This is a genomic window from Xanthobacter sp. YC-JY1 (assembly GCF_021730305.1).
Taxonomy (GTDB): Bacteria; Pseudomonadota; Alphaproteobacteria; order Rhizobiales; family Xanthobacteraceae; genus Xanthobacter; species Xanthobacter flavus.
In genome coordinates, this window is sequence record NZ_CP032674.1 from 4,562,367 (window position 1) to 4,672,976 (window position 110,610).

At 68.9% G+C, this 110,610-nt stretch carries 114 protein-coding genes and 1 riboswitch (2 of these 115 running past the window's edge); of the genes, 62 read left to right on the forward strand and 52 right to left on the reverse strand.

Features of this window, described 5'->3' with window-relative positions:
• The 3 genes in view from murC to ftsW are tightly spaced (at most 58 nt apart) and all read right to left on the reverse strand, a layout consistent with a single transcriptional unit that may run on beyond the window.
• A protein-coding gene (murC, locus tag D7006_RS21450; RefSeq protein WP_237354481.1) for a UDP-N-acetylmuramate--L-alanine ligase crosses the window boundary here: on the reverse strand, positions 1-385 show its 5' end (the start). 1,028 nt of this gene lie to the left of the window's left edge; the window shows 385 of its 1,413 coding nt (coding positions 1-385); the start codon lies at positions 383-385; its stop codon lies off the left edge, out of view.
• Positions 382-1,551 (reverse strand): undecaprenyldiphospho-muramoylpentapeptide beta-N-acetylglucosaminyltransferase, encoded by a 1,170-nt coding sequence (gene murG / locus D7006_RS21455; RefSeq protein WP_237356969.1) that lies wholly within the window; start codon positions 1,549-1,551, stop codon positions 382-384. The genes murC and murG overlap by 4 nt, the downstream gene beginning before the upstream one ends.
• A gap of 58 nt (positions 1,552-1,609) precedes the next feature.
• Positions 1,610-2,821 carry a putative lipid II flippase FtsW gene (gene ftsW, locus D7006_RS21460; RefSeq protein ID WP_169121761.1) on the reverse strand — a complete coding sequence of 404 codons (1,212 nt, stop codon included), beginning with the start codon at positions 2,819-2,821 and terminating at the stop codon, positions 1,610-1,612.
• A 169-nt stretch (positions 2,822-2,990) separates the two neighbouring features.
• Between ftsW and D7006_RS21465 the strand changes: the two genes are divergently transcribed.
• The 10 genes from D7006_RS21465 (at position 2,991) to nadC (ending at position 14,457) form a co-directional block, all read left to right on the forward strand.
• A complete protein-coding gene (locus tag D7006_RS21465) occupies positions 2,991-5,594 on the forward strand; it encodes a ligase-associated DNA damage response DEXH box helicase (protein ID WP_237354482.1) in 2,604 nt (867 codons plus the stop codon).
• Positions 5,595-6,236: 642 nt separating this feature from the next.
• The gene (locus D7006_RS21470) at positions 6,237-6,668 is read left to right on the forward strand and encodes a metallopeptidase family protein (RefSeq protein WP_237354483.1); all 432 of its coding nucleotides are present in this window, start codon (positions 6,237-6,239) and stop codon (positions 6,666-6,668) included.
• 76 nt (positions 6,669-6,744) lie between these two features.
• Positions 6,745-7,302, forward strand: a complete 558-nt coding sequence (locus tag D7006_RS21475) for a cytochrome b (RefSeq protein WP_229645577.1) — start codon at positions 6,745-6,747, stop codon at positions 7,300-7,302.
• Positions 7,303-7,491: 189 nt separating this feature from the next.
• The gene (gene leuD, locus D7006_RS21480; protein WP_169121765.1) at positions 7,492-8,097 is read left to right on the forward strand and encodes a 3-isopropylmalate dehydratase small subunit; all 606 of its coding nucleotides are present in this window, start codon (positions 7,492-7,494) and stop codon (positions 8,095-8,097) included.
• A 43-nt stretch (positions 8,098-8,140) separates the two neighbouring features.
• Entirely contained in the window at positions 8,141-8,797 is a 657-nt protein-coding gene (locus D7006_RS21485; protein WP_237354484.1) for a chemotaxis protein CheB, read from the forward strand.
• Positions 8,794-9,816: a diguanylate cyclase domain-containing protein gene (locus D7006_RS21490; RefSeq protein WP_237354485.1), complete on the forward strand. Its 1,023-nt coding sequence runs from the start codon at positions 8,794-8,796 to the stop codon at positions 9,814-9,816. The genes D7006_RS21485 and D7006_RS21490 overlap by 4 nt, the downstream gene beginning before the upstream one ends.
• 115 nt (positions 9,817-9,931) lie before the next feature.
• Positions 9,932-10,861 carry a hypothetical protein gene (locus tag D7006_RS21495; RefSeq protein WP_237354486.1) on the forward strand — a complete coding sequence of 310 codons (930 nt, stop codon included), beginning with the start codon at positions 9,932-9,934 and terminating at the stop codon, positions 10,859-10,861.
• A 58-nt stretch (positions 10,862-10,919) separates the two neighbouring features.
• Positions 10,920-11,960, forward strand: coding sequence for a quinolinate synthase NadA (gene nadA, locus D7006_RS21500; RefSeq protein WP_237354487.1), 1,041 nt, complete (start codon positions 10,920-10,922; stop codon positions 11,958-11,960).
• Entirely contained in the window at positions 11,957-13,486 is a 1,530-nt protein-coding gene (locus D7006_RS21505) for an L-aspartate oxidase (RefSeq protein WP_237354488.1), read from the forward strand. Before nadA ends, D7006_RS21505 begins: the two co-directional genes overlap by 4 nt.
• Before the next feature lie 116 nt (positions 13,487-13,602).
• Entirely contained in the window at positions 13,603-14,457 is an 855-nt protein-coding gene (nadC, locus tag D7006_RS21510; RefSeq protein WP_237354489.1) for a carboxylating nicotinate-nucleotide diphosphorylase, read from the forward strand.
• Positions 14,458-14,464: 7 nt separating this feature from the next.
• On the opposite strand, the gene D7006_RS21515 is transcribed toward nadC, so the two are convergent.
• Positions 14,465-15,253: an AraC family transcriptional regulator gene (locus D7006_RS21515; protein ID WP_237354490.1), complete on the reverse strand. Its 789-nt coding sequence runs from the start codon at positions 15,251-15,253 to the stop codon at positions 14,465-14,467.
• Between the two features lie 72 nt (positions 15,254-15,325).
• On the opposite strand from D7006_RS21515, the gene D7006_RS21520 reads away from it, so the two are divergent.
• Positions 15,326-16,336 (forward strand): MBL fold metallo-hydrolase, encoded by a 1,011-nt coding sequence (locus D7006_RS21520; protein WP_237354491.1) that lies wholly within the window; start codon positions 15,326-15,328, stop codon positions 16,334-16,336.
• 64 nt (positions 16,337-16,400) lie between these two features.
• Here D7006_RS21520 and leuC read toward each other — a convergent pair whose 3' ends face one another.
• Both leuC and D7006_RS21530 read right to left on the reverse strand, forming a co-directional pair.
• Positions 16,401-17,825, reverse strand: coding sequence for a 3-isopropylmalate dehydratase large subunit (gene leuC / locus D7006_RS21525; protein ID WP_169121772.1), 1,425 nt, complete (start codon positions 17,823-17,825; stop codon positions 16,401-16,403).
• Between the two features lie 106 nt (positions 17,826-17,931).
• A complete protein-coding gene (locus D7006_RS21530) occupies positions 17,932-18,096 on the reverse strand; it encodes a hypothetical protein (protein WP_169121526.1) in 165 nt (54 codons plus the stop codon).
• Positions 18,097-18,282: 186 nt separating this feature from the next.
• Between D7006_RS21530 and D7006_RS21535 the strand changes: the two genes are divergently transcribed.
• Entirely contained in the window at positions 18,283-18,999 is a 717-nt protein-coding gene (locus D7006_RS21535) for an MgtC/SapB family protein (RefSeq protein WP_169121773.1), read from the forward strand.
• Positions 19,000-19,027: 28 nt separating this feature from the next.
• On the opposite strand, the gene D7006_RS21540 is transcribed toward D7006_RS21535, so the two are convergent.
• Entirely contained in the window at positions 19,028-20,335 is a 1,308-nt protein-coding gene (locus D7006_RS21540; protein ID WP_371744971.1) for an NAD(P)/FAD-dependent oxidoreductase, read from the reverse strand.
• 275 nt (positions 20,336-20,610) lie between these two features.
• Between D7006_RS21540 and D7006_RS21545 the strand changes: the two genes are divergently transcribed.
• A complete protein-coding gene (locus D7006_RS21545; RefSeq protein ID WP_169121774.1) occupies positions 20,611-21,192 on the forward strand; it encodes a hypothetical protein in 582 nt (193 codons plus the stop codon).
• Between the two features lie 407 nt (positions 21,193-21,599).
• Positions 21,600-24,476, forward strand: coding sequence for an EAL domain-containing protein (locus tag D7006_RS21550; RefSeq protein WP_237356971.1), 2,877 nt, complete (start codon positions 21,600-21,602; stop codon positions 24,474-24,476).
• A gap of 67 nt (positions 24,477-24,543) precedes the next feature.
• Here the strand turns inward: D7006_RS21550 and D7006_RS21555 are convergent, their stop codons facing one another.
• The 5 genes from D7006_RS21555 to D7006_RS21575 form a co-directional block, all read right to left on the reverse strand.
• Complete coding sequence (locus D7006_RS21555) at positions 24,544-25,146, reverse strand: YcgN family cysteine cluster protein (protein ID WP_371744972.1); 603 nt, start codon at positions 25,144-25,146, stop codon at positions 24,544-24,546.
• A 35-nt stretch (positions 25,147-25,181) separates the two neighbouring features.
• The gene (locus D7006_RS21560) at positions 25,182-25,790 is read right to left on the reverse strand and encodes a hypothetical protein (protein WP_237354493.1); all 609 of its coding nucleotides are present in this window, start codon (positions 25,788-25,790) and stop codon (positions 25,182-25,184) included.
• Positions 25,775-26,287, reverse strand: a complete 513-nt coding sequence (locus D7006_RS21565; protein WP_237354494.1) for a hypothetical protein — start codon at positions 26,285-26,287, stop codon at positions 25,775-25,777. The genes D7006_RS21560 and D7006_RS21565 overlap by 16 nt, the downstream gene beginning before the upstream one ends.
• A gap of 273 nt (positions 26,288-26,560) precedes the next feature.
• Positions 26,561-27,883 carry a diguanylate cyclase gene (locus D7006_RS21570; protein WP_237354495.1) on the reverse strand — a complete coding sequence of 441 codons (1,323 nt, stop codon included), beginning with the start codon at positions 27,881-27,883 and terminating at the stop codon, positions 26,561-26,563.
• Positions 27,884-28,059: 176 nt separating this feature from the next.
• Positions 28,060-28,461 carry a hypothetical protein gene (locus D7006_RS21575; RefSeq protein ID WP_237354496.1) on the reverse strand — a complete coding sequence of 134 codons (402 nt, stop codon included), beginning with the start codon at positions 28,459-28,461 and terminating at the stop codon, positions 28,060-28,062.
• A 109-nt stretch (positions 28,462-28,570) separates the two neighbouring features.
• Between D7006_RS21575 and D7006_RS21580 the strand changes: the two genes are divergently transcribed.
• Entirely contained in the window at positions 28,571-29,497 is a 927-nt protein-coding gene (locus D7006_RS21580) for a diacylglycerol kinase family protein (RefSeq protein WP_237354497.1), read from the forward strand.
• A gap of 38 nt (positions 29,498-29,535) precedes the next feature.
• On the opposite strand, the gene D7006_RS21585 is transcribed toward D7006_RS21580, so the two are convergent.
• Positions 29,536-30,354, reverse strand: coding sequence for a hypothetical protein (locus D7006_RS21585; protein ID WP_237354498.1), 819 nt, complete (start codon positions 30,352-30,354; stop codon positions 29,536-29,538).
• Positions 30,355-30,384: 30 nt separating this feature from the next.
• A complete protein-coding gene (locus D7006_RS21590; RefSeq protein ID WP_237354499.1) occupies positions 30,385-30,774 on the reverse strand; it encodes a hypothetical protein in 390 nt (129 codons plus the stop codon).
• Positions 30,775-31,187: 413 nt separating this feature from the next.
• On the opposite strand from D7006_RS21590, the gene D7006_RS21595 reads away from it, so the two are divergent.
• Positions 31,188-32,669: a replicative DNA helicase gene (locus tag D7006_RS21595; protein WP_029556768.1), complete on the forward strand. Its 1,482-nt coding sequence runs from the start codon at positions 31,188-31,190 to the stop codon at positions 32,667-32,669.
• Between the two features lie 95 nt (positions 32,670-32,764).
• Complete coding sequence (gene alr / locus D7006_RS21600) at positions 32,765-33,838, forward strand: alanine racemase (protein WP_229646874.1); 1,074 nt, start codon at positions 32,765-32,767, stop codon at positions 33,836-33,838.
• Here alr and D7006_RS21605 read toward each other — a convergent pair.
• Positions 33,823-35,001 carry a Rieske 2Fe-2S domain-containing protein gene (locus D7006_RS21605; protein ID WP_237354500.1) on the reverse strand — a complete coding sequence of 393 codons (1,179 nt, stop codon included), beginning with the start codon at positions 34,999-35,001 and terminating at the stop codon, positions 33,823-33,825. The two genes, alr and D7006_RS21605, sit on opposite strands and share 16 nt — an antisense overlap.
• A gap of 279 nt (positions 35,002-35,280) precedes the next feature.
• On the opposite strand from D7006_RS21605, the gene radA reads away from it, so the two are divergent.
• The 5 genes from radA to D7006_RS21630 all read left to right on the forward strand — a co-directional run bounded on the left by radA (position 35,281) and on the right by D7006_RS21630 (position 40,413).
• Positions 35,281-36,771 carry a DNA repair protein RadA gene (gene radA / locus D7006_RS21610; protein ID WP_169121785.1) on the forward strand — a complete coding sequence of 497 codons (1,491 nt, stop codon included), beginning with the start codon at positions 35,281-35,283 and terminating at the stop codon, positions 36,769-36,771.
• Between the two features lie 108 nt (positions 36,772-36,879).
• Positions 36,880-37,455, forward strand: a complete 576-nt coding sequence (locus tag D7006_RS21615) for a CvpA family protein (protein ID WP_229646410.1) — start codon at positions 36,880-36,882, stop codon at positions 37,453-37,455.
• A 146-nt stretch (positions 37,456-37,601) separates the two neighbouring features.
• Positions 37,602-39,143, forward strand: a complete 1,542-nt coding sequence (gene purF / locus D7006_RS21620) for an amidophosphoribosyltransferase (protein ID WP_371744973.1) — start codon at positions 37,602-37,604, stop codon at positions 39,141-39,143.
• A gap of 69 nt (positions 39,144-39,212) precedes the next feature.
• Positions 39,213-39,629 (forward strand): VOC family protein, encoded by a 417-nt coding sequence (locus D7006_RS21625; RefSeq protein WP_237354501.1) that lies wholly within the window; start codon positions 39,213-39,215, stop codon positions 39,627-39,629.
• Positions 39,630-39,669: 40 nt separating this feature from the next.
• The gene (locus D7006_RS21630; protein WP_237354502.1) at positions 39,670-40,413 is read left to right on the forward strand and encodes an SDR family NAD(P)-dependent oxidoreductase; all 744 of its coding nucleotides are present in this window, start codon (positions 39,670-39,672) and stop codon (positions 40,411-40,413) included.
• 755 nt (positions 40,414-41,168) lie between these two features.
• On the opposite strand, the gene D7006_RS21635 is transcribed toward D7006_RS21630, so the two are convergent.
• Positions 41,169-42,845 (reverse strand): lysine--tRNA ligase, encoded by a 1,677-nt coding sequence (locus D7006_RS21635; RefSeq protein WP_237354503.1) that lies wholly within the window; start codon positions 42,843-42,845, stop codon positions 41,169-41,171.
• A gap of 169 nt (positions 42,846-43,014) precedes the next feature.
• Positions 43,015-43,116: riboswitch (glycine riboswitch) on the forward strand.
• A gap of 199 nt (positions 43,117-43,315) precedes the next feature.
• Here D7006_RS21635 and gcvT point away from each other — a divergent pair.
• The 8 genes from gcvT (at position 43,316) to D7006_RS21675 (ending at position 49,741) form a co-directional block, all read left to right on the forward strand.
• A complete protein-coding gene (gene gcvT / locus D7006_RS21640; RefSeq protein WP_237354504.1) occupies positions 43,316-44,482 on the forward strand; it encodes a glycine cleavage system aminomethyltransferase GcvT in 1,167 nt (388 codons plus the stop codon).
• 2 nt (positions 44,483-44,484) lie between these two features.
• Positions 44,485-44,856 (forward strand): glycine cleavage system protein GcvH, encoded by a 372-nt coding sequence (gene gcvH / locus D7006_RS21645; RefSeq protein ID WP_237354505.1) that lies wholly within the window; start codon positions 44,485-44,487, stop codon positions 44,854-44,856.
• A gap of 20 nt (positions 44,857-44,876) precedes the next feature.
• Positions 44,877-45,353, forward strand: a complete 477-nt coding sequence (locus D7006_RS21650) for an OsmC family protein (RefSeq protein WP_168457582.1) — start codon at positions 44,877-44,879, stop codon at positions 45,351-45,353.
• Positions 45,354-45,371: 18 nt separating this feature from the next.
• The gene (gene gcvPA / locus D7006_RS21655; RefSeq protein WP_237354506.1) at positions 45,372-46,712 is read left to right on the forward strand and encodes an aminomethyl-transferring glycine dehydrogenase subunit GcvPA; all 1,341 of its coding nucleotides are present in this window, start codon (positions 45,372-45,374) and stop codon (positions 46,710-46,712) included.
• A complete protein-coding gene (gene gcvPB / locus D7006_RS21660; protein ID WP_237354507.1) occupies positions 46,712-48,286 on the forward strand; it encodes an aminomethyl-transferring glycine dehydrogenase subunit GcvPB in 1,575 nt (524 codons plus the stop codon). Before gcvPA ends, gcvPB begins: the two co-directional genes overlap by 1 nt.
• A gap of 115 nt (positions 48,287-48,401) precedes the next feature.
• Positions 48,402-48,800 (forward strand): NUDIX domain-containing protein, encoded by a 399-nt coding sequence (locus D7006_RS21665; RefSeq protein WP_237354508.1) that lies wholly within the window; start codon positions 48,402-48,404, stop codon positions 48,798-48,800.
• A 95-nt stretch (positions 48,801-48,895) separates the two neighbouring features.
• Entirely contained in the window at positions 48,896-49,114 is a 219-nt protein-coding gene (locus D7006_RS21670) for a hypothetical protein (protein WP_237354509.1), read from the forward strand.
• A 33-nt stretch (positions 49,115-49,147) separates the two neighbouring features.
• Positions 49,148-49,741: an SCO family protein gene (locus D7006_RS21675; RefSeq protein ID WP_169121796.1), complete on the forward strand. Its 594-nt coding sequence runs from the start codon at positions 49,148-49,150 to the stop codon at positions 49,739-49,741.
• On the opposite strand, the gene D7006_RS21680 is transcribed toward D7006_RS21675, so the two are convergent.
• Complete coding sequence (locus D7006_RS21680) at positions 49,686-51,719, reverse strand: glycosyltransferase (protein ID WP_237354510.1); 2,034 nt, start codon at positions 51,717-51,719, stop codon at positions 49,686-49,688. The two genes, D7006_RS21675 and D7006_RS21680, sit on opposite strands and share 56 nt — an antisense overlap.
• A gap of 39 nt (positions 51,720-51,758) precedes the next feature.
• Here D7006_RS21680 and D7006_RS21685 point away from each other — a divergent pair, with 39 nt between their 5' ends.
• Positions 51,759-52,721, forward strand: a complete 963-nt coding sequence (locus D7006_RS21685; RefSeq protein ID WP_237354511.1) for a transporter substrate-binding domain-containing protein — start codon at positions 51,759-51,761, stop codon at positions 52,719-52,721.
• 31 nt (positions 52,722-52,752) lie between these two features.
• On the opposite strand, the gene D7006_RS21690 is transcribed toward D7006_RS21685, so the two are convergent.
• Positions 52,753-53,361, reverse strand: coding sequence for a TetR/AcrR family transcriptional regulator (locus D7006_RS21690; RefSeq protein WP_237354512.1), 609 nt, complete (start codon positions 53,359-53,361; stop codon positions 52,753-52,755).
• A gap of 112 nt (positions 53,362-53,473) precedes the next feature.
• On the opposite strand from D7006_RS21690, the gene D7006_RS21695 reads away from it, so the two are divergent.
• Complete coding sequence (locus tag D7006_RS21695) at positions 53,474-53,701, forward strand: hypothetical protein (protein WP_237354513.1); 228 nt, start codon at positions 53,474-53,476, stop codon at positions 53,699-53,701.
• 72 nt (positions 53,702-53,773) lie between these two features.
• Here the strand turns inward: D7006_RS21695 and D7006_RS21700 are convergent, their stop codons facing one another.
• The 6 genes from D7006_RS21700 to rph form a co-directional block, all read right to left on the reverse strand.
• Complete coding sequence (locus tag D7006_RS21700; protein WP_168457574.1) at positions 53,774-54,094, reverse strand: lipopolysaccharide assembly protein LapA domain-containing protein; 321 nt, start codon at positions 54,092-54,094, stop codon at positions 53,774-53,776.
• Positions 54,095-54,099: 5 nt separating this feature from the next.
• The gene (ihfB, locus tag D7006_RS21705; protein ID WP_169121801.1) at positions 54,100-54,384 is read right to left on the reverse strand and encodes an integration host factor subunit beta; all 285 of its coding nucleotides are present in this window, start codon (positions 54,382-54,384) and stop codon (positions 54,100-54,102) included.
• 138 nt (positions 54,385-54,522) lie between these two features.
• Entirely contained in the window at positions 54,523-55,488 is a 966-nt protein-coding gene (gene sppA / locus D7006_RS21710; RefSeq protein ID WP_237354514.1) for a signal peptide peptidase SppA, read from the reverse strand.
• Between the two features lie 87 nt (positions 55,489-55,575).
• The gene (gene hemW / locus D7006_RS21715; protein ID WP_237354515.1) at positions 55,576-56,766 is read right to left on the reverse strand and encodes a radical SAM family heme chaperone HemW; all 1,191 of its coding nucleotides are present in this window, start codon (positions 56,764-56,766) and stop codon (positions 55,576-55,578) included.
• 26 nt (positions 56,767-56,792) lie between these two features.
• A complete protein-coding gene (rdgB, locus tag D7006_RS21720) occupies positions 56,793-57,425 on the reverse strand; it encodes an RdgB/HAM1 family non-canonical purine NTP pyrophosphatase (protein ID WP_169121804.1) in 633 nt (210 codons plus the stop codon).
• Positions 57,425-58,138 carry a ribonuclease PH gene (gene rph / locus D7006_RS21725; RefSeq protein WP_169122204.1) on the reverse strand — a complete coding sequence of 238 codons (714 nt, stop codon included), beginning with the start codon at positions 58,136-58,138 and terminating at the stop codon, positions 57,425-57,427. The genes rdgB and rph overlap by 1 nt, the downstream gene beginning before the upstream one ends.
• Positions 58,139-58,295: 157 nt before the next feature.
• Between rph and hrcA the strand changes: the two genes are divergently transcribed.
• On the forward strand, positions 58,296-59,396 hold the full coding sequence (gene hrcA / locus D7006_RS21730; protein WP_229646506.1) for a heat-inducible transcriptional repressor HrcA: 1,101 nt from the start codon (positions 58,296-58,298) through the stop codon (positions 59,394-59,396).
• Positions 59,397-59,517: 121 nt separating this feature from the next.
• Positions 59,518-60,165, forward strand: coding sequence for a nucleotide exchange factor GrpE (grpE, locus tag D7006_RS21735; RefSeq protein WP_229646505.1), 648 nt, complete (start codon positions 59,518-59,520; stop codon positions 60,163-60,165).
• An 18-nt stretch (positions 60,166-60,183) separates the two neighbouring features.
• Here grpE and D7006_RS21740 read toward each other — a convergent pair whose 3' ends face one another.
• Both D7006_RS21740 and efp read right to left on the reverse strand, forming a co-directional pair.
• On the reverse strand, positions 60,184-60,618 hold the full coding sequence (locus tag D7006_RS21740; RefSeq protein ID WP_237354516.1) for a response regulator: 435 nt from the start codon (positions 60,616-60,618) through the stop codon (positions 60,184-60,186).
• 146 nt (positions 60,619-60,764) lie between these two features.
• Positions 60,765-61,334, reverse strand: a complete 570-nt coding sequence (efp, locus tag D7006_RS21745; protein ID WP_229646503.1) for an elongation factor P — start codon at positions 61,332-61,334, stop codon at positions 60,765-60,767.
• Between the two features lie 191 nt (positions 61,335-61,525).
• Between efp and epmA the strand changes: the two genes are divergently transcribed.
• On the forward strand, positions 61,526-62,599 hold the full coding sequence (gene epmA, locus D7006_RS21750; RefSeq protein ID WP_237354517.1) for an EF-P lysine aminoacylase EpmA: 1,074 nt from the start codon (positions 61,526-61,528) through the stop codon (positions 62,597-62,599).
• A 40-nt stretch (positions 62,600-62,639) separates the two neighbouring features.
• On the opposite strand, the gene D7006_RS21755 is transcribed toward epmA, so the two are convergent.
• The 8 genes from D7006_RS21755 to D7006_RS21790 all read right to left on the reverse strand — a co-directional run bounded on the left by D7006_RS21755 (position 62,640) and on the right by D7006_RS21790 (position 70,020).
• The gene (locus D7006_RS21755; RefSeq protein ID WP_024277119.1) at positions 62,640-62,942 is read right to left on the reverse strand and encodes an STAS domain-containing protein; all 303 of its coding nucleotides are present in this window, start codon (positions 62,940-62,942) and stop codon (positions 62,640-62,642) included.
• Complete coding sequence (locus tag D7006_RS21760; protein ID WP_237354518.1) at positions 62,926-64,575, reverse strand: Na/Pi symporter; 1,650 nt, start codon at positions 64,573-64,575, stop codon at positions 62,926-62,928. Before D7006_RS21760 ends, D7006_RS21755 begins: the two co-directional genes overlap by 17 nt.
• Before the next feature lie 125 nt (positions 64,576-64,700).
• Positions 64,701-65,144, reverse strand: coding sequence for an ATP-binding protein (locus D7006_RS21765; protein ID WP_169121810.1), 444 nt, complete (start codon positions 65,142-65,144; stop codon positions 64,701-64,703).
• An 11-nt stretch (positions 65,145-65,155) separates the two neighbouring features.
• Entirely contained in the window at positions 65,156-65,506 is a 351-nt protein-coding gene (locus tag D7006_RS21770; RefSeq protein WP_169121811.1) for an STAS domain-containing protein, read from the reverse strand.
• 116 nt (positions 65,507-65,622) lie between these two features.
• Positions 65,623-66,300: a hypothetical protein gene (locus D7006_RS21775; RefSeq protein WP_229646499.1), complete on the reverse strand. Its 678-nt coding sequence runs from the start codon at positions 66,298-66,300 to the stop codon at positions 65,623-65,625.
• Entirely contained in the window at positions 66,297-67,370 is a 1,074-nt protein-coding gene (locus D7006_RS21780; protein WP_237354519.1) for an ABC transporter substrate-binding protein, read from the reverse strand. The genes D7006_RS21775 and D7006_RS21780 overlap by 4 nt, the downstream gene beginning before the upstream one ends.
• On the reverse strand, positions 67,370-69,355 hold the full coding sequence (locus D7006_RS21785; protein ID WP_237354520.1) for an MFS transporter: 1,986 nt from the start codon (positions 69,353-69,355) through the stop codon (positions 67,370-67,372). Before D7006_RS21785 ends, D7006_RS21780 begins: the two co-directional genes overlap by 1 nt.
• Positions 69,352-70,020, reverse strand: coding sequence for a hypothetical protein (locus D7006_RS21790; protein WP_229646497.1), 669 nt, complete (start codon positions 70,018-70,020; stop codon positions 69,352-69,354). Before D7006_RS21790 ends, D7006_RS21785 begins: the two co-directional genes overlap by 4 nt.
• A gap of 209 nt (positions 70,021-70,229) precedes the next feature.
• Here D7006_RS21790 and D7006_RS21795 point away from each other — a divergent pair, with 209 nt between their 5' ends.
• The 4 genes from D7006_RS21795 to D7006_RS21810 all read left to right on the forward strand — a co-directional run bounded on the left by D7006_RS21795 (position 70,230) and on the right by D7006_RS21810 (position 75,338).
• Positions 70,230-70,976, forward strand: coding sequence for a hypothetical protein (locus tag D7006_RS21795; RefSeq protein ID WP_237354521.1), 747 nt, complete (start codon positions 70,230-70,232; stop codon positions 70,974-70,976).
• The gene (locus D7006_RS21800) at positions 70,966-71,799 is read left to right on the forward strand and encodes a hypothetical protein (RefSeq protein WP_169121817.1); all 834 of its coding nucleotides are present in this window, start codon (positions 70,966-70,968) and stop codon (positions 71,797-71,799) included. The genes D7006_RS21795 and D7006_RS21800 overlap by 11 nt, the downstream gene beginning before the upstream one ends.
• Positions 71,799-73,850 carry a SpoIIE family protein phosphatase gene (locus tag D7006_RS21805; protein ID WP_169121818.1) on the forward strand — a complete coding sequence of 684 codons (2,052 nt, stop codon included), beginning with the start codon at positions 71,799-71,801 and terminating at the stop codon, positions 73,848-73,850. The genes D7006_RS21800 and D7006_RS21805 overlap by 1 nt, the downstream gene beginning before the upstream one ends.
• Before the next feature lie 279 nt (positions 73,851-74,129).
• A complete protein-coding gene (locus D7006_RS21810) occupies positions 74,130-75,338 on the forward strand; it encodes an MFS transporter (protein ID WP_237354522.1) in 1,209 nt (402 codons plus the stop codon).
• A 122-nt stretch (positions 75,339-75,460) separates the two neighbouring features.
• Here D7006_RS21810 and D7006_RS21815 read toward each other — a convergent pair whose 3' ends face one another.
• Positions 75,461-76,909, reverse strand: coding sequence for an FAD-binding oxidoreductase (locus tag D7006_RS21815; protein WP_237354523.1), 1,449 nt, complete (start codon positions 76,907-76,909; stop codon positions 75,461-75,463).
• 178 nt (positions 76,910-77,087) lie between these two features.
• On the opposite strand from D7006_RS21815, the gene rimM reads away from it, so the two are divergent.
• From rimM to rplS, 3 genes are all read left to right on the forward strand, one after another.
• Positions 77,088-77,642 carry a ribosome maturation factor RimM gene (rimM, locus tag D7006_RS21820; protein WP_237354524.1) on the forward strand — a complete coding sequence of 185 codons (555 nt, stop codon included), beginning with the start codon at positions 77,088-77,090 and terminating at the stop codon, positions 77,640-77,642.
• A 48-nt stretch (positions 77,643-77,690) separates the two neighbouring features.
• Entirely contained in the window at positions 77,691-78,404 is a 714-nt protein-coding gene (gene trmD, locus D7006_RS21825) for a tRNA (guanosine(37)-N1)-methyltransferase TrmD (RefSeq protein ID WP_237354525.1), read from the forward strand.
• 104 nt (positions 78,405-78,508) lie between these two features.
• Positions 78,509-78,931: a 50S ribosomal protein L19 gene (gene rplS, locus D7006_RS21830; protein WP_169121823.1), complete on the forward strand. Its 423-nt coding sequence runs from the start codon at positions 78,509-78,511 to the stop codon at positions 78,929-78,931.
• A 55-nt stretch (positions 78,932-78,986) separates the two neighbouring features.
• Here rplS and D7006_RS21835 read toward each other — a convergent pair whose 3' ends face one another.
• Entirely contained in the window at positions 78,987-79,901 is a 915-nt protein-coding gene (locus tag D7006_RS21835) for a hypothetical protein (protein ID WP_237354526.1), read from the reverse strand.
• A 255-nt stretch (positions 79,902-80,156) separates the two neighbouring features.
• Between D7006_RS21835 and D7006_RS21840 the strand changes: the two genes are divergently transcribed.
• Together D7006_RS21840 and D7006_RS21845 are read left to right on the forward strand one after the other, a co-directional pair.
• A complete protein-coding gene (locus D7006_RS21840; protein WP_024277102.1) occupies positions 80,157-80,747 on the forward strand; it encodes an ANTAR domain-containing response regulator in 591 nt (196 codons plus the stop codon).
• On the forward strand, positions 80,744-81,871 hold the full coding sequence (locus D7006_RS21845) for a CmpA/NrtA family ABC transporter substrate-binding protein (RefSeq protein WP_169121825.1): 1,128 nt from the start codon (positions 80,744-80,746) through the stop codon (positions 81,869-81,871). The genes D7006_RS21840 and D7006_RS21845 overlap by 4 nt, the downstream gene beginning before the upstream one ends.
• 2 nt (positions 81,872-81,873) lie before the next feature.
• Here D7006_RS21845 and der read toward each other — a convergent pair whose 3' ends face one another.
• Genes der through D7006_RS21860 form a run of 3 tightly spaced genes read right to left on the reverse strand, consistent with a single transcriptional unit; the run spans position 81,874 to position 84,302 of the window.
• Positions 81,874-83,259, reverse strand: a complete 1,386-nt coding sequence (gene der, locus D7006_RS21850) for a ribosome biogenesis GTPase Der (RefSeq protein WP_237354527.1) — start codon at positions 83,257-83,259, stop codon at positions 81,874-81,876.
• Between the two features lie 42 nt (positions 83,260-83,301).
• The gene (locus D7006_RS21855) at positions 83,302-83,562 is read right to left on the reverse strand and encodes a hypothetical protein (RefSeq protein WP_169121827.1); all 261 of its coding nucleotides are present in this window, start codon (positions 83,560-83,562) and stop codon (positions 83,302-83,304) included.
• 50 nt (positions 83,563-83,612) lie between these two features.
• Positions 83,613-84,302, reverse strand: a complete 690-nt coding sequence (locus D7006_RS21860) for a tetratricopeptide repeat protein (RefSeq protein ID WP_237354528.1) — start codon at positions 84,300-84,302, stop codon at positions 83,613-83,615.
• Between the two features lie 215 nt (positions 84,303-84,517).
• Between D7006_RS21860 and D7006_RS21865 the strand changes: the two genes are divergently transcribed.
• Positions 84,518-85,318, forward strand: coding sequence for a LytTR family DNA-binding domain-containing protein (locus D7006_RS21865; RefSeq protein ID WP_237354529.1), 801 nt, complete (start codon positions 84,518-84,520; stop codon positions 85,316-85,318).
• Between the two features lie 142 nt (positions 85,319-85,460).
• Positions 85,461-85,790, forward strand: a complete 330-nt coding sequence (gene cowN / locus D7006_RS21870) for a N(2)-fixation sustaining protein CowN (RefSeq protein WP_237354530.1) — start codon at positions 85,461-85,463, stop codon at positions 85,788-85,790.
• Between the two features lie 3 nt (positions 85,791-85,793).
• Here cowN and D7006_RS21875 read toward each other — a convergent pair whose 3' ends face one another.
• From D7006_RS21875 to D7006_RS21900, 6 genes are all read right to left on the reverse strand, one after another.
• The gene (locus D7006_RS21875) at positions 85,794-86,297 is read right to left on the reverse strand and encodes a YaiI/YqxD family protein (protein ID WP_237354531.1); all 504 of its coding nucleotides are present in this window, start codon (positions 86,295-86,297) and stop codon (positions 85,794-85,796) included.
• Positions 86,298-86,348: 51 nt separating this feature from the next.
• A complete protein-coding gene (locus D7006_RS21880) occupies positions 86,349-87,014 on the reverse strand; it encodes a TetR/AcrR family transcriptional regulator (RefSeq protein WP_237354532.1) in 666 nt (221 codons plus the stop codon).
• A 30-nt stretch (positions 87,015-87,044) separates the two neighbouring features.
• Positions 87,045-87,881 (reverse strand): pyrroline-5-carboxylate reductase, encoded by an 837-nt coding sequence (proC, locus tag D7006_RS21885; RefSeq protein WP_237354533.1) that lies wholly within the window; start codon positions 87,879-87,881, stop codon positions 87,045-87,047.
• A 162-nt stretch (positions 87,882-88,043) separates the two neighbouring features.
• On the reverse strand, positions 88,044-88,544 hold the full coding sequence (locus D7006_RS21890; RefSeq protein WP_029556717.1) for a YbjN domain-containing protein: 501 nt from the start codon (positions 88,542-88,544) through the stop codon (positions 88,044-88,046).
• A gap of 342 nt (positions 88,545-88,886) precedes the next feature.
• Positions 88,887-89,201: an accessory factor UbiK family protein gene (locus tag D7006_RS21895; RefSeq protein WP_024277091.1), complete on the reverse strand. Its 315-nt coding sequence runs from the start codon at positions 89,199-89,201 to the stop codon at positions 88,887-88,889.
• A 134-nt stretch (positions 89,202-89,335) separates the two neighbouring features.
• The gene (locus tag D7006_RS21900) at positions 89,336-89,815 is read right to left on the reverse strand and encodes a DUF1579 domain-containing protein (protein ID WP_237354534.1); all 480 of its coding nucleotides are present in this window, start codon (positions 89,813-89,815) and stop codon (positions 89,336-89,338) included.
• Positions 89,816-89,957: 142 nt separating this feature from the next.
• On the opposite strand from D7006_RS21900, the gene lgt reads away from it, so the two are divergent.
• From lgt to D7006_RS21935, 7 genes are all read left to right on the forward strand, one after another.
• Positions 89,958-90,776 carry a prolipoprotein diacylglyceryl transferase gene (gene lgt / locus D7006_RS21905; RefSeq protein WP_237354535.1) on the forward strand — a complete coding sequence of 273 codons (819 nt, stop codon included), beginning with the start codon at positions 89,958-89,960 and terminating at the stop codon, positions 90,774-90,776.
• Positions 90,773-91,891: a class I SAM-dependent methyltransferase gene (locus D7006_RS21910; RefSeq protein ID WP_237354536.1), complete on the forward strand. Its 1,119-nt coding sequence runs from the start codon at positions 90,773-90,775 to the stop codon at positions 91,889-91,891. Before lgt ends, D7006_RS21910 begins: the two co-directional genes overlap by 4 nt.
• Positions 91,888-92,655: a peptidoglycan editing factor PgeF gene (gene pgeF, locus D7006_RS21915; protein WP_237354537.1), complete on the forward strand. Its 768-nt coding sequence runs from the start codon at positions 91,888-91,890 to the stop codon at positions 92,653-92,655. The genes D7006_RS21910 and pgeF overlap by 4 nt, the downstream gene beginning before the upstream one ends.
• Before the next feature lie 16 nt (positions 92,656-92,671).
• Positions 92,672-93,223 (forward strand): alpha/beta hydrolase, encoded by a 552-nt coding sequence (locus tag D7006_RS21920; protein ID WP_169121837.1) that lies wholly within the window; start codon positions 92,672-92,674, stop codon positions 93,221-93,223.
• A 158-nt stretch (positions 93,224-93,381) separates the two neighbouring features.
• Positions 93,382-94,071 (forward strand): hypothetical protein, encoded by a 690-nt coding sequence (locus D7006_RS21925; protein WP_237354538.1) that lies wholly within the window; start codon positions 93,382-93,384, stop codon positions 94,069-94,071.
• A gap of 164 nt (positions 94,072-94,235) precedes the next feature.
• Complete coding sequence (locus tag D7006_RS21930) at positions 94,236-95,189, forward strand: ribose-phosphate pyrophosphokinase (protein ID WP_237354539.1); 954 nt, start codon at positions 94,236-94,238, stop codon at positions 95,187-95,189.
• A 127-nt stretch (positions 95,190-95,316) separates the two neighbouring features.
• Positions 95,317-96,150, forward strand: coding sequence for a class I SAM-dependent methyltransferase (locus D7006_RS21935; RefSeq protein WP_237354540.1), 834 nt, complete (start codon positions 95,317-95,319; stop codon positions 96,148-96,150).
• 4 nt (positions 96,151-96,154) lie between these two features.
• On the opposite strand, the gene D7006_RS21940 is transcribed toward D7006_RS21935, so the two are convergent.
• Together D7006_RS21940 and D7006_RS21945 are read right to left on the reverse strand one after the other, a co-directional pair.
• Positions 96,155-96,946: a phosphatase PAP2 family protein gene (locus D7006_RS21940; protein WP_237354541.1), complete on the reverse strand. Its 792-nt coding sequence runs from the start codon at positions 96,944-96,946 to the stop codon at positions 96,155-96,157.
• Between the two features lie 108 nt (positions 96,947-97,054).
• Positions 97,055-97,948 carry a branched-chain amino acid aminotransferase gene (locus D7006_RS21945; RefSeq protein ID WP_237354542.1) on the reverse strand — a complete coding sequence of 298 codons (894 nt, stop codon included), beginning with the start codon at positions 97,946-97,948 and terminating at the stop codon, positions 97,055-97,057.
• Between the two features lie 208 nt (positions 97,949-98,156).
• Here D7006_RS21945 and D7006_RS21950 point away from each other — a divergent pair, with 208 nt between their 5' ends.
• The 4 genes from D7006_RS21950 (at position 98,157) to D7006_RS21965 (ending at position 101,869) form a co-directional block, all read left to right on the forward strand.
• A complete protein-coding gene (locus tag D7006_RS21950; RefSeq protein ID WP_237354543.1) occupies positions 98,157-98,717 on the forward strand; it encodes a MarR family winged helix-turn-helix transcriptional regulator in 561 nt (186 codons plus the stop codon).
• A gap of 119 nt (positions 98,718-98,836) precedes the next feature.
• A complete protein-coding gene (locus D7006_RS21955) occupies positions 98,837-99,544 on the forward strand; it encodes a response regulator (RefSeq protein ID WP_237354544.1) in 708 nt (235 codons plus the stop codon).
• 56 nt (positions 99,545-99,600) lie between these two features.
• Positions 99,601-100,935, forward strand: coding sequence for an ATP-binding protein (locus tag D7006_RS21960; protein WP_237356972.1), 1,335 nt, complete (start codon positions 99,601-99,603; stop codon positions 100,933-100,935).
• A gap of 67 nt (positions 100,936-101,002) precedes the next feature.
• Positions 101,003-101,869: a tRNA nucleotidyltransferase gene (locus tag D7006_RS21965; protein WP_237354545.1), complete on the forward strand. Its 867-nt coding sequence runs from the start codon at positions 101,003-101,005 to the stop codon at positions 101,867-101,869.
• Between the two features lie 3 nt (positions 101,870-101,872).
• Here D7006_RS21965 and D7006_RS21970 read toward each other — a convergent pair whose 3' ends face one another.
• The gene (locus D7006_RS21970; RefSeq protein ID WP_237354546.1) at positions 101,873-102,232 is read right to left on the reverse strand and encodes a tRNA-binding protein; all 360 of its coding nucleotides are present in this window, start codon (positions 102,230-102,232) and stop codon (positions 101,873-101,875) included.
• 146 nt (positions 102,233-102,378) lie between these two features.
• Here D7006_RS21970 and D7006_RS21975 point away from each other — a divergent pair, with 146 nt between their 5' ends.
• Complete coding sequence (locus tag D7006_RS21975; protein WP_237354547.1) at positions 102,379-103,191, forward strand: hypothetical protein; 813 nt, start codon at positions 102,379-102,381, stop codon at positions 103,189-103,191.
• A gap of 41 nt (positions 103,192-103,232) precedes the next feature.
• Positions 103,233-103,607, forward strand: coding sequence for a hypothetical protein (locus D7006_RS21980; protein WP_237354548.1), 375 nt, complete (start codon positions 103,233-103,235; stop codon positions 103,605-103,607).
• A gap of 60 nt (positions 103,608-103,667) precedes the next feature.
• Here D7006_RS21980 and D7006_RS21985 read toward each other — a convergent pair whose 3' ends face one another.
• Complete coding sequence (locus D7006_RS21985; protein WP_237354549.1) at positions 103,668-104,099, reverse strand: DoxX family protein; 432 nt, start codon at positions 104,097-104,099, stop codon at positions 103,668-103,670.
• Positions 104,100-104,229: 130 nt separating this feature from the next.
• On the opposite strand from D7006_RS21985, the gene D7006_RS21990 reads away from it, so the two are divergent.
• Positions 104,230-105,111 (forward strand): LysR family transcriptional regulator, encoded by an 882-nt coding sequence (locus D7006_RS21990; protein WP_371744978.1) that lies wholly within the window; start codon positions 104,230-104,232, stop codon positions 105,109-105,111.
• Positions 105,112-105,114: 3 nt separating this feature from the next.
• Here the strand turns inward: D7006_RS21990 and D7006_RS21995 are convergent, their stop codons facing one another.
• The 3 genes from D7006_RS21995 to D7006_RS22005 all read right to left on the reverse strand — a co-directional run bounded on the left by D7006_RS21995 (position 105,115) and on the right by D7006_RS22005 (position 108,370).
• On the reverse strand, positions 105,115-105,720 hold the full coding sequence (locus tag D7006_RS21995; RefSeq protein WP_237354550.1) for a hypothetical protein: 606 nt from the start codon (positions 105,718-105,720) through the stop codon (positions 105,115-105,117).
• Positions 105,721-106,027: 307 nt separating this feature from the next.
• The gene (locus D7006_RS22000; protein ID WP_237354551.1) at positions 106,028-107,341 is read right to left on the reverse strand and encodes an ATP-dependent RecD-like DNA helicase; all 1,314 of its coding nucleotides are present in this window, start codon (positions 107,339-107,341) and stop codon (positions 106,028-106,030) included.
• Between the two features lie 30 nt (positions 107,342-107,371).
• Complete coding sequence (locus D7006_RS22005) at positions 107,372-108,370, reverse strand: adenosine kinase (RefSeq protein WP_237354552.1); 999 nt, start codon at positions 108,368-108,370, stop codon at positions 107,372-107,374.
• 332 nt (positions 108,371-108,702) lie between these two features.
• Here D7006_RS22005 and glmM point away from each other — a divergent pair, with 332 nt between their 5' ends.
• On the forward strand, positions 108,703-110,046 hold the full coding sequence (gene glmM, locus D7006_RS22010; protein ID WP_237354553.1) for a phosphoglucosamine mutase: 1,344 nt from the start codon (positions 108,703-108,705) through the stop codon (positions 110,044-110,046).
• 321 nt (positions 110,047-110,367) lie between these two features.
• Positions 110,368-110,610, forward strand: the 5' end (the start) of a protein-coding gene (locus D7006_RS22015) for an outer membrane protein (RefSeq protein WP_237354554.1). It continues 471 nt past the right edge of the window; only the first 243 of its 714 coding nucleotides appear in the window; the start codon lies at positions 110,368-110,370; its stop codon lies off the right edge, out of view.

Sequence of the window (110,610 nt, forward strand, 5' to 3'; positions counted from 1 at the left end):
GCAGGGTCGCCACCAGCGAGGTGGTGGTGGTCTTGCCATGGGTGCCGGCGATGGAGACGCAGCTCTTCAGCCGCATCAGCTCGGCCAGCATCTCGGCCCGGCGGACCACGGGCAGGCGCTTGGCGCGGGCGGCCATCAGCTCGGGATTGTCGCGTTTGATGGCGGAGGAGACGACCACCACGTCCGCGTCGTCCACGTTGGCGGCGGCATGGCCGATCATCACCTTGATGCCGCGCTCGCGCAGGCGCTTCACGTTGGCGCTGTCGGCCACGTCCGAGCCCTGCACCTCGTAGCCGAGATTGTGCAGCACCTCGGCGATGCCGCTCATGCCGATGCCGCCGATGCCGACGAAGTGGATGGAGCCGAGGCCGGACGGCAGCTTCATGCGCTGTTTCCCCTGAAGGTTGCGACCGCGCCGCCGCCCGCCAGATGCCGGACGAGACCGCCCAGCCGCTCGGCGGCGTCAAGCACGCTCTGGCTTCTGGCCCGTTCGGCCATGCGCGTCAATGATGCGGGTTCGGCGGCGAAGGTATTGAGTTCCAGCGCCAGCCGGTCCGGCTCGAATTCCACCTGCCGCAGCACCAGCGCCGCGCCCACCTCGGCGAGGGTGCGGGCGTTGGCGGCCTGGTCCTGGTCCAGCGCATGGGGCAGCGGCACGAGGATGGAGGGCCGGCCCAAAGCGGCCAGCTCCGCGACCGTGCCGGCGCCGGAGCGGGAGATGACGAGATGGGCGCCCGCCATGCGCGCCGGCAAATCGTCGAAGAAGGTCTGCACCTCGGCCCGCACGCCGAGCCGGGCATAGGTATCCCGCACCCGGTCCAGATCCTCTTCCCGCGCCTGCTGGACGAGGACGAGGCGGGCCCTGAGATCGGCGCCGAGCCGCGCGACGGCCTCGGGCACCACATCGGACATCACGCGCGCGCCCTGGCTGCCGCCGAAGACCAGCACGTGGAAGTCGCCACCGGGGACCGGCGGATCGTAGGGCGCGGCCGCGGCGGCGATGGCTGCGGGGCGCAGGGGATTGCCCGTCCATACCGCCTTGGCCTTCAGCGCGGGATCAGCATCCACCACGCCGGGAAAGCCGGTGGCGATGGCGGTGACGCGGCGCGCCAGCAGCCGGTTGGCCCGGCCCATCACGCCGTTCGCCTCGTGCACGATGCTCGGCACGCCGGAAAAGCTCGCCGCCAGCAGCGGCGGCACGGTGGGATAGCCGCCGAAGCCGACCACGGCCACCGGCTTCACCCGGCGCAGCAAGGCGAGGCTGGAGACGAAGCCCGAGGCGAGCGCGAGCCCGGTGCGGGCAAGCGAGATGGGGGAGCGCCCGCGCACCGTGTCGGCCGGCAGCACGTGCAGCTCCCGCGCCGGGAAGTGCCCGGCATAGCGGGCGGCGCGGGCGTCGGTGGCGAGATCCACCGTGAAGCCCTGCCGGGTCAGCACGGCGGCCAGCGCCTCGGCGGGAAACAGGTGGCCGCCGGTGCCTCCGGCGGCGAGAAGGACGAGATCGGTCACATTACCCCCTCGGGCTGCCGGGCAGCGGCGCGGCCGGAGCATCTGGCGCACGCGCCGCAGTGCCCCGGCAATGCGGCGGTTCCGCGTCCGCGCGCCGCGATCAGGCCGGGTCCGCCAGCGCTGCGGGCGGCGGCGACACCGGACGGGCGAGGCTCTCACCCCGGCGCGCATCGCCGTGCCCCTCGCTGAGCCGCGCCAGCGCCGCGGCGCCGGGCCGCTTGCGCGAGAGGGCCAGCAGCATTCCCATGCCGAAGGCGATGGAGATGAGCGAGGAGCCGCCATAGGAGATGAAGGGCAGCGTCATGCCCTTGGCCGGCGCGATATGGACGTTCACCGCCATGTTGATGGAGGCCTGCAGGCTGAACAGCAGCGCGAGGCCGGTGATGGCGAAGCGGGTGAAGGGATCGCTCTCCTTCGAGGCGCGCGAGAGCGAGCGCAGCAGGATGAAGGCGAAAAGAGCGAGGATGATGAGGCACAGGATGATGCCGAACTCCTCGCCCGCCACCGCGAATACGAAGTCGGTGTGGCCGTCCGGGAGCATCCGCTTCATGGTGCCCTCGCCCGGCCCGGTGCCGAACCAGCCGCCGCTGCGGAACGAGTTCAGCGCCGCGTCGATCTGGTAGGTGTCGCCGGAATCCGGGTTGAGGAAGCGATTGATGCGCTTCTGCACGTGGGACACGGTCATGTAGGCGATGAAACCGCCGCCCGCGCCGACGCCGACGAGCCCCACCATCCAGATCCAGCGCAGGCCGGCGAGGAAGAACAGGGACGACCAGACAAGGCAGATCAGCAGGCTCTGGCCGAAGTCCGGCTGCTTCACCAGCGGGCCGAGCACGCTGCCGAGCAGGAGGAAGGCGAACAAAGTCGCCGGCATCTCCGGCCGCTTGGTGCTTTCGGCGAACAGCCAGGCGGCGAGGATGACGAAGGCCGGCTTGATGAATTCCGACGGCTGCACGGTGATGCCGGCGATGGTGAGCCAGCGCCGGGCGCCCTTCACTTCCGGCCCGAACACCAGCGTCGCCAGCAGCAGCACGAAGAACACGCCGAACACCACCACGCAGGTGCGCCGGATGGTGCGGGGCGACATGAACGAGGTGGCGACCATCACCACCGCGGCGGGGATGAGGAACAGCACCTGCCGGTTCACGAAGTGGAACGGGTCGGCGATGTTGAGGCGGGCGGCCACCGCCGGGCTCGCGGCGAGGCACAGGATGATGCCGATCACCATCAGCCCGACCAGGCTTGCCAGCAGGGCACGGTCCACCGTCCACCACCATTCGCTCAAGACGGTGCGGTCGGCGCGCGACATCATGGGACGCATACTCCGGGACGGGACATTTCCCGCACCATGCCCCCGCGTTGGTTGACGGCCGATTAAGGATGGTTGCCGGGACCGGGGCATCGCGAAATGGTGTCCGGCGCCCTATCTTTGCCTCGTGGCCAGAGCGACCAAGACCCAAGCACCCAAGACAGGCGGGACCATGCCCAAGGCGGCATCCGCCCTTCCCGAGCCGTTCGCCGGCTGGTTCCGCGCGCGGGGCTGGGCGCCGCGGGCGCACCAGCTCGACCTCATCTCCGCCGCCGAGAGCGGCCACTCGGTGCTGCTCATCGCTCCCACCGGCGCCGGCAAGACGCTGGCCGGCTTCCTCCCGACCCTGATCGAACTGAGCCGCCCGCAGAAGAAGGTCCGCAAGCCCGCCGCGCCCCCGGTGGCCGAGGCCGGCGAAGCCGCCACCGGCGAGGCGGCCGTGCCCTTCGCCCGCTGGCAGGCGGAGCGGCCGGCCTCGCCCCTGCACACGCTCTATATCTCGCCGCTGAAGGCGCTGGCGGTGGACATCGCCCGCAATCTGGAAGTCCCGGTGGAGGAGATGGGGCTGCCCATCCGCGTCGAGACCCGCACCGGCGACACGCCCGCCTCCCGCCGCCAGCGGCAGCGGCGCGACCCGCCGCACATCCTCCTCACCACGCCGGAGCAGATCTCCCTGCTGCTCGCCTCGAAGGATGCCGAGCATCTCTTCTCCGGCCTGAAGCGCGTGGTGCTGGACGAACTCCACGCCCTCGTCACCTCCAAGCGCGGCGACCTGCTGTCCCTCGCCCTCGCGCGGCTGCGCGCCATCGCCCCCGGCCTGCAATGCGTCGGCCTCTCCGCCACCGTGGCGGAGCCCGACGACCTCAGGCGCTATCTGGTGCCGCAGGATGAGGACGCGGCCGAGCCCGCTTTGGCCGATCTCGTGATCGCCGCGGGCGGGGCGGCACCGGACATCTCCATGCTGGAGAGCCGGGCGCGCATGCCGTGGGCGAGCCACACGGCCCAGCACGCCTTCGCCGAGATCTACGAGCTGATCGGCGCCAACAAGCTGTCCCTCGTCTTCGTGAACACACGCTGGCAGGCCGAATTCCTGTTTCAGGAGCTCTGGCGCATCAACGACCTCAATTATCCCATCGCGCTCCATCACGGCTCCCTCGCCGTGGAGCAGCGGCGGCGGGTGGAGGCGGCCATGGCGGCCGGAAAGCTGAAGGCGGTGGTGGCCACCTCGTCCCTCGACCTCGGCATCGACTGGGGCGATGTGGATCTCGTCATCAATGTGGGCGCGCCCAAGGGCGCCTCCCGCCTCATGCAGCGCATCGGCCGCGCCAATCACCGGCTGGACGAGCCCTCCCGCGCCGTGCTGATCCCGGCCAACCGCTTCGAGGTGCTGGAATGCCGGGCGGCGCTGGAGGCGGTGAAGGCGGGCGCGCAGGACACTCCGCCCGAGCGGCAGGGCGCCTTCGACGTGCTGGCCCAGCACATCCTCGGCATGGCCTGCGCCGCACCCTTCTCCGCCGACGCGCTTTATGGCGAGGTGCGCTCGGCCGCGCCCTACCGTGCCCTCTCGCGCACGGATTTCGATGCGGCGCTCGATTTCGTCGCCACCGGCGGCTATGCGCTGCGCGCCTATGAGCGCTACGCCAAGATCCGCCGCACCAAGGACGGGCTGTGGCGCGTCGCCAATCCCATGATTGCGCAGGCCTACCGGCTGAATGTGGGCACCATCGTGGAAGCCTCCATGCTCAAGGTTCGCCTCGTCTCGGCGCGCGGGGCGGCGAAGACCGGGGTGGCGGGCCGGGTGCGCTTCGGCGGACGGCTGCTGGGCGAGGTGGAGGAATATTTCGTCGAAACTCTGGTGCCCGGCGACACCTTCGTCTTCGCCGGGGAGATCCTGCGCTACGAGGTGCTGGTGGAGGACGAGGTCTATGTCTCCCGCACCACCGCCACCGAGCCGAAGGTGCCGGCCTATGCGGGCGGCAAGTTCCCCTTGTCCACCTTCCTCGCCGCCGGCGTGCGCGCGCTGCTCTCCGCGCCGGAGCGCTGGGCCGCGCTGCCGCCCCAGGTGCGCGACTGGCTGGAACTGCAGAAGGCCAAGTCCCGCCTGCCGGGCCGGGACGATCTTCTGGTGGAGACCTTCGAGCGGTCGGGGCGCTATTACCTCGTCACCTACCCCTTTGAAGGCCGGCTCGCCCACCAGACGCTGGGCATGCTTTTGACCCGCCGGCTGGAGCGCGCGCGGCTGAAGCCGCTGGGCTTCGTCGCCAATGACTACGCCCTCGCCGTCTATGCGGCCGGCGACATGGGGGCGGCCATCAGCGACCGGCGGCTCTCTCTGGACGATTTGTTCGATCAGGACATGCTGGGTGACGACCTGGAGGCGTGGCTTGCCGAAAGCGCGCTGATGAAGCGGACCTTCCGCTATTGCGCGGTCATCGCCGGCCTCATCGAGCGGCGGTTTCCGGGTAAGGAGAAAACCTCCCGGCAAGTCACCGTCTCCACCGACCTGATCTATGACGTGCTGCGCCGGCACGAGCCGGACCATCTGCTGCTGCGCGCCGCGCGGGCGGACGCGGCGACGGGGCTGCTGGACGTGAAGCGTCTCGGGGAGATGCTGGCCCGCATCCGCGGGCATGTGGTGCACCAGCCGCTGCCGCGCGTGTCGCCACTGGCCGTGCCGGTGCTGCTGGAAATCGGGCGGGAAAGCGTGGGCGGCGACGCCAACGAGGCGCTGCTCGCGGAAGCCGAAGAGGAACTGGTGCGGGCGGCGACCGAATGAGGGTCAGCCCCGCCGGGACCGTCAGGTCCGCCTTGCGCGAATCACCCAGCCCCGCCTGCGGGCGTCGGGCCCGCGGCGCTCAAGCACATGGAATTCCCGCGCGGCAAGCCTTTGCGGCTCGCCACGTCCCGTCCCCGCGGCGCATTTCGCACCTGCGAAGACAAATCGGAGCTGTTGCATCCAAGAGACGAGCAACTTTGAACCGGCTCCAATGGCATCACAATCGCGTGATCGACCGGGGCACAAAAGGCCCGCACAATCTTCCGCTGACTCAGAAGACCGAGCCCACGACCGTCGCGACAGACGCCGCGCTCGCCTCGTGCGGGGCGAAAAACGCAGCGATACCAAGGATGGACACCAGAGCACCGGTGACAGCAATCTTGCGCAGCATGGCTTTACTCCCAGATCCCGTAAGATCCCGTTCTGCACCGACAACGACGCAGGTGGATTAAGAGTTCCTTAACCAAGTCACCCTGAACCCTGTTTGATGCTTGCGTTAACGAAGTGTTCAGGAAAGTCACGGGTCCGTGACGCCGGGCGTGCAACAGTCCCCAAAGGGGCCACCCCGGCGACGACTTCAGCGGCGCGTGATGTTGCGGCGCAATATGAAGTAACGCGGATGTAACCGGCAGGAGGGGAAGCATGTCGTTGACCGGTGTACCGCCGAAGAGCCGATGGCGCGATGTGGAGGCCCCGTCGCTGGAAGAACTGGAGCAGCTGGCGGAAGAGGCCTTCGCCGGCCTGCCGGACTCGTTCCGCGCCCTCTGCCAGGGCCTGGTCATCAAGGTGGAGGACTTTCCCACCGACGAGGTGCTGGACGAACTCGGTGCAGAAACCCCGTTCGACCTGCTCGGCCTGTTCCACGGCATCGGCCGCGCGCAGGGCGGGGCGGTGGCCCAGACCGGGCAGATGCCCAACATGGTGTTCCTCTATCGCCGCCCGATCCTCGATTACTGGGCGGAGAACGAGGAAACCTTCGGCGATGTGGTCACCCACGTGCTGGTGCACGAGATCGGCCATCATTTCGGCCTCAGCGACGACGACATGGAGGCCATCGAGGACCGGGCCAATTGACCGCAGGCAAAACACTACCTTGGCACTGGACCCCGGCCTCCAGCTTTCTAGAATGACTCCAAAGAAGGAGGCCTCCATGCCCGTCGATACCAGCCTGACCCGCTATGGGCCCGCTCTGCGCGCCCTGCACTGGCTTACCGCCATCGCCGTGTTCACGGCGTTCGGCGTCACCTATCTGGAAGCCTTCTTCGCGCGGGGCACCCCGGCGCGGGGCATGGTGTGGTGGGTCCACATCTCGGTCGGCCTGCTGCTCATCGCCCTCCTGGCGGTGCGCATCCCCGTGCGCATCTTCGGCCGCAACCCGCCGGCCTCGACGCAGATCAGCCGGCCGGTGGCCATCGCCTCGCACATCGTGCACGGGCTGCTCTACCTCGCGCTCATCGCCACGCTCGCGCTCGGCGTCTATCTCGCCTTCCTGCGCGGCAACGCCGTGTCCTTCTTCTCGCTCTTCACCATCCCCTCGCCCATCGCGGTGAACCGCGATCTGGGCAAGCAGGTGCAGGAGATCCACGAGCTGATGGCCAATGCCGTCATCATCCTCGCCGTGCTGCACGCGGCCGCCGCCGTGCTCCACCACGTCGTGCTCAAGGACGATGTACTGAAGCGCATGCTGCCGGAGCGTCTCGCCCCCTGAACGGGGACGCGCAGGCCCGCCCGGCCAAGGCGCTGTGCAAGGCCAAGCGTGCCTGTTATGGATGGTCTTTGAGGGTGCGCCCCGCGGGGCGCGTCCGGCGCTCCGTATTACACGGGCTGCGCCGCCGGGCTTTCGGCCACCGAAGCCCGGCTGACGAGACCCGACAGACGAGACAAGGCAGAAGGTCCCATGGAGAAGTTCACGGTCCTGGAGGGCGTCGCGGCGCCGATGAAGCTGGTCAATGTCGACACCGACATGATCATCCCCAAGCAGTATCTGAAGACGATCCAGCGCACCGGCCTCGGCAAGGGGCTGTTCTCCGAGATGCGCTATCTCGACGACGGCGCCGAGAACCCCGGCTTCGTGCTGAACCAGCCCGCCTACCGCTCCTCCAAGATCCTCGTCGCCGGCGACAATTTCGGCTGCGGCTCCTCGCGTGAGCACGCGCCGTGGGCGCTGCTCGACTTCGGCATCCGCTGCGTGATCTCCACGTCGTTCGCGGACATCTTCTACAACAACTGCTTCAAGAACGGCATTCTGCCCATCGTCGTCTCCAAGGACGACCTGGACAAGCTGTTCGACGACGCCGAGCGCGGCGCCAACGCCACCCTCACCATCGACCTGCCGGCCCAGGAAATCCGCGGCCCGGACGGTGGCGTGGTCAAGTTCGAGATCGACCCCTTCCGGAAGCGCTGCCTGGTCGAGGGGCTGGACGATATCGGCCTCACCCTTCAGAAGGCGCCGGCCATCGACCAGTACGAAGCCGCCAAGGGCGCCGAGCAGCCCTGGCTGTGACGCCGTGAGCCGGCCGCGGCGCTGACAGGAGGACGGGCGGGCGATGGAACCATCCCCGGTCCGTTCCCCCCCGTGCGCGGGGGCGGAGCCCGCACCGCGCGCCATCGTGATCGGCGCGTCCGCCGGCGGGCCTCCGGCCCTCGGACGCCTGCTGGCCGCGCTCGATGCGGGGCCCGATGTCGGCATCGCCGTGGTCAATCATGTGGGCGCGGACGGGCCGGACATGCTCCACACCATCCTCGGCCGCCTCTCCGGCCGGACCGTCGTTCTGGCGCAGGAGCGATGCCCGCTTTCCGGCGGCCTTGTTCATGTCGCACCCAGCGGGTACCACTTAGAGGTGGGGCGCGACCGACGTTTTTCACTCTCGGTTGACCCACGGGTATGTTATTCGCGTCCCGCAATCGACGTTCTGTTCGCCAGCGCCGCCGAGGCCTACGGTGACGCTCTGGCTGGCGTCGTCCTCACCGGCGCCAGCAGCGACGGAGCCGAGGGGCTGAAGCGCATTCGGGAACTAGGAGGCCGTGCCCTCGTGCAGGAGCCGTCAGAAGCCGAGGTCGATACCATGCCGCTGGCCGCACTTCAGTGCGCCGGCGCGGACCTCTGCGCCCCGCTGGCCGTGCTCGCCGCGGCGCTCACCACGTTCGGCCGCAACCCGCGCGCCGACTTGAGCGGATACCTGCGACCGAGGATGGCCGAATGAGCACGGCCGACCTGCCCAAGATCCTCGTCGTCGACGACGTGCGCGCGAACCTCGTCGGCATGCGCCGCCTGCTCGCGCCGGTGAAGGCCGAGATCTACGAGGCCCATTCCGGCAACGAGGCGCTGGCGCTCTGCCTCGACCACCGCTTCGCGCTCATCCTGCTCGATGTGCAGATGCCGGACATGGACGGGTTCGAGGTGGCCTCCCTCCTCAACAACGACCCAGACACCTGCGACATCCCCATCGTGTTCGTGACCGCCGCCTATCACGACGACATCAACCGGCTGAAGGGCTACACCTTCGGCGCGGTGGACTACATCGCCAAGCCCATCAACGACGCCGTGCTCCTCTCCAAGGTCACGGTCTTTCTCGACCTGCACATCTCCAAGCTGCGCCTGAAGGGCGCGCTGGAGGAGCTGGAGAAGCGCAACCGGCAGCTGGAGATCGAGATCGAGGAGCGCCGCCGGGTCGAGAAGCAGATCCGCCACATGGCGACCCACGACGCCTTGACCGGCCTCGGCAACCGCATCCTGTTCGTGGAGCACCTCACCCGCGCCCGCGCCCAGGCGCAGCGCCACGGGCGGGAATTCGCCCTGCTCTATATCGACATCGACGGCTTCAAGCAGGTCAACGACCGGCACGGCCACGGGGTCGGGGACAAGCTGCTCTGCGCCATCGCCAACCGGCTGCGCGGCAACCTCAGGCAGGAGGATTTCGCCGTCCGCCTGTCGGGCGACGAATTCGCCGTCATCATGGTGGACCTCACCGACGGCGATGCCGCCCACGCCCAGGGCCAGCGCCTGTGCGAGATGCTGCGCGAGCCCTATATCGTCTCCTACAACGACCAGGCCTATACGGTCAGCGTCGGCGCCAGCATCGGCATCGCGCTCTATCCGCGCCATTCCACGGACGAGAACGAACTGATCCGCCTCGCCGACACGGCCATGTACGAGGTGAAGCAGCAGGGCAAGGACGGCGTGCGCCTCGCCACCGCCCGGCCGGCGGTGCAGTCCGCCTGAGGCGCTGCCCCTGAAGGCGCTAACGGCGCGCCTTCGCAGCCCGGCGCGGCCATGATATCCCGAGGACGCGGGCGGATGTCCCGCCCATCGCCCGCCTACCGCCTTCGGGAGCTTCATGCCGAGGTCCGCCAGCCGATCCGTCGTCGTCGACCTCATCGCCGTGCTCGCGGCCGTGACGGGCGGCGAGCCGCGGGTGATGACGGTGGAGCACGGGTCCGCCTTGCCGTCCGGCCCGTTCGAGCTGGCCCACCGCTCGCTCCAGCATGGCCTGCGCGACTGGGTGGAGCAGCGCACCCACCATCCGCTCGGCTATCTCGAGCAGCTCTACACCTTCGCCGACAAGGACCGCGCGGGGGCGGAGAGCGCGGCGCGCACCATCTCCATCTCCTATCTCGGCCTCGCCCGCGAGCAGGCGGCCGCGGCCGGCGCCGCCGAGTGGCACGGCTGGTATGAATACTTCCCGTGGGAAGACCACCGCGACGGCCCGCCCCCCGTCATCGCCGGAACGCTGGCGCCGGCCCTCGCCGCCTGGGCCGAATCTGCCCCCTCGGCGGCGGAGCGCAGCCACCGCCGCCAGCGCGCCGCCATCAGCTTCGGGCTCGACGGCGCGACCTGGAACGAGGAGCTGACCCTCCAGCGCTACGAACTGCTCTACGAGGCCGGCATCGTCGCCGAGCGCCTGCGCCGCGAGGGGCGGGAGGAGGCCGCGGGCGCCGGCCGGGCGATGATCGCCGATCACCGGCGCATCCTCGCCACCGCCATCGCGCGCCTCAGGGCCAAGATCAAATACCGCCCGGTGGTGTTCGAGCTGATGCCGCCCACCTTCACCTTGCTCCAGCTGCAGCGCTGCGTGGAGGCGATCGCCGGGCGGACGCTGCACAAGCAGAATTTTCGCCGGCTGATGGAGCAGCAGGAACTGGTGGAGGAAGCCGGCGGCGCCACCACCGAAACCCTTGGCCGGCCTGCAAAACTCTTCCGCTTCCGCCATGCGGTGGTGGAGGAACGGGCCTTCGCTGGGACCAAATTGCCCCTCGCACGCTCTTGACAAGACTTATGCTCAGGATAAGCATATGCCCACCATATGCTCAAACTGAGTATAGACGATGGTCGTATCCGCCCTCTCTGCCGTCCCCGCCGCGCGCCCCGCGCCTCAAGCCACGCCCGAGGCGCTGGCCGAGGCTTTCGCCCGCACCGCGCCCCTCTATGAGAAGATCCGACGGGTGGTGCCGCCCGCCGACTGGGCCTTCCTGGCCGAGGACGCGGAGGCCATCCTCCGGCTGAAGCGCGAGCGCAACGCCGTCATCCTCGCGCACAATTACCAGACGCCGGAAATCTTCCACTGCGTCGCCGACATCGTGGGCGACAGCCTGGCGCTGGCCCGCGAGGCCATGCGGGTGGATGCGGACGTGATCGTGCTCGCCGGCGTCTACTTCATGGCCGAGACGGCCAAGCTGCTGAACCCGGGCAAGACCGTGCTCATCCCGGATCAGGACGCCGGCTGCTCGCTGGCCGATTCCATCACCGCCGCCGACGTGCGCCTCATGCGGGCCGCCCATCCCGGCGTGCCGGTAATCGCCTATGTGAACACCTCCGCCGCCGTGAAGGCCGAGGTGGACGTGTGCTGCACCTCGGGCAATGCGGCGCGGGTGGTGAAGTCCTTCGGCGTGCCGAAGGTGATCATGCTGCCGGACCAGTATCTGGCGAAGAATGTCGCCGCCGAGACCGGCATCGACATCATCTCCTGGGCCGGCCAGTGCGAGGTGCACGAGCTGTTCACCGCCGCCGACGTGCGCGAGCTGCGCGCCGCCAATCCCGGCGTCACCGTGCTGGTCCACCCCGAATGCCCGCCGGAGGTGGTGGCGGAAGCCGATTTCGCCGGCTCCACCGCCGCCATGAGCGACTATGTGAGCGAGAAGCGCCCGCCCCGCGTGGTGCTGCTCACCGAATGCTCCATGGCCGACAATGTGGCGGTCCACTATCCCGACATCGACTTCGTGCGCCCCTGCAATCTCTGCCCGCACATGAAGAAGATCACGCTCCGCAACATCCGCGCGGCGCTGGAGAACAACCTCCACGAAGTCACCATCGACCCCGAGATCGCCGCCCGCGCCCGGGGCTCGGTCGAGCGGATGCTGGCGCTGTGACCCGGGACTCTCTCGAGGTCCGGCCCGTCATCGTCGGCGCCGGCATCGCCGGGCTGGCGGCCGCCCTCTTCCTCGCCCCCGAGCCAGTGGTGCTCGTGACCCGCGCGCCGTTGGGCGCGGACGGTTCCAGCCCGCTGGCGCAGGGCGGCATCGCCGCCAGCGTCGGGCTGGACGACGATGACGCCCTCCACCTCGCGGACACGCTGGCAGCCGGCGACGGTCTCTGCGATGCCGAGGCCGCCCGCCGCATCCTCTCCGCCGGACCGGAGGCCATCGCGGCGCTTGAACGCCTTGGCGTGCGCTTCGATCGCGACGCGGCCGGCGGCCTGCTGCTCGGCCTCGAAGCCGCCCACAGCCGGCGCCGCATCGTCCATGCGGATGGCGACGGCACCGGGCGGGAACTGGTGCGCGCTTTGTCGGAAGCCGCCCGCGCCTGCCCGTCCATCACGCTTGTCGAAGGCGAGGCGCGGCGCATCCTGATGCGCGAGGGCGAAGTCTGCGGCCTGCTTGTGGTCACGGCCGAAGGCGCACGGGTGCTGGCCACACGCCGCCTCGTCCTGGCGACGGGCGGCGTCGGCGCGCTCTACGAACACACCACCAATCCCGTCGCCTCCTGGGGCGTGGGGATCGCGCTCGCCGCCGAGGCCGGGGCGGAGCTGGCGGACCTCGAATTCGTGCAGTTCCACCCCACCGCATTGGCCACGCCCGCACGCCCGCTCCCGCTCATCAGCGAGGCGGTGCGCGGCGAAGGCGCGCTCATCGTGGACGGCAGCGGCCGGCGCATTCTCGAACATGTGCCGGGCCAGGAACTGGCGCCGCGCGACGTGGTCGCCCGCGCCGTCTGGCGCGAGCTTATGGCCGGACGCGAAGTCTTCCTCGACGCCCGCGCCAGCCTCGGCGCGCGCTTCGCCACCCGGTTCCCGCAGGTGGCGGCGGGCTGCCGCGCCGCCGGCATCGATCCGGCCACCGATCTCGTCCCCATCCGCCCCGCCGCGCACTACCACATGGGCGGCATCGCGGTGGACGCGGCAGGCCGCAGCACCGTCCCCGGCCTCTGGGCGGCGGGCGAATGCGCCGCCACCGGCCTGCACGGCGCCAATCGCCTGGCCTCCAACTCGCTGCTGGAAGCGGTGGTGTGCGGGCGGGAGGTGGCCCAGAGCATTGCCGGGCAGGCGGCGGGCCGCGCCATCCTTCCCGCCCCGTCCGCTTTGCCCCCGGCGGCGGATGCGGCTCCGGCCCGCGCCATCGTCTCGCGACTGGTTGGCGTCACCCGCGACGCGGAGGGGCTGACGGCGGCGCTCCAGCGCCTGCTGCCGCTGGCCGAAGGCGCCACCCCGGCCGCCGCCCCCGCCCGCGTCGGCCTGATGATGGCGGCCTCGGCCCTCGCCCGCACTGAGAGCCGCGGCGCCCATGCGCGCACCGACTTTCCCGACACCGCGTCGGTCGCCCGGCGCTCGCGCATCACACTCGCCGCGGCGTTCGCCGCCGCCCGGCGCGTGCGCGTGCCGGACCTCGCTTTTGCCTAAAGCATTTTCGAGCGAAGTGTGTACCGGTTCGCGTGAAGAAAATGCGTCAACTCAATAACGTGGATCATTTCCCCGTTCCGCGAAACGGGGAAATGATCCCATCGAACGGAGCCGCCATGGCCGCCCTCGACCCGCTCCCCGAACTGATGGTGGAGCCCATCGTCCGCGCCGCGCTGCTGGAAGATCTCGGCCGCGCCGGGGACATCACCACCGATGCGGTGGTGCCGGCCGGACACGTCAGCCGCCTCGTGCTCGCCGCCCGCCAGGACGGCGTGGTGGCCGGCCTCGACTGCGCCCGCCTCGCCTTCCGCCTGCTGAACCCGGACGTGCGCTTCACGCCCGTGGTGGCGGACGGCGCGCGCGTCGCCCCCGGCACCGTGCTGGCCGAGGTGGAGGGACCGTCGCGTGCGCTCCTCACCGGCGAGCGCACCGGCCTCAACCTCGCCTGCCGCCTCTCCGGCATCGCCACGGCCACCGCCTCGCTGGCGGATGCCGTGGCGGGCCACAAGGCGCAGATCGTCTGCACCCGCAAGACCACGCCCGGCCTGCGCGCGCTGGAGAAATACGCCGTGCGCGCCGGCGGCGGCGCCAACCACCGCTTCGGCCTCGATGATGCGGTGCTGGTGAAGGACAACCATGTCGCCATCGCCGGCTCGGTGGCCGAGGCGGTTAGGCGCGTGCGCGCCCGCGCCGGTCACATGGTGAAGGTGGAGGTGGAAGTGGACACCCTCGCCCAGCTCGAGGAGTTGCTGACGCTCGGCGCCGACGCGGTGCTGCTCGACAACATGACCCCCGCCACCCTCGCCGAGGCCGTGCGCATGGTCGGCGGGCGGATGCTCACCGAGGCCTCGGGCCGGGTGAACCGCGAGACGGCCCCGGCCATCGCGGCATCGGGCGTGGACCTCATCTCCGTGGGCTGGCTGACCCACAGCGCCCCCATCCTCGACATCGGCCTCGACTGGGTGGGCTGACGCCGGATCACAGGCGCACGCCGCGCAGGCTCTGGGAGGGTGCCGCGCCGAAGGTGCGGCGGAAGTCGTGGGTGAAATGCGCCTGGTCGGCAAAGCCGGCCGCATGGGCGGCGGCGGTGAAGCTGCTGCCGTCGGCGATCTCGGCGATGGCCCGCCGCATCCGGCCCCAGGCGCGGTAGCGGCGGAACGGTACGCCCATCTCGGCGGTGAACAGGTGCTGAAGCCGCGAGGCAGAGAGGCCCACCTTACGGGCGAGGGCGGCAAGCTCCGGCACGCGCTCCGCATCGGTCATCGCCGCCGCCACCCGCTGGATGCGGGGATCGAGCGCGGCGCGGGCGCGCCGGCGGGAGACATCCACCATGTCGGCCAGGGCCTCGCCGGCCCAGCCGGCCGCGTCCGGCGCCTCCCATAATTCGCGCAGCAGCGGCAGCCCGCCCCCGCCGCCGAAGAGGACGCCCTGTTCTTCGCGCGCATGGGCCACCAGTGGCGCCAGCGCATGGGCGCCGTCGATGCTCGGCTCCAGATAGAAGACGGCGATGGGCTCGCCGCCCACGTCCAGCTCATGCAGCACCCCGGCCGGCACGAGCGCCGTGCGGCTCGCCTGCCAGCTGCCGCCCTGGACCCTGAGCCCGAACGGCCCGTAGAGCCCGGCCAGGAACACCGGGGCGCCGTGCTGGTGCGGGGCATTGTAGATGAGCGGCCCGGCGAAGAAGGTCCGGCCCGCATCCAGGAACCAGAGCGGCCCGAGGCCCTGCCCCGTCGCAGCACGTTCGTACAAGCGGGCCCGCGTGCCCATGCCTAGGCTCCTCCCGCCGGCACTTCATCACATCGCCACGGGCTGCACAAAGCGGCCCGCAGGGGGACCGCCATGCAGACAGATCCGGCTACGCCAATCCGGCCCGGCGCGCCCAGCCGCCGCGCCCTCCTTGCCGCCGCCATCGCCGCGCCGGCCCTCCTGCGCACGGGCCGCGCCAGCGCAACGGCGCCCGAGCGCGGCGCCCTCCCCGTCACACCCTTCCGCTTCCGTCTGGGCGCGTTCGAGGTGACGACCGTGCTCGACGCCGCCGCCATGATCGACGGCCCGTGGCCCATCGTCGGCGAGGACCGGCCGGCCGGAGAGGTGGCGGCGCTGATGCAGGCCAGCCTGCTGCCGGAAAAGCGCTTCCGGCCCGGCTTCACCCCCACGCTGGTGAATACCGGCGCGCAGCTCGTGCTGTTCGATGCCGGCAACGGCGCGAACGGCTTCATCCCGAGGCCGAACGGGGGATGGCTCACCCAGCAGATCGCCGCCGCCGGCTATGCGCCCGAGCAGGTGGACGTGGTGGTGCTTTCCCACGCCCATGTGGACCATATCGGCGGGCTGGTGGAGGCGGGCAAGGAGGTGTTTCCCAAGGCCCGCTATGTCATCGGCGAGGCGGAATATTCCTTCTGGGCCGCGCCCGAACGGGGCGCGGCGGCCCCCGACAGCCTCGAACACGCAACCGCGCAGGTGTTCGCCCGCAACCTCGCCCCCTTCGCCGATCGCGTCACCCGGGTGCGGTCGGGCGCCGAGATCGTCCCCGGCATCCATGCGGTGGAAGCCTTCGGGCACACGCCCGGGCATCTGGCGTTCCATCTGGAGAGCGCGGGCAAGCGGCTGCTGGTCTGGGGCGACTGCGCCCACCACGAAGTGGCGTCGCTGGCGCATCCCGAGTGGCATGCCCTGTTCGACATGGACAAGACGCAGGGCGCCACCACCCGCAAGCGCATCTACGACATGGCCGCCACCGACCGCATCCCGGTGGTGGGCTATCACACGTCCTTCCCGTCTGTGGGCTATGTGGAGCGGGCGGGCACAGCCTATCGCTGGCTCCCCCTCACCTACCAATTGGCGGAGTGAGCCCCGGATACGAAAACGGCCGGGCGATGAGGCCCGGCCGTCCATACTCAGTAAGGGAAAGCGCTCACGCTTTCGGCCAGTTCCGCACGTCCACGAAGTGGCCGGCGATGGCCGCCGCCGCCGCCATGGCGGGGGAGACGAGGTGGGTGCGGCCCTTGAAGCCCTGACGGCCCTCGAAATTGCGGTTCGAGGTGGAGGCGCAGCGCTCCTCGGGGGCGAGGCGGTCCGCATTCATGGCGAGGCACATGGAGCAGCCCGGCTCGCGCCACTCGAAGCCCGCCTCGATGAAGATCTTGTCCAGACCCTCGGCCTCGGCCTGCTCCTTCACGAGGCCGGAGCCCGGCACAACCATGGCGGACACGTTCGGGTTCACCTTGTGCCCGCGGGCGATGGCCGCCGCCTGCCGCAGGTCTTCGATGCGCCCGTTGGTGCAGGAGCCGATGAAGGCGCGGTCGATGGTGATGTCGGTGATCTTGGTGCCGGCCGAGAGGCCCATATAGCCCAGCGCCCGGATCTTGGCGGCGCGCTTGCCCTCGTCCTCGATGAGCGCCGGATCCGGCACGAAGCCTTCCACCGAGACCACGTCCTCGGGGCTGGTGCCCCAGGAGACGATGGGCGGCAGGTTGGCGCCGTCGAGATGGATCTCGGCGTCGAAATGCGCGCCCTCGTCCGAGCGCAGGGTCTGCCAGAAGCGCAGCGCGGCATCCCAGTCGGCGCCCTTGGGGGACTTCGGCCGGCCCTTGAGATACTCGAACGCCTTCTCGTCGGGGGCCACCATGCCCGCGCGGGCGCCGCCCTCGATGGACATGTTGCAGACGGTCATCCGCCCTTCCATGGAGAGGGAGGTGATGCCTTCGCCGGCATATTCGATGACGTAGCCGGTGCCGCCCGCCGTGCCGATGGTGCCGATGATGGCGAGCACCACGTCCTTCGCGCCGACGCCTTCGGGCAGGGGCCCGGAGACGGTGACGCGCATGTTCTTCGCCTTCTTCTGGATCAGCGTCTGGGTGGCGAGCACATGCTCCACCTCGGACGTGCCGATGCCGTGGGCGAGGGCGCCGAACGCGCCGTGGGTCGACGTGTGGCTGTCGCCGCAAACGATGGTGGTGCCGGGCAAGGTGAAGCCCTGCTCGGGGCCGACCACGTGCACCACGCCCTGACGCTTGTCGAAGCCGTCATAATATTCGACGCCGAATTCCTTGGTGTTCTCGGCGAGCGCGGCGATCTGCGCGACGCTCTCCGGGTCCGGGTTCGGCAAAGTGCGGTCGGTGGTGGGGACGTTGTGGTCCACAACGGCGAGGGTCTTCTGCGGCGCGCGCACCTTGCGGCCGGTCATGCGCAGGCCCTCGAACGCCTGGGGGCTGGTCACTTCGTGCACCAGGTGGCGGTCGATATAGAGCAGGCAGGTGCCGTCATCCTGCCGGGAGACGACGTGGTCGTCGAAGATCTTGTCGTAGAGCGTCTTGGGGCCGTTGACCGGGGCGTTCATCGCGTCGTGTCCTGAGGAAAGGCCGGCGCGCGTCGGTGCGGCCGGGCCGGTAACGATGGGGGGCGGTATCCGTGGCGCCGCTTATGGGCGCGTCACCATGCGGGCGTCAAAGCACCGAGGAGGCCGCTGTTGTGAAGCGGCCGAAGAAGCGGCCCGGCAGGCGCACATGGTCGGGCACCGCCGCGAACTCCATCGTCGTGCGCGCGAACGGCCCGGCGCCGCAATGGGCGGCCCGGTCGAGGCTGAAGCGATGGTCACACGTGCGTCGCATGGGGCGGGTTTTTAGCAGTTCCACGCTGGCGCGACAATCCGGCGCGCAGGGATGTGAAGTGATGGCCCGGGACGAGGTTTTTGGTGCCGGGCGACCATGGCTTCGCCATCATATTGGGCAAGGCCGTCTCCGGCGCGCAGCGGTGCACGGCCGGCCGGGAGGCCCGCCGCAGGTAAGGAGTTTCGGGTGCAGTTCGTCTCCAATTTCCACGGGGCACAGTTCCTCGATACCGTGGTCAGCCTCGCCGCCGCTTTCCTGTTCGGCACCCTGATCGGGGCCGAGCGGCAGTATCGCCAGCGCACCGCCGGGCTGCGCACCAACGTGCTCGTGGCCGTCGGCTCCGCCGCCTTCGTCGATCTCGCCTCCAGCCTCGGCGGACCCACCGACGCCATGCGCGTCGCCGCCAACGTGGTGACGGGCGTCGGCTTCCTCGGCGCCGGCGTCATCATGAAGGAAGGCATGAACGTGCGCGGCCTCAACACCGCGGCGACGCTCTGGTGCTCGGCCGCCGTGGGCGCCTGCGCCGGTACCGACCGCATCGCCGAGGCGGGGCTCATCACCTTCATCATCATCGCCGGCAACACGGTGCTGCGCCCGGTCGCCCGCGCCATCGACCGCGCGCCCCTCGACGCCCGCCGCTCGGAAGTCAGCTACGAGGTACGCCTCACGGTGGATTCCGCCGCCGCCGCCGATCTGCGCGACGTGCTCATCGACACGCTGGAAGCTGAGAAATATCTCGTGCGCGACGTGGACGAGGAGCTCGGCACCGATGGCGCCGTAGTGCTGGTGGCGAAGCTCGTCACCACCTCGGTGGTCCCCGCCGAGCTCGACGCCATCACCGACCGCCTCGCGAAGCGGCCCCATACCCGCCACGCCACATGGGAAAGCGTAACGGAGGAATAGCCGCCTCCGGCGCGGCAGGCCAGAAAGGTCAGGCCGGCCGCCGCTCCCCCACCAGATGGGCGGCGGCGGAGCCGGCCGCATAGAAGGCCGCCTTCGCCGCCCGCCAGGGCGGGATCGTCACGTCGCGCTCCGGCAGCGGCACCTCTTCAGCCCGGATGCGCGCCAGCACCAGATCGGCCAGCAGCCGGCCGAACACCGTGCCCGGCCCGATGCCCCGGCCGTTATAGCCGCTGATGGAGACGACATTCCGTGCAAGGCGCCGGAAGCGCGGCAGGGCGTCGTCCGTCATGCCGATGGTGCCGAACCAGCCGGCCTCGAACGGCGCCGGCGGCAGCTCCGGGAACAGCCGCGCCAACGCCCGCCGGGCATAGGCGGCATGCACCCCGGCCTCGACCCCCGCGAGCGCGCCGATGCTGCCGAACACCAGCCGCCCGGCCGCGTCATAGCGCAGGGAGGTGAGCACCTGCTGCGTGTCCCAGATGCCCTGCCGGCCGGGCAGGATGCGCCCGCGCAGGGCCTCGGGCACCGGCGGGGTGGCGAAGTTGAAATAGGGCAGCGGCACCTGCTCGCGCGCCAACCGCTCCCACGGCCCGAAGCTGTAGGCATCGCCCGCGACGATGATCCAGTCCGCCGCAAGCCGGCCCCCATCGGTGCGCAGCACCCAGCCGCCGGCCCCCGCCTCCGCCGCCCGCACCGGACTTCCCGTATGGATCACCGCCCCGGCGCCCATCGCCGCGCGGGCGAGGCCGCGGGCATAAGCGAGGGGCTGGATGGTGCCGGCCCGGTCGTCCTTGAGCGCGCCGCGATAGCTGCCGCCACCGATCATCGTGCGGGCCTTCTCCGCATCGAGCAGATGCACCGGCGCGCCGCGCGCCTGCCACTGGGCGGCGCGGGCCTCGATCTCGGCGCGCCCCGCGCGGCCCACGGCGCAATGCAGTGTCCCGTTGGGCGTCGCCTCGCAGGCGATGGCATGGCGGGCGACGAGGGCGAACACCTCCGCCGGCGCCCCGCCGAGGAGCGAAAGCAGCCCCTCGCCGCGTTCGGCGCCGAGGGTAGCGACGATGTCGTCGGGCATCACCCAGAGCCCGGCATTGACGAGGCCCACATTGCGCCCTGCCCCGCCCGAGCCGATGCCGGCGGCCTCCAGCACCGTCACCCGCGCGCCCGCCTCGGCCAGACGGAGCGCGGCGGCAAGGCCGGTATAGCCGGCGCCCACCACCGCCACGTCGGCACGCGGGGCGCCCGCGAGCGGCGCGGTTTCGGGGGGCGGCGGGGCGGTCATCGCCCACAGGCCGTGGCTTTTCGGATCGGTGCCGGGGGCGGGAGGCATCTGCATGGCCTCTTTCTACAATATCGCCCGGCCGCGGGCATGACCTTGCGTCCGCAGACCTGCAACGAAGAATTAACCATCCCGGCCTCAGGATGGTTGAGGGCTCCCTCAGATTGAATGGAACCCCACCGCCAGTGCGTACCTCCCTCCCGCAAGGAGAACAAGGCGCCGGCTTAGTTGCCATGCAACCGGCACGGCGCATGCTCTTTGGACGCACTTTTGTGTTTCCGGGACTCCTTTGATATGAGGAGCGCCCAGTAGTGGTTATTCGGAGCTGCGTGATGGCTAATCCGCGCGTCTATGTTTACCAGTTCGCCTCCGGCTCCCAGTGGGCGGCCGGCGACAGCGTGGAGGCGTATCTGCGCCGTCTTCTGGATGTGGACTTCACCCAGTCGCTCCGCGCCGACCGCCTCGCGGCGGTGACCGCCTTCCTCGACGAAGCCTTCCAGCTGGCCCACACCATCGGCTGGACCGGCACCGCGCGGGACATCCCGCAGATGTTCTCCCTGCCCGGCATGCCGGCCGAAGAGGCCGTCTACATGATCGCCTGGGAGCAGGAAGACGGCGTGGCCTTCATCGCCTCGCCCTATCCGCTGCCGTGGCTCGATGCCAAGGCCAGCCGCACCACCGATTCCGACCGCGCCGTTCCGGTGGAGGCGGCTCCCGTCGCGCCCGTCGCCCGCCCGGCCCCGGTGCAGGCCCAGCCGCAGCCGCTCGAAGTGGTCTCGGCCCAGGCCGAGGAAGCGGTGGAAGCCGCCCTCGACCCGTTCTCCGAATATGTGCGCCGCGAGGAGGCCGCCCGCCTCTCGCGCGAGCCCGCGCCCCTCGCCGAGGATCGCGACGCCGCCCGCCGCTTCTTCTGAGCGAACAGATCACCCGATCCGCGATGCGCGCCCCCCCAAGGGCGCGCATCGTCGTTCCGGGGCCCCTCTTTCCAGTCTGGAACGATGCCAGAGAGCGCGTGCGCCTTGCTCCGGCCGCAACGCTTGGATAGATGATTCATGGTGTGGACCGCGGCGCAGCCTCTTCGACACAAGCCGGCGCGGTTGACCTTGCGTGATGTTCCGTGGTGCGTGGTGGCGTTTTCCCATCCTGATGGCCCCAAGGTGAAACCAGCGTCCGTCGCCGTGCCGCGCCTGATCCAAGCGCGCCGCATTCCGCTTCGGGCATGTTCCAAGGCTGATCGGTCCGGTTCGATGCCGGATGCGGAGACCTGAATTTGCGGTCGTTTCTCACCGGCGTCCTCGCTCTGCCCGTGGCGCTCCTCCTCATGCTCTGTGCGCTCACCGGCAGCGCGCAGGCGATGGAGGCGATTGCGCTCCGGCTCGATGCCAAGGTGGTGGACCTGCTCCCCGCCGTGGAGCGCCAGACCACCGAGGATGGCCGCTACCAGATTTCCACCGCCCCGGATGCCGAGGGCGTCGTGCGCCGCATCGAGGTGCCCACCTCCGACGGGCGCAGCCATGGCGAGTGGATCGCCTTCGCCCTCACCAACAACACCGACGAGCAGGTGGACCGCCTCATCGTCGCGCCGCACTACCGGATGTCCGGCTCCGGCCTGTTCTGGCCCGACCTCGGCAACCGCCGCATCCTCTCCCTGACGCCCAGCCAGGGCTTCAAGCCGGAACGCCAGTCGGCGCCCGATGCGGACGTCTTCCTCATCACCCTTGATCCCGGCTCCACCGTCACCTTCGTGGTGGAGCTCGGCTCGCCCAATTTGCCCCAGCTGCAGCTGTGGGAGCCCGATGCCTACAAGGACCGGGTGAACGCCTTCACCCTCTACCACGGCATCGTCATCGGCATTGCCGGCCTGCTGGCGCTGTTCCTCACCATCCTGTTCGTGGTGAAGGGCTCGGTGATGTTCCCGGCCGCCGCGGCGCTGGCCTGGGCGGTGCTCGGCTATATCGGCCTCGACTTCGCCTTCTGGTCGAAGGTGTTCGGCCTCTCGCCCATCGCCGAGCAGTTCTGGCGGGCGGCGGGCGAGGCGATCCTCACCGCGACCTTGCTGGTCTTCCTGTTCGCCTATCTCAATCTCAACCGCTGGCATGTGCGCTACGTCCACGTCGCCGCCGGCTGGCTGGTCTTCCTCGCCGCCCTCGTGGTGGTGGCGCTGCTCGATGCGCCGGTGGCGGCGGGCATCGCCCGCCTCTCGCTGCTCGCCGTGGCGGTGGCCGGCTTCGGCGTGGTGATCTGGCTGTCGCAGCACGGCTTCGACCGCGCGGTGCTCATCATCCCCACCTGGTCGCTGCTGGTGGTGTGGGTGCTGATGGCGGGCCTAACGGTGGCCGGCTTCGTCACCAACGACCTCGCCGCCCCGGCGCTCTCGGGTGGCCTCGTGCTCATCGTCATGCTCATCGGCTTCACGGTGATGCAGCACGCCTTCGCCGGCATCGGCGGCATCCAGGGCTCCACCTCCGAGCTGGAGCGCCGCGCCCTCGCACTGGCCGGCTCCGGCCTCATCGTGTGGGACTGGGATGTGGACACCGACCGCATCTACACCTCCCCCGAGGCCGAGGAGGCGCTGGGCCTGAAGCGCCATTCGCTGGAGACCGAGGCCGCCGGCTGGCTGGAGGTGCTGCACCCCGCCGACCGCGACCGCTTCCGCGCGACGCTCGACGGCATCATCGACCAGCGCCGCGGCCGCATCGACCAGGACTTTCGGCTGCGCGCCATCGACGGCCACTATCTCACCTTCAACCTCAAGGCCCGCCCGGTGGTGGGCGCGGACGGCGAGGTGGTGCGCTGCATCGGCACCCTCACCGACGTGACCGGCGAGCGCATCGCCGCCGAGCGCCTGCTGCACGACGCGGTGCGCGACAACCTCACTGGCCTGCCCAACCGCGAACTCTTCCTCGACCGCCTGCACCAGGCCCTCGTCACCGCCCGCCTCGACGACAAGGTGAAGCCAACGGTGATGGTGATCGACCTCGACCGCTTCAAGCTCCTCAACGTGCAGGTGGGCATGGCGGTGGCGGATTCCATCCTCCTCACCGTCGCCCGCCGCATGACGCGGCTTCTGAAGCCGCAGGACACGCTGGCCCGCATCTCCGGCGACCAGTTCGGCATCATCCTGATGTCCGAGCGCGATGCCGAGCGCATCACCACCTTCGCCGACACGCTCCGCCGCTCGCTGCGCGCGCCCATCGCCTTCGCCGACCGGGAAGTGTTCGTCACCGCCTCCATCGGCCTCGTTTTGTCCGGGCCGGACCAGGTGAAGCGCGACGAGGTGCTGAAAGACGCAGAGCTGGCGATGTATTACGCCAAGCGCATCGGCGGCGACCGCATCGAGGTGTTCCGCCCGGCCATGCGCCAGCAGAAGATCGACCGCGTGGTGCTGGAGCAGGAGCTGCGCGAGGCGCTGGAGAAGGAGCAGATCTCGGTCCGCTACCAGCCCATCGTGCGCCTCGGCGACCGGGCCATCGGCGGCTTCGAGGCCTATATGCGCTGGAACCACCCGCGCCTCGGCGAACTCGCCGCTTCCGAATTCATCCTGCTCGCCGAGGAAACCGGGCTCATCCTCGATCTCGGCCTGTTCGTGCTCGACCGCGCGGCGCGCCAGCTCGGCCAGTGGCAGCGCCTGCTGCGCGTGGACCCGCCTTTGTTCATGCACGTCAACGTCTCGTCCCGCCAGCTGCTGCGGCACGATCTGATCCAGGACCTGAAATCGGTGCTCGCCCGCAACACGGTGGCGCCCGGCTCGCTGAAGCTGGAAGTCACCGAGAGCCTGGTGATGGAAAACCCGGAATATGCCGCCGTGGTGCTCGGCCGCATGCGCGAGCTTGGCGCGGGCCTGTGCCTCGACGATTTCGGCACCGGCTATTCCTCCCTCGCCTATCTCCAGCGCTTCCCCTTCGACAGCGTGAAGATCGACCCGCGCTTCGTGCGCTCGGTGGCCAAGGGCCCGTCCCGCGCCGCCCGGCCGGTGATCGTCGGCGCCATGATCGACCTTGCCCACGACCTCGGCATGGACGTGATGGCCGAGGGGCTGGAGAAGGAAACGGAAGCCGCCGAGATGACCCGCTTCGGCTGCGAATACGGCCAGGGCGTCGTGTTCGGCGAGCCGCTGACCGCCGAGGAATGCCGCCACCTCATCGAGCCGGCGCCGGCGGAGACCCGCAAGAAGAAGACCAGCACGGCGGCGGAATAGGCGCCGTCAGGCGCCCGTCCGGATACCCCCGCTTCTTACGCGCCCGTGTCTTACGCGCCCGACTCTCTTAAGCGCCCGGCTTGGGCCGCGTGCGGGCGCGCTTGGCAGGCGCCTGCGTCCCCGTCTGCGTGCCCTTGGCGCCGCGCGGCCAGCGGGTCGGCCAGTTGACGATGTGGTCCACCAGCTCGAACAGCCCGAACTCCGTCTCGAGCCCCGCCACGCGGCCGTGCACCGAGATGCCGGCGCTCACCACCGTGTCCCGCGTGCCCGACACCAGCGGGTGCCAGAACGGCAGGTCCTTGCCTTCCCGCACCAGCCGGTAGGCGCAGGTGGGCGGCAGCCAGCCGATGCTCTCCACCGCCTCGGGGGTTAGACGCACGCAATCGGCCACGATCTCCGAGCGGTTGGGATAGTCGCTGCAGCGGCAAGAGCCGGCGTCGAACAGGCGGCAGGCGACGTCGGTATAGGCGATGGCGCCTGAATCCTCGTCCTCCAGCTTGACGAGGCAGCAGCGGCCGCAGCCGTCGCACAGGCTTTCCCATTCCGCGCCGGTCATAGCGGCGAGGGTCTTGGTCCGCCAGAACAGCCCGGCGGGCGGAGCAAGCTCGGTCGGTACGGCAGGCTCATGCGCTGCGGCTGGCGCAGGCCGGGATCTGGCGGGGGGCGACATGCCGCCCCTTTAGCACACGGCCGGCGCGAAGTCGCTCACTCGCCGCCGTAGCTCAGCTGCATCTGGTAGACGACGGGCTTTGCCGCCCGCATGTCCTTGTTGTCGGAACGGAACTCCCGGTCGCCGTCCACGTCGCCCTCATAGGTGCCGGGAGGCTCGAACCTCAGCAGCAGGCGACAGCCGCCGGTGGTGCGGGCGAAGCGGCCGCCGTCCCAGTCCAGCACCGAGCCGCCATAGTCCCAGCCGAAGCCGGAGAGGGTGAAGGGCTTGCCGTTCGCCGCCTCCACCTCGGCGAGGGTCGCGCCGATGCCGATGCCCTCGGGCGTGCGCCACGGGCCGGGATCGTAGACCAGCACATCGCCCGGCCGCCGCCGCTTCTTCTCGTCGAGCCAGATGATCTCTACCCGACGCGAGCGATCCTGTGGAAACAGCACGGTGGCCTTCACCATCTCCCCCTCGGCGGCGGGCACAGCGCGGAAGACCACGTTGGCGCGGCCGAACTGACGGATCAGCGCCGCCTCGTCGGTGTCGGCGGCGAACGGCCCGGTGCAGGCGAAGGGCGGCAGCGGGTCCGGGCCGGCAGCGGCCGGGAGCGGAGTGAGCGCGATGGCGAGTGGCAGAGCGGCGATCAGCCGGCGGAGCATGTGGCGCGTCCCTTCAGCGTGCGGGTCTTTTCCTTGCCGTCCGCATCCACCGTGGCGAGGGTCAGGACGTAGCGGCCGGCGAAGCTCTCGGCCTCCTTGCCCCGGCCCTTGGTCTCGATCACCAGTTCGGCCGAGCCGGCCTTGGGATCGGGCAAATCGCGATAGAGGTGAAGCCGCACCTCGTTGTCCTTGAACCAATGGTGCACCAGCGCCTCGCCATCCAGCTCCAGCTTGCCGAATTGGGACCCGCCTTTGCCGGCCGGCTTCACCTCCAGCTCGGCGCGGAAATTGTTGAAGCTGCCGCCCATGCCATGGGAGAAGGCCGTCTGCGCGGTGAAGGACACCGCGGCATCCTCGATGCTGCAATCGAGCGTCCCCGTGGCCCGGGCCGCAGGCGCCCCCGCCACCAGCGCGAGCGCGGCGAGCCCGACGACAGCCGCGACAGCCCCGCCCCGCCGATGCGGCGCGGGAGATGGTCCCCTCGAAGATCCGATCATGGTGAGCCCCCGGCGAGTGCCGCCGGGGCAGATTAGGACACGCGCCGGCCCGCCTGCAACGTGAGCGGAGCCGGACTGTCCTCGGTCTCAGCGCTTGCCGGCGGTGTAGTGATCGGCCCAGGCAAGGACGACAGCGAAGCCGCCGAAGGCAGCGACGACGACGGTGAGCCAGATGGCGGTCTGTGCAGGCATGGTTTCCCCCCAAAATGCTTATGGAGGAAAGCTAAGGCAGGGCGCGGCGCCGGGACTTTGATCAAGATCAAGCCAGGCCGCTCAGCGCACCCGCCGCTCGCTCTGCCGGGGGAAGGATGGCGCCTCCGGCGCATCGGGCGCGTCATCCTGCGCGTCGGTGTCCGGCGACGCATCCGCGTCGGGCGACTCGTGATCCTCCGGACCCCGCTCGCCCACCGGCGCGTCGGTGGCGAGGCCGCCGCGACCCTCGCGCTTCGCGATCTCGACGAGGCCGTCCGCGCGGCTCATCAGGCTGTCGAGGCTCTCGCCCTCGTGCCGCTCGGCCACGCCGAAGCTGGCGGTGACGGTGGCGTGCGGCGGCAGCACGGAGAGGCGGGCGAACTCCAGCTCCGCGCGCAGCCGCTCGGCGACGCGGGAGGCGCCGACGCGGTTGGTGCGCGCCAGCAGCACGACGAATTCCTCGCCGCCCAGGCGCGCCGCCGCATCGCGAGGCGAGGTCTCGTGAAGGATCAGCCCGCCGACGACGGCGAGTATCCGGTCGCCGGCGCTGTGGCCGAAATCGTCATTGATCTCCTTGAAGCGGTCCATGTCGAACGCGATGAGCGTCACCGGCCGCGCGCCGGGATCGGCAAGAATGTCATGGGCCCGCTCCATGAAGTCGCGGCGGGTGCCGAGGCCGGTCAGGGCATCGGAGCGCCCCTCCCGGCGGATCTCGTCGATGGCGTCCGCCGCGATGGAGCCGAGCAAGGCGAGGGCGAGCAGCAGGCCGCTGATGAGCAGGGAGAAGTTCAGCACCTGCCAGAACGGCGTCGCGCGGAACAAGGCGGCGATGTCCGAGGGGTCCGCCCCGTTCTCCCGCATCCGGTCGATCTCGAAGAGGTCGCCGGACATCTGCACGGTGAGGCCGGTGCGGATGAAGAAGTGCAGGCCGAACAGCAGGAAGGCCCAGAACAGCAGCCGGTCGATGGGCCGCCGCCGCTCGATGGCGAGGATCTGCAGCGCCGCCACGACGAACATGATGCCGTAGCCGATATTCTGCACGTAGATGCGGGCGACGAGATCGCGGTCAATATAGAAGAAATAGAACACCAGCGCGACGATGGCGCAGGCGATGACCAGCAGCAGCCCGCCCGACCCGGCGCGGCCGAACCGCACCAGCACGCCCTCCACCAGCGTGAGAACGGCGAAGGTGTAGACGATGGCCGACACCACCGCGTTCGGTCCCGCCTCGCGGGGGATGCCGGTGATCTGGATCAGAGCCGCGAGCGTGTAGGCGCAGAAGGCGGACGCGAAATAGAGCCCGCAGCGGCGTTCGCGATCGTGCAGCCAGACCAGCAGGAACACGAGGGCGATCAGCAGCGAGACGATGGGTCCGGCAAAGATGTAAAGGCGTCCGTCCGACATGCTCCGTCCACAGCCGCCCGCGACCGGGCGCGTGATCTGGAGGCGGCACAGCCGCCCGCCACCCTAGGTCGCATCGGCCGCCCTGCGCCTACTTGGATAAGTCCCTTGCGGGAAAGTCAAGCCTGAGCCCCGCCTTGTGCAGTGCGCAACCCGCTGCGACGCAACACGAAGCTGCCCTAGCGCCGGTAAGCCCACAGGCGCAGCTCGTGCTTCAGCCGCCGGAAATCGTGGAAGGTGAAGGCGAGCAGCGCCGTCGCCAGCACCGCCAGCGTGAGGGCGACGGCACCGGACCAGTCCAGCGCCGAGCGAGTGAAGTCGTAGACGAGGTAGGCGAGGAACAGCGTCACGGCGAGGGCCACGCCGTAATAGATCTTTGTGTCCAGCCGGGCGATGAGGATGCCGACGCCGACCCAGATGGCGAGCGCGATCAGGATGGCCCAGCCGAGGCCGAGGCCGAACTGGCGGGCGACGAAATGCCCGCCCACCCAGCACAGCAGCACCGAAACCACGAGCACCAGCAGCCCGGCGCGCAGCCGGAGGATGGAGGAGCCCTTTGCTCCGGTCGGGGCGGTGGACATGATGCACCTCGGTTTCGCGGGCCCGCCGTCGCGGGAACGGCAGGACGAAAGGGAACAACCCGGCCGTGCCAACGCTTGTGCCGGTCTGGAGGATGCCACGATGCGGCGAATGCGGGTCGTACTCAATGCCAAAGCGGGAACCGTCCACGACATGGGACCCGACAAGGTGCGCGACATCGTGGATGAGGCCCTTACCCGGCCGGACCTCGACGTGGACGTGGTGGTAGCGGAAGGCGATGCAATGGCGTCGGCGATCGCCTCGGCCCCGCACGAGGGCTACGACACGGTGGTGGTGGGGGCCGGAGACGGCACCGTCTCCTACGCCGCCTCGGTGTTCGCCAATACCGACGTGACGCTGGGCGTGCTGCCGCTCGGCACCATGAACCTCCTCGCCTACGACATCGGCCTGCCGCGCGATTTGATGGGCGCGCTGGAGGCGCTGCATGACGCAAAGCCCATGCGGGTCGATCTGGGCACGCTCAACGGCCGCCCCTTCCACGGCGTGTCCGGGGTCGGCTTCTTCAGCCAGATGGCCATGGCCCGCGAGCAGCTGCGCGACCGCGGCCGCGCCTTCGGCTGGTTCATGGCGCTGGGACGGGCGGTGTTCCGCTCCGGGCGGATGTCGCTTGAGGTGGAGGTGGCGGGCGCCCGCGAATCCATCGACGCCTATGCCGCCCTCGTCACGGTGAACGCCTTCGACGCCTCGGGCTGGCACCGCTCGCGCCTCGATGGCGGGCAGCTGGAGGTGCTGGTGGCGGAGGATCGGGGCACCCTCGCGCGGCTGCGCACCGGGGCCGAGGTGCTGGTGGACGCCTGGCGCGGCGCGCCGGGCATCCACTCTTTCTCCGCGCGGCGCGTCACCATCCATGCCCGGCGCCGCCGCGCCTGGGTGGCCACCGACGGCGAGGTGACGCGCGAAAGCCTGCCCCTGCGCTACGCCCTCGCCCCCGCCGCGCTCAGCCTTCTGGTCCCGCCCTCCGCCCAGCAGTGGCAGGCGCACGAGCGCGAGGTCCACGAGCGCGATGATGTGACGTGAGTGCGAGGTTCACGAGCGCGACGACGTGACCTGACCGGTCAGACCGGCAGGTCCTCCACCGGGCGGCCCTGATAGCGGATGAGCAGCGGCACGGTGAGCGTCATGGGGTGGGAGATGCCGTGCTCCCACAGGCCGTCCTCGCCCCAGCAATCGCCGTGGTCGCCGCACACCACGATGGTGGCGTTGGCGAAGCTCTCCAGCAGCGGGGCGAGCTTGCGGTCCACATATTCGCAGCACAGGCGCTGGCGCTCCCGGCACTCGGCCGCGCGGTCCACCTTCTGGAACGGCAGGCAGGGATTGTCGGTGCGGTCCCACGGCGCGCCCTCGAAATAATAGGGCACATGGGTCTCGCCCACGTTGAGGAACACGAACAGGTTGCGCCGCGTCTCCCGCCCCACCTGCTTCTCGATAAAGGCGAGCTGGGTGGCGATGCCCTTGTCGCCGGTGAACAGGAACTGCTCGAAGCTGCCGGTGAGCTTCTTGGACACCGGCGTCTTCGGATCGAACCAGCCCATGGCCGCCGCGCCGATGGTCGCGTAGCGGGCATTGCGGAAGCCGTCCACGATGTCGGTACCGCTCACCGAGAAGCCCGGACGGGCATGGCCCGCCGCCCCGGCACGATCCAGCCGGAAGAGCCGCGCGAACTTCGGATTGAGGAACGGCGTCGCCAGCTCCGCCACGCCGGGCGTGAAGCCTGCGAACATGGCGGCATGGGAGGCATAGGTGAAATGCGCCGGCGCCTGCGCCTTGTAGAGGGCGGAGACCTTCTTCATGGCCGGGGCATTGGCCGCGACGAACGTGTCGTAACGGCAGGAGTCGATCGTGATGAAGAGCACGCTGTCAGGGGTGACACGCATGGGCGGCGCCGCTCTCAGAAAGGGGTGACTTCAGTTGCCGCCGTCATTGTTGGCCTCGCCGCATGTGTAGCCGACGAAGCAGCGCGGATTGTCCGAGGTCGGCATCCAGGCCGGAGAGGTGCTCTGGTCATCCTGGCAATAGCGCTGGTCGCGCACATAGCGCTGCGCGTTGCCGCCGCCGGTGGGGATGAGGATGAAGCCCTGCGAGTTCACCACCTGACGCACGCCGGAGCAGGTGGAGGGCGGCACCGGAATGGCCATGTAGCCTTCGGGCGGCGGCTGATTCTGTCCGTAGATGGCGGTTCCGTCGATCGGAACCGGCAGCGGCCCCGCGCCGAGATCGGAGGGCGGCGCCAGCGGATCGCCTTGGGCGAGCGCCAGAGAGGATGCGAGAAGCGACGGGACGACAAGGGCCGCCATCAACATCCGCGCGCGCAACGCGGGTGCCCCACGCGCGGCCGCCCGCGACGTTCCGGACTGGACAGAACGCATCACTTTTCCCCCTAAGTGCCGCCGCGGCAAGCCTGTAGCGCACCTTGCGTCGGCTGGCAAAGAATACCGCGCAAAATCCGCGCCGCGGCTCGGTTTCTGCCCCGTTCAAGGTGCGTCGCCCTTTTGTCACGTTTGGCCCGGCGAATTGCTGCATCACGGGAATGACGCGTGGAGGCGCGTGGCGGTTCCCGGCCCTCTTAGCCGGCGGGGCTTTGCCCGTTATCCCCACTGTCATCCACGGGGGAAAAATCCGCCCGCGCGCTGCTGGCGCTGGGGCATTCGATCTTGCTACACCACCTCCCCAAACCCAAGAATTGCCCAATCAGGGGATTGTCGGCTTCATGCTCGATCTGTCGGACAAGGGCGACCTCGAACCCACCTACCGTCAGGCGCCACACAATGTGGAGGCCGAGCAGGCGCTCCTGGGCGCCATCCTCGTCAACAACGAGGCCTTCTACCGCGTCTCCGACTTCCTTGAGCCGCGCCATTTCTACGAGCCCATCCATGCCCGCGTCTTCGAGCTGGCCTCGGCGCTGATCCGCGCCGGCAAGCTGGCGACGCCGGTCACCATCAAGACCTTCCTGCCTGCCGACCTGGATGTGGCCGGCCTCACCGGGCCGCAATACCTCGCCCGCCTCGCGGCGGAGGCGACCACCGTTATCAATTCCGAGGATTACGGCCGCACCATCTATGACCTCTCGGTGCGGCGCGACCTGATCCGCATCGGCGAGGAGATCGTCAACGAGGCCTATGACGCCCCGGTGGACGCCACCCCGCAGGACCAGATCGAGGAGGCGGAAAAGCGCCTCTACGAGATCGCCGAGACCGGGCGCTATGACGGCGGCTTCCAGCGCTTCGGCGAGGCGCTGCGCGAATCGGTGGACATGGCCTCCAAGGCCTTCCAGCGCGACGGCCACCTCTCCGGCATCGCCACCGCCCTCGACGACCTCGACCACCAGATGGGCGGCCTCCAGCCGTCGGACCTTGTGATTCTCGCCGGCCGACCGGCCATGGGCAAGACCTCGCTCGCCACCAACATCGCCTTCAACATCGCCGCCGCCTATCGCGGCGAGACCCGGCCGGACGGCTCCACGGAGACCGTCTCCGGCGGCGTGGTGGGCTTCTTCTCGCTGGAAATGTCGGCCGAGCAGCTCGCCACCCGTATCCTCGCCGAGCAGGCGGAAATCGCCTCCTACAAGATCCGCCGCGGCGACATCTCGGAAAGCGAGTTCTCCAAGCTCGCCGCCGCCGCCCAGACCATGCAGACCATTCCGCTCTATATCGACGACACTGGCGGCATCTCCATCGCCCAGCTGGTGGCGCGGGCGCGGCGGCTGAAGCGCCAGCGCGGGCTGGACTTCATGGTCATCGACTATCTCCAGCTGCTCTCCGGCTCCTCCAAGGCGTCGTCGCAGAACCGCGTGCAGGAGATCACCGAGATAACGACGGGCCTGAAGGCCCTGGCGAAGGAGCTGCAGGTGCCGGTGATGGCCCTGTCCCAGCTCTCGCGTCAGGTGGAAGCCCGCGATGACAAACGGCCGCAGCTTTCGGACCTGCGTGAATCCGGCTCGATCGAGCAGGACGCCGACGTCGTCATGTTCGTTTACCGGGAGGAGTATTATCTTAAAAGCAAGGAGCCGAAGCCCGGCACAGAGGAGTGGTTCAAGTGGGAGATCGAGATGAAGGCGGCCGAGAACACGGCCGAAATCATCATCGGAAAGCAGCGCCACGGTCCGACGGGGACGGTGAAGGTGCATTTCGAGCCGCAATTCACCCGCTTCTCCAACCTGGCGCGGGAGGACCACCTGCCGGATCGCCACTGACGGGCGAACCGCAGGCAACGGAGGACTCCGCCACGACCGAGGCTGCCGCAGAACAGGCCGCGCGCGAGGAGCGCGAGGCGGGCGCTGTTCTCACCATCGATCTTAGCGCCGTCGCCGACAACTGGCGCACCCTGGCCGCCCTCTCCGCGCCGGCCGAATGCGCGGCGGTGGTGAAGGCCAATGCCTATGGCCTCGGCATCGACCGCGTCGCCCCGGCCCTGTGGAAGGCCGGCGCCCGCACCTTCTTCGTCGCCCATTTCAAGGAGGCGCTGAAGCTGCGCGGGCTGCTGCCCGAGGCGGTGATCTACGTGCTCAACGGCCTGTTGCCGGAGACCGCCGCCGACCATGTGGCGGCGAACCTGCGGCCGGTGCTGGGCTCGGTGCCCGAAATCACCGAGTGGAGCGACTTCTGCCGCGCGCAGGGCGCCGACCTGCCCACCGCCATCCATGTGGATACCGGCATGAACCGGCTCGGCCTCTCGGTGGACGAGGCGGTGCAGCTCGCCGGCACGCGCAAGATGCTCGGCTTCACGCCGAGCCTCGTCATGAGCCACCTCGCCTGCGCCGACACGCCCGGCCATGCGCTCACCGCCCGCCAGCGCGCGGTGTTCGCCGACGTGATCCGCCGCTTCCGCGGCGTGCCGGGCTCGCTGGCCAATTCGGCCGGCACCCTGCTCGGCCGGGATTTCCGCTTCGAGCTGGTCCGTCCGGGCATCTTCCTCTATGGCGGCGTCGCCATCACCGGCGTGCCGCCGCTGCGCCCGGCGGTGCGGCTGGAGGTGAAGATCATCCAGATCTCCAACGTCGCGGCCGGCGAGACCGTGGGCTATGGCGCGGCCGAGCGGCTGAAGCGGCCGAGCCGCCTCGCCACCGTGTCCATCGGCTATGCGGACGGGCTGTTCCGCGCCGCCGGCTCCTCCGACCTCGCCAAGGGGGTGGAGGCCATCGTCGCCGGCCGGCGCTGCCATCTCGTCGGGCGCGTCTCCATGGACCTCGCCACCCTCGACATCACCGACCTGCCCGAGGACGCGGTGCAGCGGGGCGACGTGGCGGTGTTCCTCGGCGACGGCATCAGCGTGGACGACCTCGCCGCCCGCTCCGGCACCATCGGCTACGAGGTGCTCACCTCCCTCGGCGCCCGCTACGCCCGCCGCTACATCGGCGGCTGAGGGGCGAAGGGCTTGGGGGCGGCGGTCTCCCGTGCGGCGGACACTTCCGCCGCATAGGTCTCCTCGAACCAGCCGATGCGCTTCTCGAAGGCGGGGCTCAGGCGCTGGTCCTCGGTGATCTGGCGGGCGACGCTCTGCTGGCCCTCGCACACCGCATTGTCCTCGGCCAGCACGCGGCGCGCAAAGAAGGGGACGATGCGGGCGATCATCTTCTGCGCGAAGCGGTCGAACACGCCGAGCAGCCCCGGCCGCGGCGGCGCGATCGGGCCATCGATGAGCCAGCCCTCCAGCCGCGAGCGGTCATGGGCCAGCGGCGCATAGCGCAGCACCATCACCGAATAATAGGAGCGGCCGAGGAGATCTATGGTGTGGAACTGGGACGCCCCGAAGGTGGGGAACAGGTTCACGATCAGATAATCGCGGGCGCGGTAGGTGCCGGCCCGGCAATCGGCGAGCACCCCCGCCAGCGGGTCGTCCCCCGGCTCGGTGGTATAGGCGCTGTGCCGGCCGAAGCGGGCATAGGTGACCTCCTTCGCCTTCAGATAGCCGTTGGCGCCGAAGGTGGAGGGGTGGACGGCGACGATATGGTAGTCGTCCAGCGTCACATGGGTGAGGAACTTCCAGTTGGCCGGCACCTCCCCGCCGAAGCGGGTGAAGGTGCTCCCAGGCGGGCAGAGCGCGGCGAGCATGGGCGCGGCATCGCCGAGAAAGTCCGCGAGCGTTTCCCCGTCCGGATCGGGAAAGCGGCCGAACACGAGGCCGGCGAACGCCTCCACCTCGATGGGCTTCAGATGCGCGTTGAGCTGCTTCGGCAGGCAACCATAGGCCTCGTCGCAGACCGGAATGCCCAGCGCCTGCCCCTCGGCATTGTAGCGCCAGTGATGGAAGGCGCAGACCATGGCCCCCTTCCCGCTCCGCTCGCGGCGGATGGGATGGAAGCGGTGGGCGCAGACATTCTCGAAGCCGCGCAGCCGGTCGCCGAAGCGCTGGATGAAGACGGAGCGTCCGCCGAGATCGGTGCGGAACCACTGGCCGTCCTGCGCCACCTCCCCGTCGAGGCAGAGGAAGGTCCACACCCGGCCCAGCGCCTGCTGCTCGGCGGTGAAGGCCGCGGGATCGATGGCCGCGCGCACCCATTCGGCGGGCTGGCCGGCGGACGGCACCGGCCGGGCCGGCTCTTGCGGCGTAGGTGCGGGAGCAGGGCTGTCTCGAAACACGGGCGATCCCCTGACGTGACGGAGAAGGGCAGCGCAGCGTGATTAGCAGAGGTGTCCCGTTCCCGCCATCTGGGGATGCGCCGCAGCCGCCGCGCAACCCCGGATGCGAAGCCTGGGACTGCTGCAGGCCCATAGGGCAGCGATGGGGTATATAGAGAACATCGCCCGAGATTCGGGCCGCTTCCTCCAGACCCGGCCGGCCCGCCCGCGCCGAGGGTGATGCTCATGGCCCGGCGCGACTCGTCCTTCATCTGCCAGTCCTGCGGCGCGGTCTATGCGCGCTGGCAGGGCAAGTGCGAAGCGTGCGGCGGCTGGAACACCATTTCCGAGGAGGTGGCGGTGGCCGCCAGCGTGCCCGCCGCGCAGCGTTCCGGCCGCAAGGGCCGCGCGGTGGTGCTGGAAAAGCTGGAGGGCACGGCCAAGCCCGCCCCGCGCCTCGTCTCCGGCATCGGCGAGCTCGACCGGGTCGCGGGCGGCGGCTTCGTGCCCGGCTCCATCCTGCTCATCGGCGGCGATCCCGGCATCGGCAAGTCCACCTTGCTGGTACAGGCCTCGGCCGCGCTGGCGCAGCGCGGGCAACGGGTCGTCTACGTCTCCGGCGAGGAGGCAGTGGACCAGGTGCGCCTGCGCGCCCAGCGATTGGGACTGGAAAAGGCCGAGGTGGGCCTCGCCGCCGAGACCAATGCGGAGAACATCATCGCTACCCTGTCGGGCGGGCCGCCCGTTCACATGGTCGTGATCGATTCCATCCAGACCATGTGGTCGGACAGCGTGGAGAGCGCGCCGGGAACGGTGACGCAGGTCCGCACCTCGGCCCAGTTGCTGGTGCGCTACGCCAAGCAGACGGGCGCCTGCGTCATCCTCGTCGGCCACGTCACCAAGGATGGGCAGATCGCCGGCCCGCGCGTGGTGGAGCACATGGTGGACGCGGTGTTCTCCTTCGAGGGCGACGGCGGCCACCAGTTCCGCATCCTGCGCGCGCAGAAGAACCGCTTCGGCCCCACCGACGAGATCGGCGTGTTCGAGATGACCGGCCGCGGCCTCTCCGAGGTGGCCAACCCCTCCGAGCTGTTCCTCTCCAACCGCGACGCCGGCGCGCCGGGTACTGCGGTATTCGCCGGCATGGAGGGCACCCGCCCGGTGCTGGTTGAGATCCAGGCGCTGGTCGCCCCCTCTTCGCTGGGCACCCCGCGCCGGGCGGTGGTGGGGTGGGACCCCAACCGCCTCTCCATGGTGCTGGCGGTGCTGGATGCCCGCTGCGGCGTGCGGCTCGGCGGGCACGACGTCTATCTCAACGTGGCCGGCGGGCTGAAGATCGGCGAGCCGGCGGCGGACCTCGCGGTGGCCGCCGCCCTCGTCTCCTCCCTCACCGGCGCGCCCTTGCCGGCGGATGCGGTGCATTTCGGCGAGGCGAGCCTCACCGGCGCGGTGCGGCCGGTGTCGCAGGCGCAGGCGCGGCTGAAGGAGGCGGCGAAGCTCGGCTTCGCCAGCGCCGTCATCCCCTCCGGCGGCCTCGACGGTCTCGACCCGCCGGTGTCGGTGCGGCCGGTGTCCTCTTTGGCGGAGCTGGTGGCGGGCATCGCAGCCAGCGCGCCCCGCCGCGCTCCGCGCGAGACGCGCGACACTGCCATGCGCGAAACGCGGGGCTCGAACGACCGCAATCCCCCGCAAAGGGCTGTCCAGCATGCGGATTGGGGCGACGACGAGGAAAGGTGACGCGGGCGGGCGCGCAAGCTATATCAGCCCCGCGGCTGGGCTCTCCGGGGGTGGGCGGGTCGCGCGCATGCGCGTCCGGCGGTGCGCCCATCACGGATCGATGCGCCGATGCCCATAACCTTGCTCGACATTATCGTTCTCTCGGTGATGCTGATTTCCGGCATCCTGGCAATGGTGCGCGGCTTTCTGCGGGAAGTCTTCTCCATCCTGTCCTGGGCTGTCGCGGCCGGCGTCACCGTCTATTTCTACAAGTCCGCTTTGCCTGTGGTGAAGCAATACATCTCGCAGGACTCGGCAGCTCTTGCGGTGACGGTGGCGTTGCTGTTCCTCGGCACACTGCTCATCGCCTCCATCATCACCGCGCGCATCTCGGACCTGGTGCTCGACAGCCGAATCGGCGCCCTCGACCGCACGCTGGGCTTCGCCTTCGGCCTCGCCCGCGGGCTGCTGCTGATGGTGATCGCGCTGCTGTTCTTCAACTGGCTAGTGCCGCCGGAGAAGCAGCCGCCGTGGGTCGCCAACGCAAAATCGCTTCCCGCCATCACGAAAGCGGGGGAGTGGCTGAAGGCGCAGTTGCCGGATGACCCTGAAAACACCATTTTGAACAAGTTGAAGAAGCCGCCCGCCGCAGAGGAGGGCGACACGCCTGCCGCCCCGGCCGCCCCGACGGGGGGACAGCGGTAGGTTTCTTTTGGGGGCAGCAACTGACCGGCCGGCCGGCCGGGACATCCACGCGGGGGCGCTGAGCCTTCCGCGCTATGGGTGTTCCCGCTCCGACCTCCCGGCGCAAGCTCGCACGGCGCTGCCTGACCGGCCCGCGCGGAGGGTGCATGATGGACTTGGGATGTGACGGGCCGATCTCAGTGGCCGGCGGAGACTCTTTCCGCGCGGATGGCGAACCCCTCGCGGGCGGTCGCGCCGATCTCGATCTCGACCTGAACGGCGATCGCCTCCGCGAGGAATGCGGCGTCTTCGGCATCTACAATCACCCAGAGGCCGCGGCGATCACCGCCATCGGCCTCCACGCCCTCCAGCATCGCGGACAGGAAGCCGCCGGCATCGTCTCCTATGACGGCCGCCGCTTCCATTCCGAGCGCCGCCTCGGCCTCGTGGGCGATGCCTTCTCCGACGCCGGCGTCATCGCCCGCCTGCCCGGCGACAGCGCGGTCGGCCACGTGCGCTACTCCACCACCGGCGAGACCCTGCTGCGCAACGTGCAGCCGCTGTTCGCCGAGTTGGATGCCGGCGGCTTCGCCGTGGGCCACAACGGCAACCTCACCAACGGCCTCACGCTGCGCCGCCAGCTGGTGCGCGAAGGCGCCATCACCCAGTCCACCACGGACACCGAGGTGATCCTCCATCTCGTGGCGCGCTCCCGCAAGCCGCGCTTCGTGGACCGCTTCATCGACGCCATCCGCACGCTGGAAGGCGCCTATTCGCTGGTGGCGCTCACCAACAAGAAGCTCATCGGCGCCCGCGACCCCCTCGGCATCCGCCCGCTGGTGCTCGGCTCGCTGGACGGCTCCCCCATCCTCGCCTCCGAGACCTGCGCCCTCGACATCATCGGCGCGCGCTATGTGCGCGACATCGAGAACGGCGAAGTCATCGTGATCGACGAGGAGGGCGTGCAGTCCTTCAAGCCGTTCCCGGAGATGGCGCCGCGGCCCTGCATCTTCGAGTACATCTATTTCGCCCGGCCGGATTCCGTGGTGGGCGGGCGCTCGGTCTACCAGGTGCGCAAGAATATGGGCCGCGTGCTGGCCACCGAAAGCCCGGCCAATGCGGACGTGATCGTCCCGGTGCCGGATTCCGGCGTGCCGGCGGCCATCGGCTTCTCCCAGACCTCGGGCATCCCCTACGAGCTGGGCATCATCCGCAACCACTATGTGGGCCGCACCTTCATCCAGCCCACCCAGTCCATCCGCGACCAGGGCGTGCGCATGAAGCACTCCGCCAACCGCTCGGTGGTGGAGGGCAAGAGCATCGTCCTCGTGGACGACAGCCTCGTGCGCGGCACCACCTCGGTGAAGATCGTGCAGATGATGCGCGATGCCGGCGCCAAGGAGGTGCATTTCCGCATCGCCTCGCCGCCCATCACCCATCCCGACTATTACGGCATCGACACGCCGGACCGGGACAAGCTGCTCGCCGCCACCCACGATCTCGAAGGCATGCGCCGCTATATCGGCGCGGATTCGCTGGCCTTCCTCTCGGTGGACGGCGTCTACCGCGCCATGGGCTTCGAGGGGCGCGACCCGGTGAAGCCGCAATTCACCGACCACTGCTTCACCGGCGACTATCCGACGCCTCTGACCGACCGCGCCGGCGCGGTGGCCCAGCAGCAGCTCTCGCTGCTCGCCGAAGCAAGCTGAGGGAACACCCCTCCGCCTTGCGGCGTCTCCGGAGCGGCGGCATAACTGCCGCAACGGAAGGGGACGCCCATGGCCGAAATGAACACCTGGCACCGCGGCCGGCTCATCGATCACATCCAGCTCGTGGTGCGCGACCTTGAGGCCGCGCGCCGCTTCTACGGCGCGGCCCTCGCCGCGCTGGGCGTGCCCGTGATGGACGGGGACGGCTATTTCTATGCGGACGAACTGTTCGTGAGCACGGGCGAGCCGCTGACCGGCCGTGCCCACCTCGCCTTCCAGGCTCCGGACCGCGAGACCGTGCAGCGCTTTTACGATGCCGCCCTCGCCGCCGGCGGCACGGACAACGGGGCACCGGGCCTGCGCCCCTATCACGCGGACTATTACGCCGCCTTCGTGCTCGACCCCGATGGCAACAACATCGAGGCGGTGTATCACGGTCCGGCCGAGCGCTCCGCGCCCTCGGTGGAGATCCGGGCCACAAGCTGAGCCCCAGAAGCTGAGTCCACGAACAAAAGGACATCCGACCGTGACCGACCGGCCGCTTGCCGAAAAGATCGCCCTCGTCACCGGCGCCACGCGCGGCATCGGCGCCGCCACCGCGGTGGCGCTGGCCAAAGCCGGCGCGCATGTGGTGTGCGTGGGCCGCTCGGAAGGCGGGCTGCAGGAGGTGGACGATAACATCCGTGCCGTCGGCGGCAGCGCCACTTTGGTGCCGCTGAACCTCAAGGATTCCGACGGCATCGACCGGCTCGGCGGCGCGCTCTATGAGCGCTACGGCCGCCTCGACATCTATGTGGCCAATGCCGGCGTGCTCGGCCCGCTCTCCCCGCTCGGCCACGTCTTCCCGAAGGACTGGGAGGACACGGTGGCAGTGAACCTCACCGCCAACTGGCGCTGCGTGCGCTCCTTCGACCCGCTGCTGAAGCTCTCCCCGGCCGGCCGGGCGGTGGTGGTCACCTCGGGCGCGGCGAGCAAGGCGCGCGCCTATTGGGGGCCTTATGCCATCACCAAGGCAGGCCTCGAGGTGATGGCCCGCACCTGGGCGGACGAGAGCGTCTCCGGCAATCTGAAGGTCAACCTCTTCAACCCCGGCCCCATCCGCACCTTGATGCGCGCCAAGGCCTTCCCCGGCGAAGACCCGTCCAGCCTGCCGGCGCCGGAAGATGCGGCCGAGGCCATCCTGCCCTTGTGCCTGCCTACCTTCATGGAAACCGGCAAGCTCTACGACTTCCCGCAGAAGAAGCTGCTCAGCTTCCAGATGCCGGCGTAGGCGCATCTCGAAGGGCTGTCATCGTCCGGCGCGTCCGGGCGATGACAGTTGCGGAAGCCGAGAAGACCGTCGACGCAGAACCCACTCAAGCCTGCCCGCCGTCATGCCCGGGCTTGTCCCGGGCATCCACGTCGGGCCGAAAAGCAGCCTTCGGAAGCCTTGCCCGGCCGAGCCACGTGGATGGCCGGGACAAGCCCGGCCATGACGGTTGCGCGAATACCTCAGACCGTTGCGTTACTGCACTCAGGCGCCTCCCCTCGCGGGAGAGGCGCCGGGGGAGAGGGGGCTGGCGCGGCCAATCCAGCATCGGGACAAGAGGCGCGACACCCCTCACCCCAACCCTCTCCCGCAAGGGGAGAGGGAGCGCGGCTGCGAGAGCCGAGAAGACCGTCAGCGCAGAACCGGCTCAAGCCTATCCGCCGTCATGCCCGGGCTTGTCCCGGGCACCAACGTCGTGCCGATAGGGCAACCTTCGGAAGCCGCGCCCGGCCGAGCCACATGGATGGCCGGGACAAGCCCGGCCATGACGAGATGGCGCGAATACCTCAGACCGCTGCATTGCCGGGCTATGGGCCTCCCCTCTCCCCTTGCGGGAGAGGGGCCGGGGGTGAGGGGGCTGGCGCGGCCAATCCAGCATCAGGGACGAAGGGCGCGACACCCCTCACCCCAGCCCTCTCCCGCAAGGGGAGAGGGAGCAGGACGGCGAAAGGCGAGGAGCATGTGAGCGCAGAACCCGCTCAAGCCACCCGCCCCGCTCACGCCGCCGCCAGTTCTCCCGCCAGCGCCTTGCGGATCAGCTCGCGCGTCTCGGCCACGCCGTAGATGGCGACGAAGGAGCCGAAGCGGGGGCCGCGTTCCAGGCCGAGGAGCACTTGGTAGAGCGTATTGAACCATTCCACCGAGACGCCCGGCCGCTCGGGCGTGGCGCCCTTGGCCTTGAGGTCCTGGTAGCGCGGGATGGGGCGCGCCACGTCGTAGAGCACGGTCTGGATCTCGTCGGCGCTCGCGCCCGCCGGCAGAGCGGCCAGCGCCACGTCGAGCTTCGTGAGGGCGTCCCGCTCCACATCGTCGGGGGTGCGGAAGACCTTGTTCGGCTTCACGAAGTCATGGAAATAGCGCACCGCATAGCCCACCAGCTCGTGCAGCTTGGGGTGCGTCTGGTCGGACACGCCGGGCACATGGCGCTTCAGGAAGCCCCACAGCACGCTCTCGTCTTCCGTGTTGGAGGCGGAGGCGAGGTTGAGGAGCATGGTGAAGCTCACCGGCATGTCCACGTCCGGCGGGTTGCCGGCATGGATGTGATAGACCGGGTTGCCGAAACGCAGCTTCCAGTCCTGCTGCGGATAGCGGGCGAGGAAGTTGAAATACTCGTCCACCGCCTTCGGGATCACGTCGAAGTGCAGCTTCTTCGCCGAGCGGGGCGACTGGAACATGTAGAGCGCGAGGCTCTCCGGGCTCGCATAGGTCAGCCACTCGTCGATGGTGAGGCCGTTGCCCTTGGACTTGGAGATCTTCTGGCCCTTCTCGTCCAGGAACAGTTCATAGACGAAATGCTCCGGCGCGGTGCCGCCGAGGATCTGGCAGATCCTGTCGTAGATGGGCGCGTTGGTCTGGTGGTCCTTGCCGAACATCTCGAAATCGACGTCGAGCGCGGCCCAGCGGGCGCCGAAATCCGGCTTCCACTGCAGCTTCACCTTGCCGCCGGTGACGGGAAGGGTCAGCTCGGTGCCGTCCTCGTCGTCGAAGGTGATGGTGCCGGCCTTGGCGTCCACCTTCTTCAGCGGCACGTAGAGCACGCGCCCCGAGGTGGGGGAGATGGGCAGGAAGGGTGAATAGGTCGCCTGCCGCTCCTCGCCGAGGGTGGGCAGCATGACGGCCATGATCTCATCGTACTTCTCGGCGGCCTTCAGCAGCACGGCGTCGAGCTTGCCGGAGAAGTAGTATTCGGTGGCGCTGGCGAATTCGTAGTCGAAGCCGAAGGTGTCGAGGAAGCGCCGGAGCATGGCGTTGTTGTGCGCGCCGAAGCTCGGATAGTCGCCGCCGAAGGGGTTCGGCACCTTGGTGAGCGGCATCTGGAGGTAGGGCACGAGCGCGGCCGGGTCCGGCACGTTCTCGGGAATCTTGCGCATGCCGTCCATGTCGTCGGAGAAGCACAGAAGGCGCGTCTTCACCTTGTCTTGCGTGAGGATGCGGAAGGCGTGCCGCACCATGGTGGTGCGCGCCACCTCGCCGAAGGTGCCGATGTGCGGCAGGCCCGAGGGGCCGTAGCCGGTCTCGAACAGCACCTCCGCCTTGGGCCGCTTCTTCAGCCGCTCCACCAGCTTGCGGGCCTCCTCGAACGGCCAGGCGGTGGCCGTTTCCGCGACGGTCTTCAGCTCGGCGGCAAGCTGAGCCGGGTCGGCGGGGGCAAGCGAGGCTTCGGACGAGGACATGACAGGCTCCGGAAAAGGAGCGCGAACTTAGAAATGCAGCCGCCCGGCGTCAACGCGACGGCGTGTGACGGGCTCCCCCGCTCGTGCGTTGACGCCGGGCGGCAAACGCCTATGCTGCACCCGCGTTCCGGATGCCCCGGCGAAAAGGGCAGAGGGAACGCGACATCGGACGATCCCTGCGGGAGAGACCGGCTGCCTCAGGTGAGGCGGGCCGGCGCCGAAGGCGCAACCGCCCCGGAACCGCTCAGGCACCAAGGGCCGCAGGGGGACGAAACTCTGGAAAGCAGCCGTGCTGCGCCTTCACCGGCGCGGCTGGGCTCACCGAAGGAGTAAGCCGTGCCCTTCCACGAGGCGCGGTGAAATCTCTCAGGTCGGCAGACAGAGGGGGCGCCGCGCGGGTCGCGCAGGACCACCGTATCGGTTGGGTCTGCAACGCCCGGAAATTGGCGCTGTTCGTCCCGGAGCCTCCATTGGCATCGTCCCCCGATTCGCATTCCCCCTCCGAGCCTTTGCTCGAAACCCCGCTGGCCGCCGCCCACGTAGCGCTCGGTGCCCGCATGGTCCCGTTCGCGGGCTACCTCATGCCGGTCCAGTATCCCGAGGGCATCCTCGCGGAGCACAATTGGACCCGCACCCATGCCGGCCTGTTCGACGTCTCCCACATGGGCCAGGCGCTGCTCGTCGGACCGGACCACGAGACCACCGCGCGGGCGCTGGAAGCCCTCGCCCCGGCGGATTTCGTGACCCTCGCCCCCGGCAAGCAGCGCTATTCTCAGCTCACGGCCGAAGACGGTGGCATCCGCGACGATTTCATGGCCACCCGCCCGGCGGACCCCGAGACCGACGGCACGCTGATCCTCGTGGTCAACGCCGCCTGCAAGGGCGACGACTTCGCCCACATCGAGGCCCACCTCCCCGACACCGTGAAACTGGTGCAGCGCCCCGAGCGGGCGCTCCTCGCCCTTCAGGGGCCGGAGGCGGCCATGGTGCTGGCGCGCCATTGCTCGGAGGCGGCGGACCTCGACTTCATGACCGCTTTGCCCCTCGCCTTCGACGGCGTGCCCGTTGAGGTCTCCCGCTCCGGCTATACCGGCGAGGACGGCTACGAGATCTCCGTCGCGGCGGAGGATGCGCCCGCTTTGTGGGCGGCGCTGCTGGCCGAGCCGGAGGTGAAGGCCATCGGCCTCGGCGCCCGGGATAGCCTCAGGCTGGAAGCCGGGCTCTGCCTCTATGGCCACGACATCGATCTTTCCACCTCCCCCGTGGAGGCGGCTTTGGTCTGGTCCATCCAGAAGCGGCGGCGCCTTGAGGGCGGCTTTCCCGGCGCGGCGCGCGTCCAGCGCGAGCTGGCGGAAGGCCCGGCCCGCGTGCGCGTCGGCCTGAAGCTGGACGGCCGCGCACCGGCCCGCGAAGGCGCGGAGATCGCCTCCGGTGGCGAGATTGTCGGCCGCGTCACCTCGGGCGGCTTCGCCCCGACGCTGCAGGCGCCCATCGCCATGGGCTATGTGCCGCCGGCACTGTCCGCGCCCGGCACCCGCCTCGACATCCTGGTGCGCGGCAAGGCTCTGCCGGCCGTCGTCACCGCTCTTCCCTTCGTACCCACGCGCTATGCGCGCAAGCAGAAAACCGGGGGCTGACCATGACCGTGCGCTACACCAAGGACCACGAATATGTCCGCATCGACGGCGACGTGGCGGTGGTCGGCATCTCCGACTACGCCCAGGGCCAGCTCGGCGACGTGGTGTTCGTGGAGCTTCCCGACATCGGCAAGTCCGTCACCCGCGGCAAGGAAGCCGCCGTGGTGGAGAGCGTGAAGGCCGCCAGCGAGGTCTATGCCCCCATCTCCGGCGAGGTGGTCGAGGTCAACAGCGAGCTGGAAGGCGCGCCCGGCCTCGTCAACGAGGATGCCGAGGGCAAGGGCTGGTTCCTGAAGCTGAAGATCGCCGATGCCGCAGAGCTGTCCGAGCTGATGGACGAGGCCGCCTACAAGGCCTTCCTCGACACGCTCTGACGCGCGGAAAGGCGGACCCCATGAGCGACGACACCCCCATTGCCACCGTCCGCTGGGAACGCGGCGACGCCGTCTTCACGGACGGCCGCTATCCCCGCGCGCACCAATGGATGTTCGACGGGCTGACCGTGCCCGGCTCGTCCTCGCCCGCGGTGGTCCGCCTGCCCTTGTCGAAGGCCGATGCGGTGGACCCGGAAGAGGCGCTCGCCGCCTCCCTCTCCGCCTGCCACATGTTGTTCGTGCTGGATTTCGCCCGCCGCGGCGGCTTCTGCATCGACGTCTACGAGGACAAGGTGATGGCCGCGTTCGGCAAGACCGAGCGGGGCAAGACCTGGATTTCCCGCATCGCGCTCAACCCCGCCATCGTCTTCTCGGGCGACAAAACGCCGACGGCCGAAGACGTGGCGGCATTGCACGACAAGGCCCACGACGAATGCTTCGTGGCCAATTCCCTGCGCTCGGAGGTGGTCATCACCCCGAGCTTCACCATCGCCTGAAACGGGATCAGCGGCATCATGCGCTATCTTCCCCTCACCCCCGATGACCGCGCCGAGATGCTGGCGCGCATCGGCGTCAACTCGGTGGACGATCTGTTCGCCGACATTCCCGCCGCCCAGCGCGAGCATGAGCTGCCGCGCCTCGCGCTCCACAAGAGCGAGATGGAGGTGGAGCGCGCGCTCGCCCGCCTTGCCGCGAAGAACGTACCGGCGGGCTCGGTGCCCTTCTTCGTCGGCGCCGGCGCCTATCGCCACCATGTGCCGGCGAGCGTGGACCACCTGATCCAGCGCTCCGAATTCCTCACGTCCTACACGCCGTACCAGCCGGAGATCGCGCAGGGCACCCTGCAATATCTCTTCGAGTTCCAGACGCAGGTGGCCGAGCTGACGGGCATGGAGGTGGCCAACGCCTCCATGTATGACGGCTCCACCGCCGCCGCCGAGGCGGTGCTGATGGCCCACCGCGTCACCAAGCGCCGCAAGGCGCTGCTGGCCGGCAACCTGCACCCGCATTATCGCGCGACCATCGAGACCGTCTCGCGCTATGCGGCGGACGACGTGGTGGCGCTGGCGCCGGTGCCCACGGGCGGGGAAGACATCATCGCCGCCATCGATGCCGGCTGCTCCTGCGTGGTGGTGCAGTCGCCGGACGTGTTCGGCAACATCGTGGACCTGAAGCCCATCGCCGAGGCAGCCCACAAGGCGGGCGCCTTGCTCATCGCCGTGTTCACCGAGGCGGTCAGCCTCGGCCTCATCGAGCCGCCGGGGGCGCAGGGCGCCGATATCGTGGCGGGCGAAGGCCAGTCCATCGGCAATGCGCTGAATTTCGGCGGCCCCTATGTGGGCCTGTTCGCCACGCGGCAGAAGTTCGTGCGGCAGATGCCCGGGCGCCTCGCCGGCGAGACGGTGGATGCGGAAGGCCGGCGTGGCTTCGTGCTCACCCTCTCCACCCGCGAGCAGCACATCCGCCGGGAGAAGGCGACCTCCAACATCTGCACCAATTCGGGCCTGTGCGCGCTGGCCTTCACCATCCATATGAGCCTGCTCGGCAAGACCGGGCTCATCCGGCTGGCGCGGGCCAACCACGCGGCGGCCTGCGACCTCGCGGACCGGCTCGCCGCCGTGCCGGGGGCCGAGGTGCTCAACGACACCTTCTTCAACGAATTCACCCTGCGCGTGCCGGGCAAGGCGGCGGACGTGGTGGAAAAGCTCGCGGCCAGGGGCATCCTCGGCGGCGTCCCCTATTCCCGCCTCGCCCCGAAAGCCGGCCTCGACGACCTCATCCTCGTCGCCGCCACCGAGACGACCACCGAGGACGACCGCGCCGCCTATGCCGCCGCGCTGAAGGAGGTGCTGTGATGAACCGCGAAGGCCGTGGCGCGACGACGCCGCACATCGTCGGGGGCATCAGCGCAGGCCCCGTCACCTTCACCGGCAACCGGGGGCTCGACCTTGAGGAAGGCCTGATCTTCGAGATTGGCCGCACCGAGGTGACGGGCGTGGACATTGCCGAGCCTGCCCCCTTCAAGGACCGCCTCGGCACCCACAAGCGCACCGCGCCGCTGGAGCTGCCCGGCCTCTCCGAGCCCGAGGCCATGCGCCATTACGTGCGCCTCTCGCGCATGAACTACGGCATCGACAGCGGGCTGTTCCCGCTCGGCTCCTGCACCATGAAGCACAACCCGCGGCTCAACGAGAAGATGGCGCGGCTGGCGGGCTTTGCCGACATCCACCCGCTCCAGCCCCTCTCCACCGTGACCGGAGCGCTGGAGCTGATGGCCGAGCTGTCGCGCTATCTGCTGGAGCTGACCGGCATGAAAGCCGTGGCGCTCACCCCCAAGGCGGGCGCGCACGGCGAGCTGTGCGGCATGATGGCCATCAAGGCCGCCCATGCGGCGCGCGGCGAGGCGCAGCGCAACGTGGTGCTGGTGCCGGAGAGTGCCCACGGCACCAACCCCGCCACCGCCGCCCTCATCGGCTATGAGGTGCGCTCCATCCCCGCTCGCGCCGACGGCACGGTGGACCCGGAGGCGGTGAAGGCCGCACTGGGGCCGGAGGTGGCCGCCCTCATGCTCACCAACCCCAACACCTGCGGCCTGTTCGAGCGGGACGTGGTGGCGATTGCCGAAGCGGTGCATCAGGCCGGCGCCTATTTCTATTCGGACGGCGCCAATTTCAACGCCATCCTCGGCAAGGTGCGCATCGCCGACCTCGGGGTCGATGCCATGCACATCAACCTGCACAAGACCTTCTCCACCCCCCATGGCGGCGGCGGCCCGGGCGCGGGGCCGGTGGTGCTCTCCGAAGCCCTCGCCCCCTTCGCCCCGGTGCCGGCGCTGGTGGCCACCGCGGACGGGCTGGTGCTGGTGGAGGACGAAGGGTCGGCCGGCGCCGAGCAGGCGCTGGGCCGCATGAGCGCCTTCCACGGCCAGATGGGCATGTTCGTCCGCGCCCTGTCGTGGATGCTCTCCCACGGCGCCGACGGCATGCGGCAGGCCTCGGAGGATGCCGTCCTCTCCGCCAACTATGTCCGCGCCTGCCTGATGGACGTGATGAGCGCCCCCTTCGCCGAGCGCCCGGCCATGCACGAGGCCCTGTTCGACGATGCGTGGCTGGCGGGCACCGGCATCTCCACCCTGGACATCGCCAAGGCGCTGATCGACGAGGGGTACCACCCCATGACGGTCTACTTCCCGCTGGTGGTCCACGGGGCGATGCTGATCGAGCCGACGGAGAGCGAATCGAAGGCCTCCCTCGACCTCTTCCTCGGCGCCCTGCGCGACCTCGCCATGGCGGCCAAGGCGGGGGACAAGGAGCGCTTCCTCGGCGCCCCCCATTACGCCCCCCGCCGTCGTCTGGACGAGACCCGCGCCGCCCGCGCGCCGGTTTTGCGGTGGGTCCGTCCTGAACCGCTCCCGAACGCCGCCGAATAGGGGGTGTGAACGCACCTGACAGGGTGGTGTGAACCACCCTTTCGTCCGTGCCGGGAGGGGGTATGCTCAGGCCATGTTCTCCCCCCTCCCCCTCCTCCGCCGCATGCGCCACGGCATGACTCTCGGTGTCCGGGTACTGGCCACGGACCCGGCCGGCCGGCTCCTTTTGGTCCGACATACCTACGTCTCCGGCTGGCATTTCCCCGGCGGCGGGGTGGATCTGGGCGAGACCGCCGAACAGGCGGCGCGGCGCGAATTGCGCGAGGAAGCCAATGTGGAGGCCGAGGGGCCTCTCACCATTTTTGGTTGTTATTTCAATCCCTTGGTCGGGGGGCGGGACCACGTGGTCCTGTACCGCGCGGCGCGGCTGACCATCGGCCCGCGGCCCGAGCGGAACCTCGAAATCGTCGCCGCCGACTTCTTCCCGCCCGACGCTTTGCCCGATGACACCACCCCCGCCACCCTGCGCCGCATCGCCGAATGGCAGGGCGCGCCCCCCTCCGACCGCTGGTGAGGCGCCCTGTCACGGGCGATTGACCGGCGCGGATTGGATAAATACCGCCGCCCGCGCTATCGTGCCGTCTGACGTTTCATCCCAACCGGCGCGCCATGTCCGTCACCCTGTCCCAGGAAACCGAGGTTTCGCAACGGCTTGCATCGCACGCCGATGGCGCGCCCGCGGCTGGGCTGGGCATGGGCCGCGCCGGTCTCATCGGCCTCGGCGTGGCCCTGGCCGCGCTCTGTGCCGGCGGGCTGGTGCTGTGGGCGCGGTACGGCGCGGCCGTGTTCTTCGATCTCCTGAGCGCCGGCTTTGCCGCCTGCCTGTGAGACTTAACCGACCGCCCCCAAGGCCTTGAAAACATGTCGCCACGCACGAAAATCATTGCGCTGTTCTCCGCCTTCGCCGCCGGCGCCCTCATCCTCGTCACCGCCGTTACACTCTTCCTGCCGGAGCCGCCGCCGAAGGTGACGGGCCAGGCCGCCGTGGGTGGGCCCTTCAGCCTCACCGACCAGAACGGGCGCCCGATCACCGAGGCCGCCCTCAAGGGCAAGCCAACGCTCATCTTTTTCGGCTTCACCCACTGCCCGGACGTGTGCCCGACGGCGCTGTTCGAGATGTCGGAAATCTTCAACGCGCTAGGCCCGGACGCGAGCAAGGCGCAGGCCTTCTTCGTCTCGGTGGACCCGGAGCGGGACACGCCGGACGTGCTCAAATCCTATGTTTCGAGCTTCTCGCCGCAGATTGTCGGACTGTCCGGGACGCCGGAGGCGACCGAGCAGATCAAGCGGGAGTTCCGCGTCTATTCCCGCAAGGTTCCGCTGAAGGATGGCGACTACACCATGGACCACACCGCCGTGGTCTATCTCATGGACAAGGACGGCAATTTCGTCGCGCCGTTCAACTCCAAGCGCCCTCCGGCCGAGGCCGCGGCGGAGCTGAAGCGCTACTTCTGAGCCCCCCGCCGCCGCCCCGACGGGCGGCGCCGTGCTCGGTCTTCTGCCAGTGATACGGCCTGCGGATCAGCTCGATCGCCGCCCGCCAGGCCGCGACCGACAGCAGGAGCCAGTAGAAGGGAATGCCCGCGACCGTCCTCCAGCCGGGCCTGATGCCCCGCCGCCCAAGCCCTACGGTCATGGTCGCGGCTGCGCCGGCATAGCCGGTGACGAGGGTGGCGTAGGTGAGCGCGCTCGTCACCACCTCGGCCATGCGGTTGCACGGCAGGCCTGCAACGCCGCGCACGATGTCGGCTATGAGGAAAGCGAGGCACAGCGGGTGCACCAGCGCCGCCGCATAGGGGCCCGCCGTAAGCAGAATCAGCGCGATCGTGCCTGCCGGACCGAGGTCGCGCACCAGTGCCCGGGGCCTGCGGCCGTGCACCAGCAGCGTCTGCGCCCAGCCCTTCAGCCAGCGCGTGCGCTGGCCGATCCAGGCGCGCCGCGTCACCGGCGCCTCCTCAAATGTGGTGGAGGAGATGACGCGGGTCTGCCAGCCGGCGCGGGCGAGACGGATGCCGAGGTCGGCGTCCTCGGTGACGTTGTAAGGGTCCCATCCGCCCACCTGATCGAGGACGCGGCGGCGGAAATGGTTCGAGGTGCCGCCGAGCGGAATGGGCAGGCCGAGGGCGCTGAGCGCCGGCAGCAGGACGTCGAACTGGCCGGCATATTCGGCGGCGAACTGGGCTGAGATCCAGCTGTCACCGCCATTGTCGATGCACAGCCGCGCCTGCACGCAGCCCACCTTCGGCCCGCCCGCACGGAACGCGGCGACCACCCGGCGCAGTTGATCGGGCTCCGGCAGGTCCTCGGCGTCATAGATCGCGACGATGCTGCCGCGGACGAAGGGCAGCGCCGCTTCAAGTGCCTTCGGCTTGGTGCGCGGCCCGACCGGCGCGACCACCACCTCCGCCATATGCGGCGGCAGCTCCAGTGCGGTGATGGCGGCGCGGGTGGCGTGGTCGTCCGCTTCGACGACAAGCTTGATGTCGAGCTTCTCGGGGGGATAGTCGAGCGCCGAGAGGGCCGCGACCAGCCACGGCACGCTCGCCGCCTCGTCATAGAGCGGCACAAGGAGCGAATAGACCGGCAGGGAACGCGCATCGAGCACCGGCTGCGGCTCCTCCGGCGGCACATAGATGCAGCCGGCGAAGCGCAAGGCAATCCAAGCCAGGAAGACGAGTGAAAGCGCCGCCTGAACAGCGAGAAGGCCCATTTCCGGTGCCAGCGCCAGCAGCAGCGCGAGCGGCAGGCCGATGGCGGCGGCCGCGAGCCCGACGATGCGGCCGGGCCGCAGCGTCGATGCCGATTTGAGCGGATCGGCCAGGACGAGGCGCCCCGTCGCGGCGGCGGCAAAGCTGGAGGCGCAGACAGCGCCGACGCGCCGGGCGAGCGCCGCCGGGCTGATCAGCTCCACGCGCGAGGCGAGGCCCGCATCCCGCTTCAACGCCCGACGCAGGCGCAGGACGATGCGGCCCCGTGCCGCCATCACGAAGCGCGGGCGACCGCTGCCGGTCCCGATCACGAGAGTGCCCGTGCGCAGCACGGCCTCAGCCACAGCTGCGTCATTCGGCAGGTTGGCCAGGTTCGGCGCGGCCACGGCAAGGCCGAGGTCGCGGGCGAGCAGACGTGTGGCGGTTTGGTCATCGAGCACGCCCGAGGCGACAAGCACCTCGTCGACGCCAACCCCTACAAGCCGGGCGCGCGCTGCGGCGGCACGCAATTCGTCAGCATCCACGTGATCGCGATAGGGACGAAGCTCCGAGGCCAGCAAGGCGCTGACCGGCAGGGCGCTCGCGATGGATGCCGGCAGCGGGGCGGAGGCCGCCCCATCGTCTCGAGCATGGAGCAGGTCCCGCCCAAGATCGCGATGGTCCTCGCCCGCATCATGGCTTACATGGCTCCGCCCCTTGCGGGCAGCCCCGGCATCCCCCACCATGCCCCGACCCTCATGCAACCCTAGGGTAAGCTTGCCGCAATGCTTCCACCAGCCTCTTTCCTGAGCATCCCTGCCACCCGCCGCATACCCTCGCGTCGGGCCGGCCTCAACGCTCTGGTTCTGGCCGTGGTGGCGCTGACGGCAACAGCGGCGGTGGCTCAGCAGCAACCGGCGAGGCCGGCGCAGAGCGGCCCCCCGCCGCTGGTGGAGCGGGCGGAGAAGATCGCCATCACGCCGGTGGTGGTGCCGAATTTCTGGAATGTGGAGCGCCGGCTCGAGCGCCCCGACGCCGCCAAGCTCCCGAAGGAGCTGCGGTTCGTCACGACGGACGATTACCCGCCCTTCAACTTCATCAATTCCACCGGCGCCCTTTCCGGCTTCAACATCGATCTGGCGCGGGCGATCTGCGCAGAACTCTCGGTCACCTGCAGCTTCCAGACCGCGGCGTTCGCCGACGTGGCGGATGTGGTGGACCAGGGCCGGGCGGAAGCGGCGATCGCCGGCCTCGTCGCCACCCCGGCCTCCCGGGCGACGCTGGACTTCTCCGAACGCTACCTCGGCACGCCGGCGCGCTTCGTGGGCCGCAAGCAGGAGACACTGGCGAAGGCAACACCCGAGGAGGTGGCTTCCAAAAAGGTGGCCGTGGTGAGCCGCACCGCGCACGAAGCCTATCTGCGCTCCTTCTTCAACGAAGCCGCCATCCGCCCCTATCCCGACCTCAAGGCCGCGCAGGAGGCGCTGAAAGCCGGACAGGTGGACCTTCTGTTCGGCGACGGAATCACCCTGGCGCTCTGGCTGAACGGCACCGACAGCGCCGCCTGCTGCCGCTTCGTGGGCGGTCCCTTCACCGAAAGCCGCTTCTTCGGCGACGGCTTCTCCGTGGCGGTGAAGGAAGGCAACGATACCCTGCGCCACGCCATGGACTTCGCCCTCCAGCGCATCTGGGAAAAGGGCGTCTATACAGACCTCTATCTGCGCTGGTTCCCGGTCGGCTTCTACTGAGGGCGCCTCACCGGAAACTCCGGACCGGCGCTCAGGCGCGGCTTGGCGGCTGGCCGGCGATGAGCCGTGCCGTGCGTTCGATGGCCGGCGCATCATCGGCGAGCCGGTCGGTCAGCAGGTGCAGCCAGTTGAAGCCGATATAGAGGCCAACGCGATCGTCGATCTCCGCCGCGGGGATCTCCCCGCGTTCCGCCGCACGCTCGAACATGTGGCACAGGTCGCGGAGCCGGTCGGGCAGGAACTTGTCGCGCAGGGCGGAAAGGGCGGCGCCGGTGGTCTGGGCTTCGGCGATGAGCGCCCGGAAGATGCTGCCCGACGGCGTATCCCTCCAGAACCCCCACAAGGCACGGGTATAGGCGAGAAGGTCGCTCCAGAGGGCGCCGGTATCGGGCAAGGCCATGTGGCTCGCTTTCTCCGCCGCGTAGACGTCGATCAGCAGGTCCGCCTTAGTCGCCCACCAGCGATAGATGGTCGGCTTGCCGGCCCCCGCGCGCCGCGCCACCTCCTCGATGGAGAAGCCGGCATATCCGCGCTCCGCGAGCAGTGCCCGGGCGGCCGTCAGAATGGCCGCCTCCGCATCCGGATTGCGCCGCGCGCCAATGGATGAGCGCCGACGGTCGGCGGGGCTGGTCTCGGGCATCGGATGGGCCTTTCGCCAATTTCCTCTTGCATAACGAAACGGACCGTATATATCAAACCATATCGGAACGGATCGTTTCGTTTAGGTACGCTTCGCCTCAGGAACCGTTGCCATGAGCAGCCTCGCCATCCTCGCACACCTGCGCTTTCTGGGACTGATGATGATCGGCGCCTACGCCCTCATCAACGCCATCCTGGCGCTCCTGTCGCCCGTCACCGCGGGATGGCCCATCTGGGCCTCGACGCTGCTGGCGGTGCCGCCCATGGTGATGGGCATGGTGCACCTCGTGCTCCCCATCGCACGGCCCCACCTCGCTCGTCCCGACGGCAAGCGGGCGTGAGCCCAGACGAAAGAGCCGCCCCGTTCGCACGGGACGGCTCCTGAAGCTCGAAACAGAGCGAAAGAAGAACGGTCAGTGCCGCGGCGCGGGCAAGCCGAGCTGCGAGGAGGGGGCCGGGCGGGCTGCCTCGGCCCGCTTGTGCTCGCGGCGGGCGGCGCGCGCCTCGCGACGATAGCGGCCCTGCCGCGCCCAGGTGACGACCCCACCGGCGATGACCCCGACGATCACCGCCGCGAAAATGATCGCGAACAGCGGCAGCGTCACCGAAAGGGCGGGATGATCCGGCGAAAACGGATCAAGGGAGAGCGTCACCGGCTTGCGGTTCGCAACGGCCAGAGCCACGGCGAGGATCGCCAGCGGCAGACCGATGAGGATGGAGAGGAAGCGGCTCACGGGGCCTACTTTCCAGCGTTGAGACGCTCGCGCATCTCCTTGCCGGTCTTGAAATAGGGAACGGTCTTCTCGCTCACGTCCACCTGCTTGCCGGTGCGCGGATTGCGCCCCACACGGGCGTCGCGCTTCTTCACCGAGAAGGCGCCAAAGCCGCGCAGCTCCACACGATCCCCCCGCTCCAGCGCGGAAGCGATCTGCTCCAGGATGGCGTTGACGATGTTCTCCACGTCCCTCTGGTAGAGGTGCGGGTTGGCCTCGGCGATCTTCTGGACGAGCTCGGACTTGATCATTTTGGCCCCAGTTCCCTCGAAATCATCCGCCGAAAGCGAGCCATAGCCCTCAATGGCGGGCGGTGGGCGGCCGGACGTCCGGCATTGTTATCGGTGTTGGCGGATGGCCGCCAAGCGCTTGTAAAAGCGACCCGAACCCTAGCTCCGAGGGTGCCAGAGGGCCAACAGACCGTCAAGTTGACCGCGCTCCAGCGCGCCTTTCGCCGCATCCGTCAGGAGCGCTGCCGCCTGCGGGAAGCCGAGCGCACTCACGATCCCGCGCGCGGCGCCCAGAAGCCAGCCGAATTCGTCGCCAACCTCCTTCGTGCGCCAGGTGCGCACCTTGAGGACCTCGCTCACGCCCTTCTCCCGGGCGAGCCAGGCGCGGGCGGTGCGCTCGTCGCCCAGCTCGTCCACCAGCTGGAGTTCTAGGCCCTGATGACCGGTGAAGACGCGACCATCGGAAACGTTGGCGAGCTTGGCATCAGAGAGCTTGCGGCGATCGCCGACGAGATCCTTGAACCAGGCGTAGCTGTCCTTCACCAGCGAATCCACGGCGGCGCGCGCCTCCGGAGTCACCGGCGTATAGGGATTGGGCGAGGCCTTGAGCGGGGAGGACTTGATGTCCTCCATGGTCACGCCCACGGTCTTGAGCAGCTCGGTGAAGTTGGGGAACTGGTAGATCACGCCCACCGAGCCGACCAGCGCATTGCGGCGGGCCACGATGTGGTCGGCGCCCAGCGCCGCGATATAGGCGCCCGAGGCGGCGACGCCCTCCACCACTGCCACCACCGGCTTCTTGGCGGCAAGGCGGCGCAGCGCGTCGAACAATTGCTCGGAGCCCGTCACGGTTCCGCCGGGGCTGTCGATGGAGAGGATGACGGCGCTGGCACGGGACCGCCCGATCTCCTCCAGAAGCTCCACCCGCTCGCGATCGTTGCGGATGATGCCGCCGATCATGATCCGCGCCACATGGGGCGAGGAGGCGGGAATGTCGCGGCCGATCAGGGCCGACACGCCCACCGCCACGGCGGCGACGACGCCGAGCACCCCGAGCACCCGCCAGAATGTGACCTTCCGCCGAAGGCGGCGGCGTTCGACGATCTGGTCGGCATCCAGCGACATGGTGCGCGTTCCTCGGCAGGCAATTTCAAGCCCCACGCGGACTTAAGCAGGCGGGGCGGCGTTGGCAAGCGTTCCCGCGCGGCGAGCCTACCCCGCCAGCGCGGCGATGACGGCGTTGAGGACCGGGAAGCCAGCGGCGGTCGCGCGCAACCGGCCGTCCTTGAACTCCACCAGCCCTTGCGCCTCCAGCGTGGCGAGGCGTTCCGGATCGATGCGGCCGCCGAGGCGGGCATGACGGGCGAGGTCCACGCCCTCCTTCAGGCGCAGGCCCATGAGCAGCATCTCGTCCGCCTGCTCGGCTGCCGACAGCGTCTCGTCGGAAATGATGCCGCGCCCGTCCGCCTCCACCCGCTTCAGCCACTCTTCCGGTGACCGCTCGGTGAAGGTGGCGTGGCGGACGTTGCCCGACACCAGCCGCCCATGGGCTCCGGCGCCGATGCCGGCGTAGGTGCCATATCGCCAGTAGACGAGATTGTGCCGCGCCTCGGCCCCCGGCCGGGCATGGTTGGAAACCTCGTAGGCTGGGAGGCCAGCCTGCGCCGTCACCTCCTGCGTGACGTCCCACAGGGCGCGGGACAGATCATCGTCGGGAAGAATGAGCTTTCCGGCGCCGTACAGCCGCTCGAACGGCGTGCCCGGCTCGATGGTGAGCTGGTAGAGGGACAGGTGCTCGCAGCCTTCGCCGAGCGCGCGCCGCATCTCCGCCGCCCAGGCGTCGGGTGTCTGGCGCGGGCGGGCATAGATGAGATCAAAGGAGACGCGATCAAAAGCGCGCCGCGCGATCGCGACGGCAGCCAGCGCCTCTGCCACCGAGTGCATCCGCCCCAGCCCCTGAAGGTCCGCATCGTCCAGCGCCTGAACGCCGAGGGAGACGCGATTGACCCCCGCTGCCCGGTAGCCGTGGAACCGCTCCGCCTCCACGGAGGTCGGGTTCGCCTCCAGTGTCACCTCTGCATCGGCGGTGAGCGGCCAAGCCTCGTTGATGGCCTCCAGGATCGCGCCCACAGTGGCGGGGGCCATGAGGGAGGGCGTACCGCCGCCGAAAAAGACCGTCTGCGCCCTCTGCGGTCCCGACAGCGCCCGCGTGTGGGCGATCTCGCGCCGGAAGGCCGCGATATAGCGCGCCTCGTCTGGCGGCACGAGGCGGACGTGGCTGTTGAAGTCGCAATAGGGGCACTTGGCCTTGCAGAACGGCCAATGGACGTAGACCCCGAAGCCGCCCGCCGTATCGGCGACACCCTCGCCCCCGAACGGGAGAGGGTGCGCCGGAGCGTTCATGGAGGGCGCCGTGTTCAAGATCGTCGTCACCCCTTCAGGCACGCCTTCGAGAGCTTCAGGAAAGCGCGGGCACGATGGGAGAGGCCGAAGCCCTTGGGCGGCATGCCGTGCTTCTCGTCCGCGGTCATCTCGGCGAAGGTCTTCACATGGCCCTCGGGGAGGAACATGGGATCATAGCCGAAACCCTTGGCGCCGCGCGGCGGCCAAACGAGGGTGCCGTCCACGGTGCCCTCGAACTCCTCCAGATGCCCATCCGGCCAAGCGATGCAGAGCGCCGAGACGAACCGGGCGTGGCGCTGGGCGGGCTCGGTGGCGCCGACCTTCTGAAGTTCGGCCTCCACCTTCTCCATGGCCATCTCGAAATCGCGGTCGGGTCCCGCCCAGCGGGCGGTGTGAATGCCCGGCGCGCCGCCGAGGGCGTCGATGACGAGGCCGCTGTCGTCGGCGAAGGCTGGCAGCTGCGACGCGTTCGCCGCGGCCACAGCCTTCAGCCGCGCGTTGCCGGCAAACGTCTCCTCAGTCTCCTCGGGCTCACGCAGGTTGAGGTCGCCGGCAGCGATCGCCTCCACCCCGTGCGGCTCGAGGAGCATCTTCATCTCGATGAGCTTGCCCGGATTGTGGGTCGCCACAACGAGCTGGCCGGTGAGCTGGCGCGACATCAGCCCACCGCCAGCTTCTGCAGGGAAACGAGCTGATCGACCCCCGAGCGGGCGAGGGAGAGCAGCGACAGCAGTTCGTCCTGGGTGAACGGCGTCTTTTCCGCCGTGCCCTGGATTTCCACGATGCCGCCGGTGCCGGTCATGACGAAATTGGCGTCGGTCTCGGCCACCGAATCCTCGGCGTAGTCGAGGTCGAGCACGGGCGTGCCCTCGTAGATGCCGCAGGACACCGCCGCCAGATGCTGCTTGAGCGGCATTTCCTTGATCATGGAGCGGGACTTCATCCAGCTCAGGCAGTCATGGAGGGCGATCCAGGCGCCGGTGATGGAGGCCGTGCGGGTGCCCCCATCGGCCTGGAGCACGTCGCAATCGATGGTGATCTGCTTCTCGCCCATCGCAACGAGATCCGTGACCGAGCGGAGCGAACGCCCGATCAGGCGCTGGATTTCCTGGGTGCGGCCGGACTGCTTGCCGGTGGTGGATTCGCGCCGGGTGCGGTCATGGGTGGCGCGGGGCAGCATGGAATATTCCGCCGTCACCCAGCCGCGTCCCTGGCCTTTCAGCCACGGCGGCAGGCGCTCCTCCAGCGTCGCGGAGACGAGAACGTGGGTGTCGCCGAACTTCACGAGGCAGGAGCCTTCCGCGTGGCGCATCACGCCCCGTTCAAAGGACACCGCGCGCATCTCGTCGGGGGCGCGCTTGCTGGGGCGCATGATGGATACCTCATTGTGCGTCATGGGCGCTCCTTTTAGAGCGCCGCGCGCCCAGAGGAAAGCAAGGCGCGCGACGACGCCCGCCCGGCGCTTGAACCCAGCCCCCGCGAGGGACACATTAGGGACAGCAAAATCCTTTGCTTCGAAGGCTGAACCCGTGGCGCTCGATCCGTTCCTGCCCCTGTCGTCCGGCGGCCTCGCGCAAATCGACCAGCGCTCGCGCGAGATTTTCCGCCAGATCGTCGAGAGTTACCTCGCCACCGGGGAGCCGGTCGGCTCGCGCAACATCGCCCGCCTGATCCCCATGACGCTGTCCCCCGCCTCGGTTCGCAACGTGATGGCGGACCTGGAGGCGGCCGGCCTCATCTATGCCCCCCACACCAGCGCCGGGCGCCTGCCCACCGAGCGCGGCCTGCGTTTCTTCGTGGATGCGCTGATGGAGGTGGGCGACGTCAACGAGCGCGACCGGGCCAATATCGAGACGCAGGTGCTCGCCGCCGCCCGGACCACAACGGTGGAAGGCGTGCTGCAGGAAGCCTCCGCCTTGCTGTCGGGCCTCGCCCGCGGTGCCGGGGTCGTCACCGCCACCAAGACGGACCCGCGCCTGAAGCATGTGGAGTTCGTTCCGCTGGAACCGGGCCGCGCCCTCGTCATCCTCGTGTCCGAGGACGGGCAGGTGGAGAACCGGGCGCTGGCGCTGCCCCCGGGCCTGCCGGTCTCCGCCCTCACCGAGGCGACCAATTTCCTCAACGCCCGCATCCGCGGCCGCACCCTCTCCGATGCGCGGCAGGAGATGGACAGCCTCCTCGCCGAGCTCAACCGCGATCTCGATGCCCTCACCGCGCGCGTCGTGGAGGCCGGACTCGCCTCATGGTCCGGCGATGGGCCCGGCGAGCGCACCCTCATCGTGCGCGGGCAGGCGAAACTGCTGGAGGATCTGCGCGCGCTGGAAGACCTGGAGCGCATCCGCCTGCTGTTCGACGATCTCGAGACCAAGCGCGAGGTCTCCGAACTGCTCGGCCGGGCCGAGGAAGCGCAGGCGCTTCGCATCTTCATCGGCTCGGAGAACCGGCTGTTCTCCCTCTCCGGCTCCTCCACCATCGTCGCACCCTATCGCGACGGGCAGGGCCGGGTGCTGGGCGTGCTCGGTGTCATCGGCCCGACCCGGCTCAATTATGGCCGCATCGTCCCCATGGTGGACTTCACCGCCCGGCTGGTCAGCCGCATCCTCGGCGCACCGGGCGCGGACGCGGCGTGAGGGATAAGGATCGCCACGACTTGATTTTTCCCCCCATCGCCCCGATATGCGCCGGGACGATTGGCCTTTGCCCGGCGGCATAGTGACCCCGGGCAAATCTCAAGGCAGGGGAAGTAACCGGATGAGCGAGCAGAAGCGCGCGCCCGAGACCGGCGGCGACGCAAGCGAAAACGGTACCGCGCAGAGCAATGCGCAGGTGAACGAGGCGACCGCCGAGGCGGAAGCCACCGCCATGGCGGACGCCGCCATCGGCGATCCGGCGGGCGACAAGGCGCGCCTGGAAGGCGAGATCGCGAGCCTCAAGGACAAGTTCCTGCGCGCCTTCGCGGAGGCGGAGAACGTACGCCGCCGCGCCGAGAAGGAAATCCAGGACGCCAAGACCTACGGCATCGCCTCCTTCGCCCGCGACGTGCTGAACGTGGCGGACGATCTCGCCCGGGCCCTCGGCTCGGTGGAGGCGGAAGCCAAGGCGACCGCCGAAGGCGGCTTCAAGGCGCTGCTGGACGGGCTGGAGCTGACCGAGCGCGGTCTGGTCAAGGCACTGGAGAAGCACGGCATCCGCAAGATCGAGCCGAAGGGGGAGAAGTTCGATCCGAACCTCCACCAGGCCATGTTCGAGGTGCCGGATCCGAGTGTGCCGACCGGCACTGTGGTGCAGGTGGTTCAGGCGGGCTACGTGATCGGCGAGCGGGTGCTGCGTCCGGCCATGGTGGGCGTCGCCCGCGGCGGACCGAAGGCCGAGGCCAACAAGGCGACCGGCGCGGCCTGAGCTGAGCTTTTTGAAGGATTAGATATCGTTGGAGGCGGATAGGTTCCGCCTCCCGTGATCGCCGCCGCCTGAACCACCCCCCGAGCCCGCTCCCGCCCCGATCAGGTCGGCGAGGGCGTCGGCAATGACGCGGCTGGTATACGGCTTGGCGACCCGCGGCGCGTCGGCAAACTCCGCCGGCATGCGCACGCTTCCGGTGTAGCCCGAGCAGAAGATGAAGGGGATGCCGCGTTCGGCAAGGATCGTGGCGGCCGGATAAACCGGCTCTCCGGCGAGATTGACGTCGAGAATGGCGGCATCGATCTGCTCGGACGAAGCGGCTGTGACCGCAGCGGCGAGGCTCGCGACCGGCCCGACCACGGTGTAGCCCAGCGACCTGAGATTGTCGTCGAGCCCCAGTGCCACGAGATACTCGTCCTCAACGACGAGAACCCGCCTTCCCGACAAGATCATTCTTCTACGCCTTGGCTGACTGCATGTCCCACAGGGCCATGTCCGGGTTCAACCAGCCGCGGAAAAAAAAGTTCCACGCACCGCAGCAAGGCGTTGGGGAACACCGGAAGGGCTGAAATGTGCCCTTCCGGTGCATCGCACGAAGGTCAGTCCTTGGCCCGCTCGACGTAGGAGGCGTCGGCGGTCATGACCACCACGCGGGTACCCGCGGCGATGTGCGGCGGCACCATGGTGCGCACGCCGTTGGAAAGAACGGCCGGCTTGTAGGACGAGGAGGCCGTCTGGCCCTTCACGGTCGGCTCGGTGTCCACGATCTCCAGCACCACGCGGGCCGGAAGCTCGATGGCGATCGGCACGCCGTTATGGGTGGAGAGCATGCATTCCATGCCTTCCTGGAGATAGACGGACTGGTCGCCCATCACATCCTTCGGCACGGTCACCTGATCGTAGTTTTCCGGATTCATGAAGGTGTAGCCGTCGGAATCCTCGTAGAGGAAGGTGTGCGGGCGATCTTCCACGAAGGCCCGCTCCACCTGCTCGGTGGTGCGGTAGCGCTCGGAAATCTTCACGCCATCGGAGATGCGGCGCATGTCGAGCTGCGTCACCGGCGTGCCCTTGCCGGGATGGATATTCTCGGCGGTGAGAACAACGTACAGCTTGTCGTCGATGTCGACCACGTTGCCCTTGCGCAGGGTGCTGGCGATAACCTTGACCACGTCGGCTCTTCCTTGACCTAGATGCGCGGCGCCCGCGCCGATTGAAAAATGGGGGACGGCGGCGCCGTCTGGCTGGTTCGGCGCGCACCATAGCGATAATGGCGCGCAACGCCAGTCTTGCTCCTGTCTTTCCGGCTCCGGGCCGCACCAGCGGCAAGCAAGACGGGTGGCCGCAACGAGGACCCTATGTCATGGCGGTATCGAGCTCCTCGCCGGTTCCCCCCTCCCCTCCGTGGTGGCGGCCGGACGTTCATGCGGATCGCCGCCCCTTTCTGCTCGCGCGCGGGCGCATCGCCGCCGCCGTGCGCTCAGCCTTCGCAGAAGACGGCTTCATCGAGGTCGAGACACCGGCGCTGCAGGTCTCGCCGGGGAACGAGACACACCTCCACGCCTTTGGCACGGACTTGGTTGGGCCGGACGGGGCGATGCGCCGGCTCTATCTGCGCACATCGCCCGAGTTCGCCGCCAAGAAGCTGCTGGCAGCCGGGGAGCCGAAGATCTTCGAGTTCGCCCGCGTCTTCCGCAATCGCGAGCGCGGCATGGCGCACCATCCGGAATTCACCATGCTGGAATGGTATCGCGCCGGCGCGCCCTACACGGCGATGATGGAGGATTGCGCCACCCTTCTCACCCGCGCCGCCGAGGCCGGCGGGGCCTCGGCCTTCCACTATCGCGGCAAGGCCTGCGATCCCTTCGCCGCGCCGGAGCGCCTGACGCTCGTCGCGGCCTTCGGCCGCCACGCGGGGATGGACCTCGAAGCCCTTCTACCGGCTCCCGGCGCCCCGCCCGATGCCGCCGCCTTCGCCCGCACCGCGGCCGAGGCCAGCATCCGCACCGCGCCCGATGATACCTGGGGGGACGTCTTCTCGCGCGTGCTGGTGGAGAAGATCGAGCCTCATCTCGGCCTCGGCCACCCCACCATCCTGACCGACTATCCCGTGAGCGAGGCGGCTCTCGCCCGCCCCAAGCCGGACGACCCGCGCTTTGCCGAGCGCTTTGAGCTCTATTGCTGCGGACTGGAGCTAGCCAATGCCTTCGGCGAGCTGACGGACGCGGACGAGCAGCGCCGGCGCTTCGAAAAGGACATGGACGAGAAGGAGCGGCTGTACGGCGAGCGCTATCCGCTCGACGAGGATTTCCTCGCGGCGCTGGCCCTCATGCCTCCGGCAAGCGGCTGCGCGCTCGGTTTCGATCGGCTCGCCCTGCTGGCGAGCGGGGCGCGGCGGCTCGAGGACGTGCTGTGGGCGCCGGTCGCGGGAGGCTAGAGCATCCTTGCGACCGCTCCCGCCCGGAGCTGCGGCTTGATCAGTTGATCTCGAACAGAGTCGAGAAGCCGGAGATGTCGAACACCTCACGGATCTGCGGCTGCAGCGAGGAGAGCGCGAGCTTGCGCTTCGCCCCGCGCATGGCCTTGCCGGCGACCAGCAGCGCCCGCAGGCCGGAGGAGGACACATAGTCCACGCCGGCGAGGTTCACCACGATCCCGCCATCGGTCATGGACACGACTTCCATCAGGCTCGCCTCGAACGGCTTGGCGTTCGGCGTGTCGAGACGCCCCGCCACCTTCAGCACCACGTCGCTTCCGACCTGCTCACGTTCGATGTGCATCGGCCTCTACTCGCTTGATCTCCGCCTCCGCGGCGGCCGGACGAACCGGATTATCCTCATTCTCGGGCATGCGCAACGCAATCGCGCTGCGGCGCACCAGCCAGATCGCCCGTTCGAACAGGCTGGTCGCCAGCAGCAACTGCCGCGCGTCCGCGCCGGCGTCGAGTGCCGTTGCGGCAAGCTGACGACGGATGCGGTTGAGCATCTCCGATCGATCGCCGGAGAGCGCGATGATGAGGTCGAGATCGTCGGCCGGCCCATCGGTGGCGTCGGCGAGGGACAATGTGATGGCCCGCAACGACTCGGAGAGGGCGAAGGCGAGCGGCGGCACCTCGTCAAAGCCCTCCACCACCTCGGTGAAGTCGTGCAGCGTGTCCTGGAGGGTGCGCACGTTCTCCACCAGCGCCTGGTGATGCAGGGCGACCTCGAGACTGTCGCGGGCGAGGCCGACGGCGATGAGCTCCGAAATGAACTGGTCCACGGCAAGGCCCACCGAGGCGGCGCCGCGCCACAGGGCCAGCCGCTCACCGGCGTCGCCGTTGTCCTTCTGGTCGAGGTCCGGCAGCAGGGTCGGCAGCAGCTTGATGAGCCGCAGCGTCTCGCTGACCGCGAGATCGAGGGCGGTGGAGGGATCGGCCAGCGCGTCGTCATGGATAAAGCGCGGACGGGAGGCGCCATCTTCCAGCGTCGGCGGGCTCATGGCGGCGGCGAATTTCTCAGAAAGCCCCCGCGCAAAGGCGACCGGGATCGCGCCCGCCACCTGGAGGGCGAGGAACAGGACCGACAGGGACATGGACGCCGTGTCGTTGCCCACGGCCGAGAGGGCGGCGAACCCGTCGAAGCCGACGACCTCGCCAAAGCCGAAGAAGGCCCCGACGATGAGGCACCCCACGGCCTTCACCAGCACATGGACGTAGCAGAGCTGGCGGCCGGTCCCCTCCAGCCCGCCGGCAGAGAGAATGGCCGCGAAGCCGGAACCGAGGTTCGCGCCGAGCACGATGAAGACCGCATCGTGGAGGCCGAGAATTCCGGCCTGCATCAGCGCCAGGACGAGGATCGTGGGGGTCGAGGATGACTGGCTCACGGCGGAAACCGCAAGCCCGAGAAAGAAGCCGAGGAGCGGCGTCAGATGGTCGGCAAGGCTGCCCGCGACCGACGCAACGTCCAGCGCCCGCGGCGCCTGCTTGATAAAATCGAGGCCAAGCAGCGCCAGCGCGAGGCCGAAGGCCACGCCCATCCATTGCGCCATGCCGCGTCGGCGGTCGAGCTTGAAATGGAAGGCGATGCCGACCAGTCCGACGATGTAGAGCACGAGCAGGCGGAAATCGATCGCCGCCACGAACACCAGCGCCGCGGTGCCCACATTGCCGCCGGCGACGACCGGGATGGCATCGCGCGTGGTGAAGGCGCCGCCGCGCACGAGATTGCCGCTGATGACCGCGACGGCGTTGGAGGATTGCGTGGCCGCGCCCGCCAGCGTCCCGCACAGCAGCCCCATCACCGGGGAACGCGTCGCCCGGCGCAGCAGTGCACGCACCTTGCGGCCCGTGGCCTTCTGCAGGTGGGTGGCCATGGCCTTGAGGCCGACGAACAGAAGGCCGAGGCCGGCCAAGAGCTCGGCAATGACAAGCATCGATAAAAAAGACCCAGCGGCACCAGAGGAAAGCCGCAGACGCGCTCAAGTTTCCGCGGATGCCGCGGCACGATCCCCCGACCGGCCACCATAGACCGCGGAGTGCGACACTCTTGTGAGCAGTCTCACCCGGCTGGCTTGGCCACCAGTGTCAGCCGGTTTTCCTCGCCCTCGCGGTTGTAGTCGAGGGTCTCGAGGAAATGGCGCATCAGCTGCACGCCGTGGCCCCCGATCTTGGCATCCTCGATGCTGTCCGGCACCACCGGCTCGGCGATGCTGGTCGGATCGAACGGCACCCCATTGTCGATGAGGCGCACCGCCACCCGGCCTTCCGGCAGGCGCCAGCACTCGATTCGAATCCGCGGCTGCCGGTCGGTCCCGGCGAAGCCGTAGGAGACGACGTTGGTCAGGGCCTCCTCGAGGCTCAGCTCCAGCGCGAAGCGGGTGGCATCGGGCCACCCCTGCTCATCGGCCAGCGTTCCGAGCCAGCCGGTGGCGTCGGTGATGTCGTCGATGCGCGCGCCCACATCGATGGTCGATACGAGGGTTCCCGCCTCGGGCGTCGCCATGGGATCCGCCGTCAGGTTGCCGGAGAGACGCCCGCCGCCGCGAGCGCCTCGTCCCGCGTGGCGTGGATGCCGACGAGCTGGTCGACGCCAGTCGCGCGCAGCACCTTCTCCACCTGGGGGTCGCAGGCGAACAGCCCCATGGTTCCCCCCTTGCGATGCAGCCCCTTGGCGCCGGCGAGCAGCAGGCGGATGCCGATGGAGGCCATGAACGGCGTGTTCGACAGGTCCACCACGAGCACGCGCGCGGCCTCGCAGGACGACTTGAACTCCGGCTCCACCGCTGCCGCGCCGGCAATATCCAGCCGGCCCTCGAGGCGGACGAGGATGATGTCGGGGCCGAGGGGGGTCCTCTCGATCTTCATGGGGCCAGTATCTCTCTGGATCGGGATGCCCGCACCGCGCGGGCACAGATTCAGCGAACCATACGATAGTTTCGTGACGCGGAGCAGAGGCCCGGACGGGGCCGCCGGCTGAAGTATCAGGCCTTTCGGGGGCGAGCGTAGAGCACGCCGGCAGCCCCGGAATCGGTGCGGCAGCGGGCGTAGCCGTGCCAGCCCTCGGCGAAGAGTTCCTTCTGGCGCGCCGTGTCCAGGGGATCGACGAGAAGGGTCTCCTGCGGATCGAAGGTTGTGAAGTCGCGCACCATCACATAGCGCGCATAGCCGCCGAAGAAGAGCTGGATGTCGTAGATGGGGAAGCCCTCGGAGAGCAGGCTTGCCCAGCTCGGCGTGTTCACCGGCGCGGCCGTGGAGAACAGCACCATGTCGGCCGGCGCCGCATCGACGCGGGCGGCGATCAGGACGCGCTGCAGTCCCCGCCCGCGATAGGCCGGATGCACCGAGGCGCCGGCCAACCGGCCCACCGACAAGGCGGGATCGATCCCCAGCATCTTGTGCGGCCCGTCCTTGGGCGCATGGTCGTGCTGCAGGATGCCGTAGGCGGCGAGCAGCGGACCGTCATAGAGCCCGATCACCAGGCCGCGGCCGCTGAGTATGCTTTCGAAGTAAGAGCGGTTTTCCGGCTTCACCACTTCCGGGCGAACCAGCGGCCCGATGGCCAGATGATGAAGGGTGTCGATCGCGTCGAGATCGCCCGGCCCGAGCATGCGCTGCGTCAGCGTAGAGGTCGGCGCGGCCTCGCGCAGGGCGTTCATCACGTGATTACTTCCGCATAATTGAGCATGGCGATGGGCGGGTAGACGCCGAGCTGCTTGGCCACGTTCATGTTGATGATGAGGGCGAAGCGCTTCAGCGTCTCGATCGGGATGTCCTGCGGCGGCACGTGCTGCACCAGGATTTCGGCCGCCTTGGAGGCGGCGAGCTGGCCCACCGAATAATACCGGCTGACGAGCCCGACAAGCCCCAGCCCCTCGCGCAGGAAGAATTCCGTCGCGCCGAAGGTGGGAAGGCCCGCCGCCAGCGCCGCCGGGCCCACCCGGTCGAAGATGGTGGCAAGGAAAGTGTCGGCCGGCAGGTAGAGCCACTCGGCGCCCTGCGCCTTCAGGTTCCGCACGAAATCCTCGACCCCGTCACCGGTCGGCTTGTTGCCCACCATGGTCAGGGGCTGGGCCAGGACCTCGGCACCGATTGTACCGGCGAAGGCCTTCATCTCGTCGATGATGGCAACCGAGTTGCTCTCGTTCGGCGAGTAGATCACGCCGACCTTCTTGAAGGCCTTGTAGCTCTGCATGGCGCGCAACTGCACGTCGGTCGGCACCACGTGCACCGCGCCCGTAACATTGCGCCCCGAAGAGGCAAGCGAAGGCGCGATCTTCACCTGCACCGGCGCCGCCACCAGGGCGAACACCACCGGGATGTCGCGCACGAAGCCAGCGGTGGGCGGCGCGTCATAGGGGCCAGCGACACCGAGAGTAAGGGGCGTGCCGTAGGTATAGATGAGGTTCGGCCGGAAGGTCGGCAGCACTTCCGCGAGGATCGGCTTCACCTTGCTCGCGTCCCGCTCCACGTCGCGGGTCATGAACTCGACCTTGATGTCGTTGGCCGCGAAATAGTCGCGGAAGCCGCGCTCCACGTCGGTATCACCGCGGAAGGTGAGCATCAGGACGCGGAACGCGTCGCCACGGGCGGCTGGCGCAGGCGCAGGCGCGCCGGCTGGTCGCGGCTGGCCGTTCGTGCCGTTTGTCTGGGCCAAGGCGCCGGGGACAGAGCCCACCAGCCCCGCAGCACCCGCGCCGAGGCCGAGTGCGAGGAGGGAACGGCGATCCATCAGGCGGAACTCCCTTCCGAGGCGGCCGCAGAGGATGGGCGGCGCGAATGATGGACGAAGATTCTGCGTCCGGATAGCGCAAATAACAGAGCTCCGGCTACCGCCACAGCACCGAGAAAACCGGTAGCCGACGCAAAGCCCAAGGTCGAAAGCAGGAAGCCGGCGCTGGCGGGACCAGCGGCGTTGCCGGACCGCTCCACCAGCCGGAACAGGCCCAGCACACCGGCCGCCCGGCCCGCCCCCATGCTGGTGGCGGTATCCGCGACCAGCGCCGACTGGGAGGCGATGGACATGGCCTGTCCCCAGCCCAGCGCCACCAGCGCCACCACGATCAGCGCCACCGAGGGATGGAGCAGCACCGCCATGGCGCCGATGCCCGAGACCAGTCCGCCAGCCACCACGAAACCGGCGCGGGCGCTGAAGCGGTCGGCCAGGGCGGCGAAGAAGGGCACCCCGATCACCATGAGGACCGGATAAATCATCTGGAAGCGGCCAATGGCCGCGGAGGAGAAGCCCTCGCGCTGCAATTCCAGCGGCACCAGCAGGAAGCAGAGGGCCGCGAACAGGAATTTGGCGGGGAAGGCGCAGCCGAGGAGCAGGGACATCAGACCCGGCGCGCGCGCCGCGGCCTTGAGATCGGCGAGGCCCACATTGGCCACGCTGCGATGCCGCTCCGCGGCCGGCAGCGTCAGTCGCGCCACCAGAAGCGCCACCAGGGCAAGACCGGCCGAGGTGCCGAAGGCGACGCCCGGTCCGAGCCTATCGGCGATGACGCCGCCGATGGGCGGCCCGCACAGGCTCGCCACCATGATGGCGCGCACGAACACAGCCAGAGCCGCGCTGCGGGCGGCGCCGGAGGACAGGTCCACCACGTGGCCCTGGGCGGAGACGAACACCAGCGCATAGCCCACCGCCGTGGCGACGCGGGCGGCGAGGAAGACGTCATAATGCGGACTGATCGCCGACACCACATAGCCCGCCGCCGCCAGTGCCGCGCCGGCGAGGAAGCCGGGGCGACGGCCGAGCCGCTCGGACAAAGAGGCGAACGGCACCTGGCACAGCGCCACGACGGCCATGAAGGCGACGATGGGCAGACTGGCCGACAGGTCCGGACCAAAGCCCGCGGGCACGCCGAGGGCCTGCGCGGCACGCGGCAGGAACGGGCGCGTCAGCTCCTCCGCCAGCATGAACAGGAACAGGGCCGGACGCACCGCGATGGCGGCCTCGCTCTCGGCCGCCTGGACCCGGCCGAGGCCGGTGCGGACCTCGATCTCGTCGAGCCGGGCGATGGCCTCGCCGTCACCCCTGCGCTCCGCCTCGGCGCGCAGGGCGAGATGGCGTTCGGCGAGCGTTTCCACATGCCGGTCGATGGGCAGGATGAGGTCGCCGGCAGCGCCCGCGCCGCCCTCCTGGCGGGAGAGCACGCCGCGCTTCAGCGCCTTCAGCCGCCGCTCCACCGCCACCAGCGATTCGAGGCCGCGGGTACCGACGACGAGAGCCACCAGTTCCAGCGCCACCAGCAGCGCGACGATACCAATGAAGGCGACGTCGACCAGCACCGCGCCAACCTGCTGGGACACGACGCTGGGATCGACCACGATCATGACGTCGCCCAGGCGATGGCCGTCGGCATCCTCCACCGGCACGAAGACCCGTGGAGCGTCGCCGCCGGGCGAGGCCTCACCCGACCGAGCCAGTTCCTTGCCGCCCGCGGCGTTCAGGCTGATCTGGGTGAACTCGATGTTGGCCGCCCGCAAGTCGTCGAAATAGCGGTTCACCCCGACCAGCCGGTCGAACGGCACGCCAACCGCCGCCGCGCGCTGGACGAGGTCGGCAGCGGCGCGGCCCACCGAATTCGCCTTGGCAACGATTTCAGGGGCGATGGTGCGCTGGGCGGCCTGCTCCGCGCCCCAGCCGATCACGGCCAGAGCCGAACACAGGATAATGACGATGGCGATGGAGATGCCGCCGCGCAGGCCGATCATGCGGCGCCCCCACCCGTTGCGCCGGCCGGCGGCGATTGCGACGTGCGGTGTGCCTCTTCAACCGAGGCGAGCGCGGCGCGGGCGGCGGGCGGCCACAGATGTGGCTCCGCGGCACGCCGGACCGCCCGCTGCAGCAAAGCGGCGAGAAGCAGGCCGATGACCAGGGTTGCCGCACCGGCCCACAGGAGGGTGGGAAGCGAGATCCGCCTGAGGTCAGACGCCAGCGCCGAGGCGCCATCGGTGAGGATTTTGGTGTCATAGCGCACCACGACGCGGCCGAGGCTCTGGCCGATATCGTTGCGCACCGGGCGGGTCAGGCCACGCTCGTTGTCCCGCGTCGTATCGAGGCCGACGCGGCCGGGCTCGCTGGAGTAGAGGACGATGCCGTGCTCGTCGGTCAAATCCATGGAGCGAATCGCATCCTCCACGCGGGTCTCCCGCTCCAGCACCGCGGTCAGCGCCTGCTGCGCGGGAAGGGCGATGCCGAGGGAGGCGGCCTTTTCCGCCACGTCCACAACACGCTGAGCGGCGATGCCGCAGCGGGCCTCAATGACCCCGCGGTGCGCGTTTATGAGTGTCACGTAGGAAAAATAGGCGCCGAAGGCGACGCACGCGGCCGCGATCAACGCGAACACGATGATGAGCCCCAGTGTGGTCCGCCTCATGACCCTTCGCGCTCGACCCTTGGCGTCTCGACTTTCGCGCCGAACCCGTGGCCCCTTGCCCTATGGTCCGACCCCGCCCCGCCGGACCTTCATGCCACGAAAAGCAAGCTGACAATGCAGGTTTTTTTGGTCGCAGGGCAGTTTTTTGTCTGGTTTGGCTGCGAGTGCGCGGTTAACGTCCGGCCGTCCATCCCACCGAAGTTCCCTGCATGACTTTCGTAAGCCGGCTCATCCTGGTCGCCGTCGTATCCGTGACCGCTGCGGTGGTGGCGGTCGCGGTGATCGCGTTCTCGGCCAGCGATCGGGTGGGCGAGGAGATCGAGCGTGCCCGCGTCGCCAATTTGCTCGGTACGCTGCGCGCCTCCACCGAGGCGAATCTCTCCATCGGCCTCGTCCTCGACCAGATTTCCCTGCTTCAGCCGCGTATCGAGCGCGAGAAGGCGGGCGACCCGTCCATCCTGGCCATCGACATCTTCAATGCTGCCGGCCGCGCCATCTATTCCACCGACCGCAGCGTGATCGGCGAGGAGGTGAGCCCGGACTGGGTGAAGCGCCTCGGCGACGACAACCAGTGGGCGGCCGCCGAGCGCGGCGACACGGTGTTCGGCACCCGCTTCGAGAACGATCTCGGCGTCGCCGGCGGCATTTCGGTTACGGTGTCGGACGAGGCCCGCAGTGCCCGCTCCGACCGGCTCGGCCTCGACCTTCTGATCCGCACCGGGCTGCTTTCACTCGCCGCGTCGGTCGCCGCCATCATTGCCGCCCTGGCGTTCGTCCACATGCTGACCCGCCCGTTCGACCGGGTGGCAAAGGTGCTGCGCGGCGAAGGCGTATCCACCGGCGACGATGGTGGCCTCACGCCGCTTGCCGAGGCCACCGTGAAGAGCTGGCGCGATGCCGAGGCCAGGGTAGACCGCGGCCTCGGCCAGCTTGGAGCGCTCGACGATGCCGCCTGAGATCGCCGAGAGCGGCCGCGCGCGCCTCGTTACGGGGCTGTTCGCCCTCATCCTTACCCTCGTCCTCGGTGGCATCGCCGCGGCGGTGCTCCTCAACGGCTATCGCGCCCGGGTCGAGGAGAGTGCGCGCCGCGACGCGCTGGTGATTGGCACCTCGGTCGCCCGCACTCTCGCCCAGCAGTTCGAGAAGGCGGCGCGCTTCGGCATTCCCCTGAAGCTCCTTCCCGGCGTCGAACAGCACCTCTCCGAGACGCTGACCCGCACCCCGGGCCTGACCCAGATCGTGCTGCGCGGATCGGACGGCCGCGAGATTCGCAGCGCCATTGGCGAGCATTCCGGCACCGATTCGGTGAGCGCGCCCGTGGTGGTCGACGGCAATACGGTGGCCGCGGTGGAAGTCACCACCAATCCCGCCGCCCTTGCCACCTCCTTCGCAGATATCGGCCTGAAGGCGGCGGTGGTGGTGACGGTCTGCGCGGCGCTGGCGGCGCTGGCCGCCGGCCTGCTGGTGGGCAATGCGCTCGAGCGCGCCCGCGCCCGCCTCGCCAACGGCCTCGCCGAGGCGGTGAACGGCCACTATGGCGACCGCGACGTGATGATGCAGCACCGCCGACGCCATAGCGCGCGGGGGGCCGTGGGCCGGGCCTTCCGGGAACTTGAGCACGGCAACCGCAGGGTCGCCGAGCGCCGATCCGTGTTCGAGGCCTATGCGGAGGAGCTTCTGGCGGTGGATTTCGACGGCGGGCTCAGGCCGGACGTGGAACGGGTCCGGCGCGAGGTCATGGCGCCGCCCGGCCGCGCCGACAAGGTGCGGGGGTCGTGATGCTGCTGCGGACCCGCATCACTCTCATCGTCGCCACCGGCTTCACCGTGCTCATGCTGGGCATCTGGGGGGCCACGGTGCTGCGCGACCGCGTCGCCCAGGCCCGAGAGGGCGAGCTGGCCATCGAGGGGCAGACCGTCCTCTGGCGCGAGATCGTCGCCTTCCAGACAGCCAATCTCGCCCGCATCCTCGAGCGCATCGACACCTCATCGCCCTTCCGCATCGCGCTGAGCTTCTCGGACCGTCCGGGCATCGCCGCGGCGATCCGGGAGGTCGGCATCGATATCGACGACCCCGCCACCTATTTCGAGGTGGTGGCGGCCGACCGCGAGGTGGTGTTCAGCGACGGCACCACCAATGCCCGCTACATCCTCGACGCCGGCAGCCTCGACAGAGCGCTCAAGGGCGAGGTGCTCTCCGGGCTACGGCAGATCAGCGGTTCGCAGGTGATCGTCATCACCACCCGCACCGTGGAACTGCCCGGCCGGGGCCGGGCCGTGCTGGTCCTCGGGCGCGACGCCGCCCTGGGCATGGAGCGATTTGCCCGCGGCATCAGCGCTGCCACCACCCTCATCACCCTGCGCGGGCGGGTGGTCGCCAGCACCGATTTCCGCCTGTGGGAACGGGCCAAGGTCTCCATCACGCCCCGCCGGCCGACCGCCGAGCAGCTGATGCTCGACGGGCGCAACTACAACGTCACCTCCATTCCGGTCGCGGACGTGAGCGGCAGTGCCGTGGGCGCGCTCGTGAGCCTGGAGGATACCACCCAGACGGTGCAGGCGACCGCCTTCATCCGCCAGTCGGCCGTGGCCGGCGCCATCGGGCTCGTGCTGCTCGGCGTCGTCGGCCTCAATGTCTTCCTCTGGTACAGCTTCCGCCCCCTGGAATCGGCCATCGACGTGCTGCAGGCCCTGTCGCGCGGCGACACTTCGGTTACGGTTGGCCATGCCGGCAACGACGAGATCGGCCGGATCGCCGAGGCGGTGGTGGCGCTGCGCGGCAACGTGCAGGCCCTGGCCGAGAGCCGGCGCCAGCGCGAGCGCGTGCGGCGTCGGCAGGAGGTGGTGATCTCTGGCGAGTTGCAAGCGCTCGCCGACGCCATCGACCCCACCGATCGCGAAGAGGTTCTGGCCCTGCTCGCCAAGGGCGAGGAGAACGAGAATGACGACGAGCTGAAGCGCGTCGCCCGCGTGCTCCACGATCTCTCCCGGCGCATCGTCGAGCAGCACACCCGCCTCTCCTCCATGGTGGTGGAGCTGCGCGAGGCCCTCATCACCAAGACCAAGCTCGCCGGCCTTCAGCAGGAGCTGGAGATCGCCCGGCAGGTGCAGCTCGCCATCCTGCCCAAGGAATTCCCGCCGGACGCACGCGTCGCCGTGCACGGTCAGATGACGCCGGCCCGCGAGGTGGGCGGCGACTTCTACGACTACTTCATGATCGACGACACCACGCTCGGCTTCGTGGTGGCGGACGTCTCGGGCAAGGGCGTGCCGGCCGCCCTGTTCATGGCCATCTCCCGCACCCTGCTGCGCTCCACCGCGCTGTTCGAACGCTCGCCGGCGGGCTGCATCCGCCGCCTGAATGACCTGCTCGCGGTTGAAAACGAGCAGATGCTCTTCGTCACCGTGCTCTATGGCGTGGTGGACCTCTCCTCGGGCAAGGTCACCTACGTGAATGCCGGGCACAACCTGCCCTATCGCATCGCCCGTTCCGGCGAGGTCACCACCGTGCCCTCCACCGGCGGCATGGCGGTGGCGGTGCTTGAAGGCTTCGTCTACCAGCAGCACGAGCTGCACCTCGCCCCCGGCGACACGCTCTTCCTCTATACGGACGGCGTGACCGAGGCCTTCGACATCGACGAGCAGCCCTATGGCGAGGAGCGGGTCGAAGACCTGCTGCGCAGCGGCGCTGCCGACTGGTCGGTGGCCGAGCTGAACGAACGGGTGCTGGCGGCGGTGCACGTGTTCGAGCGCGGTGCGCCGCAGGCCGACGACATCACCTGCCTGACCCTGCGTTACTTCGGCGGCCACGGCCCGCGTCGCACGCGTTGACCGTGCCCCCGTGCGACGCCTGATGCTGCGCCAGTGCGGGCGCACGGCAGAATATGCGTGCGTGCGGCGCGCCGAGACGGTAAGCGTGCCCGGCAGGGTCTTGGAAAAACGTGCCTGAAACGTCGAGGGAGCCAACCCTCACCGGAGGTCGACCGCTGACGCCTGAAAGCGCCGGCGCAACGGCTTCCAGCCGACCAGAGAGGGGGAAACCCAGCATCCGGGGCGGCGCAGCCGTGCCGGTCTGATCCCGGCGCCCCGCCGGGGACGGAGAGGCTTGTCATGTCCATCGAAGCGCGCGCGGCCCGCTGGCCCGCGGCCGAGGTTTCCTCCATCGGCGCCGTCTGCAGCGCTCATTTCTGCAGCCATTTCCTTCAGCTCGCGCTCGCCCCGCTCTTCATCATGATGCGGGCCGACCTCCAGGTCTCCTTCATCGAGCTGGGGCTGGTGCTCTCGGTCTTCTATCTGTTCTCGGGTGGCGGTCAGGTGGCGGCCGGCGTGCTGGTGGACCGTTTCGGCGCCGACCGGCTGCTGCTCGCCGGCATCCTCACCCAGGGTGCCGCGACGGCGGCCATGGGCTTTGCGCCCACCTATCTGCTGCTGCTGCCCCTCGCCGCGCTCGCCGGTCTCGGCAACTCCGTGTACCACCCGGCCGACCTCTCCATCCTCAGCCACAAGGTGGCGGCGCCCCGGCTCGGGCGCGCCTTCGCCGCCCATGTGATCGCCGGCAGCGTCGGCTTCGGCCTGTCGCCCATCGTATCCGCCGCGATCGGCGCCCATTTCGGCTGGCGCACGGCGCTCATCGCCATGGGACTGCTGGTGTTGCTGGTCGGGCTCCTGCTCGCCGTCTTCCGCGGGCCGCTGCGCGCGCCGGCGGGACGTGCCGTCCATGCGGCGGCAGGAGGCGCACCGCTGTCGTTCCTGCAGGTGCTGGCCATGCCTGTGGTGCTGATGGCCTTCCTCTATTTCACCCTCACCTCCGTGGCCCTCTCCGGCCTGCAGAGCTTCTCCATCGTCGCGCTGCAGGAAGGCTTCGGTGCGGCGGTGGCGCTGGCGACGCTGGCTGTGGCGCTCTTTCAGGTGGGCAACACCGCCGGCGTCGCCATCGGCGGGCATGTGGCGGACCGCTCGGCCCAGCACCACCAGATCGCCATGGGCGGCCTCGCTGCCGCGGCGGTCTTCGGCTTCCTCGCCGCCTGGCTTCAGGCGGCACCTGAGGTGACGGTGGGGCTGATCGCACTGGTGGGCTTCTTCATGGGGCTCACCACACCCTCGCGCGACGTGCTGGTGCGCGGCGCGGCCCCGGCCGGGGCCACGGGGAAGGTGTTCGGCATCGTCTATTCGGGCTTCGACATCGGCTCGCTGGTGGGGCCGCTGCTGTTCGGCCTGATGCTGGACCACCACCATCCGCGCATGGTGATAGCAGGCGCTGCAGCAGCCCTCGCCCTAGCGGTCGGCACTGCCTTCGCGGTGCGCCGCCGGCCGGACTAGGGGCTCTGCCCTCCCCGATAAGCCCGCGCGGCGCCTGAGAGAAGGCAACGCCAAGAAACCACGCGGCGCCTGAGCGCAGACGGCCGGAAACCAGGCGCGGCCCATGAGCCGCGCCTGCCTGCTCAATCCAGCAGCACCTTGCCAGGATTGGCGAGGCCGCGCGGGTCCACGGCGCGCTTGATGGCCGCCATCAGTTCCAGCGCCACCTTGTCCTTGTACATGGGCAGCTCCTCGCGCTTGAGGATGCCGATGCCATGTTCCGCCGAGATGGAGCCGCCGAGCGAAGCCACGAGATCGTGGACGATGCGGTTGAACTCCTCCCAGGTGGCAAGGTAGGCGGCCTTGTCCATGCCCTCGGGCTGGCTGAGATTGTAGTGAATGTTGCCGTCGCCCATGTGGCCGAAGGCGCAGACCCTCAGGCCCGGCATGTGCGCCTCGCACAGGCGGGTCGCCTCGGCGATGAAAAAGGGCACCTTGGACACCGGCACGGAGATATCGTGCTTGATGGAGCCGCCCTCGAACTTCTGCGCGTCGGAAAGATCCTCGCGCAGCTTCCACAGCGCGTCGCACTGGGCTTCCGAGGAGCCCACCACCGCATCCTCGATCTCGCCCGCCTCGAACGCCGCCTCGAACGTGTCGAGCGCGAGCTGGGAGAGGTCGTCGTTGGGGCGGGTGGAGGTGAGTTCGGCGAGCACGTACCAGGGGTGCCGCTCCGCAAGCGGGCGCACCGAGCCGGGCATGTGCTTGAGCACGATCTCCATGCCGAAGTCCGGCATGATCTCGAAACCGGTGAGGCTGTCGCCGGCGGCATTGTGCAGGCGGCGGAACAGGGAAAGCGCGGTCTCGGGATCAGGGATGCCGAGCATCGACGTCGCCCGGGCGCGGGGCGCGGGGAAAAGGCGCAGTACGGCGGCCGTGATGATGCCGAGCGTGCCCTCGGCTCCGATGAAGAGGTCCTTCAGCGCGTAGCCGGTATTGTCCTTGCGCAGGCGCGAGAGCCCGTTCCAGATGCGCCCGTCCGGCAGCACCACCTCAAGGCCGAAGCACAGTTCGCGCATGTTGCCATAGCGCAGCACAGCCGTGCCGCCGGCATTGGTGGAGAGGTTGCCGCCGATCTGGCAGGAGCCTTCCGAGCCGATGGACAGCGGGAACAGGCAGCCCGCCCCTTCCGCCGCCTGCTGAACCTGATGCAGCGTGCAGCCGGCCTCGGCGACGACGGTGAGATCCACCGGATCGAGGTCGCGGACGCGGTTCAGACGGCGCAGCGAGAGCAGCAGCGCGCCGAACGGCACCTGTCCGCCCACGAGGCCCGTATTGCCGCCCTGTGGCACCACCGGCACGCCGGCCTCGGCGCAGGCGGCGACCACGAAGGCGACTTCTTCCGTATTGGCAGGCTCGACCAGCGCCGGGGTCGTTCCCTGGTAGAGGCCCCGCCCCTCCACCAGATGGGGGGCGAGGTCGTGGGCGTCGGTGCGCACGTGGGCTGCGCCGATGCGGGCGGCGATACGGTCCAGGAGGCCGGAGAGGCGGACCGCATCGAGAAGGATGGGTTGGGGGGCATGGCTCGACATGGGGGCGCAAGGTGCCTCAGCCGCCGCCGCCGGGCAAGCATCCGATGGACCTCGGGGGAGCGCGAAAGCGACGCGTGGCGGCAGACGCGCGGCCTTCCGCTTGGCAAGCGCTCCCATAAGGGCTAGAGCCGCTGCCGCCGCCGCCAACCCGTTGAAGGCGCACAGCACCGGAGATCAGATGACCGACCGCGTCCTCGTCGCCCGCATCGGCGCCCCCCATGGCGTGAGGGGCGAGGTGCGGCTGTTCGTCTTCACCGAGGATCCGGCCGCGATCCTCGATTATGACCCGCTCACCGATGCCACCGGCCGCACCCGCTATCGTATCACGGCGCTGCGCGCGGCCAAGGACCATTTCGTCGCCCGCCTCGCCAACGTCGCCGACCGCACCGCCGCCGAGGCGCTGACCAACGTGGACCTCTATGTCCCCCGCGAGGCCCTGCCCGCGCCGGAGGACGAGGACACCTTCTATCATGCGGACCTGATCGGCATCGCCGTAGAGGACGAAGCCGGCGCGCGCATCGGCACCGTCACCGCCCTGCACGATTTCGGCGCCGGTGATATCCTTGAATATGCCCCGGCTCTCCCGGGCATCCGGGCCAAGACGCTCATGGTGCCCTTCACCCGCGCCGCCGTTCCGGTGGTGGATGTGAAGGCCGGCCGGCTGGTCGTCGCCGAAGCCTTCGTCGAGCGCCGCGACCCCGAGCCCGAAGCTGGCGAGGACAAGGAGGGCTGAGGCGCACGCGGATTTGACACCGCCCCCGCCCCGCGCCCATTTCTCCCCATGACCTTCCGCGCCAGCGTCCTCACCCTCTATCCGGAGATGTTCCCCGGCCCGCTCGGCCATGCGCTCGCCGGCCGCGCGCTGGCGAACGGGCTGTGGGGGCTGGAGGCGGTGCAGATTCGCGACCACGCCCTCGACCGCCATCGCTCGGTGGACGACACCCCCGCCGGCGGCGGCCCGGGCATGGTGATGCGGGCCGATGTGCTCGCCCGCGCCATCGATGCTGTTTCCCCGGCGGACGATCCCCGCCCCCGCCTGCTGATGACCCCGCGCGGCCGGCCGCTGACACAGGCCCGCGTGCGGGAGCTGGCGGCGGGTCCGGGGGCGGTCATCCTCTGCGGGCGGTTCGAGGGGGTAGACGAGCGCATCGTCGCGGCGCGCTGCCTCGAGGAGGTCTGCGTGGGCGACGTGGTGCTCTCGGGCGGCGAGGCGGCGGCGCTTTTGCTTCTCGACGCTTGCGTGCGGCTCATTCCCGGCGTCATGGGCAAAGCCGAGAGCGGCACGGACGAGAGCTTCTCCCACGGCCTGCTCGAATATCCGCAATATACGAGGCCGCAGCTGTTCGAGGGCCAGGGCATTCCCGAGGTGCTCACCTCGGGCGATCATGCCCGCATCGCGCGCTGGCGGCAGGCCGAGGCGGAGGCCGTCACACACGCGCGCCGGCCCGACCTTCTTTCCCCGGCGCGTGACGGATCCATGAAGGAAAGGGAATGACAGCGCCACTTTTCTCCTGTATGGAGCCGCGTCCCTTAACTTAAAACGACACGACGTGGCGCCGGGGCGACATGCTCCGAAGCGGCACCAAGAGGTTGGCGACAATGAACATTATCCAGACGCTCGAAGCCGAACAGGCGACGAAGCTCGCCGAGAAGCGGGCCATTCCCGAGTTCCAGCCCGGCGATACCGTGACTGTGAACGTGAAGGTGGTCGAAGGCGAGCGCACTCGCGTGCAGGCCTACGAGGGCGTGGTGATCGCCCGTTCCGGCGGTGGCCTGAACGAGAGCTTCACCGTCCGCAAGATCTCCTACGGCGAAGGCGTGGAGCGCGTGTTCCCGGTCTATTCGCCGCTGATCGATTCCATCAAGGTGGTCCGTCGCGGCAAGGTGCGTCGCGCCAAGCTCTATTACCTGCGCGACCGCCGCGGCAAGTCTGCCCGTATCGCCGAGCGGCAGGACCGCACGACCGATGCCAAGGGCGGCAAGAAGGCCAAGGGCGCCAAGGCTCCCGCCGCCGCCGAGTGAGGCGCGGACCCTTCTTCTGAGTAAACGCGCCGTCGGCCCAGCCGGCGGCGCTTTTTTATGCGTTGAGCCGCTCCGGACTCGCCCTGAGGCGCGCAATCAGTCCCTCGGGGTCGGCCTCATAAGCCTGCCGCACCCGCTCAAGCGCCCCCGCTCCGCCGCCGCGATGGCCGGCGCCGCCCACGTGGAGCCAGCCGTCCGCCAGCAGGAAAGGCTCCATCTCGCCTGTCTCTGGGTCGGCGAGGTGCACCCGCCGACGGCTCGACATCCGGAGCGAGGCGAGGTCGAGGTGGCGGTAGAGCACGCCCCAGTTCTGCCCGCCGGTGTCGAGGGTGAGCGGAGTGTCGGTGCCGAAATCGAGCGGCAGGGCCTTCACCGCCGCGAAATCGAAGACGCAATAGCCCGGCCACAGGTACCAGGCGTCATTCCCCTGCCCTTCGCGCACCATGCCGTAGCAGGGCTGGCCCGCGAGCCGCACGCCAAGGTCGGTCGGCTCCAGCGGGATCAGGTCGTGGTCGAGCAGAGCGAAGGCGCGCGGGGCGGCGGGCCGGATGAGGTTCGCATAGATCCAGTTCAGCGCGACGCCATGGGAGCGGGAGCCGTTCCGCGCCCCGCGATAGGGCGTCGGCGGCAGGGGGCAGTAGGCGAGCCCGCGCCGCGCGCATAGCGCCGCGATGGCCGTGCGGGCGGGGAGATCTGTGGAATTGTCGCACACCACCAGCGGCGTCCCCGGCAGGAAACGCGCCATGGCATCGGCGAGAAGATCCACAGCGTCCGGCAGGTTGAAGGCGACGGTGAAGGCGACCACCGGCGCCCGCTCGGCGGCGATGCGCGCCACCAGCTCCGCCTGCCCCGGCGCCTGCCGGCGGGCGTAGATGCGATCCACCAGCACATTGCGGGCGCGCCGCAGCCGCTGGGCGAGCGGGGTCAGCGCGAGCCATTCGGCGGGCGTGTAATCGGCAAGGTCGCGCATGGACGCCTTCAAGGTGCCCGGCGGGGCGCCGCAACAGCGGCCGGGACGGGAACGAACTGGAGCGGATCGCCGCAGGCCGGCCTGCCGCCGCGCTCCACCGCGCGCGTTCTAGAAGGACTTGGGGGCAAGGTCCATGGCACCCGTCACGAGGCGGCCTCGGCGTGGCGCACGGGAAGGCTTGACCGCACCGGCTCCGGAAGGTGAGGTATCATCCGAGTCCGCCAGCCCCAGCGGACAGCCCCACCCCGGACCCCCATGGCGAACGACCTTACCCTCAGGATCGTGATCGTCGACGAGAGCGACGTGCGCGCCGCCATCCTGGAGGAGGGCCTCAAGGAGGCGGGCTTCGAGACGGTGCTGCGCATCACCGGCCGCAACAATCTCCTGGAGCGCATCTACGCCATCGATCCGGACGTGATCCTGATCGACCTCGAAGATCCCTCCCGCGACACCATCGAGCAGATGTTCCAAGTGAGCCGCGAGGTGAAGCGGCCGGTGGCCATGTTCGTGGACCAGACCGACAGCAAGACCATCGAGGATGCCATCGAGGCGGGTGTCGCCTCCTATGTGGTGGACGGGCTGCGCAAGGAGCGGGTGAAGCCGATCCTCGAAACTACCATCTCCCGCTTCCGCGCCTTCGCCCGCCTCAAGGCGGAACTGGAGGAGGCGAAGACCCAGCTGGAGGAGCGCAAGGCCATCGACCGGGCCAAGATGCTGCTCATGAAGATGAAGGGCATAGACGAGGAGGCCGCCTACCACCTCCTGCGCCGCACCGCCATGAACGAGAAGAAGCGGATCGTCGACATCGCCCAGTCCATCATCACCGCCGCGGAGCTTCTGCGATGAGACGCCTCGCCATCGGCTTCATCCCCCTGACCGACGCCGCCGTGCTGATCGCTGCTGCCGAACGCGGCTTCGCCATGGCCGAGGGCATCGAGATCGACCTGCACAAGGAGGTCTCCTGGGCCAACATCCGTGACAAGGTGAATATCGGCCTCCTGGATGGCGCCCACATGCTGGGGCCGCTCGCCATCGCCTCCTCGCTCGGCCTCGGCCATGTGCGGGTGCCGCTGGTGGTGCCCTTCGCGCTCAACCTGAATGGCAGCGCCATCACCATCGACAAGCATGTCTACGCGGCCATGGGCGAGGTGGGCGAAGACCTCGCCACCGCACCCGGCGCGGCGCTGGCGCTGGGCAAGGTGGTGCGGCAGAGGAAGGCGGAGGGGCGTGACCCGCTGGTGTTCGCCGCGGTCTATTCCTTCTCAACCCACACCTACCTCATCCGCCATTTCCTGAAGGCCGGCGGGGTGGACCCGGACCGCGACGTGCGGCTCGTGGTGGTGCCCCCGCCCTTCATGGCGGAAAGCCTGCGTGGCGGGCTCATCCACGGCTTCTCCGTGGGCTCGCCCTGGAATTCGGTGGCTGTTGATGCGGACGTGGGGCGCATCGCGGTGCTGGGGGCGGAGCTGTTCGGCTGGGTGCCGGAGAAGGTGCTGGGCGTCCATGCCCGTTTCGCCAATGCCGAGCCGGAGGTCTTGCACCGCCTCGTGCGCGCCCTCTACGCCGCCGCCCGCTGGTGCGAGGACCCGGCCAACCATGAGGATCTCGCCAAGCTCCTGGGCGAGCCGCGCCACCTTAATCTCCCGGCCGATATCCTCCGCCGCACCCTGGATGGCCGGCTCCACACCGCGCCGGGCGGCGTGCTCAGGTCGCATCCGGACTATCTCGTGCTCAACCGCGATGGCGCCAACCGGCCGTCGCCGGACCATGCGCTCTGGATGTATGCCCAGATCGTCGCCGCCGGTCAGGGCGAATTCGCCGCCGACGCCGCGCGCGAAGCCATGGGGGTCTACCGCCCGGATATCTTCGATGCGGCGGTCGGCCCGGTTCCGGTTAAGCACCCGGAGCCTGATTGCGTCGGCACCCAGTTCGGCGAGATCTTCGATCAGGCCGCCTTTCTGAAGGGCTGACCTCAATCGGCGTAAGGGTTGTCCTTCTCCCGAAGCGTCAGCCGGATCGGCACGCCAGGCAGATCGAACGTCTCGCGGATGCCGTTCACCAGATAGCGGATGTAGCTCTCCGGCACCGCATCGGTGCGCGAGCAGAACAGCACGAAGGACGGCGGGCGCGCCTTGGGCTGGGTCATGTAGCGCAGCTTGATCCGCCGGCCGGACACCGCCGGCGGCGGATGGTTTTCCGTCACCTGCTGCAGGAAGCGGTTGAGCGGATTGGTAGCGACACGCTTGTTCCACACCTTGTGGGCGCTCGCTATGGCCGCCACCAGCTTGTCGAGGCCATGCCCCATGAGGCCGGACAGGGGCACGATGGGCACGCCCTTCACCTGCGGCAGCAGGTGGTCGATCTCCTCGCGCAGGCGGGTGGCGAGGCCGCCACGGGGCACGAGGTCCGCCTTGTTGTAGCCGATGACGAGGGCCCGTCCCTCGCGCGCCACCAGATCGGCGATGCGCAGGTCCTGCTCCTCGAACGGGCGGGTCGCGTCGATGAGGATCACCACCACCTCGGCGAACTTCATGGCGCGCAGCGCGTCGGCGGCGGAGAGCTTCTCCAGCTTGTCGTCGATGCGCGAGCGCTTCCTGAGACCCGCGGTGTCGAACAATTCCAGAGGAATGCCGGCATAGGTCACGTTCACCGAGATGGAATCGCGGGTGATGCCGGCTTCGGGGCCGGTCAAAAGGCGATCCTCGCCGAGCAGCTTGTTGATGAGGGTGGACTTGCCGGCGTTGGGTCGGCCGAGCACCGCCACCTTGATGGGACGGCGGGGCTTCTCGGGCTCGGCCTCCCCCTCGACGGGCACCTCGTCCGCGTCGTCCTCTTCCTCTTCGTCCTCCTCCAGCCGCGTCTGCTCGGGCAGAGCGTCGCAGAGGGCGTCGTAGAGGTCGGAGAGGCCCTCACCATGCTCGGCGGAGAGCGGGATGGGGTCGCCGAGGCCGAGGCCGAAGGCTTCCAGTGTCCCGGCCTCGCCGCCCCGCCCCTCGCTCTTGTTGGCGACGAGGATGACCGGCTTGCCCGCCTTGCGCACCAGATCAGCGAAGGCGCGGTCGGTCGGGGTCAGCCCGATGCGGGCGTCGATCATGAAGAGGATGGCGTCACAATCGCCGATGGCCGCTTCGGTCTGGGCACGCATGCGCCCTTCCAGGCTCGCCGGGGTCGCCTCCTCGAGGCCGGCGGTGTCGACGATGCGGAAGGTGAGGTCGCCCAGCCGCCCCTCGCCCTCGCGGCGGTCACGGGTGACGCCGGGGCGATCGTCCACCAGCGCGAGCTTCTTGCCCACGAGGCGGTTGAACAGCGTCGACTTGCCGACGTTCGGGCGCCCGACGATAGCCAGGGAAAAGGTCATGAAATGGGCTCGCGGCCGGCGGTCGGCTTCAGGTCTGAGGGATTATTGCTGCGGCTTCCCCTTCGGGGGAGTGGCCGGCAGATTGTCGATGGGAGCGTTGGCGTTGCTCGGCTGGCCGAGGCCGGACGAATAGTCGACCCCCGGCACGCCGTTCGGGAACACCGGGGTGCGGGTGCCCGGCACCGGCGGCTTCTTCTGGTCGAACGGGTTGAGGTTCTCCAGCGTCTCGCAACCGGCTGCCGTCAAGGCAAGGCCGAGCGCAAGCGCGAGGCGCAGGCTGCGGGTGACAGGGCGTGCCATCATCAAGCTTGTCCTCCTCATGCGCGTCGCGGTCATGCGGCTCCTCACGGGGTTCACTGGGTCGGCGCGGTGCCAGCGGCCGCTTCACCCGCTGGGGCGGTGACCGAGGCAGTGAGCCGCCGGATGAGCTCGGCCCGAGAACGGACACCGGGCGGGGTGTCGCTGTCGGTGGTGATGTCGGTGGCGGTCTTGTTGGCGGCGGCAAGGTCGCCAGCCTTCAGCTCGGCCAGCGCCAGCGTCTCGCGCGCCGAGTGGCGCAGCGGGCCGGTGCCGTTGGCAATGCCGCCGATGCGCTGCTTCACCTCCGGCAGGCCGGCCGTATCGACCACCAGCAGGGCGGCACGCACCAAAGCGAGGTCACGGGCGAGCGGCGGCACGGAATTGTCGGCGGCAATGGCATCGAAGGCGGCGATGCCGGCCGCCTTGTCGCGGGCGGTGGCGGCGGCAGCGGCGCGGAACAGAGCAAGGGTGCGGTAGCCGGCCGGCCCGCTCTTGGCGATGGCGGCGAAGGCGGCCTCGGCCTCCTGCATCTTGCCGGCATCGAAGAGGGCGACGGCGCTCTGATAAGCCTCGCTGGCCTTCACCGCCTGCTCATGGCGCCAGTACTGGTAGCCGCTCCAGCCCGCGGCGGCGAGAATCACCAGCACGCAGGCGGCGATGATCACGCCGCCGAAACGGTCCCAGAGCTTGCGCAGGCGATCGCGTCGGAGGTCTTCCTCGATCTCGTGGAAAATGTCGGTCATGAGCTGAGAGCTTCGGGATCCAGGACTTGGGGATGGCCTGCCGAAGCAGGACCTTGCCGGCGACGCCGCACCGGGACGAGGGCGCGTAAAGTATCCATGCGGCCTCATCGTGGCAAACGGGCGTTTTTGGGGCGGCTCGGCCTTGGCATGGGGGCCACCCGGCGTAGGATACCCCCGCCCGATGGGGCACTGGATCGGGAGCCCGATGGGGAGCTATGGCCGTCACACCCCGCGCGAGCCCGCCTCTCGCCGCCGCACAGTCATTTGAATACCGTCTCCAGCGCACACCGGTCGGCGTCGTGCTGCTCGACGCGGATCTGCACATCCGTTCGGTCAATCCGGTGGCGATGCGGCTGCTCGCGCCGCCGGGGCAGCGGCTCGCGGGTGTGGATATCCTCTCGCTGCATCCCGGAGAGGCGCGGGACAAGGTGGCCTTTCTCATCGAGCGGGCCCGCACCTCGCAGGACGGCACCTCCTCTTTGGTGGTGACCACCGCCATGGGCACGCTGGTCGCCAAAGTCAGCCGGCTCGAGGCTTCGCCCGATGACCCGCCCGACGGCTTCCTGATGATGATCCACGCTTTGGTCGAGGCGCCCATGATGGGCCGCACCCCCGGTGCCGATCTGGAGGTGGACGGGCTGGCAGTGGCGGGCGCGGAGGCCATGGCGGCTCTGTGCCCCCTCATGAAACTCCCGCTGGTGCGCGGCAAGGGCGACCTCATCAGCCTCATCGACGTGACCGAAGTCGCCTTCCTGGTGGCGCAGGGGCACTATGCGGAGGCGCGCACCGCCACCTTCTCAGCTTTCTGCCCGAGGCCCCTCGCCGATCTGGAGCGCCGGCTCGATCCGGGCCAGTTCGTGCGCGTGCACCGGCGCTATCTCGTCAACATGCGCCACGTCCGCGCCGCCGCGCGTGAGGACGGCGGCTGGCATCTCGTCATGGCGGATGTCGGCGAGACACGGGTCCCGGTCAGCCGGGGCAAGGTGGAGGATATCCGGCGGCGGCTGGGGGTCTGAGGCGCGGAGCCGACTGCCGTTCGTGCAGCCCTGATGCCGTTGGTGCAGGACGCTCGTGGATCGCGCCTTCTGCTTTGAAGCCGGCTCCCTTCGCCGCCCATGGTCTCCCCGACGCGCTTCGGCGCCCGATGGAGGACGATGGATGACCGAAGCTGCCGCCGGCTTTCCCGCTTTTCCCTTCGCGCTCGAAGCGCCGGACCGCTACCTGACCTTCCAGGGCATCGATTTCGAGGGGAATATGGAGGTGGTGCTCATGCACCTGTTCCGCTACATCGACGACCCGGCCCACGGCAACGCCTTCTGGGACCGCTTCAAGGCCCGGCTGGCAGCCGCGGAGGCGGGCGGCGCCACCATCTGCGACAAGCTGCTGCTGCTCCATTCCCACGTCTATTACATGGTCGAGCTGTTCGAGGAGCACGAGGACGAGGTCGCGCTGACCGACCTGAAAAGGCTGGAGGAAGAGTGCTTCTGATCGTCACCCGGCCTCGGGCGGCGGCGCGGGGCGGAAGCCGGCCCGCTTCAGCCGCACGATGGCGAGATCGAGGGCGGAGAGGAATTCGGACCGGGAGCGCGGCGAGAACGGCTTCGGACCTCCGGTGATGGCACCGGCCGAGCGCAGATCTTCCATCAGGTTCCGGGTCGCGAGCTGCATGCCGATGGAATTGGCGGTGAAGGGCCGTCCGTCCGGCGCGATCACCGCCGCCCCGGCGGCGACGCAGCGGGAGGCGAGCGGCACGTCGGCAGTCACCACCACATCGCCGCGCGAGACGCGGGCGGCGATGAAGTCATCAGCCGCGTCCGATCCGGCCGGCACGATGACCCGCTCCACCAGCGGATGGCGGGGCACCATGAGCGGCGCATTGGCCACCACCAGCACGCGGATGTGGTGGCGGAAGGCGACCTTGTATGCCTCCTCCTTCACCGGGCAGGCGTCGGCGTCGATGTAGAGGGCAATGGGCTCTTCGCGGGGGGCGCTCATGCCAGACCCATGGCAGGCCAGCGCCGCGGGAGCAAGGTGGGTGGCCCCGCCTCAGGCGGCGGATGCCGTCTCCTCCGCCGGAGCATCGGTGGGCTGGGACGAGGCGCGGCGCTTGCGCCAGGGAATGGCGATGTAGGCGAGATTGTCCAGCATCCCGAGCAGCTTGCCGCCCTGTTCCAGCTCGCGATCCAGCGCGGCCATGGTGGGCGCCAAGCCCGGATCATCGTCCTTGAGCCAGGTGTCGAGCACGCGGGCGAACAGAACAGCCAGCCCCTTGGCCCTGACGCTGCCGGACAGGCCCGCGCAATCGATGCCGGCCGCCGCCAGCATCCAGCGCTGGGAGCCTTCGGAGAGGCGCAGCAGCGTCAGCGCAAGGGCCGGATCGCGGCGGGCGGAGCGGGTGAGGCCGCGCACGGCCTCCCTGTGGGGCTCCAGCGCATCGAGGCGGCGCATGAGCACTTCGAACAGCCGCTCGCGCGGCCCTTCCCCCGCCAGATCGTCGCTTTCGGGGCCGCCCTCGGCAAGCACCTGCCGATCAGTGGTTCGGAAGAAGGCAGCGAGGAGATCGTCGGTCGATGCGAACGACGCGCGCATCTGCGCCAGCGGCACGCCGCAATGCGCGGCGACCTCGGACAGCGAGATGGCGCGAAACGGCTTCTCGGCCAAAAGATCGAGAAAGCTGCGCAGGCAGGCCTCGCGCGCGGTCTCCGCAGTCATGGCCCTACTCCTCGATAAGAGACGATGCCCTCAGCCCGCGAGTTCCTTGCCGCGCCGGGTGGCGGCGGCGACGGCCTCCACCATCAGGGGCGGAAAGCCACGGCCTTCATCCATGAGAACGGCCAGCGCCGCCGCCGTGGTGCCGCCCGGGGAGGTCACGTTCTGGCGAAGCGTCGCGGCGGAAAGGTCGGACTGGTCCATCAGCGCCCCCGCGCCGGCCACGGTCGCGCGGGCGATGCGGGCGGAGAGGTCCGCCGGAAGGCCAGCGGCCGCGCCCGCCTGCGCCATCACTTCGGCGAGGAGGAAGGCATAAGCGGGACCGGAGCCGGAGACCGCGGTCGCGGCGTCCATCAGCGCCTCGTCATCGACCCATTCGACGATGCCGATTGCGCCGAGCAGCGCGGCGGTGAGATCCTTCTGCGCCTGCGTCACGCCCGGCGAGGGCACGGCGACGCTCACGCCGCGGCCGATGGCGGCCGGGGTGTTGGGAATGGAGCGGACGATCGCGGCATCCGCGCCGAAGATGTTGCCCATGAACGCCACGGTGCGCCCCGCCATCACCGAGACGACAAGGGTACCCGGCTTCACGAGCGCGGCGACCGCCGGCAGCGCCTCGGGGGCCACCTGCGGCTTCACCGCGAGGAGCAGGACAGACGGCGCCGCGATGGCCGCGTGCGCGGGATTGACCAAGACACCTTTGGCCGCGAGCGCCGACGCCGATTCGGCCGTCAGATTGGGATCGAGCACCACGGCCTTGTCCGCCGGGAGGCCCAGCTTGAGCCAGCCTTCCAGCATGGCCGAGCCCATCTTGCCGCAGCCGAGCAGCACCACCGGACCAGACAGGGATTTCAGCACGCTCTCGCTCATGACCGCCTCTTGAACCGGACCTTCTGCGGGCACGCCCGCGCCCGCGGGCCCCGCAGAGGACATCACATAGAGGAGGCTCACGCCCCGCGCCACATCGGCAGCGGGGATTGCACCAACAGCGGAAACCAAAGGGCCGGCTGCCGCCGGCCCCGGTGGCGAGGCTCAGGCCTCGCCGACAGTCTCGAACATGGCCGTGTCCATGGCCTCGCGGGCGGTCTTGCCGGCCCAGACCACGAACTGGAAGGCGGGATAGTAGCGCTCGACCGCATCGAGGGCGGCATCGAGGATGGCCTCGCACTGCCGGTCCGAGGCGGTGGCGCCGCCCGCCAGCACGAGCGCATGGCGGAACATGATGACGCCTTCCTGGGACCACATGTCGAAATGGCCCAGCCACATCTGCTCGTTGACGAGGGCGAGGAGCTTCAGCACCTCGGGGCGACGCCCCTCCGGCACCTTGAAGTCGAAGGCGCAGGCCACGTGGAGCGCCTCGAGCTCATCCATCCACTGGAACGAGACATGGCAGTCCGTCCAGCGGCTGGCGAGCGAGAGGGTGATCTCGTCCTCGTCGGAGCGCTCGAACGACCAGTCACGCAGAGCAGCGAGCTGCTCCACGAGATCAACGGGGTTCGCCGGCGCATCGGCTTCGATGTCGATGAGAGACATGGCCTCGACCTCGCGGTGTGAGGAACGCGGAGAGGGTCGAAAGCGGCACTCCGTGTGACAGGCCACGGGCAGACAGTAGCCAGGGCATGCGCATGCGGCGTGCCGTTCGGAGGCTCGCCGTCAGGACATGTCCCGAAAGAGCGTGTCCTTCAAGAGAGCATCCTGGCGAGGCTGCGCCCCGTCGTATTCGAGCGCTACGACGAACCGGCTCCGAATCGCCACGAAAATCAGTATATCGCGGGTAAAGTTTTCCCCGCTACGACAGATTGTGTGTGCGCCACCCGTTCAGTGCCCTTTTGTCGCAGGGGCGGGATGTCGCCGAATATTCCGCTACGGAAGGTGTCAGGCGGCTCCGCCGGGCACTTCAGTCTCAGGACCGGTCGGGCCGGAAGCGGTGGGATGGGTGTGGATGCGCAGGTTCGCCTCCAGCACGGCGATGCGCGCGGAGAGCCGCTCATTCTCCATGCGGGCCTCGGCGACCATGTCCTTCACAGCCTCGAACTCCTCGCGCTTCACGAGGTCCATGTCGCGCAGAAAGCGTTCCATCTGCGACCGCATGACCGTCTCGGCCTCGCGGCGAACACCCTGGGCCACGCCAGCGGCATCGTTCACGAGACGCGCCATCTCGTCGAAAAGGCGACCGGTGGTCTGGGTCATGGGAGCCTCCTGAGGCCAAGCCCGCGTCATCCGCGGCAAAATCTGTCCGGCGCAGGCCGGTTCGGCGAACATGGCGACAGAGCGGGCGCGACGCAAGGGTGCAGCGCAACATCGCACAGCCGCGTCACCGACTGTCAGCCCTCGCGGCTGTAGCGGACACAGAACAGGTCACGCCACGCGCCATCCGGCTGTCGCTGGCGCGAGGTGAGGATGCGTGTGTCCTCACCCTCGAAGGTGATGACGTCCTGATAGTCGGCGCTGGCGCCGCTGCCGTCCACGGCGGGACCGCTTGTGTCGAGGGTCAGCGTCGTCCCGGCCGCATCGAGCCCGCCTTCATAGACCCACAGATGGCTCATCATGGAGCCGACCCAGTTGCCGACCACCCTGCCGCGCGCCGGATCGAATCCGAGCGTCATGAGGCTCGCATGGACGCTGCCGTCGGGCATCTGGGAGGAGCCTTCCAGCAGCACCCAACTGCCGAAAAGGCGTGCCGTTTCGCGACCCTTGATGGTGCCCTCGCCGTCCGGCGCCGGGGCCTCCACGTTCCATTCGCCCACGAGCCGCCTCAGCCAGCCTTCTTCCGGAGACTGCTCCCGCTCCGTCTGCGCTTCCATGGCGTGCTCCTCCGGTTTCGTCCCGAGTTACCACCTGACCTAAGGGAAAATATGGCGCGACCGACGGCGCCCACCCCAGTGGCTTGACGCGCTCCGGCCGGTCGCGGCAGATGGCGCGCCGGTGCCGCCATACGGGGAGACGATGCCCACCTTCGCTTTGCCCTTCCCCGCCATCGATCCGGTGCTGATCCAGGTCGGACCGCTGGCCATCCGCTGGTATGCGCTCGCTTACATCGCCGGCCTCGTCATCGGCTGGCTGCTGGCGCGACGGCTGGTTTCCCGCCCGGCGCTGTGGGGCGGCACCTCGCCCATGACGCCGCAGGATCTTGACGACGCATTGTTCTGGGCGACGCTGGGCGTGATCCTCGGCGGCCGGCTAGGCTATGTGCTGTTCTACAACCCGGCCTTCTTCGCCCAAAACCCTGCGGACATTTTCGCCGTGTGGAAAGGTGGCATGTCATTCCACGGTGGGCTCGCCGGAACGCTGCTCGCGCTCGTGCTGTTCGCCCGCTCCCGCCGCATCCCCGTCTTCTCGATGCTCGATGTCGCCGCCGTGGTGGCGCCCATTGGGTTGTTCTTCGGCCGGCTCGCCAATTTCATCAATGGCGAGCTGTGGGGCCGGCCGGCGGATGTGCCGTGGGCCATCGTCTTCCCCCACGGCGGCCCCCTGCCGCGCCATCCGAGCCAGCTCTACGAGGCGGGACTGGAGGGTATCGTCCTCTTTCTCATCATGCTGCTTGTGGTGCGCAGCGGCGAGCTGAAGCGCCCCGGCGTCGCCGCGGGCATCTTCGGCATGGGCTACGGCATCGGCCGCATCATCGGCGAATTCTTCCGCGAGCCGGATGCGCAGCTGGGCTATCTCGCCTTCGGCACCACCATGGGCATGTGGCTTTCGGTGCCTTTGGTGCTGGCTGGCCTCGGCCTGCTGCTCTACGCGCTGAAGCGCAAGCCGGCGCCGTGACCACGCCCCTCGAAGAGGAAATCCGGCTGCTGATCGCCGCCGAAGGTCCCATGCCCGTCGGCCGCTATATGGGGCTCTGCCTCGGCCATCCCCGGCACGGCTATTATGTGACCCGCGACCCCCTCGGCGCGCGGGGCGATTTCACCACCGCCCCCGAGATCAGCCAGATGTTCGGCGAGCTTCTCGGCCTGTGGGCGGTGGCCGCTTGGCAGCAGATGGGCGCACCGGGCCTGTTCCGGCTGGTGGAGCTCGGCCCCGGTCGCGGCACCCTCATGGCCGATGCCCTGCGCGCCGCGCGTCTCGTGCCGGCTTTCGGCGAGGCGGCGCGCATCCATCTGGTGGAGACAAGCCCGGTGCTGCGCAAGGCGCAGGCGCGGGCGCTCGCGGCGCATGAGGAGCGGGCCGGCGAGCAGGTCTCATGGCACGCCCGGATCGAGGACGTGCCCGCCGGACCCGCCATCGTCCTGGCCAACGAGTTCTTCGATGCCCTGCCGGTGGATCAGTATGTATGGACCGGCGCGGGCTGGCATGAGCGCAAGGTTGGCGTCGGTGCCCAGGGACAACTCAACTTCGGCCTCGACGCCGCCCCCTCCCGCCTCGCGCCCACCCTCGCCGCTCACCTGCCGCCCCCCGCGCCGGGCGTCGTGCTGGAAGTGATGGAAAGCGGACCCGCGCGCGCGCTGGCCGGACGCATCGCCGCCGAGGGGGGTATCACCCTCGTCATCGATTACGGCCATGCCGGCGGCCATGGCGACACGTTGCAAGCGCTTAAGGCCCACCGCTTCGCCGATCCCCTCGCCGATCCCGGCGAGGCCGATCTCACCGCCCATGTGGACTTCGCCCGCCTTGCCCTGCTGGGGCAGGAGGCAAGGCTCAGGGCGTTCGGGCCGCTGGAGCAAGGGGATTTCCTCACCCGCCTCGGCCTTACCGCCCGTGCCGACCGGCTGATGCGCGATGCCGCGCCCGAGGCCGCTGCGACCATCGCCGCCGCCACCCGTCGGCTGGCTGGAACCGGGGATGGCGAGATGGGGCGGCTGTTCAAGGTGCTCGCGCTCGCCCATCCTCACCTAGGCACGCCGCCCGCATTCGACCCGTCCGAGGAGTTCAACCGATGAAGATCGAGGCGCCCCTGCTCAGCGCCCTGCCCGGCATCCGCCATGCCTTCTTCACCCGTCGGGGCGGCGTCTCGCAGGGCATCTATCACAGCCTCAACGGCGGCACCGGCTCCAATGACGATCCCACCGCCGTGGCGGAGAACCGCGCCCGCATGGCCGAGGCGCTGGGCGTTGCGCCCTCGCATCTCCTCGCATGCTGGCAGGTCCATTCCGCCGACGCGGTGGTCGCCACCGAGCCGTGGACCCGCGAGACCGCGCCGAAGGCCGACGCGGTCGTCACCGCGACGCCCGGCATCGCCGCCGCCATCTCCATCGCCGATTGCGGGCCGATCCTGTTCGCCGATCCCGGCGCGCGGGTGGTGGCCGCCGCCCATTCCGGATGGAAGGGGGCGGTGGGCGGCATCGTCGCCGGGACCGTCGCACGTATGGAGGAACTCGGGGCCCGGCGCGCCAATATCCGGGCCGTTCTCGGGCCGCTGATCCGCCAGCCGAGCTACGAGGTAGGCGAGGAGTTCGTCGGGCGTTTTCTCGCCGAGGACAAGGGCTTCGCCCGATTCTTCGCCCCTGCCGACCGGGCACACCATTCCCTGTTCGACCTGCCCGGCTTCATCCGCCTCAGGCTCGAGCAGGCGGGCGTGGGGCAAGTGCAGGACCTCGGCCTCGACACTTATACGGACGAAGAGCGCTTCTTCTCCTATCGCCGGACCACCCACCGCAAAGAGCCGGACTACGGCCGGCTGATGGCCGCCATCACCCTCGCCTGACGTTGCGGAAATACCGATGAAATCTTCCGATGCCGTCCTGCTCATCGTCCCCGGCTGGCAGGGCTCAGGCCCCGACCACTGGCAGAGCCGATGGGAACGCAGCCTCTCCGCCGCCCGGCGGGTGATGCAGGCCGACTGGGACCGGCCCGACCCAACGGAATGGCCGCGCCGCCTGGCCGAAGCGGTGGCGGCGGCGGACAAGCCGGTAGTGGTGATCGCCCATTCGCTCGGCGTGCCGACCCTCGTCCATGCCGTGCCGCTGCTGCCGGCGGGCAAGGTGAGGGCGGCCTTCCTCGTCGCCCCGCCCGACATCGATCGGGCGGACATCGACCCCGCCATCGCCGGCTTTGCGCCGGTACCCACGGCGCCCCTGCCCTTCCCCTCCGTGCTGGTGGCGAGCCGGACCGATCCCTATTGCGACTATCGCCGCGCCGAAGGCTTCGCGCTCGACTGGGGGGCGGCCATCGTCGATGCGGGCGATGCCGGGCACATCAACGCCGAGGCGGGCTATGGGCCGTGGCCGGAGGGCTCGGTACGCCTGCTCGGCCTTCTCCAGTCGCTGGGCTGAGGCGGCGGAAGGCTTAAGGAGCCATCAACCACATCCTGCGGCCGGCGCTGACCTTCCGGTATTTCCTGCAGCCGTTAACCGCACTTTAACCGTTTTTCTGGACCCGGCCGCCATTTCCCGCTACCCCTTCGGCGACAAGCTCAACGCCGGGAGCCGTCATGCGGGTATCAGTGGCAGGGGTCGTGGACGCAGCAGCGGAACGCGCGGGAACTCCCCATGCGGCACGCCGCTTCATCTCCCCACTTCGCCTTGCCGGGCTGGCCCTGTGCCTCGCCCTCGGCGCCTGCCAGACCGACGGCTCGGGCATGGCGAACTCCGGCGGTGGCGGCGCAGTCGCTTTCGACAGCATCGACGGGCCGCCCCAGGCCACATTCGAGAAGCTCGTGGGTCAGCTCAATTCCGAGGCGGAGACGCGGCGCGTGGCGGTTGCCTCCCGCTCCAGCGGCGCCGCCTACCGGGTCAAGGGCTACCTCGCCATGCACGTCCAGAAGGGCTCCGCCACGGTGGCCTATGCTTGGGACGTCTATGACCGCAACCAGAACCGGGTCGCCCGGCTTTCCGGCGAAGAGCCGGCCGGACGGGTGAAGGGCAAGGTTTCGGACGGCTGGGCCGCCTGCGACGACAAGGTGCTCGCCCGCATCGCCGACAAGTCCATGGCCAGCCTCGCCGAAACGCTCGGCGTCGGCGGCACGGCGCCCGCTCCGGTCGCCACGGCCACCGCCGCAGCTCCCGCGGCGCAGGACGAAAAGCCCGCGACGGCCGAGCCCGCGATCCGGCCCGATCCTGCCGGAGTGCCCGTGGCGGCCCTCGAAACGTCCGGCACGGTCCTCGGATACGCCGCGAACTGACCGGGCGGCACGACATTCCAGCAACAGCCGGCGCGGACGATGGGGTGGCCCCGCCTTCTGCCACGCCGTGGCTCTTTACAACATTGTGACGGCCCGCCTATCAGAGCCGGACAAGTCTCGTTTCCGACCCTTCGATCAGGCCCGGTGCCGGGCGGAGCGTCCCAATGTCAGCGGAGAACGGTCCCATGAAGCTCGTCGCGGGCAATTCCAACCGCGCGCTCGCTGAAGCCATCGCCGCTTATCTTGCGACGCCGCTCACCAAGGCGGTGGTCCGCCGCTTCGCGGACATGGAGATCTTCGTCGAGATCCAGGAGAACGTGCGCGGACAGGACGTGTTCGTGGTGCAATCCACCTCGTTCCCGACCAACGACCACCTCATGGAGTTGCTCATCATCATCGATGCGCTGCGCCGCGCCTCGGCTAAGCGCATCACGGCGGTGCTGCCCTATTTCGGCTACGCCCGCCAGGATCGCAAACCCGGCCCGCGCACGCCCATCTCCGCCAAGCTGGTCGCCAACCTCATCACCCACGCCGGCGCTGACCGCGTGATGACGCTGGACCTGCATGCCGGGCAGATCCAGGGCTTCTTCGACATCCCGACTGACAACCTCTATTCCGCGCCCGTGATGGTGCGGGACATCAAGGAGCGGTTCGACACCTCCAACGTCATGGTGGTCTCGCCGGACGTGGGCGGCGTGGTCCGCGCCCGCGCGCTCGCCAAGCGCATCGACGCCCAGCTCGCCATCGTCGACAAGCGCCGCGAGCGGCCGGGCGAGAGCGAGGTGATGAACGTCATCGGCAATGTGGAGGGCCGCTCCTGCATCCTAGTCGACGACATCGTTGATTCGGGCGGCACGCTGGTGAATGCGGCCGATGCGCTGCTCGCCCGCGGCGCCAAGGAAGTCACTGCCTACATTACCCACGGCGTGCTTTCGGGTGGCGCGGTGGCGCGCGTCACCGCTTCCAAGCTCAAGGAACTGGTGATCACCGATTCCATCCTGCCCACCGAGGCGGTCCGGGTGGCGCGCAACATCCGCGTGCTCTCCATCGCCACCCTCATCGGCGAGGCCATCGCCCGCACGGCGCACGAGGAATCGGTCTCCAGCCTGTTCGACTGAGGCGCGGAGCCGGGGCAGCTCATCTGCGACGTTCCCCGAGAACTGCCACTTGCCACCGGCCCCTTCGGCCTATAGCGTTCCGTTAGCACAGCTACTGGTTGTAGGCAGCCGTGGCAGGAGGAACGACGTGTCCGATCAGGCCGATATTCTTGTCCCCCCCTCCACCATCCCTGCCAACATGCCTCCATCCCAGGTCGGAGCGGCCTCCGCGGAGGCGTCCGCTCCGCTTCCCGGCCCCCATCGCGGCGACTATTACATCAGCGTCCTGAAACGGCTCAGCCAGACCCGTGCGGTGAAACGATATCTAGAAGTCGGCGTCTGCACCGGGGAGAGCTTCGCGCAGATCGTCGCCGAGCGGGCGGTCGGCGTGGACCCCGCCTTCCGCCTCACGCACAACGTCGCCACCAACAAGACCGAGGTGCGCCTGTTCCAGATGTCGAGCGATGCCTTCTTCGCCGAGGTGGATGTCCCGGCGGCGCTCGGCGGCCCGGCGGACTTCGCCTTTCTCGACGGCATGCACCAGTTCGAATATCTGCTGCGCGATTTCTACAACACCGAGCGGGTGGCGAGCCCGCGCGGGCTGATCGCTCTGCACGACTGCCTCCCCCTCGCCGAGCCAATGCTCCTGCGCGACTCGCAGGAGGCGGTTCGGCTCAGCCGCGAGACGCCGTATAATGGATGGTGGACCGGCGACGTGTGGAAGGTGGTGGCCATTCTCGCGAAGTACCGGCCCGACCTGCGCATCGTGTGCGCGGACGCGCCGCCCACCGGTCTCGTCTTCGTCAGCAACCTCGATCCCGGCAGCGACAGCCTCCGGCGCGACTATTGCCGCATCGTCGACGAGTTCGCCGCTGTGCCGAACACGGCCGAGGGACTTGCTGCCTTCTACTCCGGTATCTCGCTGGTGCCGACCGCCCGCATCCTGTTGGGCTTCGACCACAGCCTCTATTTCCGCGCCTGACCCCTCATTGGTCCTTCGCGCCGCCGGAGCCGTTCGCCTCTCCTTCCACCTCGCCCTTGCGCTGCAGCCACAGCATGACGAGCCAGCAGGAGGAGGCCCAGGCGGCGCCAAGCGCCCAGCCGCCCACCACATCGCTGGGCCAGTGGACACCGAGATAGATTCGGCTGATGCCGACGATGACGGTTATGACCGCTGCCCCGCCCAGCAGGAACAGCTTCACCCGCGTGCGCTTCTGGGTGCGTGCCAGCAGGGCCGCGAGGGTCAGGTAAACCACCGCCGCGAGCATGGCGTGGCCCGATGGGAAGCTCTGGGAATAGACCGACATGCCATGGGGCACGAGGTCCGGTCGCTGCCGGTCGAAGCCCCATTTCAGCCCCTGCGACAGGATCGTTCCTCCCGCCACCGACACCGCCACGAGCAGCGCTGCATGGCGTTTGCGGGTGAGGATGAGAAAGAAGATCACGGCCAGCGTCAGCAGGGTGAGCACGCTGGTGCCGCCCAACGCGGTGAGATCGCGCATCATCTCCTCCACCCAGGGCGGGCCGAGGGGATCGGACGGATCGGTGGGATTGCGCAGGGCGAGCAGGATGTCCCGGTCGAGGCTGCCGGGCGCGCCTTCGGTCACCTCGTCGGCAACCACGAGGAAAAGATAGAAGGCAAAGGCGATGAAGCCGAGGACAGCCAGCGTCGCCCGCTCCATGGTGCTCACGGAAGCGAGCAGCGGGCCCACGATGGGAAGGCCTTCGAGACGGTGAAGGCCGCGCTTCAGCAAAGAGAGGGGGGGCGTGTCGCTCACGCGGCAAGGTTTGGCTGCAGTCGGCGCGGACGTCAACTCCCCCAACGGGAAGGGGCGACGCCAATACCAGCGCCGCCCCTTCCTGAAACCCAACTCCCGTCAGGCCCTTCAGGCGGCCTGCTGCTTCGGGCGCACCTCGGCGGAATAGGAATCCATCAGCTGGTGGGTGATGCCCGAGGGGGTGAAGGTCCAGTCGGCGATGGAGCCGACCGGGGTCACTTCCGCCGCCGTGCCGGTGACGAAGCACTCGGAGAAGCCGGTCAGCTCCTCCGGCTTGATGTGGCGCTCCACCACCTCGATGCCGTGGCGGCGGGCGATGTCGATCACCGTGCGGCGGGTGATGCCGTCAAGGAAGCAGTCCGGGGTGGGGGTGTGGATCACGCCGTCCTTGATGAAGAACACGTTGGCGCCGGTGCACTCGGCCACGTAGCCGCGATAGTCCAGCATCAGCGCATCGGCGAAGCCGCGGCGCTCGGCCCGGTGCTTCGAGATGGTGCAGATCATGTAAAGGCCGGCAGCCTTGGCGCGGCAGGGGATGGTCGCCGGATCGGGACGGCGCCACTCGGACAGATCCAGGCGCAGGCCCTTGCGGCGCTGCTCGGGATCGAAATAGCTCGGCCACTCCCACACGCCGATGGCAAGGTGGATGGTGTTCTTCTGGGCAGCGACGCCCATCATCTCGCTGCCGCGCCACGCCACCGGGCGGACATAAGCGTCGACGAGGCCGTTCTTCTCGAGCGTCGCTTTCTTCGCGGCGTCGATCTCGCCGATGGTGTAGGGGATGGTGAAGTCGAGCATCTCGGCCGAGAGGCGCAGGCGCTCGGAATGCTCGGCGCTCTTGAAGATCTCGCCGCCATAGGCGCGCTCGCCCTCGAACACCGTGCTGCCGTAGTGCAGGCCATGGGACAGCACGTGCAGCTTGGCATCTGCCCACGGCACGAAGACGCCATCGTACCAGATCCAGCCGTCACGTTGGTCGAAGGGGACACCCTGAGCGCTCATCTTCTCAACTCCTGTTCAGACCGCGTCGTGCGCGCGGCTTCCCCCCTGCGTCACCGCAGCTTTCCAGCGGTCCCGCATGGGGATATCTTTACGCCTGCTTACAAAGCCGGCAAAGCCGCGAAACGATCGAACCGGCTGGGCGATGCCCGCGACCGATCATTTCGTGGAACACGCTCTTTGGGTAACGATCAAAACGAAAAAAGTCAACATGGCTGACATAAATTCCGCGCTCGCCCTGACGGACGCACCCAAGACTGCCGCCGATGCCCCCGCTCCGGCGCCGGCCGAGGCCGCGCCGCTGGTGGATTTCGTCGAGCTGCTGTTCTTCGCCTATCGCGATTTCGTAGCCGACCCGGACGAGATCCTGGCGCCCATCGGCTTCGGGCGCGCGCACCATCGCGTGGTCCATTTCGTCAATCGGCATCCGGGGATGCGCGTCACCGACCTGCTCGACATCCTGCGCATCACCAAGCAGAGCCTGGGCCGGGTACTGCGGGAACTGGTGGATGAAGGCTTCGTGGAGAGCCGGGCCGGCGCCTCCGACCGGCGTCAGCGCCTGCTGTTTCCTACCGCCAAGGGCGAGACCCTTGCGCGCGAGTTCGTGGCGCTGCAGAGCCGGCGCATCGAGACCGCGCTGGAAGCCAGCGGACCGGAAGGCCGGGACACGGTGCGGCGCTTTCTTCTCGCCATGATCGACCCGGAGGATCGCGTGCCCGTGGAGCGACTGATCGAGCGGGCGGACCGCTCCGCACGGGCGCGGCGTGGGTGAAGCGCGAACTGCCGCTGATCTTTGCCGCCAGGTTCCTGACTCCCGGCTCCTGCCGCCGATGCGGCCACCAGAAAACGAGACCCAGATGATCCTTCGCGCTTTCCGGGAGGCCCCGCACCATGGCTGAGGCCGTGACCGTCGCCTTGGCCGACGACGCCCCCCATCTGCTCGTGGTGGACGACGACAGCCGCATCCGTACGCTCTTGTCCCGCTTTCTCACTGAGAACGGCTATCGCGTCAGCACCGCCGCCTCCGCCGCCGAGGCGCGGGCGCGACTGGAGGGCCTCGCCTTCGACCTACTGGTCCTCGACGTGATGATGCCGGGCGAGAGCGGCCTCGACCTCGCCCGCGACCTGCGGCGCGGCTCGGCTGTGCCCATCCTCATGCTCACCGCCCGTTCGGAGACCGCCGACCGCATCACCGGCCTCGAAGCCGGCGTGGACGACTACCTCGCCAAGCCGTTCGAGCCGCGTGAGCTACTGCTGCGCATCGGCTCCATCCTCAAGCGCGCGCTGCCGCCGCCGCAGAAGGCCATCGAGAGCGTGCGCTTCGGCGAGTTCGCCTTCCATCTGGAGCGCGGCGAGCTGACCCGCAACGGCGAGATCGTGCGCATCACCGAGCGCGAGCGGGACATGCTGCGGGCGCTGGCCGAGGCGCCCGGCGATACGGTGCAGCGCCTTGCGCTGGCCGGCGGCGGGGCCGCAAGCGAGCGCGCCGTCGACGTGCAGGTGAACCGCCTGCGCCGGAAGCTCGAGCGCGACCCCGCCAATCCCGTCTATCTCCAGACGGTGCGCGGCATCGGCTATCGGCTGGTGGTGACGCCTTGAGCGTGGCGGAGAGTCCTTCAGGCGTCCGGCACTGGGCGAGGCTGGTTCTCGTCTGGCTGAGAGACACCACCAACGGCTTCGCCGCCTGGTTCAACCGGGTGACGCCGAAAGGGCTCTATCCGCGTTCGCTTCTCATCATCGTCACGCCGATGGTGATCCTGCAATCGGTGCTGGCCTTCGTCTTCATGGAGCGCCACTACAATGTGGTGACGCGCCGCCTCTCCGCCGCCGTCAGCCAGGACATCTCCGCCGTCGTATCGCTCTACGACATGCTGCCCAAGGCGAACGACCACATTGCCTTGCGCACCTTCGCCTCGCGCAACCTCTCGCTCAATGTGGCGGTGCTGCCGCCCACCGATCTGCCGCCGCCGGGGCCAAAGCCCTTCTTCTCGGTGCTGGACGCCGCCCTCTCCCGCGAGATCGGCCTCAGGCTGAAGCAGCCCTTCTGGCTCGACACCGTGGGCCGCTCCATGCTCATCGAGGTCCGGGTGAAGATGGATGACGCGGTGCTGCGCATCTTCGCCCCGCGCAACGCCGCCTACGCCTCCAACTCGCACATCTTCCTGTTGTGGATGGTCGGCACCTCGCTGGTGCTGCTGGCCGTCGCCATCCTGTTCCTGCGCAACCAGATCCGCCCCATCGAGAACCTGGCCGACGCTGCCGAGGCCTTCGGCAAGGGGCGCGACGTGGAGAATTTCCGTCCCCGCGGCGCCCGCGAGGTGCGGCGGGCCGCCATCGCCTTCCTGGAGATGAAGCGGCGCATCGAGCGGCAGATCGAGCAGCGCACCACCATGCTCGCCGGCGTCTCCCACGACATGCGCACCATCCTCACCCGCTTCAAGCTGGAGCTCGCCTTCCTGCCGGAGGGCGAAAGCGAGGCACTGAAGAAGGATGTGGACGAGCTTCAGGGCATGCTGGAAGCCTACCTCGCGTTCGCCCGCGGCGACCCCGGCGAGCAGGCAGCCCTCACCGACATGGGCGAGCTCATCGAGGACCTGCGCCTCAATGCCGAGCGCGACGGCGCCACCGCCACGGCGAGCTTCATGGGCCCGCCTCTGGTGGAGGTGAAGGCCGACCAGCTTAAGCGCTGCATCGGCAACCTCGTGAACAATGCGGTGCGCCATGCCCGCCGCATCGCCATCTCCGGCACGCGGGATGCGCGCTACCTGATCGTGACCGTGGATGACGACGGCCCCGGCATTCCCGAGGAGAAGCGCGAGGAGGTGTTTCGCCCCTTCCTGCGCCTCGACGATGCGCGCAACCAGGATGCCGGAGGCTCCGGCCTCGGCCTCTCCATCGCCCGCGACATCGCCCGCGCCCATGGCGGCGACATCCAGCTCTCCGACAGCCCCATGGGGGGCCTCAGGGCGACAGTGCGCATCCCTGTCTAGCCCATTCTTTGGGCATGCCCGAAGCTTGGGCTTGCCCCTCTTCGCCGGCTGATGATCCACTGGAGGGATGGACAAGCTGCCCCCGCCTCCACCCTTCCAGCCCTCGGATTTCGCCCAGACCCATCCGGGCCTCGCTTTGCTGCGCCTCGCCGCGCTTCTGGCCGAGGGGAGCGAAGCGGACGAGGAGACGCTCGACATGATGTTCGAGCAGATGGAGGTCGGGGCGCTCGATGGTCTCGCCCCCGCTGACATCTGGGCGGAATTTTCCCGCGGGCTGATGGGCGCGCGGCCGGGCGCCATGGTGAAGGCGCTGCGCGAATGCGGGGTGCTGGAACAGCTCTTCCCGGAAATCTCAGCGGTCTTCGGCATCCCGCAGATCACCGACACCGCGGACGAGATCGACCTCGGGGTCCTCCTCGTCGCCTCGCTCAACGAGGCCGGGCGGCGGGCGGCGCCGCTGGAGGTGCGCACGGCACTGCTGCTGATGCATGCCGGGAAATCGGATTCCCCGCGCGAGCATCTGCCCGTTCACTATCGCCACATTGAGCGCGCCATACCGCGCATCGCCGCCGCCTGCGACCGCTACGACGTGCCCGAGCGCTGCCGCGACCTCGCGCTGCTGTCACTCCACGAATGCGAGCGGGTGCAGCGCGCCTCGCCGGTCCGCGCTGGGCCGCTCGCCGCCATGCTGGACCGCACGGGAGCCTTCCGCGATCCCGAGCTGTTCGAAGCGCTGATGCTGGTCGCGATCTGCGATTATTTCGGCCATGGCGATCGCATGGGCGAAACCCACCCGAAGGTGGAGCTGCTGCGGGCCGCCCGTGACGCCTGCGCCGGCCTCGACGAAGGCGGGCTCGACGCCGACGACATCGCGCTCGCCCGCGCGCAAGCCATTGCCACCGCGTTCAAATCCGAGCGCTGGGCGCAGACCTAGGGATCAGAACAGGCGGCCGCCGTCCGGCACCTTGAGGCTCGGCGAGATCAGCACCACCGCGCCGTTTTCGTCGGGAAAGCCGAGGGTCAGCACCTGCGACATGAAGGGGCCGATCTGCCTGGGCGGGAAATTCACCACCGCCGCCACCTGCCGGCCCACCAGGTCCTCCGGCGTGTAATGCACTGTAATCTGTGCGGAAGAGCGCTTCACACCGATCTCCGGGCCGAAATCGATGGTCAGCTTGAAGGCGGGTTTGCGGGCCTGGGGGAAGGGCTCGGCGGCGACGATGGTGCCGACGCGGATATCCACCTTCAGGAAGTCGTCGAAGGTGATGACGGGGGAAGGCGTGCTCTCGTCGGACATGGCGGCCTGCTGCTGCGGAAGGCCTGCTTATAGGCCAACGCCGGCCTCCTCCGCGAGCCCCGAAAAGGACTGCCATCAGCTTGACAGTAAAGGGGGCGGAAAATATTAGCCAAACGGTAACCATACCCGGGCGGGGGAACGGACAAGTGACTTTCAAAACACGGATTTTTGCCGGCGTCCTCGCCCTCTCGGCCCTCGGCTCATCCCTTCCCGCCAGGGCACAGGAGACGGCCTACGACCGTTCCGGCCGCTGGACCATCACCGCCGTTTTCGACAACAACCAGTTCGGCTATTGCGCAGCCGACATCGACAACGGACAGGTGCAATTCCGCATCGGCACGGACGGACGCTCGTGGCAGATCGGCGTGCCCTTCTATGGCAACACCGGTCCGCTCGACGTCTATTACGGCTTCGGCGGCGCCGCGGAGATGGGCACCTTCCATGCCGAGGGGGATGGCTGGGCCTCCATGATGATTAACAACGACCAGCTTAACGCCTTTAGGACATTGCCGGAATTCTCCGTGAACCTCGACCGGGGCGAGCAGACCTTCAAGCTCGCCGGCGCCGCCCAGGCGCTCGACAAGACCCTGGCGTGCGCGCGCAACCGCGGCCAGAAGGCCTCCCCGCCCCCGCAGCCACCGCAGCCACCGCAGCAGAATGTGACCAACGGCAAGAATTGCCCACCCTTCGGTAGCGTCCGCTCGCTGAATAGCAATGCGCCGGTTAAGGTGATGTTCGTCAATGAATCGAACATCCCCCTCAACATCATGTGGATCGACTTCAACGGCGAGTGGAAGAAGTACCATACACTCAGGCCGCACTCGAATGTGGAGCAGCCGACCTACGGAACGCACCCGTGGATCGCCGTGGATTCCCGCGGCACCTGCCATGGCGGCGTGATGTACGGCAACCCGGCTTCGCGCACCGAAGGCGACAACATGTTCCAGATCTGGGACTGAGACGGCACGCGGGCCGGAGACAGCTTCGGAGGACGATGGCAATGTCTTGCAGGGCTTACATTTTCGGTGTGTTGGTCGCCGCGGCGGCAGCAGCCGCGGCGGTTCCGGCGGCGGCGCAGAGCGCGGGGCGCAACTGCCCGCCCTATGGCAGCGTCCGCTCCATCAACGGCAAGGCGCCGGTGGAGGTTATCTTCCTGAATTTTACGAAGATTCCGCTCAACATCACGTGGATCGACTACGACGGACAGTGGCGCAAGTACCAAACGCTTGCGCCCAATGCCGCCGTCACCCAGCGGACCTTCGGCACCCACCCCTGGATCGCGGTGGACGACAAGGGCAATTGCCATGGGCGGGTGATGTATCCCAACCCCAATTCGCGCGACGGCGGCGACAACCGGTTCGAAATTTACGACTAATTTTTCATATATTACAAATAGTTGCGCCTCCGGCCGGGCGGCTGATCGGAGGCGCGGCGCTCAGCTCCGGGGGGCGATTGGAGCCTTGCTGGTGCGGCCCCACAGCACGAAAAGTGCGAGGGCGAACAGAACCAGATTCATCGGCAGCACCTGGGCCTCGCCACGGCTGACATGCAGCACCATGGCGGCTGCCTGGATGATGGCGAAGCCCGCCGCGGCGAGCGGCGTCAGGCCCGGCTGGATGCGTGTAAGTGCCGGGAAAATAATGCCAATCGCGCCGGCCAGCTCGGCGATCCCGACAAAGCGCACGAGCCAGAGCGGGGCATCGGCGGCCCAGGTCGCGCCCATCTGGGCGAGGGCCGGTGGGGCCATGACAGCGTGCATTCCGCCGGCCATTCCGAACAGGAAAGCGAGGGCGATCTGGGCGGCCCACAGAGCGAGGGTCCAGACCCGGTTCGGGGCGATGCCGGTGGCGATATCGGTATGTGCCATGGGGTGTTTCACCAGGGGTATCGGTGCCGTTCGGAAACGGTTCACCTGACTGTCAGATGCCCCCGACGCTATCAATTTCTCATAAGGCAATCATGGTGCCATAATTTGACGCTCGATTTCCTGATAGCGAATGACGATGGACACGCTCGCCAGCCTCCGCATCTTCGTCGCCGTCGCCGAGTTGAAGAGCTTCGCCGCCGCCGCCGAGCGCCTGCGGCTCTCCCCGGCCATGACCACCAAGCATGTCCAGCATCTGGAGGCGCGGGTGGGGGCGCGGCTGTTCCAGCGCACCAGCCGGAAGGTCAGCCTCACCGAGGCGGGGGCGCTCTATCTCGCCGAGGTGCGGCCCATGCTGGAGGGGCTGGCCGAGGCGGAGGCGCGCATCGGGGCGGCGACGCTGGAGCCGCGCGGCACGCTGCGGATGAGCCTGCCGGTGTGGATGGCGCATCCGCGCTTCGTCCGCCTCTTCGCCGCCTACCGGGCGCGCTACCCGCAGGTGCGGCTCGACCTCCATCTGGACGGGCGGGCGGTGAACCTGGTGGAGGAGGGCTTCGACCTCGCCTTGCGCATCACCCGGTCGCTGGACGAGGGGGTGATCGCCCGCACCCTCGCCCCCATCGCCTTCGTGCTGGTGGCCGCCCCGGCCCTTCTCGCCCGCACCGGACGGCCGGAGCGCCTCGCCGATCTCGACGGCCTGCCCTTCGTCGCCTACGCGCCGATGATGGCGAGCGGGCGCCTCGCGCTGCCGGGGATGGACGCCGAGGTCCGCTTCGATCCGGTGGTGCTGAGCGGCAACGAGACCCTGCTGCTGATGGCGGCCCGGGAGGGCCTGGGCTTCGCCTTCGTGCCGCGGGTGATCGTGGAAGACGACCTCGCCGCCGGCACGCTGGAACACCTCCTGCCCACCACCCTCACCCCCTCCGCCCCCCTCTACGCCATCTACCCCAACCGCACCCACCTGCCCGCCAAGGTGCGGACGTTCCTGGATTTTCTGGTGGAGGAGGGGTGGTGAGGGCTATTTCGGATTCTTTGATATCGCTTGCTTTATCCTTCGAAACTCATCAGGGTAGCCAGTCTGCGCCGCCACCAGATCAGCATCGTGCCGCGCAAATTGAATTGACCCCAACGATTCTACAGTCGGAACAATCATCTGACTTCCGTGAAGAAAGATCAGCTCATCATCTGCCCCGTCGACATTATCCCCAATATAGAAATTGTACACAAGCCCATCGAAATACACGCGAATTGCAGGCATTGAAATTACATCAATACTGTTATCTTCATTTATTTTTGGTGTTTTTATAAATTCATTCGAATGTATATAATTATGCTGTTCACCAGCACTACTAATCTGCAACAGAGATAAAGGCAAAAATTGCACATCATAATCTTCAATTCCGCATATAATTCTTCTTAATCCATTTGTTCTATCTTTATCGAGATGTATATGAGAGAATTCATTTTTGGACGTCTCCACACATCTCCAAAGAATACTTAGAAAGAAAAGGCGAAGACGCCTTCCGTCCTCAAGTTCGACCTGCCGGATCCCCAGCGAGGTATCACCAAAACTAGAATAGGATACCGGGCACCTTGCTGCCCCTCCCCAATCGCTCCAGACCAATTTTAATTTTTTCAGTGTAGAAATCCCATAGTTATCGTAGTTTGATAAAATATTTTCTCCAGACTGAACGACCAGCTCGTTATCATACCAACTGTTATACCTTAATTTAGGCCTTTTTCTGCCGCAGAAATCTCCATAAACCCACTCCCACGCGAACCCACACGCGTTAAGGCCTTGGGAATAATGTGGGACTTGACGAATTTACCATCCGCCAGAGTGAGTTTACATCTTCCGAAAGACATGGAACGACTCGCAGAGATCAGAGATTATATTAAATTATAAGCATTCGCGCTTTGGCGCCAATCCCTCACCCCTCAAACCGCTCCACAAACTCCGCCACCCGCCGGTCCACCCGCACATCCCGCCCGGTGATCGCCCGCACCAGCGAGAGGCCTTCCAGCGTCCTCGCGCGGGACAAGGCCACATAGGCCTGGCCGGGCGCGAAGGCGCCGTCGGCGAAGTCGATGCGGACGTCGGTGAGGGTGAGGCCCTGCGCCTTGTGCATGGTGAGGGCCCAGGCGGGGGCCAGCGGCAGCTGGGTGTAGGTGCCCACCACCTGCGCTTCCAGCCGGCCGCCGGGCTCGTCCCAGCCGTAGCGGATGCGCTCCCAGGTGAAGGCCTCGATCTCCACGCTGGGGCCGGAATCGAGCTTCACCAGCGCGGAATGGGGGCCGAGGCCGGTCACCGTGCCCACCGAGCCGTTCACCCAGCGCCGGGCGGGATCGTTGCGCAGGGCCATGACGCGGGCGCCGCGCTTCAGCACCAGCTTTTCCGCCACCGGCAGGCGGTCGCCCTCCAGCCCGAACTCGCCCTTCAGCAGCCCGCCGAATTCGCGCCCCTCGTCGGAGAGGGCGGCGAGGCCGCGGGCATTGTAGGCGTCGGCGCGGGCATTGGTGGGGGTGAGAAGAACGGGCTGCGCGCCCTCGCGGTGGGGGCGCACGCAGGCGTCGTTCAGCGCCTCCGCCGCCTCGCGGGCGCCACGGCCCCGGCGCAAGGCGTCGAGCATGGCGATGAAGGCGCGGTCGGTCTGGCGGTGGACGAAGGTGAAGGGCACGCCCGTCACCTCCCGCCCGTCCAACGCCTTGGCATGGAAGGCGAACGGCCCCTCATAGCCCATGCGGCCGAGCATCTCCTGCTCGGCATAGGGCACCACGGGGGGCAGCTGGAGGAAATCGCCCACCAGCACCATCTGCACCCCGCCGAAGGGCTCGGAATTGTCGCGGGCGATGCGCAGCGAGATGTCCACCGCGTCGAGCAGGTCCGCCCGCACCATGGAGATCTCGTCGATCACCACCCGGTCGAGCTTCTTCAGAAGGCGCCGCACCTGCGCGCGGGGCTTCACCTCGTCCGGGTTCTGGAGGCGGGGCGGAATGCCGAAGAAGGAATGGATGGTCTGCCCGCCCGCCTGCAGCGCAGCGACGCCGGTGGGCGCCAGCACCACTTGCCGGCCCCGTGGCGCCTTGCGCAATTCGTGCAGGAAGGTGGTCTTGCCCGTGCCCGCGCCGCCCAGCACCATGATGAGCGGGGCCTTCGCCTCGATGGCGGCGAGCGCCCGTTCGGCCGCATCCGCGCCGGGGGCGGGAAGGCCGGCATCCTCCGGGGCAGCGGGCAGATCGCTCACGGGGTTGGGTCGCTCACGAGATGAGACCGATCAAGAGATGAGGCCGGCCTCGCGGGCGAGGTCGATGAGGGGGCGCTGGGGCCGGGCGCCCATCTGGCCGATGATCTCCCCCGCCGCCAGCGCACCGAGGCGCAGGCTGGTGGCCGGGTCGAGGCCGCGCGTAGTGCCGGTGAGGAAGCCGGCGGCGAAGAGGTCGCCCGCGCCGGTCGTGTCCAGCACGCGCTCCACCGGATGGGCCGGCACGCTGACCACCACCTCGCGGGTGACGAAGGAGGCGCCCTTCTCCGAGCGCGTCACCACGGCTTCCTTCGCATCCCGGCGCAGGGCCACCAGAGCGGCGTCGAAATCGGCGGTCTCGTAGAGCGACTTCAGCTCGCCCTCGTTGCAGAAGACGAGGTCTACCGTGCCGGAGATGATGAGGTTCTTGAACTCGGCGCGGTAGCGGTCCACGCAGAAGGTGTCGGAGAGCGAGAGCGCGACCTTGCGGCCGGCGCCGTGGGCGATCCTGGCTGCGGCGAGGAAGGCCTCCTTGGCCGCCGGCGGGTCCCACAGATAGCCTTCGAGATAGGTGACGGCCGCGCTTTCCACCATGGCGGCGTCGATGTCGGCGACCACGAGGTTCTGCGCGGCCCCGAGATAGGTGTTCATGGTGCGCTCGCCATCCGGCGTCACCAGGATGAGGCAGCGCGCCGTGGCCGGGCCATCCGCGGCGGCGGGGGTGCCATAGGCGACGCCGGCGGCGCGGATGTCGTGGCCGAACACGGTGCCGAGCACGTCGTCCTTCACCTTGCCGATGAAGCCGGCCTTGCCGCCCAGCGAGGCGACGCCCGCCGCGGTGTTGGCGGCCGAGCCGCCGGAGGCCTCGGTGCCCGGGCCCATGGCGGCGTAGACCGCCTCCGCCCGCGCCTCGTCGATGAGCGCCATGCCGCCCTTGGTCATGCGGTTGGCGGAGAGGAAATCCTCCTCGGCGCGGGAGAGGACATCGACGATGGCGTTGCCAATGGCGAGGACGTCGAGGGCAGCAGTCACAGGAAGTCTCCGGAAGATTCGGCGAGGGGTAGCATTCGCCCTGATGCGGTGCAATCGCCGGGCCCGGCCGCATCGCCTACCCCTTAACCTTTTCGCAAGGAATGGCGCCCGCCCCGGCCGGCCCGGCGCCTTCGCACTTGCAACGGGGGCGGCGTTCTGAACAATTCCGTCAGTCTGCTCACAGAAGGGGCCTGCCCGAAGCTCAGGCGGATGTGCGCGTTGCGGAGCGTCACGAGACGTGATGCCGCGCGGCGGCTCCCGGATGCTAAAGGCAGGACCAGCGGCCGCCGGTGGGGGCACGGCGCGTCGGATTCACGGCGACGAGAGGGACCATGTCGCGCAGGTATTTCGGAACGGACGGCGTGCGCGGGCGCGCCAATGCCTCGCTCACGGCGGATCTGGCGCTGAGGGTGGGCATGGCGGCAGGGCTGGTGTTCCAGCGCGGCGACTATCGCCACCGGGTGGTCATCGGCAAGGACACGCGGCTGTCCGGCTACATGATCGAGAACGCGCTGGTGGCCGGCTTCACCTCGGTGGGCATGGACGTGCTGCTGCTCGGCCCCATGCCGACGCCGGCGGTGGGCATGCTCACCCGCTCCATGCGCGCGGACCTCGGGGTGATGATCTCCGCCTCGCACAATCCGTTCGACGACAATGGCATCAAGCTGTTCGGCCCGGACGGCTTCAAGCTCTCCGACGAGGTGGAGCGCGAGATCGAGGAGCTGATCGACGAGGATCTCGCCAAGCGCCTCGCCAAGCCCGCCGAGATCGGCCGCGCCCGGCGGCTGGAGGGCGTGCACGCCCGCTATATCGAATATGCCAAGCGCACCTTGCCGCGGAACCAGTCGTTCGAGGGCATCCGCGTGGTGGTGGACTGCGCCCACGGCGCCGGTTACCGCGTGGCGCCGGAGGCCCTGTGGGAGCTGGGCGCCGAGGTGATCTCCATCGGCGTCGAGCCGGACGGCATGAACATCAACCGGGACGTGGGCTCCACCTCCCCCGCCGCGCTCGCCGCCAAGGTGCGTGAAGTGCGCGCCGACATCGGCATCGCCCTCGACGGCGACGCCGACCGGGTGATGATCGTGGACGAGAAGGGCCACACGGTGGACGGCGACCAGCTCATGGCCGTCATCGCCGAGAGCTTCAAGGAAGACGGACGCCTCGCCCGCGACGGGCTGGTGGCCACCGTCATGTCCAATCTCGGGCTGGAGCGGCACCTCGCCGGCGAGGGCATCGCCATGGCCCGCACCGGGGTGGGCGACCGCTACGTGCTCGAGCGCATGCGGGCGGACGGCTACAATGTGGGCGGCGAGCAGTCCGGCCACATCATCCTGTCCGATTATTCCACCACGGGCGATGGCCTCGTCGCGGCGCTTCAGGTGCTGGCGGTGGTGGCGCGGCAGGAAAAGCCGGTCTCCGAGGTCTGCCACCGGTTCGACCCGCTGCCGCAGATCCTCAAGAACGTGCGCTATCTCGACGGGGCGCCGCTGGAAAACGAGAAGGTGAAGATCGCCATCGCCGATGCCGAGCGCCGCCTCTCCAACCACGGCCGCCTGCTCATCCGCCCCTCCGGCACCGAGCCGGTCATCCGCGTGATGGGCGAGGGCGACGACCGCGATCTGGTGGAGACCGTCGTGGACGAGGTGATCGACGCCCTCAAGCGCGCAGCCGCCTGAGCGGGGCGCGTTCCGCTCCCCTCCTCCGTCATCGCCCGGCGTGTCCGGAAGTCGGGTTCTGCCGACTTCCGTTCTCAAGGACGGAACCCGGCAGCAGCCGGGTTCCGGGCGATCCACGGTTGGGCCGGGATGGATTTGCAGACAGCCCGCAGGCCGATGGGTGGATCCCCCGGACGAGCCGGGGGATGACGGCTCGAAGACGCGCCGCCGCTGCTCCGAATTCCCTTGCCGCGCCAGAGCTTAACTCTTCATCAGGGTTAATCCGGCTTTAAGGCTCCCCGTGGCACACCTGCCTCCAGAGCATTTCTCGGGCGGGTCGTCATGATGGGTGTGTTTGGTCGGGCCGGGCGTCTTCTTCTGGCCTCTCTCGCGATGATGGCGCTGACCGGCGCGGCGCGTGCCGCCGACAAGGCGGACGCCGAGATGGAGGCCATGATGGCCTCGCTCGGCAAGCCCGGCGACTTCTCCCTCGCCGCCCCCGCGGTGAGCGAGGATGCCGCCTCCGGCTGGTATGTCCGCGCGGACGTGGGCTACATCCCCACGAGCAGCGCCAGCCTCTCCTAT

Excerpts from the sequence above, each read along its gene's own strand:
- lgt (WP_237354535.1), top strand. The coding sequence starts at position 89,958 with ATGCCCACCTTCGCTTTGCCCTTCCCCGCCATCGATCCGGTGCTGATC.
- gcvPA (WP_237354506.1), top strand. The coding sequence starts at position 45,372 with ATGCGCTATCTTCCCCTCACCCCCGATGACCGCGCCGAGATGCTGGCG.
- rimM (WP_237354524.1), top strand. The coding sequence starts at position 77,088 with ATGACCGACCGCGTCCTCGTCGCCCGCATCGGCGCCCCCCATGGCGTG.
- D7006_RS21550 (WP_237356971.1), top strand. The coding sequence starts at position 21,600 with ATGCTCTGTGCGCTCACCGGCAGCGCGCAGGCGATGGAGGCGATTGCG.
- proC (WP_237354533.1), bottom strand. The coding sequence starts at position 87,881 with ATGAGCGAGAGCGTGCTGAAATCCCTGTCTGGTCCGGTGGTGCTGCTC.
- D7006_RS21690 (WP_237354512.1), bottom strand. The coding sequence starts at position 53,361 with ATGCCCGAGACCAGCCCCGCCGACCGTCGGCGCTCATCCATTGGCGCG.
- ihfB (WP_169121801.1), bottom strand. The coding sequence starts at position 54,384 with ATGATCAAGTCCGAGCTCGTCCAGAAGATCGCCGAGGCCAACCCGCAC.
- D7006_RS21785 (WP_237354520.1), bottom strand. The coding sequence starts at position 69,355 with ATGATCGGCCTGCGCGGCGGCATCTCCATCGCCATCGTCATTATCCTG.
- der (WP_237354527.1), bottom strand. The coding sequence starts at position 83,259 with ATGACCTTTTCCCTGGCTATCGTCGGGCGCCCGAACGTCGGCAAGTCG.
- D7006_RS21475 (WP_229645577.1), top strand. The coding sequence starts at position 6,745 with ATGCCCGTCGATACCAGCCTGACCCGCTATGGGCCCGCTCTGCGCGCC.
- D7006_RS21980 (WP_237354548.1), top strand. The coding sequence starts at position 103,233 with ATGTCTTGCAGGGCTTACATTTTCGGTGTGTTGGTCGCCGCGGCGGCA.
- D7006_RS21555 (WP_371744972.1), bottom strand. The coding sequence starts at position 25,146 with ATGTCGCCCCCCGCCAGATCCCGGCCTGCGCCAGCCGCAGCGCATGAG.
- D7006_RS21970 (WP_237354546.1), bottom strand. The coding sequence starts at position 102,232 with ATGTCCGACGAGAGCACGCCTTCCCCCGTCATCACCTTCGACGACTTC.
- D7006_RS21755 (WP_024277119.1), bottom strand. The coding sequence starts at position 62,942 with ATGCACATCGAACGTGAGCAGGTCGGAAGCGACGTGGTGCTGAAGGTG.
- D7006_RS21740 (WP_237354516.1), bottom strand. The coding sequence starts at position 60,618 with ATGATCTTGTCGGGAAGGCGGGTTCTCGTCGTTGAGGACGAGTATCTC.
- D7006_RS21770 (WP_169121811.1), bottom strand. The coding sequence starts at position 65,506 with ATGAAGATCGAGAGGACCCCCCTCGGCCCCGACATCATCCTCGTCCGC.
- D7006_RS21840 (WP_024277102.1), top strand. The coding sequence starts at position 80,157 with ATGGCGAACGACCTTACCCTCAGGATCGTGATCGTCGACGAGAGCGAC.
- D7006_RS21625 (WP_237354501.1), top strand. The coding sequence starts at position 39,213 with ATGGCCGAAATGAACACCTGGCACCGCGGCCGGCTCATCGATCACATC.
- sppA (WP_237354514.1), bottom strand. The coding sequence starts at position 55,488 with ATGTCGCTGGATGCCGACCAGATCGTCGAACGCCGCCGCCTTCGGCGG.
- D7006_RS21925 (WP_237354538.1), top strand. The coding sequence starts at position 93,382 with ATGCGGGTATCAGTGGCAGGGGTCGTGGACGCAGCAGCGGAACGCGCG.
- D7006_RS21880 (WP_237354532.1), bottom strand. The coding sequence starts at position 87,014 with ATGACTGCGGAGACCGCGCGCGAGGCCTGCCTGCGCAGCTTTCTCGAT.
- D7006_RS21780 (WP_237354519.1), bottom strand. The coding sequence starts at position 67,370 with ATGGATCGCCGTTCCCTCCTCGCACTCGGCCTCGGCGCGGGTGCTGCG.
- D7006_RS21760 (WP_237354518.1), bottom strand. The coding sequence starts at position 64,575 with ATGCTTGTCATTGCCGAGCTCTTGGCCGGCCTCGGCCTTCTGTTCGTC.
- D7006_RS21485 (WP_237354484.1), top strand. The coding sequence starts at position 8,141 with ATGGAACCATCCCCGGTCCGTTCCCCCCCGTGCGCGGGGGCGGAGCCC.
- D7006_RS21685 (WP_237354511.1), top strand. The coding sequence starts at position 51,759 with ATGCTTCCACCAGCCTCTTTCCTGAGCATCCCTGCCACCCGCCGCATA.
- ftsW (WP_169121761.1), bottom strand. The coding sequence starts at position 2,821 with ATGATGTCGCGCGCCGACCGCACCGTCTTGAGCGAATGGTGGTGGACG.
- D7006_RS21795 (WP_237354521.1), top strand. The coding sequence starts at position 70,230 with ATGACTTTCGTAAGCCGGCTCATCCTGGTCGCCGTCGTATCCGTGACC.
- D7006_RS21580 (WP_237354497.1), top strand. The coding sequence starts at position 28,571 with ATGCGGGTCGTACTCAATGCCAAAGCGGGAACCGTCCACGACATGGGA.
- D7006_RS21670 (WP_237354509.1), top strand. The coding sequence starts at position 48,896 with ATGTCCGTCACCCTGTCCCAGGAAACCGAGGTTTCGCAACGGCTTGCA.
- D7006_RS21930 (WP_237354539.1), top strand. The coding sequence starts at position 94,236 with ATGTCAGCGGAGAACGGTCCCATGAAGCTCGTCGCGGGCAATTCCAAC.
- D7006_RS21895 (WP_024277091.1), bottom strand. The coding sequence starts at position 89,201 with ATGACCCAGACCACCGGTCGCCTTTTCGACGAGATGGCGCGTCTCGTG.
- glmM (WP_237354553.1), top strand. The coding sequence starts at position 108,703 with ATGTCGCGCAGGTATTTCGGAACGGACGGCGTGCGCGGGCGCGCCAAT.
- D7006_RS21865 (WP_237354529.1), top strand. The coding sequence starts at position 84,518 with ATGGCCGTCACACCCCGCGCGAGCCCGCCTCTCGCCGCCGCACAGTCA.
- D7006_RS21835 (WP_237354526.1), bottom strand. The coding sequence starts at position 79,901 with ATGCGCGACCTTGCCGATTACACGCCCGCCGAATGGCTCGCGCTGACC.
- D7006_RS21595 (WP_029556768.1), top strand. The coding sequence starts at position 31,188 with ATGCTCGATCTGTCGGACAAGGGCGACCTCGAACCCACCTACCGTCAG.
- D7006_RS21860 (WP_237354528.1), bottom strand. The coding sequence starts at position 84,302 with ATGACCGACATTTTCCACGAGATCGAGGAAGACCTCCGACGCGATCGC.
- D7006_RS21675 (WP_169121796.1), top strand. The coding sequence starts at position 49,148 with ATGTCGCCACGCACGAAAATCATTGCGCTGTTCTCCGCCTTCGCCGCC.
- D7006_RS21985 (WP_237354549.1), bottom strand. The coding sequence starts at position 104,099 with ATGGCACATACCGATATCGCCACCGGCATCGCCCCGAACCGGGTCTGG.
- D7006_RS21585 (WP_237354498.1), bottom strand. The coding sequence starts at position 30,354 with ATGCGTGTCACCCCTGACAGCGTGCTCTTCATCACGATCGACTCCTGC.
- D7006_RS21990 (WP_371744978.1), top strand. The coding sequence starts at position 104,230 with ATGACGATGGACACGCTCGCCAGCCTCCGCATCTTCGTCGCCGTCGCC.
- D7006_RS21635 (WP_237354503.1), bottom strand. The coding sequence starts at position 42,845 with ATGTCCTCGTCCGAAGCCTCGCTTGCCCCCGCCGACCCGGCTCAGCTT.
- leuD (WP_169121765.1), top strand. The coding sequence starts at position 7,492 with ATGGAGAAGTTCACGGTCCTGGAGGGCGTCGCGGCGCCGATGAAGCTG.
- D7006_RS21765 (WP_169121810.1), bottom strand. The coding sequence starts at position 65,144 with ATGGCGACGCCCGAGGCGGGAACCCTCGTATCGACCATCGATGTGGGC.
- D7006_RS21815 (WP_237354523.1), bottom strand. The coding sequence starts at position 76,909 with ATGTCGAGCCATGCCCCCCAACCCATCCTTCTCGATGCGGTCCGCCTC.
- D7006_RS21890 (WP_029556717.1), bottom strand. The coding sequence starts at position 88,544 with ATGTCTCTCATCGACATCGAAGCCGATGCGCCGGCGAACCCCGTTGAT.
- purF (WP_371744973.1), top strand. The coding sequence starts at position 37,602 with ATGATGGACTTGGGATGTGACGGGCCGATCTCAGTGGCCGGCGGAGAC.
- D7006_RS21810 (WP_237354522.1), top strand. The coding sequence starts at position 74,130 with ATGTCCATCGAAGCGCGCGCGGCCCGCTGGCCCGCGGCCGAGGTTTCC.
- D7006_RS21570 (WP_237354495.1), bottom strand. The coding sequence starts at position 27,883 with ATGTCGGACGGACGCCTTTACATCTTTGCCGGACCCATCGTCTCGCTG.
- D7006_RS21490 (WP_237354485.1), top strand. The coding sequence starts at position 8,794 with ATGAGCACGGCCGACCTGCCCAAGATCCTCGTCGTCGACGACGTGCGC.
- D7006_RS21495 (WP_237354486.1), top strand. The coding sequence starts at position 9,932 with ATGCCGAGGTCCGCCAGCCGATCCGTCGTCGTCGACCTCATCGCCGTG.
- epmA (WP_237354517.1), top strand. The coding sequence starts at position 61,526 with ATGGCGGTATCGAGCTCCTCGCCGGTTCCCCCCTCCCCTCCGTGGTGG.
- trmD (WP_237354525.1), top strand. The coding sequence starts at position 77,691 with ATGACCTTCCGCGCCAGCGTCCTCACCCTCTATCCGGAGATGTTCCCC.
- D7006_RS21900 (WP_237354534.1), bottom strand. The coding sequence starts at position 89,815 with ATGGAAGCGCAGACGGAGCGGGAGCAGTCTCCGGAAGAAGGCTGGCTG.
- D7006_RS21465 (WP_237354482.1), top strand. The coding sequence starts at position 2,991 with ATGCCCAAGGCGGCATCCGCCCTTCCCGAGCCGTTCGCCGGCTGGTTC.
- D7006_RS21520 (WP_237354491.1), top strand. The coding sequence starts at position 15,326 with ATGCAGACAGATCCGGCTACGCCAATCCGGCCCGGCGCGCCCAGCCGC.
- nadA (WP_237354487.1), top strand. The coding sequence starts at position 10,920 with ATGGTCGTATCCGCCCTCTCTGCCGTCCCCGCCGCGCGCCCCGCGCCT.
- D7006_RS21800 (WP_169121817.1), top strand. The coding sequence starts at position 70,966 with ATGCCGCCTGAGATCGCCGAGAGCGGCCGCGCGCGCCTCGTTACGGGG.
- grpE (WP_229646505.1), top strand. The coding sequence starts at position 59,518 with ATGAGCGAGCAGAAGCGCGCGCCCGAGACCGGCGGCGACGCAAGCGAA.
- D7006_RS21855 (WP_169121827.1), bottom strand. The coding sequence starts at position 83,562 with ATGATGGCACGCCCTGTCACCCGCAGCCTGCGCCTCGCGCTTGCGCTC.
- D7006_RS21845 (WP_169121825.1), top strand. The coding sequence starts at position 80,744 with ATGAGACGCCTCGCCATCGGCTTCATCCCCCTGACCGACGCCGCCGTG.
- D7006_RS21615 (WP_229646410.1), top strand. The coding sequence starts at position 36,880 with ATGCCCATAACCTTGCTCGACATTATCGTTCTCTCGGTGATGCTGATT.
- gcvPB (WP_237354507.1), top strand. The coding sequence starts at position 46,712 with ATGAACCGCGAAGGCCGTGGCGCGACGACGCCGCACATCGTCGGGGGC.
- cowN (WP_237354530.1), top strand. The coding sequence starts at position 85,461 with ATGACCGAAGCTGCCGCCGGCTTTCCCGCTTTTCCCTTCGCGCTCGAA.
- D7006_RS21955 (WP_237354544.1), top strand. The coding sequence starts at position 98,837 with ATGGCTGAGGCCGTGACCGTCGCCTTGGCCGACGACGCCCCCCATCTG.
- rplS (WP_169121823.1), top strand. The coding sequence starts at position 78,509 with ATGAACATTATCCAGACGCTCGAAGCCGAACAGGCGACGAAGCTCGCC.
- nadC (WP_237354489.1), top strand. The coding sequence starts at position 13,603 with ATGGCCGCCCTCGACCCGCTCCCCGAACTGATGGTGGAGCCCATCGTC.
- D7006_RS21695 (WP_237354513.1), top strand. The coding sequence starts at position 53,474 with ATGAGCAGCCTCGCCATCCTCGCACACCTGCGCTTTCTGGGACTGATG.
- radA (WP_169121785.1), top strand. The coding sequence starts at position 35,281 with ATGGCCCGGCGCGACTCGTCCTTCATCTGCCAGTCCTGCGGCGCGGTC.
- D7006_RS21665 (WP_237354508.1), top strand. The coding sequence starts at position 48,402 with ATGACTCTCGGTGTCCGGGTACTGGCCACGGACCCGGCCGGCCGGCTC.
- D7006_RS21920 (WP_169121837.1), top strand. The coding sequence starts at position 92,672 with ATGAAATCTTCCGATGCCGTCCTGCTCATCGTCCCCGGCTGGCAGGGC.
- D7006_RS21515 (WP_237354490.1), bottom strand. The coding sequence starts at position 15,253 with ATGGGCACGCGGGCCCGCTTGTACGAACGTGCTGCGACGGGGCAGGGC.
- pgeF (WP_237354537.1), top strand. The coding sequence starts at position 91,888 with ATGAAGATCGAGGCGCCCCTGCTCAGCGCCCTGCCCGGCATCCGCCAT.
- D7006_RS21540 (WP_371744971.1), bottom strand. The coding sequence starts at position 20,335 with ATGCAGATGCCTCCCGCCCCCGGCACCGATCCGAAAAGCCACGGCCTG.
- D7006_RS21650 (WP_168457582.1), top strand. The coding sequence starts at position 44,877 with ATGAGCGACGACACCCCCATTGCCACCGTCCGCTGGGAACGCGGCGAC.
- murG (WP_237356969.1), bottom strand. The coding sequence starts at position 1,551 with ATGCTCCGGCCGCGCCGCTGCCCGGCAGCCCGAGGGGGTAATGTGACC.
- D7006_RS21790 (WP_229646497.1), bottom strand. The coding sequence starts at position 70,020 with ATGAGGCGGACCACACTGGGGCTCATCATCGTGTTCGCGTTGATCGCG.
- D7006_RS21545 (WP_169121774.1), top strand. The coding sequence starts at position 20,611 with ATGGCTAATCCGCGCGTCTATGTTTACCAGTTCGCCTCCGGCTCCCAG.
- leuC (WP_169121772.1), bottom strand. The coding sequence starts at position 17,825 with ATGAACGCCCCGGTCAACGGCCCCAAGACGCTCTACGACAAGATCTTC.
- D7006_RS21950 (WP_237354543.1), top strand. The coding sequence starts at position 98,157 with ATGGCTGACATAAATTCCGCGCTCGCCCTGACGGACGCACCCAAGACT.
- D7006_RS21590 (WP_237354499.1), bottom strand. The coding sequence starts at position 30,774 with ATGGCGGCCCTTGTCGTCCCGTCGCTTCTCGCATCCTCTCTGGCGCTC.
- D7006_RS21875 (WP_237354531.1), bottom strand. The coding sequence starts at position 86,297 with ATGAGCGCCCCCCGCGAAGAGCCCATTGCCCTCTACATCGACGCCGAC.
- D7006_RS21470 (WP_237354483.1), top strand. The coding sequence starts at position 6,237 with ATGTCGTTGACCGGTGTACCGCCGAAGAGCCGATGGCGCGATGTGGAG.
- gcvH (WP_237354505.1), top strand. The coding sequence starts at position 44,485 with ATGACCGTGCGCTACACCAAGGACCACGAATATGTCCGCATCGACGGC.
- D7006_RS21575 (WP_237354496.1), bottom strand. The coding sequence starts at position 28,461 with ATGTCCACCGCCCCGACCGGAGCAAAGGGCTCCTCCATCCTCCGGCTG.
- rdgB (WP_169121804.1), bottom strand. The coding sequence starts at position 57,425 with ATGTCGCGCCAGCTCACCGGCCAGCTCGTTGTGGCGACCCACAATCCG.
- D7006_RS21560 (WP_237354493.1), bottom strand. The coding sequence starts at position 25,790 with ATGCTCCGCCGGCTGATCGCCGCTCTGCCACTCGCCATCGCGCTCACT.
- D7006_RS21680 (WP_237354510.1), bottom strand. The coding sequence starts at position 51,719 with ATGGTGGGGGATGCCGGGGCTGCCCGCAAGGGGCGGAGCCATGTAAGC.
- rph (WP_169122204.1), bottom strand. The coding sequence starts at position 58,138 with ATGCGCCCCAGCAAGCGCGCCCCCGACGAGATGCGCGCGGTGTCCTTT.
- D7006_RS21530 (WP_169121526.1), bottom strand. The coding sequence starts at position 18,096 with ATGCGACGCACGTGTGACCATCGCTTCAGCCTCGACCGGGCCGCCCAT.
- hemW (WP_237354515.1), bottom strand. The coding sequence starts at position 56,766 with ATGAACGCTCCGGCGCACCCTCTCCCGTTCGGGGGCGAGGGTGTCGCC.
- D7006_RS21945 (WP_237354542.1), bottom strand. The coding sequence starts at position 97,948 with ATGAGCGCTCAGGGTGTCCCCTTCGACCAACGTGACGGCTGGATCTGG.
- D7006_RS21565 (WP_237354494.1), bottom strand. The coding sequence starts at position 26,287 with ATGATCGGATCTTCGAGGGGACCATCTCCCGCGCCGCATCGGCGGGGC.
- D7006_RS21805 (WP_169121818.1), top strand. The coding sequence starts at position 71,799 with ATGCTGCTGCGGACCCGCATCACTCTCATCGTCGCCACCGGCTTCACC.
- D7006_RS21965 (WP_237354545.1), top strand. The coding sequence starts at position 101,003 with ATGGACAAGCTGCCCCCGCCTCCACCCTTCCAGCCCTCGGATTTCGCC.